The organism is Streptomyces sp. NPDC090022 (assembly GCF_044748145.1).
Taxonomy (GTDB): Bacteria; Actinomycetota; Actinomycetes; order Streptomycetales; family Streptomycetaceae; genus Streptomyces.
Genome location: NZ_JBIVFN010000024.1, coordinates 1 through 108,929 on the forward strand (window position 1 = coordinate 1; position 108,929 = coordinate 108,929).

The 108,929-nt window shown below is 73.0% G+C and carries 103 protein-coding genes and 3 pseudogenes; 33 read left to right on the forward strand and 73 right to left on the reverse strand.

The window, feature by feature from the left end:
- From ACIPXB_RS29955 to ACIPXB_RS29970, 4 genes and pseudogenes are all read left to right on the forward strand, one after another.
- A pseudogene (locus tag ACIPXB_RS29955) lies at positions 1-738 on the forward strand (transcriptional regulator); the annotation flags it as partial.
- 125 nt (positions 739-863) lie between these two features.
- Positions 864-1,232, forward strand: coding sequence for a hypothetical protein (locus ACIPXB_RS29960; RefSeq protein ID WP_401454826.1), 369 nt, complete (start codon positions 864-866; stop codon positions 1,230-1,232).
- Positions 1,233-1,359: 127 nt separating this feature from the next.
- Positions 1,360-1,803: a hypothetical protein gene (locus tag ACIPXB_RS29965; protein WP_401454827.1), complete on the forward strand. Its 444-nt coding sequence runs from the start codon at positions 1,360-1,362 to the stop codon at positions 1,801-1,803.
- Between the two features lie 391 nt (positions 1,804-2,194).
- Positions 2,195-2,845, forward strand: a complete 651-nt coding sequence (locus tag ACIPXB_RS29970; RefSeq protein WP_401455008.1) for an IS630 family transposase — start codon at positions 2,195-2,197, stop codon at positions 2,843-2,845.
- A 27-nt stretch (positions 2,846-2,872) separates the two neighbouring features.
- Here ACIPXB_RS29970 and ACIPXB_RS29975 read toward each other — a convergent pair whose 3' ends face one another.
- Both ACIPXB_RS29975 and ACIPXB_RS29980 read right to left on the reverse strand, forming a co-directional pair.
- Positions 2,873-3,496 carry a hypothetical protein gene (locus ACIPXB_RS29975; RefSeq protein ID WP_401454829.1) on the reverse strand — a complete coding sequence of 208 codons (624 nt, stop codon included), beginning with the start codon at positions 3,494-3,496 and terminating at the stop codon, positions 2,873-2,875.
- 99 nt (positions 3,497-3,595) lie between these two features.
- Positions 3,596-3,690: pseudogene (locus ACIPXB_RS29980) on the reverse strand (DeoR family transcriptional regulator); the annotation flags it as partial.
- 51 nt (positions 3,691-3,741) lie between these two features.
- Here ACIPXB_RS29980 and ACIPXB_RS29985 point away from each other — a divergent pair.
- Positions 3,742-4,476: a hypothetical protein gene (locus tag ACIPXB_RS29985; RefSeq protein ID WP_401455021.1), complete on the forward strand. Its 735-nt coding sequence runs from the start codon at positions 3,742-3,744 to the stop codon at positions 4,474-4,476.
- A 51-nt stretch (positions 4,477-4,527) separates the two neighbouring features.
- Here ACIPXB_RS29985 and ACIPXB_RS29990 read toward each other — a convergent pair whose 3' ends face one another.
- The gene (locus tag ACIPXB_RS29990; protein WP_401454831.1) at positions 4,528-5,478 is read right to left on the reverse strand and encodes a DeoR/GlpR family DNA-binding transcription regulator; all 951 of its coding nucleotides are present in this window, start codon (positions 5,476-5,478) and stop codon (positions 4,528-4,530) included.
- Between the two features lie 293 nt (positions 5,479-5,771).
- Positions 5,772-7,211: an NAD(P)H-quinone dehydrogenase gene (locus ACIPXB_RS29995; RefSeq protein WP_401454833.1), complete on the reverse strand. Its 1,440-nt coding sequence runs from the start codon at positions 7,209-7,211 to the stop codon at positions 5,772-5,774.
- Between the two features lie 438 nt (positions 7,212-7,649).
- Here ACIPXB_RS29995 and ACIPXB_RS30000 point away from each other — a divergent pair, with 438 nt between their 5' ends.
- The 4 genes from ACIPXB_RS30000 (at position 7,650) to ACIPXB_RS30015 (ending at position 12,371) form a co-directional block, all read left to right on the forward strand.
- Complete coding sequence (locus tag ACIPXB_RS30000) at positions 7,650-8,087, forward strand: gamma-glutamylcyclotransferase (protein ID WP_401454834.1); 438 nt, start codon at positions 7,650-7,652, stop codon at positions 8,085-8,087.
- Positions 8,088-9,168: 1,081 nt separating this feature from the next.
- Positions 9,169-9,975: a purine-nucleoside phosphorylase gene (locus ACIPXB_RS30005; protein ID WP_401454837.1), complete on the forward strand. Its 807-nt coding sequence runs from the start codon at positions 9,169-9,171 to the stop codon at positions 9,973-9,975.
- Positions 9,976-10,039: 64 nt separating this feature from the next.
- Positions 10,040-11,686, forward strand: coding sequence for a phospho-sugar mutase (locus ACIPXB_RS30010; RefSeq protein WP_401454839.1), 1,647 nt, complete (start codon positions 10,040-10,042; stop codon positions 11,684-11,686).
- Positions 11,687-11,942: 256 nt separating this feature from the next.
- Entirely contained in the window at positions 11,943-12,371 is a 429-nt protein-coding gene (locus tag ACIPXB_RS30015) for a hypothetical protein (protein ID WP_401454841.1), read from the forward strand.
- Positions 12,372-12,388: 17 nt separating this feature from the next.
- Here the strand turns inward: ACIPXB_RS30015 and ACIPXB_RS30020 are convergent, their stop codons facing one another.
- From ACIPXB_RS30020 to afsQ1, 4 genes are all read right to left on the reverse strand, one after another.
- A complete protein-coding gene (locus tag ACIPXB_RS30020) occupies positions 12,389-13,021 on the reverse strand; it encodes a hypothetical protein (RefSeq protein WP_401454842.1) in 633 nt (210 codons plus the stop codon).
- A 290-nt stretch (positions 13,022-13,311) separates the two neighbouring features.
- The gene (locus ACIPXB_RS30025; protein WP_401454844.1) at positions 13,312-14,007 is read right to left on the reverse strand and encodes a hypothetical protein; all 696 of its coding nucleotides are present in this window, start codon (positions 14,005-14,007) and stop codon (positions 13,312-13,314) included.
- The gene (locus ACIPXB_RS30030) at positions 13,988-15,487 is read right to left on the reverse strand and encodes a sensor histidine kinase (protein WP_401454846.1); all 1,500 of its coding nucleotides are present in this window, start codon (positions 15,485-15,487) and stop codon (positions 13,988-13,990) included. The genes ACIPXB_RS30025 and ACIPXB_RS30030 overlap by 20 nt, the downstream gene beginning before the upstream one ends.
- A complete protein-coding gene (afsQ1, locus tag ACIPXB_RS30035) occupies positions 15,484-16,161 on the reverse strand; it encodes a two-component system response regulator AfsQ1 (RefSeq protein WP_401454848.1) in 678 nt (225 codons plus the stop codon). Before afsQ1 ends, ACIPXB_RS30030 begins: the two co-directional genes overlap by 4 nt.
- Before the next feature lie 176 nt (positions 16,162-16,337).
- On the opposite strand from afsQ1, the gene ACIPXB_RS30040 reads away from it, so the two are divergent.
- Entirely contained in the window at positions 16,338-17,045 is a 708-nt protein-coding gene (locus tag ACIPXB_RS30040) for a SigE family RNA polymerase sigma factor (protein ID WP_401454849.1), read from the forward strand.
- A gap of 203 nt (positions 17,046-17,248) precedes the next feature.
- Here the strand turns inward: ACIPXB_RS30040 and ACIPXB_RS30045 are convergent, their stop codons facing one another.
- A complete protein-coding gene (locus tag ACIPXB_RS30045) occupies positions 17,249-17,881 on the reverse strand; it encodes a uridine kinase (protein WP_401454851.1) in 633 nt (210 codons plus the stop codon).
- 128 nt (positions 17,882-18,009) lie between these two features.
- On the opposite strand from ACIPXB_RS30045, the gene ACIPXB_RS30050 reads away from it, so the two are divergent.
- A complete protein-coding gene (locus tag ACIPXB_RS30050) occupies positions 18,010-18,405 on the forward strand; it encodes a hypothetical protein (RefSeq protein ID WP_401454853.1) in 396 nt (131 codons plus the stop codon).
- A 152-nt stretch (positions 18,406-18,557) separates the two neighbouring features.
- Here ACIPXB_RS30050 and ACIPXB_RS30055 read toward each other — a convergent pair whose 3' ends face one another.
- Genes ACIPXB_RS30055 through deoC form a run of 3 tightly spaced genes read right to left on the reverse strand, consistent with a single transcriptional unit; the run spans position 18,558 to position 21,878 of the window.
- Positions 18,558-19,454: an aldehyde dehydrogenase family protein gene (locus tag ACIPXB_RS30055; RefSeq protein WP_401454855.1), complete on the reverse strand. Its 897-nt coding sequence runs from the start codon at positions 19,452-19,454 to the stop codon at positions 18,558-18,560.
- Positions 19,447-20,910: an aldehyde dehydrogenase family protein gene (locus ACIPXB_RS30060; protein ID WP_401454858.1), complete on the reverse strand. Its 1,464-nt coding sequence runs from the start codon at positions 20,908-20,910 to the stop codon at positions 19,447-19,449. Before ACIPXB_RS30060 ends, ACIPXB_RS30055 begins: the two co-directional genes overlap by 8 nt.
- Positions 20,911-20,915: 5 nt before the next feature.
- On the reverse strand, positions 20,916-21,878 hold the full coding sequence (gene deoC, locus ACIPXB_RS30065) for a deoxyribose-phosphate aldolase (protein WP_401455010.1): 963 nt from the start codon (positions 21,876-21,878) through the stop codon (positions 20,916-20,918).
- A gap of 263 nt (positions 21,879-22,141) precedes the next feature.
- Here deoC and ACIPXB_RS30070 point away from each other — a divergent pair, with 263 nt between their 5' ends.
- From ACIPXB_RS30070 to ACIPXB_RS30080, 3 genes are read left to right on the forward strand one after another with little or no spacing between them, the layout of a single operon-like run.
- Complete coding sequence (locus ACIPXB_RS30070) at positions 22,142-22,741, forward strand: PH domain-containing protein (RefSeq protein WP_401454860.1); 600 nt, start codon at positions 22,142-22,144, stop codon at positions 22,739-22,741.
- Between the two features lie 44 nt (positions 22,742-22,785).
- Entirely contained in the window at positions 22,786-23,418 is a 633-nt protein-coding gene (locus tag ACIPXB_RS30075) for a VanZ family protein (RefSeq protein WP_401454862.1), read from the forward strand.
- Between the two features lie 53 nt (positions 23,419-23,471).
- On the forward strand, positions 23,472-23,681 hold the full coding sequence (locus ACIPXB_RS30080) for a PspC domain-containing protein (RefSeq protein WP_401454865.1): 210 nt from the start codon (positions 23,472-23,474) through the stop codon (positions 23,679-23,681).
- A 31-nt stretch (positions 23,682-23,712) separates the two neighbouring features.
- Here ACIPXB_RS30080 and ACIPXB_RS30085 read toward each other — a convergent pair whose 3' ends face one another.
- The 3 genes from ACIPXB_RS30085 to ACIPXB_RS30095 form a co-directional block, all read right to left on the reverse strand.
- Entirely contained in the window at positions 23,713-24,585 is an 873-nt protein-coding gene (locus ACIPXB_RS30085; RefSeq protein WP_401454867.1) for a hypothetical protein, read from the reverse strand.
- 134 nt (positions 24,586-24,719) lie between these two features.
- Positions 24,720-25,022: a hypothetical protein gene (locus ACIPXB_RS30090; RefSeq protein ID WP_401454869.1), complete on the reverse strand. Its 303-nt coding sequence runs from the start codon at positions 25,020-25,022 to the stop codon at positions 24,720-24,722.
- A gap of 135 nt (positions 25,023-25,157) precedes the next feature.
- Complete coding sequence (locus ACIPXB_RS30095) at positions 25,158-26,306, reverse strand: adenosine deaminase (RefSeq protein ID WP_401454871.1); 1,149 nt, start codon at positions 26,304-26,306, stop codon at positions 25,158-25,160.
- A 113-nt stretch (positions 26,307-26,419) separates the two neighbouring features.
- On the opposite strand from ACIPXB_RS30095, the gene ACIPXB_RS30100 reads away from it, so the two are divergent.
- From ACIPXB_RS30100 to ACIPXB_RS30120, 5 genes are all read left to right on the forward strand, one after another.
- Positions 26,420-27,139, forward strand: a complete 720-nt coding sequence (locus tag ACIPXB_RS30100; protein ID WP_401454874.1) for an alpha/beta hydrolase — start codon at positions 26,420-26,422, stop codon at positions 27,137-27,139.
- Between the two features lie 56 nt (positions 27,140-27,195).
- Positions 27,196-27,567 (forward strand): cupin domain-containing protein, encoded by a 372-nt coding sequence (locus ACIPXB_RS30105; protein ID WP_401454876.1) that lies wholly within the window; start codon positions 27,196-27,198, stop codon positions 27,565-27,567.
- Between the two features lie 299 nt (positions 27,568-27,866).
- A complete protein-coding gene (locus tag ACIPXB_RS30110; RefSeq protein WP_401455011.1) occupies positions 27,867-28,466 on the forward strand; it encodes an ATP-dependent Clp protease proteolytic subunit in 600 nt (199 codons plus the stop codon).
- Between the two features lie 57 nt (positions 28,467-28,523).
- Positions 28,524-29,180 (forward strand): ATP-dependent Clp protease proteolytic subunit, encoded by a 657-nt coding sequence (locus ACIPXB_RS30115; protein ID WP_401454878.1) that lies wholly within the window; start codon positions 28,524-28,526, stop codon positions 29,178-29,180.
- A gap of 211 nt (positions 29,181-29,391) precedes the next feature.
- Positions 29,392-30,396 (forward strand): LuxR C-terminal-related transcriptional regulator, encoded by a 1,005-nt coding sequence (locus ACIPXB_RS30120; protein ID WP_401454880.1) that lies wholly within the window; start codon positions 29,392-29,394, stop codon positions 30,394-30,396.
- Here the strand turns inward: ACIPXB_RS30120 and ACIPXB_RS30125 are convergent.
- Positions 30,380-31,306: a LysR family transcriptional regulator gene (locus ACIPXB_RS30125; protein ID WP_401454882.1), complete on the reverse strand. Its 927-nt coding sequence runs from the start codon at positions 31,304-31,306 to the stop codon at positions 30,380-30,382. The two genes, ACIPXB_RS30120 and ACIPXB_RS30125, sit on opposite strands and share 17 nt — an antisense overlap.
- 99 nt (positions 31,307-31,405) lie before the next feature.
- Here ACIPXB_RS30125 and ACIPXB_RS30130 point away from each other — a divergent pair, with 99 nt between their 5' ends.
- The 5 genes from ACIPXB_RS30130 to ACIPXB_RS30150 all read left to right on the forward strand — a co-directional run bounded on the left by ACIPXB_RS30130 (position 31,406) and on the right by ACIPXB_RS30150 (position 38,071).
- Positions 31,406-32,701 (forward strand): MFS transporter, encoded by a 1,296-nt coding sequence (locus tag ACIPXB_RS30130; RefSeq protein WP_401454883.1) that lies wholly within the window; start codon positions 31,406-31,408, stop codon positions 32,699-32,701.
- Positions 32,702-32,931: 230 nt separating this feature from the next.
- Positions 32,932-33,234, forward strand: coding sequence for a chorismate mutase family protein (locus tag ACIPXB_RS30135; RefSeq protein ID WP_401454886.1), 303 nt, complete (start codon positions 32,932-32,934; stop codon positions 33,232-33,234).
- Entirely contained in the window at positions 33,231-35,366 is a 2,136-nt protein-coding gene (gene pabB / locus ACIPXB_RS30140; RefSeq protein ID WP_401454889.1) for an aminodeoxychorismate synthase component I, read from the forward strand. Before ACIPXB_RS30135 ends, pabB begins: the two co-directional genes overlap by 4 nt.
- A complete protein-coding gene (locus tag ACIPXB_RS30145; RefSeq protein ID WP_401454891.1) occupies positions 35,363-36,256 on the forward strand; it encodes a prephenate dehydrogenase/arogenate dehydrogenase family protein in 894 nt (297 codons plus the stop codon). Before pabB ends, ACIPXB_RS30145 begins: the two co-directional genes overlap by 4 nt.
- 117 nt (positions 36,257-36,373) lie before the next feature.
- Positions 36,374-38,071, forward strand: a complete 1,698-nt coding sequence (locus tag ACIPXB_RS30150; RefSeq protein WP_401454892.1) for a class I adenylate-forming enzyme family protein — start codon at positions 36,374-36,376, stop codon at positions 38,069-38,071.
- Between the two features lie 624 nt (positions 38,072-38,695).
- Here the strand turns inward: ACIPXB_RS30150 and ACIPXB_RS30155 are convergent.
- The 21 genes from ACIPXB_RS30155 to ACIPXB_RS30255 all read right to left on the reverse strand — a co-directional run bounded on the left by ACIPXB_RS30155 (position 38,696) and on the right by ACIPXB_RS30255 (position 60,380).
- Complete coding sequence (locus ACIPXB_RS30155; RefSeq protein WP_401454893.1) at positions 38,696-39,682, reverse strand: histidinol-phosphate transaminase; 987 nt, start codon at positions 39,680-39,682, stop codon at positions 38,696-38,698.
- 30 nt (positions 39,683-39,712) lie between these two features.
- The gene (locus ACIPXB_RS30160) at positions 39,713-40,570 is read right to left on the reverse strand and encodes a LuxR family transcriptional regulator (protein ID WP_401454894.1); all 858 of its coding nucleotides are present in this window, start codon (positions 40,568-40,570) and stop codon (positions 39,713-39,715) included.
- 95 nt (positions 40,571-40,665) lie between these two features.
- The gene (locus tag ACIPXB_RS30165; RefSeq protein ID WP_401454896.1) at positions 40,666-40,893 is read right to left on the reverse strand and encodes a hypothetical protein; all 228 of its coding nucleotides are present in this window, start codon (positions 40,891-40,893) and stop codon (positions 40,666-40,668) included.
- On the reverse strand, positions 40,890-42,251 hold the full coding sequence (locus ACIPXB_RS30170) for an acetyl-CoA carboxylase biotin carboxylase subunit family protein (protein ID WP_401454898.1): 1,362 nt from the start codon (positions 42,249-42,251) through the stop codon (positions 40,890-40,892). Before ACIPXB_RS30170 ends, ACIPXB_RS30165 begins: the two co-directional genes overlap by 4 nt.
- Complete coding sequence (locus tag ACIPXB_RS30175; protein WP_401454900.1) at positions 42,248-43,459, reverse strand: 3-deoxy-7-phosphoheptulonate synthase; 1,212 nt, start codon at positions 43,457-43,459, stop codon at positions 42,248-42,250. Before ACIPXB_RS30175 ends, ACIPXB_RS30170 begins: the two co-directional genes overlap by 4 nt.
- A complete protein-coding gene (locus ACIPXB_RS30180; RefSeq protein ID WP_401455013.1) occupies positions 43,456-44,871 on the reverse strand; it encodes a lyase family protein in 1,416 nt (471 codons plus the stop codon). Before ACIPXB_RS30180 ends, ACIPXB_RS30175 begins: the two co-directional genes overlap by 4 nt.
- 218 nt (positions 44,872-45,089) lie before the next feature.
- Positions 45,090-47,063: an FAD/NAD(P)-binding protein gene (locus ACIPXB_RS30185; RefSeq protein ID WP_401454901.1), complete on the reverse strand. Its 1,974-nt coding sequence runs from the start codon at positions 47,061-47,063 to the stop codon at positions 45,090-45,092.
- Between the two features lie 102 nt (positions 47,064-47,165).
- On the reverse strand, positions 47,166-48,599 hold the full coding sequence (locus ACIPXB_RS30190; RefSeq protein WP_401454903.1) for an aldehyde dehydrogenase family protein: 1,434 nt from the start codon (positions 48,597-48,599) through the stop codon (positions 47,166-47,168).
- A complete protein-coding gene (locus ACIPXB_RS30195) occupies positions 48,599-49,696 on the reverse strand; it encodes a phenazine antibiotic biosynthesis protein (RefSeq protein ID WP_401454905.1) in 1,098 nt (365 codons plus the stop codon). The genes ACIPXB_RS30190 and ACIPXB_RS30195 overlap by 1 nt, the downstream gene beginning before the upstream one ends.
- 200 nt (positions 49,697-49,896) lie before the next feature.
- Positions 49,897-50,973 carry a 3-oxoacyl-ACP synthase III family protein gene (locus ACIPXB_RS30200; protein ID WP_401454907.1) on the reverse strand — a complete coding sequence of 359 codons (1,077 nt, stop codon included), beginning with the start codon at positions 50,971-50,973 and terminating at the stop codon, positions 49,897-49,899.
- Positions 50,973-51,251 (reverse strand): phosphopantetheine-binding protein, encoded by a 279-nt coding sequence (locus ACIPXB_RS30205; RefSeq protein WP_401454908.1) that lies wholly within the window; start codon positions 51,249-51,251, stop codon positions 50,973-50,975. The genes ACIPXB_RS30200 and ACIPXB_RS30205 overlap by 1 nt, the downstream gene beginning before the upstream one ends.
- On the reverse strand, positions 51,248-52,834 hold the full coding sequence (locus ACIPXB_RS30210) for an amino acid adenylation domain-containing protein (protein WP_401454909.1): 1,587 nt from the start codon (positions 52,832-52,834) through the stop codon (positions 51,248-51,250). Before ACIPXB_RS30210 ends, ACIPXB_RS30205 begins: the two co-directional genes overlap by 4 nt.
- 62 nt (positions 52,835-52,896) lie before the next feature.
- Entirely contained in the window at positions 52,897-53,418 is a 522-nt protein-coding gene (locus tag ACIPXB_RS30215; RefSeq protein ID WP_401454910.1) for a flavin reductase family protein, read from the reverse strand.
- A 20-nt stretch (positions 53,419-53,438) separates the two neighbouring features.
- On the reverse strand, positions 53,439-54,107 hold the full coding sequence (phzG, locus tag ACIPXB_RS30220) for a phenazine biosynthesis FMN-dependent oxidase PhzG (protein ID WP_401454912.1): 669 nt from the start codon (positions 54,105-54,107) through the stop codon (positions 53,439-53,441).
- 14 nt (positions 54,108-54,121) lie between these two features.
- Positions 54,122-54,985, reverse strand: a complete 864-nt coding sequence (locus ACIPXB_RS30225; protein WP_401454915.1) for a PhzF family phenazine biosynthesis protein — start codon at positions 54,983-54,985, stop codon at positions 54,122-54,124.
- Complete coding sequence (locus ACIPXB_RS30230; RefSeq protein ID WP_401454917.1) at positions 54,978-55,334, reverse strand: hypothetical protein; 357 nt, start codon at positions 55,332-55,334, stop codon at positions 54,978-54,980. Before ACIPXB_RS30230 ends, ACIPXB_RS30225 begins: the two co-directional genes overlap by 8 nt.
- The gene (locus tag ACIPXB_RS30235) at positions 55,331-57,193 is read right to left on the reverse strand and encodes an anthranilate synthase family protein (protein WP_401454919.1); all 1,863 of its coding nucleotides are present in this window, start codon (positions 57,191-57,193) and stop codon (positions 55,331-55,333) included. Before ACIPXB_RS30235 ends, ACIPXB_RS30230 begins: the two co-directional genes overlap by 4 nt.
- A complete protein-coding gene (locus tag ACIPXB_RS30240) occupies positions 57,190-57,813 on the reverse strand; it encodes an isochorismatase family protein (protein ID WP_401454922.1) in 624 nt (207 codons plus the stop codon). Before ACIPXB_RS30240 ends, ACIPXB_RS30235 begins: the two co-directional genes overlap by 4 nt.
- Positions 57,814-57,824: 11 nt before the next feature.
- Positions 57,825-58,286 carry a PhzA/PhzB family protein gene (locus ACIPXB_RS30245; RefSeq protein ID WP_401454925.1) on the reverse strand — a complete coding sequence of 154 codons (462 nt, stop codon included), beginning with the start codon at positions 58,284-58,286 and terminating at the stop codon, positions 57,825-57,827.
- Between the two features lie 53 nt (positions 58,287-58,339).
- Positions 58,340-59,530 (reverse strand): acyl-CoA dehydrogenase family protein, encoded by a 1,191-nt coding sequence (locus ACIPXB_RS30250; RefSeq protein ID WP_401454928.1) that lies wholly within the window; start codon positions 59,528-59,530, stop codon positions 58,340-58,342.
- A gap of 37 nt (positions 59,531-59,567) precedes the next feature.
- Positions 59,568-60,380, reverse strand: a complete 813-nt coding sequence (locus tag ACIPXB_RS30255) for an SDR family NAD(P)-dependent oxidoreductase (RefSeq protein ID WP_401454930.1) — start codon at positions 60,378-60,380, stop codon at positions 59,568-59,570.
- A 241-nt stretch (positions 60,381-60,621) separates the two neighbouring features.
- Here ACIPXB_RS30255 and ACIPXB_RS30260 point away from each other — a divergent pair, with 241 nt between their 5' ends.
- Positions 60,622-61,329, forward strand: a complete 708-nt coding sequence (locus ACIPXB_RS30260) for a class I SAM-dependent methyltransferase (protein WP_401454933.1) — start codon at positions 60,622-60,624, stop codon at positions 61,327-61,329.
- Positions 61,326-61,727, forward strand: a complete 402-nt coding sequence (locus ACIPXB_RS30265; RefSeq protein WP_401454937.1) for a VOC family protein — start codon at positions 61,326-61,328, stop codon at positions 61,725-61,727. The genes ACIPXB_RS30260 and ACIPXB_RS30265 overlap by 4 nt, the downstream gene beginning before the upstream one ends.
- Before the next feature lie 285 nt (positions 61,728-62,012).
- Here ACIPXB_RS30265 and ACIPXB_RS30270 read toward each other — a convergent pair whose 3' ends face one another.
- The 22 genes from ACIPXB_RS30270 to ACIPXB_RS30375 all read right to left on the reverse strand — a co-directional run bounded on the left by ACIPXB_RS30270 (position 62,013) and on the right by ACIPXB_RS30375 (position 85,481).
- Positions 62,013-63,341, reverse strand: a complete 1,329-nt coding sequence (locus tag ACIPXB_RS30270) for an FAD-binding oxidoreductase (protein ID WP_401454939.1) — start codon at positions 63,339-63,341, stop codon at positions 62,013-62,015.
- Between the two features lie 84 nt (positions 63,342-63,425).
- Positions 63,426-64,937: a DHA2 family efflux MFS transporter permease subunit gene (locus tag ACIPXB_RS30275; protein ID WP_401454941.1), complete on the reverse strand. Its 1,512-nt coding sequence runs from the start codon at positions 64,935-64,937 to the stop codon at positions 63,426-63,428.
- Between the two features lie 216 nt (positions 64,938-65,153).
- The gene (locus ACIPXB_RS30280; RefSeq protein ID WP_401454944.1) at positions 65,154-66,158 is read right to left on the reverse strand and encodes a ParB/RepB/Spo0J family partition protein; all 1,005 of its coding nucleotides are present in this window, start codon (positions 66,156-66,158) and stop codon (positions 65,154-65,156) included.
- Positions 66,159-66,174: 16 nt separating this feature from the next.
- Complete coding sequence (locus ACIPXB_RS30285) at positions 66,175-67,371, reverse strand: transposase (protein ID WP_401454946.1); 1,197 nt, start codon at positions 67,369-67,371, stop codon at positions 66,175-66,177.
- Positions 67,372-67,606: 235 nt separating this feature from the next.
- Positions 67,607-68,404 carry a 4'-phosphopantetheinyl transferase family protein gene (locus ACIPXB_RS30290; RefSeq protein ID WP_401454948.1) on the reverse strand — a complete coding sequence of 266 codons (798 nt, stop codon included), beginning with the start codon at positions 68,402-68,404 and terminating at the stop codon, positions 67,607-67,609.
- The gene (locus ACIPXB_RS30295) at positions 68,401-68,808 is read right to left on the reverse strand and encodes an acyl carrier protein (protein WP_401454950.1); all 408 of its coding nucleotides are present in this window, start codon (positions 68,806-68,808) and stop codon (positions 68,401-68,403) included. The genes ACIPXB_RS30290 and ACIPXB_RS30295 overlap by 4 nt, the downstream gene beginning before the upstream one ends.
- Entirely contained in the window at positions 68,805-71,153 is a 2,349-nt protein-coding gene (locus ACIPXB_RS30300; protein ID WP_401455015.1) for a xanthine dehydrogenase family protein molybdopterin-binding subunit, read from the reverse strand. Before ACIPXB_RS30300 ends, ACIPXB_RS30295 begins: the two co-directional genes overlap by 4 nt.
- 89 nt (positions 71,154-71,242) lie before the next feature.
- Positions 71,243-71,773: a (2Fe-2S)-binding protein gene (locus ACIPXB_RS30305; RefSeq protein WP_401454952.1), complete on the reverse strand. Its 531-nt coding sequence runs from the start codon at positions 71,771-71,773 to the stop codon at positions 71,243-71,245.
- Positions 71,770-72,870, reverse strand: coding sequence for an FAD binding domain-containing protein (locus ACIPXB_RS30310; RefSeq protein ID WP_401454954.1), 1,101 nt, complete (start codon positions 72,868-72,870; stop codon positions 71,770-71,772). The genes ACIPXB_RS30305 and ACIPXB_RS30310 overlap by 4 nt, the downstream gene beginning before the upstream one ends.
- Positions 72,867-73,343 carry an ester cyclase gene (locus ACIPXB_RS30315; RefSeq protein ID WP_401454955.1) on the reverse strand — a complete coding sequence of 159 codons (477 nt, stop codon included), beginning with the start codon at positions 73,341-73,343 and terminating at the stop codon, positions 72,867-72,869. Before ACIPXB_RS30315 ends, ACIPXB_RS30310 begins: the two co-directional genes overlap by 4 nt.
- Before the next feature lies 1 nt (position 73,344).
- Positions 73,345-74,859 (reverse strand): MFS transporter, encoded by a 1,515-nt coding sequence (locus ACIPXB_RS30320; protein WP_401454956.1) that lies wholly within the window; start codon positions 74,857-74,859, stop codon positions 73,345-73,347.
- Entirely contained in the window at positions 74,856-75,605 is a 750-nt protein-coding gene (locus tag ACIPXB_RS30325; protein WP_401454958.1) for an AAA family ATPase, read from the reverse strand. Before ACIPXB_RS30325 ends, ACIPXB_RS30320 begins: the two co-directional genes overlap by 4 nt.
- 481 nt (positions 75,606-76,086) lie before the next feature.
- Positions 76,087-77,190, reverse strand: a complete 1,104-nt coding sequence (locus tag ACIPXB_RS30330; RefSeq protein WP_401454960.1) for an AvrD family protein — start codon at positions 77,188-77,190, stop codon at positions 76,087-76,089.
- A gap of 3 nt (positions 77,191-77,193) precedes the next feature.
- Positions 77,194-77,475 carry an acyl carrier protein gene (locus ACIPXB_RS30335; RefSeq protein WP_401454962.1) on the reverse strand — a complete coding sequence of 94 codons (282 nt, stop codon included), beginning with the start codon at positions 77,473-77,475 and terminating at the stop codon, positions 77,194-77,196.
- A complete protein-coding gene (locus ACIPXB_RS30340) occupies positions 77,469-78,212 on the reverse strand; it encodes an SDR family NAD(P)-dependent oxidoreductase (RefSeq protein WP_401454964.1) in 744 nt (247 codons plus the stop codon). Before ACIPXB_RS30340 ends, ACIPXB_RS30335 begins: the two co-directional genes overlap by 7 nt.
- Positions 78,213-78,220: 8 nt before the next feature.
- On the reverse strand, positions 78,221-79,570 hold the full coding sequence (locus ACIPXB_RS30345; protein ID WP_401454967.1) for a class I adenylate-forming enzyme family protein: 1,350 nt from the start codon (positions 79,568-79,570) through the stop codon (positions 78,221-78,223).
- Positions 79,567-80,331: an HAD family hydrolase gene (locus tag ACIPXB_RS30350; RefSeq protein ID WP_401454968.1), complete on the reverse strand. Its 765-nt coding sequence runs from the start codon at positions 80,329-80,331 to the stop codon at positions 79,567-79,569. Before ACIPXB_RS30350 ends, ACIPXB_RS30345 begins: the two co-directional genes overlap by 4 nt.
- Before the next feature lie 196 nt (positions 80,332-80,527).
- On the reverse strand, positions 80,528-82,018 hold the full coding sequence (locus ACIPXB_RS30355; protein WP_401454970.1) for an MFS transporter: 1,491 nt from the start codon (positions 82,016-82,018) through the stop codon (positions 80,528-80,530).
- Positions 82,019-82,055: 37 nt separating this feature from the next.
- Positions 82,056-82,850, reverse strand: a complete 795-nt coding sequence (locus ACIPXB_RS30360; protein ID WP_401454971.1) for an AAA family ATPase — start codon at positions 82,848-82,850, stop codon at positions 82,056-82,058.
- A 50-nt stretch (positions 82,851-82,900) separates the two neighbouring features.
- Positions 82,901-83,548, reverse strand: a complete 648-nt coding sequence (locus tag ACIPXB_RS30365) for an AAA family ATPase (RefSeq protein WP_401454973.1) — start codon at positions 83,546-83,548, stop codon at positions 82,901-82,903.
- Between the two features lie 159 nt (positions 83,549-83,707).
- The gene (locus ACIPXB_RS30370) at positions 83,708-84,568 is read right to left on the reverse strand and encodes an MBL fold metallo-hydrolase (protein ID WP_401454975.1); all 861 of its coding nucleotides are present in this window, start codon (positions 84,566-84,568) and stop codon (positions 83,708-83,710) included.
- Positions 84,569-84,608: 40 nt separating this feature from the next.
- Positions 84,609-85,481 carry a helix-turn-helix domain-containing protein gene (locus ACIPXB_RS30375; protein WP_401454977.1) on the reverse strand — a complete coding sequence of 291 codons (873 nt, stop codon included), beginning with the start codon at positions 85,479-85,481 and terminating at the stop codon, positions 84,609-84,611.
- Positions 85,482-85,636: 155 nt separating this feature from the next.
- On the opposite strand from ACIPXB_RS30375, the gene ACIPXB_RS30380 reads away from it, so the two are divergent.
- On the forward strand, positions 85,637-86,347 hold the full coding sequence (locus ACIPXB_RS30380) for a TetR family transcriptional regulator (RefSeq protein ID WP_401454980.1): 711 nt from the start codon (positions 85,637-85,639) through the stop codon (positions 86,345-86,347).
- Between the two features lie 131 nt (positions 86,348-86,478).
- Here ACIPXB_RS30380 and ACIPXB_RS30385 read toward each other — a convergent pair whose 3' ends face one another.
- On the reverse strand, positions 86,479-87,120 hold the full coding sequence (locus ACIPXB_RS30385; protein WP_401454981.1) for a ScbR family autoregulator-binding transcription factor: 642 nt from the start codon (positions 87,118-87,120) through the stop codon (positions 86,479-86,481).
- A gap of 313 nt (positions 87,121-87,433) precedes the next feature.
- On the opposite strand from ACIPXB_RS30385, the gene ACIPXB_RS30390 reads away from it, so the two are divergent.
- The 3 genes from ACIPXB_RS30390 to ACIPXB_RS30400 all read left to right on the forward strand — a co-directional run bounded on the left by ACIPXB_RS30390 (position 87,434) and on the right by ACIPXB_RS30400 (position 90,359).
- Positions 87,434-88,456, forward strand: coding sequence for a ScbA/BarX family gamma-butyrolactone biosynthesis protein (locus ACIPXB_RS30390; protein WP_401454985.1), 1,023 nt, complete (start codon positions 87,434-87,436; stop codon positions 88,454-88,456).
- Positions 88,457-88,647: 191 nt separating this feature from the next.
- Positions 88,648-89,295, forward strand: a complete 648-nt coding sequence (locus ACIPXB_RS30395; protein WP_401455017.1) for a L,D-transpeptidase family protein — start codon at positions 88,648-88,650, stop codon at positions 89,293-89,295.
- 86 nt (positions 89,296-89,381) lie between these two features.
- Complete coding sequence (locus ACIPXB_RS30400) at positions 89,382-90,359, forward strand: sigma-70 family RNA polymerase sigma factor (protein ID WP_401454986.1); 978 nt, start codon at positions 89,382-89,384, stop codon at positions 90,357-90,359.
- 292 nt (positions 90,360-90,651) lie between these two features.
- Here the strand turns inward: ACIPXB_RS30400 and ACIPXB_RS30405 are convergent, their stop codons facing one another.
- The 12 genes and pseudogenes from ACIPXB_RS30405 to ACIPXB_RS30460 all read right to left on the reverse strand — a co-directional run bounded on the left by ACIPXB_RS30405 (position 90,652) and on the right by ACIPXB_RS30460 (position 104,337).
- The gene (locus ACIPXB_RS30405; RefSeq protein ID WP_401454989.1) at positions 90,652-91,242 is read right to left on the reverse strand and encodes a Uma2 family endonuclease; all 591 of its coding nucleotides are present in this window, start codon (positions 91,240-91,242) and stop codon (positions 90,652-90,654) included.
- Between the two features lie 104 nt (positions 91,243-91,346).
- A complete protein-coding gene (locus tag ACIPXB_RS30410) occupies positions 91,347-92,624 on the reverse strand; it encodes a thymidine phosphorylase (protein ID WP_401454992.1) in 1,278 nt (425 codons plus the stop codon).
- 105 nt (positions 92,625-92,729) lie between these two features.
- Positions 92,730-93,128 (reverse strand): cytidine deaminase, encoded by a 399-nt coding sequence (locus ACIPXB_RS30415; protein ID WP_401454994.1) that lies wholly within the window; start codon positions 93,126-93,128, stop codon positions 92,730-92,732.
- Positions 93,125-94,387 carry an ABC transporter permease gene (locus ACIPXB_RS30420; protein WP_401454995.1) on the reverse strand — a complete coding sequence of 421 codons (1,263 nt, stop codon included), beginning with the start codon at positions 94,385-94,387 and terminating at the stop codon, positions 93,125-93,127. Before ACIPXB_RS30420 ends, ACIPXB_RS30415 begins: the two co-directional genes overlap by 4 nt.
- The gene (locus ACIPXB_RS30425; RefSeq protein WP_401454996.1) at positions 94,384-95,499 is read right to left on the reverse strand and encodes an ABC transporter permease; all 1,116 of its coding nucleotides are present in this window, start codon (positions 95,497-95,499) and stop codon (positions 94,384-94,386) included. The genes ACIPXB_RS30420 and ACIPXB_RS30425 overlap by 4 nt, the downstream gene beginning before the upstream one ends.
- Positions 95,496-97,166: an ABC transporter ATP-binding protein gene (locus ACIPXB_RS30430; protein ID WP_401455018.1), complete on the reverse strand. Its 1,671-nt coding sequence runs from the start codon at positions 97,164-97,166 to the stop codon at positions 95,496-95,498. Before ACIPXB_RS30430 ends, ACIPXB_RS30425 begins: the two co-directional genes overlap by 4 nt.
- Positions 97,167-97,376: 210 nt before the next feature.
- A complete protein-coding gene (locus ACIPXB_RS30435; RefSeq protein ID WP_401454997.1) occupies positions 97,377-98,438 on the reverse strand; it encodes a BMP family protein in 1,062 nt (353 codons plus the stop codon).
- A gap of 218 nt (positions 98,439-98,656) precedes the next feature.
- Complete coding sequence (locus ACIPXB_RS30440; protein ID WP_401455020.1) at positions 98,657-99,952, reverse strand: amidohydrolase; 1,296 nt, start codon at positions 99,950-99,952, stop codon at positions 98,657-98,659.
- 137 nt (positions 99,953-100,089) lie between these two features.
- Positions 100,090-101,199, reverse strand: a complete 1,110-nt coding sequence (locus tag ACIPXB_RS30445; RefSeq protein WP_401454998.1) for a hypothetical protein — start codon at positions 101,197-101,199, stop codon at positions 100,090-100,092.
- 42 nt (positions 101,200-101,241) lie between these two features.
- On the reverse strand, positions 101,242-102,168 hold the full coding sequence (locus ACIPXB_RS30450; protein WP_401455000.1) for an N-acetylneuraminate synthase family protein: 927 nt from the start codon (positions 102,166-102,168) through the stop codon (positions 101,242-101,244).
- Positions 102,169-102,343: 175 nt separating this feature from the next.
- Positions 102,344-103,039 (reverse strand): annotated as a pseudogene (locus tag ACIPXB_RS30455) (cytidylyltransferase domain-containing protein); the annotation flags it as partial.
- Complete coding sequence (locus ACIPXB_RS30460) at positions 103,036-104,337, reverse strand: DUF6716 putative glycosyltransferase (RefSeq protein WP_401455001.1); 1,302 nt, start codon at positions 104,335-104,337, stop codon at positions 103,036-103,038. The pseudogene ACIPXB_RS30455 and the gene ACIPXB_RS30460, both read right to left, overlap by 4 nt.
- 176 nt (positions 104,338-104,513) lie before the next feature.
- Between ACIPXB_RS30460 and ACIPXB_RS30465 the strand changes: the two genes are divergently transcribed.
- The 3 genes from ACIPXB_RS30465 to ACIPXB_RS30475 are packed head-to-tail and all read left to right on the forward strand — an operon-like array spanning position 104,514 to position 107,988.
- On the forward strand, positions 104,514-105,488 hold the full coding sequence (locus ACIPXB_RS30465) for a glycosyltransferase family 2 protein (RefSeq protein WP_401455003.1): 975 nt from the start codon (positions 104,514-104,516) through the stop codon (positions 105,486-105,488).
- The gene (locus ACIPXB_RS30470) at positions 105,488-106,846 is read left to right on the forward strand and encodes a polysialyltransferase family glycosyltransferase (RefSeq protein WP_401455004.1); all 1,359 of its coding nucleotides are present in this window, start codon (positions 105,488-105,490) and stop codon (positions 106,844-106,846) included. The genes ACIPXB_RS30465 and ACIPXB_RS30470 overlap by 1 nt, the downstream gene beginning before the upstream one ends.
- Positions 106,843-107,988 carry an acyltransferase family protein gene (locus ACIPXB_RS30475; RefSeq protein WP_401455005.1) on the forward strand — a complete coding sequence of 382 codons (1,146 nt, stop codon included), beginning with the start codon at positions 106,843-106,845 and terminating at the stop codon, positions 107,986-107,988. Before ACIPXB_RS30470 ends, ACIPXB_RS30475 begins: the two co-directional genes overlap by 4 nt.
- On the opposite strand, the gene leuE is transcribed toward ACIPXB_RS30475, so the two are convergent.
- A complete protein-coding gene (gene leuE, locus ACIPXB_RS30480; RefSeq protein ID WP_401455006.1) occupies positions 107,981-108,643 on the reverse strand; it encodes a leucine efflux protein LeuE in 663 nt (220 codons plus the stop codon). The two genes, ACIPXB_RS30475 and leuE, sit on opposite strands and share 8 nt — an antisense overlap.
- Positions 108,644-108,929 lie beyond the last annotated feature (286 nt).

Consider the following 108,929-nt stretch of genomic DNA (forward strand, 5'->3'; position numbering starts at 1 on the left):
ACCTACCTCACCCAGGTCCGGCAGTACGACATCGCCTACACCGCCCTGGCAGGCGCGATCACGGATGCCCGGCGGGCCGGGGACATGCTCGCGGCAGGATCCGGCGTCGGCGGTATGTGCTGGCTGCTGGTGAGGCAGGGGCGGCTGGACGAGGCGGAGCGGATCGCCGCACAGAGCATGGACGCGGTGGAACCGAAGATCACTGGGGCCGAGCCGGACCACTACGCGGTGTGGGGCGGTCTGGCCATGGAAGCCGCCGCCGCAGCCGCCCGCAACAACCGCCCGGATGTGGCCAAGGAGTACCGGAAGGCAGCCCGGGTAGCGGCAGCCGCCGTCGGCACGTCGCACCGCAACGTCTCACGGCACTGGTCCGTCTTCGGACCGGTCACAGCGGCGATGAAAGCCCTCGAAGACTCCATGGTCGTAGGCGACGCGCGCGCCGTGGTCCGCAAGGCAGGCGAACAGGAAGAGCTGTCGCCCAAGGCGTGGAAGCGCCTGGGCAGGCCCAGTACGAACGACGGGAACCGCTTCACCCTCGACGTGGCGCGCGCCCACACGAAAACAGGCGACCTGTCGGCCGCCATGGACGAGCTGACCCGAGCCCGAGAGGCGGCCCCGGAGTGGATGCGGCACCAAAACATGGCCGCCGAGACCATGCAGGAGATCCTGGGCAAGCGCAAGCGCACCCTCACAACGGAGATGCGAGAGATGGCCGACTACCTGGGCGTCTTCGGATAGCTACCACGCAACGCGATACTTCCGGCACGCTCTGTCGACAACTGGCATGCCTCGCCGATGGAGTGACGGACAGTAGCCCCCTACGGTCGCCGTATTCCATTCGGCTACCCAGGTGGGGGTGCACCATGAGCACATCCAGGACCGACGCGGACCGCATGCGCCGCAGGGAGTTGCACGACGCAGCCGCAGGTGTGACCGGTCCCCGGTTACTGCCATGGACTACTCAGGACGGGAACCCCTGCTACCTCAGCACCGACGGCAGGGGCTACCTCTCCTCGCTCGCCGACAGCATCGAAGAAGTCCAACTCGACATGGGCGAAGAACTCCTGGAGTACGCCCGAACAGCCGTGGCCCCCGGATCCCGGGACCTGTCGGCCGTCGAGTACCGCTGGCTCGCCTGCCGGCTGACCGAAGCCCTGGCCGACGCGCTCCGGGTCGCTGAATCCCGCGGGGAGCGCATCCCGGACCCGCCTGAGACGACCGAAGGTGACTGACTCAGGGAGCGCCGGGACATGCGGGGCGGCGTACGGCTCCTGACGGCAGTAACGACGGCAACAACCACGCGCACTACGACGGACGCCAGCGAACCACCATGTCAGCCAGCACACGGGTGAGATCCAGATGAACCACGACGGTCAGTTCTACGAGACCATTTTCGGCATGCCCCTGCCTCCCTGCTTGGTCAAATCTATCCAGGAGGAGGCCTGGATGAATCTGGCTGACTCCCCCAGGATCGAGGAGGTGTTCGGTCAGGCTCCGGTGCATCCTCGCTTCTACTCGATCGCGGGGATCAGGGGGGCGACTCAGTGGTGGCGTGAAGAGCTCGACGAAGAAACCCTGGAGTGCTACTTCGGCACCTCCGCAGATCCAGCTCCCCCCGGCCACATGTCACGGACAACAACCGTGATCATCGGGGACCTTGGGCCGGATCTGCCCTTCCTTCTGGACTACCGCGGTTCTCTCGCCAATCCAAGTGTCGCCTTCCTGGGCGAAGCAAACGCCTGGCGAGAAATCTCCGGCAACGCCTGCGATCTGATTCGCTTGCTCTCCCGTCAAGGGGGCTGACGCCGGACCCTCCACCGACTCCGGTGACGGCTTCACCGTGCAGAAGGGCGTGAGAGCCGTTCGCCGGTGAGTTCGAGCAAGGAGAGCCAGAATCACAGAGGCCCGGCCTGTCATCTTGAACAGGCCGGGCGTTTGTGCTGCGTCACCGCCCCCGCATGTCCGCCACCCGCGCCCGTTCCCGGTCGCCCGGCTCCATCAGGGCCGACGCGCCGCGGAGTTGCACCGTCGGGCTGCCGCGGCGCTGGACCGGGAGGGGGGAGTCGCGGCGGGGCGGCGCGGGGGGATGCCGTCCACCGCGCCGCCCGGGACCGCCGAGCCCGCCAAGGTTATCTGGACACCCTGGTCCGCCAGGGCCTGGAGTTCGGTGGCGGCCCGGTCGTAGGGCAAGTGGCTGCGCCGGCACGGCTTCACCCCGCAGCGGCCCGCGCGTCGCTCCTACCGGCAGAAGGATGACGAGGTCGGCCGGTGGCTGCAGGAGGAGTATCCGGCGATCAGGGCCCGGGCGAACGGGGAGAGGGCCGAGCTGGTCTGGGCCGATCAGTGTGGTCTGCGCTCGGACACCGCGCCGCCGGGGCGTTCGTGGGCACCGGCCGTGCAGACCCCCCTGGTGCGCGTGAACGGACGTCGCTTCAGGGTCACCATCAAATCCACCGTCGCTTCCCGCGGCGCGCTGTGGTTCACCGTCTTCCCCGGCAAGTTCACCGCGGAGGTGTTCTGCGCGTTCCTCGACCGCCTTCCCCGCCAGGCAGGGCGTAAGGTCCACGCGATTGTCGACCGGCACCCGGTTCACCGCAGCAAGGCGGTGCGGGCCTGGCTCGCTGAGAACGCCCAGCGCGTCGAACTGCACCTGATGCCCGGCTACAGCCCCGCGCTCAACCCCGACGAGCTGCTCAACGCCGACCTTGAACACCACGTCCACGCCGCCCGCGCCGCATCAGCCGGTGATCTCACGCGCGAGACCTGGCGCTTCCTGCGACGCCGACAACGCCAACCCCGCATCGTCTGCGCGGCTACTTCGCCGCCTGCCATGTCCGCTACGTGATCCAGTAGGAAACCAATCAGTTCCGGCTCAATAACCCAGCCACGTCACATCAGGAATGTCCTCGAGCCCGGACAGGGCTCCCTGATCCGGAGCAGCGACCTCGACGTCCCAACCCGAACCGTCGTAGCAGCGGATGATCTGCGTCAGTACGTCGCCCCTCATGAAGTACCGATAGCCAGGCGCCGGCCACCTCCAGCCCTTGAACGCGATCTCCTTTGCCGATCCGAGGAGCTGCCCCATACGCTCACCCGGAACCGAGGACGCCCGCATGATGGATTCGGCCCCGAGAAGCACCTCCATCACGGTCCGCTGCACGAGGAACTCGGACATCGACTCGGGGCTCCGCTCCCAAGGTTCGTGATACTGGGCGTCAAACACGCTGCCTGGTATGGCCGGGTCAAAACTCCAGTACCAGTCCGCTCCACAATCCAACATGAAGACGGCCTTACTGTTGGCGACCTTGATCTCTTCAGGAGGAACCATTGAGGTGACGAAATTCAGGCCAACATTCCATCTCGAGACCAGCACGTTCCACTCGAGCAGCGCTTGGGGAAGCCAATCACACTGCTCCGGCAGGGGCTTCGCTTCCCCCGGGGGCCCGAACCAAGTGGTCAGAAACCGGTCCAATTCAATGCTTGCAGGAGCGATCACATGGCCATCATCCCATTGGACCGTGAGCCGGCCGGTCGGGTTGGGGGCTGCTGGCGGCAGTGTCAGCCCGGGACCCCGCCCGAGCCGGCGGCCGCGGTCTGGCCCCTTGGTCCGCCAGGGCCTGGAGCTCGGTGGCGGCCCGATCGTCGTGGTCCGGTGGCTCGTCCTTCACCAGGCGGGATCACGTCCGTCGGCGGGATGCCGGCAAAGGGGTTCCGGTAGACAGCACGTGACATGATGCGCGGATGGTTGTTGGGCCGCTGCCTGATCCGGGCACACTCGCCGACGAGGTCGACTGGTCCCGCCTGTCGCACGCCTTCGGGCCGGCCGCGCCCGAGACGCCGGCCAAGCTGGCCGGTCTCGTGTCCGGAGATGCCCGCGCGGTGACGGCCGCCCTTGGTCACCTCTGGGACGATCTGCTTCATCAAGGGTCCCTCTGCTCCGCGACACCGGCCGCCGCGCTGTGCGTGGCGGCCGTTCTCGGAGATCCTCGCGGCAGGGAGTCGTTGACCTGCTCCCATCGCAGCCGCCTGCTGGCGTGGCTGGCGGACGTGGCTTTCGTCGTCACCGTCCGATGGGAGCGCCAGCTCCAGGAATGGTCCGGCTCTTCCGCGGCGCGGGACCGGAATCCGCACGTCGGCGACATACGGGCGATGCGGCCCGCCCTCCTCCGGGGAGTGCTTCCCTGGGTTTCCGATCCCGACCCGTCCGTGACGGAGGCCGCGCTGCTCGCCGCCGTGCACCTTCTGGACGCGCCGGAGCTCATGTCCTTCCGCGACGCACTGGCCCCGCAAGTGCGGACCGTTCTGGCCGTGAGCTCCGTCCACGGCCACCGGGCGGCGGCCATTGCGGCGCTCGAGGCCTGGGGCGAGGAGGTGGGGTCGCTGAGAGGCCCGGACGCGCCGGCCGAAGACACCGACGACACCGCAGACGCGTTCTGGAGCGCCGACAGGGGTCCGCTCGACGAGCCGCCCTTCTAGGGGGCGGCGTGGCCGGGCCCGGGGGCCCGGCCTGCGGCGTCTGCCGATCGGCTACCGCCGCCGCATGTCCGCCACCCGCGCCCGTTCGCGGTCGCCCGGGTCGACCAGGGCCGACGCGCTGCGGAGTTGGGCCGTCGGGCCGCCGCGGCGCTGGACCGGGAGGGGGGAGTCGCGGCGGGGGCGGCGCGGGGGGATCCCGTCGACCGCGCCGCCCGGGACCGCCGAGCCGGCCACCGTGATCTGGACGCCCTGGTCCGCCAGGGCCTGGAGTTCGGTGGCGGCTCGGTCGTCGTGGGCCGGGGGTTCGTCCGTCACCAGGCGGGTGATCACGTCCGTGGGCACCGTCTGGAACATGGTGTCCGTCCCGAGCTTGGTGTGGTCCGCCAGGACCACCACCTCCGCCGCCGCCTGGACCAGCGCCCGGTCGACGCTCGCGCTCAGCATGTTGGACGTGGACAGGCCCCGCTCCGCCGTCAGGCCGCTGCCCGACAGGAAGGCGCGGGAGACCCGGAGCCCCTGGAGGGACTGTTCCGCGCCACTGCCGACGAGCGCGTAGTTCGAGCCGCGCAGGGTGCCGCCGGTCATGACGACCTCCACCCGGTTGGCGTGGGCGAGGGCCTGGGCGACCAGGAGGGAGTTGGTCACGACGGTCAGGCCGGGCACCCGGGCGAGCCGGCGGGCCAGCTCCTGGGTCGTGGTGCCCGCGCCGACGACGACGGCCTCGCCTTCTTCGACCAGGCCGGCCGCGACATCGGCGATGGCGGTCTTCTCCGCCGTCGCGAGGTGGGACTTTTGCGGGAAGCCGGATTCACGGGTGAACCCGCCCGGCAGTACCGCACCGCCATGCCGGCGGTCGAGGAGTCCTTCTGCCTCCAGCGCCCGCACGTCCCGCCGTACGGTCACTTCGGAGGTCTGGACGACGCGGGCGAGCTCACGGAGCGACACGGCTCCGTTGGCGCGCACCATTTCGAGAATCAACTGGCGACGTTCTGCAGCGAACACGAAACAGACGGTAACGCAAGCAGTCCATTCCTTTCAGGCCCTTGCCTCAAAAGGAAGAAGTTGGACGCACTGCATGTCTATGTGTGGTATGGGTCACGCCGCCACCGCCATCCTGCCAATAGTGCGTGACGGAACTTCAAACTCCAGTTGCCCAGGGCATCTTGGGGTAGGCGCGCACTCCGGGCGGCTGCGACGGCCGCGACGGACGGACCCGGCGTCTGCCGTCACGGGTCCGCCCGCGCCTCCCCCAACGGTCCACCCGTCGAAGCGCTGTTCGCCAGGGCCGTCCCCCGTTACGCCTCGCCCGCCGCCTTGCGGGTGTGGAGCTGGCGGGCCACCTCGGCGATCGAGCCCGACAGGGACGGGTACACCGTGAAGGCGTTGGCGATCTGCTCGACCGTCAGGTTGTTGTCGACCGCGATCGAGATCGGGTGGATCAGTTCGCTCGCGCGCGGCGAGACGACCACGCCACCGACGACGATGCCCGTGCCCGGGCGGCAGAACAGCTTCACGAAGCCGTCCCGGATGCCCTGCATCTTGGCGCGCGGGTTGCGCAGCAGCGGCAGCTTGACGACGCGGGCGTCGATCTTGCCGGCGTCGACGTCGGCCTGGGTGTAGCCGACGGTCGCGATCTCGGGGTCGGTGAAGACGTTCGAGGAGACCGTCTTGAGGTTGAGCGGAGTCACCGCGTCGCCGAGGAAGTGGTACATCGCGATCCGGCCCTGCATGGCCGCGACGGAGGCCAGCGCGAAGACGCCGGTGACGTCGCCGGCGGCGTACACGCCGGGCGCGGAGGTGCGCGAGACCTTGTCCGTCCAGATGTGGCCGGACTCCTTCAGGCGGACCCCGGACTCCTCCAGGTTCATGTTCTTGGTGTTCGGGATCGCGCCGACCGCCATCAGGCAGTGCGTGCCGGTGATGACCCGGCCGTCGGAGAGGGTGACCTCGACCCGGTCGCCGACCCGCTTGGCGGACTCGGCGCGCGAGCGGCCGATGACGTTCATGCCGCGGCGGCGGAAGACGTCCTCGAGGACGGCGGCGGCGTCCGGGTCCTCGCCGGGCAGCACGCGGTCGCGGGAGGAGACGAGGGTGACGCGCGAGCCGAGGGCCTGGTAGGCGCCGGCGAACTCGGCGCCGGTGACGCCGGAGCCCACCACGATCAGCTCCTCGGGGAGCTCGTCGAGGTCGTAGACCTGGGTCCAGTTCAGGATCCGCTCGCCGTCGGGCTGGGCGTCGGGGATCTCGCGGGGGGTGCCGCCGGTCGCGATCAGGACGGCGTCGGCGGTGAGGATCGTCTCCGTGCCGTCGGCGGCGGTGACGATCACGTCGCGGGTGCCGTCGATGCCCTGCGGGCCGCCGAGCTTGCCGCGGCCGCGCAGGACGCGGGCGCCGGCGCGGGTGACGGAGGCGGTGATGTCGTGGCTCTGGGCGAGCGCGAGCCGCTTGACACGCCGGTTGACCTTGCCGAGGTCGACGCCGACGACGCGGGCGGCCTGCTCCAGGTGCGGGGTGTCGTCGGCGACGATGATGCCGAGCTCTTCGTACGACGAATCGAAGTTCGTCATCACCTCGGCGGTCGCGATGAGGGTCTTGGACGGTACGCAGTCGGTCAGGACCGAGGCCCCGCCCAGACCGTCGCAGTCGACGACGGTCACCTCCGCGCCGAGCTGGGCCCCTACGAGCGCCGCCTCATACCCGCCGGGTCCGCCGCCGATGATCACGATCCGGGTCACGAAAACTCCGCCTCACGTCTACCCGGCCGGCTGCCGCCCCGGCCGGGGATTGCCGGGGGGTCTCCCCGGGGGATGCATTCCGTGCCCCATTGTCCCGCACGCTTCAAGGTGCTTCTCCCCCGGTCCGCCAACCGGGGCGGTGCCGGAGCGGCCCCCGGCCCGGTACGCCGTCCCGCCGGACCCGGCTCCCCGCCCGCCGTCCGGTCCGCCAACCGGGGCGGTGCCCGGCCATCGCCGGGTCCGCCGTCCCCCGCCGGGCCCGGCCCCACGACCGTCCCACGGCCGTCCCACGGCCGTCCCCCGACCGCCCCACGGCCGCCCGGCATCCGCCGTGACATCCGCCGCTACGTCGGCCCGACAGCCCTGCGACATGCGTGCGACGGCCCGTGCGGCGGCCGGGCACACCTCCACCCGTGCCCCTCCCGTACCCTCGACCTCATGTCGCTCTACGCCGCGTACGCCGGCAACCTCGACCCGCGGCTGATGACGCGCCGCGCCCCGCATTCCCCGCTGCGCGGCACGGGGTGGCTCCAGGACTGGCGGCTGACGTTCGGCGGGGAACAGATGGGCTGGGAGGGCGCGCTCGCAACGATCGTGGAAGCGCCGCGCCACCAGGTCTTCGTCGCGCTGTACGACATCGCGCCGCTGGACGAGGACTCGATGGACCGCTGGGAAGGCGTCGGGCTCGACATCTACCGCCGCATGCGGGTCCGCGTGCAGACCCTCGACGGCGAGGAGGCGGCGTGGGTGTACGTCCTGAACGGCTACGAGGGCGGCCTGCCCTCGGCCCGCTACCTGGGCGAGATCGCCGACGCGGCCGAATCGGCGGGGGCGCCGCACGACTACGTGATGGAACTGCGCAAACGACCCTGCTGACGCCCTGACCGCCCGTCTCGGAGCCTCCGGCGGCGCCTCAAACGCCGACGGGGCTGCCCGGGAGCCACTGCCCGACGGCCGGGTGCGGAACCGCACGCAGCCGACCACCGCCTGTCCGCGGAGCCTCCGGCGGCGCCTCAAACGCCGGCGGGGCTGCTCGGGAGCCGCTGCCCGACGGCCAAGAGGGGAACGGCACGCTGCCGCCCGCGCCTCCGCGGGGCCCCACCGACGCACAGCCCGCCCCCTGCGGTGACCACCCCGGCTGCAAGGCCACCGCAGCGCCCGGGCCATGGCCGTCGAGGTCCGGGGGCCAGGGGCCGTACCGGCCCCGGGGTCGAGGACCGGCCGAGGCCCGGTAGGGGGCCCGCCCAGGCCCGGTCGGATCCTGGTCGGCGCCGGCTCGACACCCGCCCGGTGCCGGGTCGAGCCCCCGCACGGGGGGCACAGAGCCCACCCGGGGCCGGGAACGCGGAGCCCGCCCAGGCCCGGGTACGAAGCTCGCCCGAGACCCGGCACGAAGCCGCGCCCGGCACCCGGCGCAGGACCTGCCCGGGACACGACACGCGTGCCCGCCCAAGCCGGGCACGAAGCCCCACCCCAAGCCCGGCACGGGGCCCGACCCCGACACAGGGCCCGCCCGAGGCCCGGCACGAAGCCGCACCCGAGACCCGACACGGAACCCACCCGGGACCCGACACGAAGCCGGACCCGAGACCCGGCACGAAACCCACCCGGGCCCCGGCATGAAGCCGCACCCGGGCTCCCGGCACGAAACCCACCCGGGACCCGGCGCGAAGCCGCACCCGGGCCCCCGGCGCGAGCCCCGCCGGGGGCCCGGCGCGAGCCCCGCCGGGGCCCGGCACAGGGGGCCCGCCCCAGGCCCGGAGCAGGGCCCGCCCAGGCCCGGAGCAGGGCCCGCCCAGGCCCGGCGCAAGGCCCGCCCCGGCCCGGCCGCAGGGGCCCGCCCCGGCCCCCGCCCCGCCGGGAGGCCGCAAATCGTCGGAAACGACAAGGCAACGATCCGAACACCGTGAGCTGTGCCATCTACGCGCGTAGGCCAGAACGAGCTACCCTCGTCCGCGTGAACGCATCTGTTACCGACCCCCACGCCGCCGCCGACGCCGCGGCCGCGCGTCTGCGTGAGCTCACCGGCGCCGAGACCCACGATGTCGCCCTCGTCATGGGCTCCGGCTGGGCGCCCGCCGCCGAGGCGCTCGGCACGCCCGAGGCCGAGTTCTCCGTCACCGAGCTGCCCGGATTCCCCCCGCCCGCCGTCGAGGGCCACGGCGGCAAGATCCGCTCGTACAAGATCGGCGACAAGCGCGCGCTGCTCTTCCTCGGCCGGACCCACTACTACGAGGGCCGCGGCGTCGCCGCCGTCGCCCACGGTGTGCGCACCGCCGTCGCCGCCGGCTGCAAGACCATCGTCCTGACCAACGGCTGCGGTGGTCTGCGCGAGGGCATGCGCCCCGGCCAGCCGGTCCTGATCAGCGACCACCTCAACCTCACCGCGGCCTCGCCGATCATCGGCGCGAACTTCGTGGACCTGACCGACCTGTACTCGCCGCGCCTGCGCGCGATGTGCAAGGAGATCGACCCCACCCTCGAAGAGGGCGTCTACGTCCAGTTCCCCGGCCCGCACTACGAGACCCCGGCCGAGATCAACATGATCCGCGTCATGGGCGCCGACCTGGTCGGCATGTCCACCGTGCTGGAGGCCATCGCCGCCCGTGAGGCCGGCGCCGAGGTGCTGGGCATCTCCCTCGTGACCAACCTGGCCGCCGGCATCTCCGGCGAGCCGCTCAACCACGAGGAAGTGCTGCAGGCCGGCCGCGACTCGGCCGCCCGCATGGGCGAGCTGCTCACCCAGGTCCTCGCCCGGATCTGAGCCGTACGGCACGAAGCCGCACGACGCGAAGCCGCGACGACGTACGAGGAAGAGGCGGAAGAAGTTGCAGGAGCAGGACGACCTGATCGGCCGGGCGCAGGCCTGGCTGGCGGAGGACCCGGACCCGGAGACGGCCGGTGAGCTGGCACGGCTCATCGAGTCGGGCGACACGGCGGAGCTCGCGGACCGGTTCTCCGGCACGCTGCAGTTCGGCACCGCCGGACTGCGCGGCGAGCTCGGCGCGGGCCCGATGCGGATGAACCGCGCCGTGGTCATCCGGGCCGCGGCGGGCCTGGCGGCCTACCTGAAGGCGCAGGGCCACGCGGGCGGGCTCGTGGTCATCGGCTACGACGCGCGCTACAAGTCGGCGGACTTCGCCCGGGACACCGCGGCCGTGATGACCGGCGCCGGCCTGCGCGCCGCCGTCCTGCCCCGACCGCTTCCGACGCCGGTCCTCGCGTACGCGATAAGGCACCTGGGTGCCGTCGCCGGCGTCGAGGTGACCGCGAGCCACAACCCGCCCCGGGACAACGGCTACAAGGTCTACCTCGGCGACGGCTCCCAGATCGTCTCCCCGGCGGACACCGAGATCGCGGCGCAGATCGCGCGGATCGGCGCGCTGGCGGAGGTGCCCCGGCCCACGGAGGGCTGGGAGGCCCTCGGTGACGAGGTCCTGGAGGCCTACCTGGCGCGTACGGACGCGGTCCTGACCCCCGGCTCCCCGCGCGGGGTGCGGACCGTCTACACGGCCATGCACGGCGTCGGCAAGGACGTCGTCCTGGCGGCCTTCGCCCGGCACGGCTTCCCGGAGCCGGTGCTCGTGGCCGAGCAGGCGGAGCCGGACCCGGCGTTCCCGACGGTGGCCTTCCCCAACCCGGAGGAGCCGGGCGCGATGGACCTGGCCTTCGCGAAGGCCGCCGAGGTGCAGCCCGACATCGTGATCGCCAACGACCCGGACGCCGACCGCTGCGCGGTGGCCGTCCCCACCGCCGACGGCTGGCGGATGCTGCGCGGCGACGAGGTCGGCGCGCTGCTCGCCGCCCACCTGGTCCGCAAGGGCGCCCGGGGCGTCTTCGCGGAGTCGATCGTCTCGTCCTCCCTGCTGGGCCGGATCGCGGAGGCGGCCGGCGTGGGCTACGAGGAGACCCTCACGGGCTTCAAGTGGATCGCCCGGGTCGAGGGCCTGCGGTACGGGTACGAGGAGGCGCTGGGCTACTGCGTCGACCCCGAGGGCGTCCGCGACAAGGACGGCGTCACGGCCGCCCTGCTGGTGGCCGAGCTGGCCTCGGAGCTGAAGGAGCAGGGCCGTACGCTGACGGACCTGCTGGACGACCTGGCGCTGGAGCACGGCCTGCACGCCACCGACCAGCTGTCGGTGCGCGTCTCGGACCTGTCGGTGATCGCCTCGGCGATGGCCGCGCTGCGCGCCGAGCCGCCGGCGTCGCTGGCCGGCCTGCGGGTGGTGTCCGCCGAGGACCTGACGCGGGGCACGGAGGCGCTCCCGCCGACGGACGGCCTGCGCTACTACCTCGACGGCGCCTACAAGGCCCGCGTGATCGTCCGCCCCTCGGGCACCGAGCCCAAGCTCAAGTGCTACCTGGAGGTCGTGGTCCCGGTCGGCGGCGCCGCCGACCTGGCCCCGGCGCGCACCCGCGGCCAGGAAGTCCTGGACGCGATCAAGAAGGACCTCGCGGCGGCCGCGGGCATCTAGCCCCTGCCACAGCCCCGCCCGACGGGCCCCGGACCTCGACGCAACGGTCCGGGGCCCGTCGCCGTCTCCGTGTCCCCCCGCCTGTGCGTCTCCCCGTCTGCGTGTCTCCCCGTCTCCGTGGCCCCGGCTACCCCACAGGGTGTACGGCCCCCACCACGCTCGTGGTAGAGCGAGTTCAACCCGTGGTGGGGCGAGCGGAGGCGGGCGCGGGGCATAGCTTTCCCCTCGACCGAACTACCTGATCAGGGGGAAAGCCATGGCTTTCGGAAAGTTGGGCAAGAAGTCGGCCGTCACGGCCGCCGTCGCGGGCGCGATGGTCCTCGCACTGCCGTCCGTCGCCCACGCCGCGTGGGAGGGCGGCTGGCACACCGGCTCGCTGCGGGACGGGTGCGGGAGCGCGACCGGCACCTACCACTGGGAGTGGATCGGCGAGGCCGATGGCAAGCCGCTGTTCAACACCCGGTGGGACATCACCCCGTACGACTCCTGCGGCAACGACGGGCGCAAGGTCGGGATCTACGCCAAGTACTGGAAGTGGGACAAGGACGACAAGCGGTGGCTCAACAAGACCCACACCTACAACGCCCAGCTGAAGAACACCGACAAGGGCTACAACGTGCGTGACGTCCAGCTCTTCGTCTGCAAGGTCGGCGACGGCAACAGCTGCGTGCCGCTGCACCGCTAGGCCGTGTGTCTTCCGGATCAGGCCGGGCCTGATCCGGAGGACACGGCCTGGGCCGTCGCCCGGAGGGCCGCGGACAGGGCGGGGACGGAGTCGGCCGAGGCGTACACCGTCCTGGCGTCCACCAGCCCTGCCGCGCCCAGGTCGAGGCGGACGGGCGGATCGAGCCGGATGACCAGGTTCAGCGAGTCGCTCACGGAGCAGGCCACCGCGTCCGGTTCCCCCGGCACGGCCCGCGGGCCCTTGCCGTCGACGGTCCGGACGACCGGAGCGACGGACCGGACCGCCGAGCGCGGCAGCTCCACGTCCCCGAGGAAGGCGGTACGCAGGACCAGCCGGTCCGCGTCCACCTCGTGGGGGTGCCGCAGCAGCGCGGCCACCAGGGCGAGCCCGCCCAGGACCAGCAGGGCCTCGAGCGCCATGTGCACCGGCCGGACGACCGGCGGCAGCATCGAGGACAGCAGGAACCCCGTCACGAGCTCCATGCCGACCAGGGGCAGCACCAGCTGCCGCAGCCCGGCCGAGTGCCGCAGCCCCGGCACCGCCGGCCGCCGCAGCACCACCGCCGCCAGCGACCGGCCCAGCACCCCCACGACGCCGGTCCTGGTCGGCTTCGCCGTCACCGTCCCCGTCACGTGTGCCACCTCGGTCACGACACCGCCCCCGTCCACAGATCCTTTGGTCAACTTCTCCCAGGATCAGACAGGTTCAAGCCGGAGCAAAGTGACAAATGTCAGCGCTCCGGCAGCGCGCCGGCGGCCAAGGCCGCGACTCCGGCCCCGGCCGGCACCCATGAACGGCCCGGGGCGTCCCCGACCCCCCGACGTCCCGGGCTTCGGCCCGCTCACCGGGCCGTCGTCGGGCCGGTCTCGTGGACCACGCGGGCCGTACACGCGGGTGCCGTCCGTACCGGCGTATCACGAATCCTCGACCTCGCTCGAGGTCAAGGGGACTTCGTACCCCCGGGGCTCGGGCTCGGGCCCGGGCCCGCACTCGTGCGACCCGTGCCCGTACTCGCGCCCGCGCTCGCGTCCGGGCGGACGATCTCGCCCAGTGTCGACGCCGACTCCGGGCGGGAGCGCACCGCGTCCGTGCACTCGAACGCCCGCGGCGGGTCCGGGTCCGGGCCGCCCAGGACCACCGGGCCCGCGCCCGCCGAGACCGCCTCGCTCTCCGCCAGCGTGCAGACGATCTGCGCCAGCGCGACCGGCGGCAGGTCCTCGGGCCGGCGGCTCAGCCGCAGGGTGCCCACCGGGTCACCGGCGCGCGGCGGGGCCACCGTCAGGGCCGGCACGCCCGTACTGAAGCCCGCGTCCCGCTCGTCGCCCGACGGCGCCTTCTCCAGGGCCTCCAGCAGCGCCTGCGCGACCAGCACCACCGGTTCCTTCGACGCCCGCTTCTCCGGTACGGGAACCACCCGGTCCACACCCACCAGCTGCGAGCCGCAGATCAGCTCCACCGTCGCCCGGAATCCCTGCACCCCGGCCGGCGACGCCTGCGCCGGGGTGTCGCAGGAGACCCGCGACGGGGCCGCGCCCACGTCCACCGGCACCGTCGTCGCCCGGATCCCGCACCCGGACAGCACCAGCATCGCCACCAGCCCCGCCGGTGCCAGGGCGCTACGCGTCCACGCCGTCACCGGCGATCACCTTCCCCACGTCCACCGGCAGCCGCAGCGTGAACAGCGCGCCGCCGCCCTCCGGACCCGGCGCGTTCTCGGCGGTGATGTCGCCGCCGTGAATGTGCGCGTTCTCCATCGCGATCGAGAGCCCCAGCCCGCTGCCGTCCGAACGCGGCCGCGAGGCGCTCGCCTTGTAGAAGCGGTCGAAGACGTGCGGCAGCACATCGGCCGGGATGCCGGGACCGTTGTCCTTGACCGCGATGACCAGCCAGTCGTCCGCCACCCGCACCGACACCCGCACCGGCGAGCCGCCGTGCTTGAGGGCGTTGCCGATGAGGTTGGCCAGGATCACGTCGAGCCGGCGCGGGTCCAGGCGCGCCACGATGCCGCGGTCCGCGTCCAGTTCCACCGCGTCCAGCCAGGCCCGCGCGTCGATGCAGGCGGTGACCTGGTCGGCCACGTCGACGTCGTCGAGGACCAGACGGGCCGTGCCCGCGTCGAAGCGGGTGACCTCCATCAGGTTCTCCACCAGGTTGTTCAGCCGCCGCGTCTCGCTGACCACCAGCTCCACCGCCGGTGCGATCATCGGATCGAGGCCGTCGACCTCCTCCTCCAGCACTTCGGTCACGGCCGTCAGGGCGGTCAGCGGCGTGCGCAGTTCGTGCGACATGTCCGCGACGAAGCGCCGGCTGGACTCCTCGCGCGCGCTCATGTCGGCGACCTTCTTCTCCAGCGCCTCCGCCGTCTTGTTGAAGGTGTGCGAGAGATCGGCCAGTTCGTCCGTACCGGAGACGTCGAGCCGGGTGTCCAGCTCGCCCTCCCCCAGCCGCCGGGCCGCGTCGCCGAGCCGCTGGATGGGCTTGAGGACCGTACGGGCGGCGGCCTGCGCGAGCAGCGCGGAGCCGAGCAGGGCCAGCAGGGTGGCGATGAACAGCGACCAGCCCAGCGCGTTGAGGTCGTCGCGCTCCTGCGCGAGCGACTTGTACATGTAGCCGGTCGGCCCGCCGCCCACGATCCGGGTCCCGCCCACCAGGTACGGGTTGCCCTTGGGCGTCGTGCGCTGCCAGTACATGTGGTACTCGGAGCTGCTGGCCGACGTCGCCTTCGGCTTGTCGTTGACCGCGTGCTGGAGCGTCCCGGGGACGTCGCCGAGCGAGAAGGTGTCGGGGCCGGCGGTCCCGAACACCTTGCGGCCGTCCTTGCGCTCGTGCACGAGCAGCACGCTGTAGCCGGGCGCGCTGCCGGCCATCAGCTCGGCGGTGCGCTGGAGTTCCTCCGGGGTCGGCTCGGCCGGCAGGGCGGCCGCACGGTTCTGCATCTCCTGGCGGAAGTCGCCGAGGGCCGCGTCCTGGGTACGGGTGAGCACGGCCTCCCGGTTGAGCCAGTACGCGATCCCGGAGGCCGATACGGCGGCCGTCAGCGCGACCAGCCCGAACACGACGATGAGCCGCAGCCGCAGGCTGGTCCAGCGCCGGCCCGCGAGCAGCGCGCGGATCACTGCGGGGAGTCCAGGCGATAGCCGACGCCGCGCACGGTCCGGATCAGGGTGGGCGAGGACGGCACGTCCTCGACCTTGGCGCGCAGCCGCTGCACGCAGGCGTCCACCAGGCGGGAGTCGCCGAGGTAGTCGTGCTCCCACACCAGCCGCAGCAGCTGCTGGCGCGAGAGTGCCTGGCCGGGCCGGCGGCTCAGTTCCAGCAGCAGCCGCAGCTCGGTCGGCGTGAGCTGGAGGTCCTCGCCGTTCTTGGTGACCGTCATGGCGGCGCGGTCGATGACCAGGGACCCGAACACGGCGGAGTCGCTGGCCTCGCGCTCGCCGCGGCGCAGCACGGCCCGGATGCGGGCGTCCAGCACCCGGCCCTGGACCGGCTTGACGACGTAGTCGTCGGCGCCGGACTCCAGGCCGACGACGACATCGATGTCGTCGTTGCGGGCGGTCAGCAGGATGATCGGCAGCTGGTCGGTGCGCCGGATCCGCCGGCACACCTCGAAACCGTCGATCCCGGGCAGCATCACGTCGAGCACGATCAGGTCCGGCCGCTGCTCGCGCAGCAGTTTCAGGCCGTCCTCGCCCGTCGCCGCGGTGGCCACACGGTGGCCCTGGCGTGACAGGGAGAGTTCGAGGGCCGTGCGGATGGCGTCGTCGTCCTCGATCAGCAACAGGAAAGGCACCCGCTCATTCTGTCCCATCGGCCGATCGGAGTTCGACCGCCGGGAGCCACCCGTTTTCCGGCCGTCCCACGGCCGCTGTGACAGGGCTGTGACAGTCGGCGGACACCCCGGTTAAGTCGGCCGGGCAGTCTTTTGAGCAACGGACCGAAGCTTCACTCCACGACGGGGGGCGCGAGATGAACACGCTGCACAGCACCACCACCAGCGCGGTTGTCACGCGGCTGCACGATGTGAACCGCCGGGCAGGTGTCCGTAACGCACCGGTCGCCCGTCCGCGGCCGGCACATGTCGTAGCCATTGACGCCAAGACGTACGAGACGGTTCCGCAGCCGCGGGACCAGAAGGCGACGTCGGTGTCGGCGTCGGAGGCGGAGTTCACGGCGTACGTGCAGGAGCGCCGCGCCGCGCTCTACGCGACCGCCTTCCACCTCACCGGTGACCGGCACGAGGCCGAGGACCTGCTGCAGAGCGCGCTGTTCTCGACGTACCGCGCCTGGGACCGGATCAGCGACAAGGCGGCCGTCGGCGGCTACCTGCGTCGCACCATGACCAACCTGCACATCAGCGCGTGGCGCCGCCGCAAGCTGAACGAGTACCCGACCGAGGAGCTGCCGGAGACGGTGGGCGACTCGGACGAGATGCGCGGCACGGAGCTGCGCGCGGTGCTGTGGCAGGCGCTGGCCCGGCTGCCCGAGCCGCAGCGCACGATGCTGGTCCTGCGCTACTACGAGGGCCGTACGGACCCGGAGATCGCCGACATCCTCGGCATCAGCGTCGGCACGGTGAAGTCGAGCATCTGGCGCTCGCTGCGCCGGCTGCGCGACGACGACGCGCTGAGCTTCGGCCGTGACGAGGCGGAGTCCTTCGAGGAGCTCGTCGCGTAGGGCCTGGAAGACCACTGGCCAGGGGGGCCGTCCTGCGGGGGTGGGGCGGCGGCCATGGGGGGAGGAAGCGGGATCGGTCGGCCGGGGGTCCGACTGGTCCCGCTTCTTCACGTCCGCCCCTGGAGCCGGGCACGCCCGGCTCCAGGGGCGTGCTGTGTTCCGGGGGCGTGCCGTGTTCCGGGGTCTGCCAGGTGGATCAGGGCTCAGGCGGCCAGCGGTGCGCGGTGCCGGCCGGCGGCAGCGGCGGCGAGGCGGCCGAGGGCTTCGTCGCGGCCGCAGGGGTGCGCGCCGAGGGCGACGTGCCGTGCGACGATGCCGCGTTCGGCGCGCATCAGGCGCCAGCCGCGGCGCAGCAGGAAGCCGACGGACTTGCGCCCCTCGCGCAGGTCCCGCGCCAGCCGGCGGCGGAAGGTGGTGGCCGGCCGGCCACGCAGGCAGATGGCGTCGGCGAGCAGGCCCAGTTCCTGGCAGCGGGCAGCGATGTCGGCGGCGAAGATGCCCTCGGCGATGAACAGCGGCGTCCGCGAGATGTCGAAGGTCTCCGCACCGGCGCGGGAGCTGGTGGCGATGTCGTACACCGGCACCTGGGTACGGCCCGAGGCGCACAGTTCGGCGACCGCCGCGACGGCGGTGTCCGCGTCCCAGGACAGCGGCGAGTCCCAGTCGATGTCCGAGCTGCCGTCGACCAGCGGGAGGGTCGGGTCGTCGCCCTCCTTGTAGAAGTCGTCGAGGCGCAGCACGGGCAGGCCCGACCGGGCGGCCAGCGAGGATTTTCCGGAGCCCGACGGACCGGTCAGCAGGACGACGCGGGTCGGCAGAGGGGAGGAACAGCTCACGGGACACCAGTGTGAACCATTCCCCCGCGCAGGGGATCCTCCTGATGGCCAGTTGGCATCGATTGGTATCAGGATCACACCCTCCACTACGCTGCGTGCGCACGCGACTACGACCTCAGGTGGATCCCATGGCACGTCACGCAGCACAGTCTCCCGAAACTTCCGCCCCGGCCGCCCCTTCCGCTCCTTCCGCCCCTTCCGCATCCGTCCTGCGCCGCGCGGCGGGCGTCGTCACCCTGACCGGAGCGGCCCTGGCCATGGCGGCCGGCGGTGCGCAGGCGGGCGAGATCTCGGTGCCGCACGCCCTGGCCGGGGTCACCGGCCCGATCGCGAACCTCCAGGTGAACCCGCTGGCCAACACCGGGGTGGACCCGCTGGACAACGGAGTGGGCACCCAGGTCGCCGACTTCCCCCGGGTCGGCACGGACATGCTCACCGGCAGCGTCACGAGCGGCTCGAAGGTGGGCGAACTGCCCGCCAACGCCGTGGGCTCGCTGCTCGCGCCGCTGAGCTCCGGGCAGTAGGCCGGAAATCGACCACGGGGGCTGCGCAGGCCACTGGACCGCGGCGGCCGCGGGTACGCGAAAGCCCCGGCAGCGCGGGGGTACCTCCCAGCGGTGGCTGGGAGATCGCTGCCGGGGCCGGTCTCGCGGGGGATCCGCTCGTACCGGGACCGCTAGTACGAGGAGCCGCCCGAGCCCAGCGAACCCGTGGGGTGCCAGACCGTCTTGGTCTCCAGGAACGCCGTCATGCGGTGCGTGCCCGGGTCGGCACTCCAGTCGTCCACAGGCTGTGGACGCAGGACGCGCTTGAGGTTGTCGGCCGCCGCGATCTCCAGCTCCTTGGCCAGGGCCACGTCGGCACCCGCCAGGTCGATCGCGTTGACGTCCTGGTGGGACGCCAGGTGCGGGCCCATCTCCGCGGCCTTGCCGGAGAGGATGTTGACCACGCCGCCGGGCAGGTCGGAGGTGGCCAGCACCTCGCCCAGGGAGAGGGCGGGGAGCGGGGACTTCTCGCTGGCGATCACCACGGCCGTGTTGCCGGTCGCGATGACCGGGGCGATCACCGAGACCAGGCCCAGGAACGAGGACTCCTGCGGGGCGACGACGGTGACGACACCGGTCGGCTCCGGGGTGGAGAGGTTGAAGAACGGGCCCGCGACCGGGTTGGCCCCGCCCACGATCTGGCCGATCTTGTCGGTCCAGCCCGCGTACCAGACCCAGCGGTCGATGGCCGCGTCCACGACCGCCGCCGCCTTCGACTTCGACAGGCCCTCGGCCTCGCCGACCTCGCGGACGAACTGCTCCCGGCGGCCCTCCAGCATCTCGGCGATGCGGTAGAGGATCTGCCCGCGGTTGTAGGCGGTCGCGCCCGACCAGCCGCCGAACGCCTTGCGCGCCGCGACGACCGCGTCACGGGCGTCCTTGCGGGAGGACAGCGGGGCGTTGGCCAGCCAGTTGCCCTTGGAGTCCGTCACTTCGTACACCCGGCCGCTCTCGGAACGCGGGAACTTCCCGCCCACGTACAGCTTGTAGGTCTTGAAGACGTTCAGACGGTCAGTGCGCTCAGACATCGAGGTAGGCCTCCAGACCGTGACGGCCGCCCTCGCGGCCGAAGCCCGACTCCTTGTAGCCGCCGAACGGCGAGGTCGGGTCGAACTTGTTGAACGTGTTGGCCCACACCACACCGGCGCGGAGCTTGTTCGCGACCGCGAGGATGCGCGAACCCTTCTCCGTCCAGATGCCGGCGGACAGGCCGTACTGGCTGTTGTTGGCCTTGGCGACGGCCTCGTCGGGCGTACGGAAGGTCAGCACCGACAGGACCGGGCCGAAGATCTCGTCGCGGGCGACGGTGTGCGCCTGGGTGACGTTCGTGAAGAGCGTCGGGGCGAACCAGTAGCCGGCCGACGGCAGCTCGCAGACCGGGGACCAGCGCTCGGCGCCCTCGGCCTCGCCGGTCTCCGCGAGGGCGGTGATCCGGGCGAGCTGCTCGGCGGAGTTGATCGCGCCGATGTCGGTGTTCTTGTCGAGCGGGTCGCCCAGGCGCAGCGTGGACAGGCGGCGCTTGAGGGAGTCCAGCAGCTCGTCCTGGATCGACTCCTGGACCAGCAGGCGCGAGCCCGCGCAGCAGACCTGGCCCTGGTTGAAGAAGATCCCGTTGACGATGCCCTCGACGGCCTGGTCGATGGGGGCGTCGTCGAAGACGATGTTGGCGCCCTTGCCGCCCAGCTCCAGGGTGAGCCTCTTGTCGGTGCCGGCGACGGTGCGGGCGATCTCCTTGCCCACGGCCGTGGAGCCGGTGAAAGCGACCTTGTTGACGTCGGGGTGGGCGACGATGGCCGCGCCGGCGTCCCCGTAACCGGGGAGGATGTTGACGACGCCCTTGGGCAGCCCTGCCTGGCGGCAGATGTCCGCGAAGAACAGGGCGGAGAGCGGGGTCGTCTCGGCGGGCTTGAGGACCACGGTGTTGCCGGTCGCCAGCGCCGGGGCGATCTTCCACGCCAGCATCAGCAGCGGGAAGTTCCACGGGATGACCTGGCCGGCCACGCCGAGGGGGCGGGGGTTCGCACCGCTCGTGCCCATTTTCGGGCTCCGCCCGAGGGCCGCGTGGTCGAGCTTGTCGGCCCAGCCCGCGTAGTAGAAGAAGTGCGCGGCGACCAGCGGGAGGTCCGCGTCGCGGGTCTCCTTGATCGGCTTGCCGTTGTCCAGGGTCTCCAGGACGGCCAGCTCGCGGCTGCGCTCCTGGATGATCCGGGCGATGCGGAAGAGGTACTTGGCGCGCTCGGAACCGGGCAGCGCGGACCACTTCTCGAAGGCCTTGCGGGCGGCCTTGACGGCACGGTCGACGTCGGCCGCGCCCGCCTGGGCGATCTCGGAGAGGACCTCCTCGGAGGACGGCGAGACGGTCTTGAAGACCTTGCCGTCGGCGGCCTCGGTGAACTCACCGTCGATGAAGAGGCCGTAGGAGGGGGCGATGTCGACGACCGAGCGGGACTCGGGAGCCGGTGCGTACTCGAAAAGGGATGCCATGGAGATCAGTCCACCGTCACGTAGTCGGGACCGGAGTAACGCCCGGTGCTCAGCTTCTGGCGCTGCATGAGCAGGTCGTTCAGCAGGCTGGAGGCGCCGAACCGGAACCACTCGTTGGTCAGCCAGTCCTCGCCCACGGTCTCGTTCACCAGGACCAGGAACTTGATCGCGTCCTTGGTCGTGCGGATGCCGCCGGCCGGCTTCACACCGATCTGGATTCCAGTCTGCGCCTTGAAGTCGCGGACGGCCTCGAGCATGAGCAGGGTGTTCGCGGGGGTGGCGTTGACCCCGACCTTGCCGGTGGAGGTCTTGATGAAGTCGGCGCCCGCGAGCATGCCGATCCAGGAGGCGCGGCGGATGTTGTCGTAGGTCGACAGCTCGCCGGTCTCGAAGATGACCTTGAGGCGGGCGGCCGTGCCGTCCTCGCGGACGCAGGCCTCCTTGATCGCCTTGATCAGCTCGTAGGTCTCCAGGTAGCGGCCCGCGAGGAAGGCGCCGCGGTCGATGACCATGTCGATCTCGTCGGCGCCCGCGGCGACGGCGTCGCGGGTGTCGGCCAGCTTGACCGGCAGGGCGGCGCGGCCCGCCGGGAAGGCGGTGGCGACGGAGGCGATCTTGACGTCGGCGCCGTTCAGGGCGGCCTTCGCGGTGGCCACCATGTCGGGGTAGACGCAGACCGCGGCGGTCATCGGGGTGGTGCGGTCGGTCGGGTCGGGATGGACGGCCTTGGCGGCGAGCGCCCGGACCTTGCCCGGGGTGTCCGCGCCTTCCAGGGTCGTCAGGTCGATCATCGAGATGGCCAGGTCGATGGCGTACGCCTTGGCCGTCGTCTTGATCGAACGGGTGCCGAGGGCGGCCGCGCGGGCCTCCAGGCCGACGGCGTCTACGCCCGGCAGCCCGTGCAGGAACCGGCGCAGCGCGCTGTCGGACGTCGTCACGTCAGCGAATGCGGTGAGGGTGGTGGGCATGGTCACCAGATGAGCATATCTACGCGCGTAGCGACCTGTCACCCCCCTCACCGGATCCCGTGCCCGCCGCGACCTTGATCCCTTGCGCGGCACGGGCTTGATCCCTTGCGCGGGGCGGGTCCGGGCGCATCCCGTCGCGACCTTGATCCCTTGCGCGGGGCGGGTCCGGGCCTGTGCGTGCGGCGGCCTTGATCACCCGGCGGCCGGGGCCCGGAAGCGGTGCCCATCGCGTCGCCGGGACGGCGTGAGGCAGAATCGGCCGCATGACGAGCCAGCCCCCGCAGCCCTCCGACGAACCGGTCTACGCCGACCGGGTCTACCGCTCCCCCATGGGCATCCTCAGCGGCGTGATGCTGCTGGCGCTCATCGCGTGGGTGTGCGGGGACGCGGTGCTCCGCGGCGACGGCAATGCGCCCTGGTACGGGGTGGCGGCGACGCTGTTCCTGGTGCCGCTGGTGGTGGCCTTCACCCTGCGGCCCGCGGTGTTCTCCAACGACCACCGGCTGCGCATCCGCAACCCCTTCCGCACCATCGAGCTGCCCTGGGGCACCGTCGACGCGGTGCGCGCCGGGTACACCTCCGAGGTCCTGGCCGGCGGCGCGAAGTACCAGATGTGGTCGATCCCGGTCAGCCTGCGCGACCGCAAGCGGGCCAACAAGAAGACGCTGCGCGAGAAGGGCGGCGCGGGCGAGGTCGTGCGCTCCGGCACCGACCAGATCGTCCACGACCTCCAGGAGCTGGCCGAGCGCAGCGCGTCGCTGCCGGCCGCGCAGGGCAGCATCGGCGTGCGCTGGTCGTACGAGATCATCGCCCCGGCCGTCGCCGGCGCGATCCTGCTCCTGGTACTCCTCGTCACACGCTGACAACAGGCGGAACCGCCGCCACCGGGCGCGGCGTCCTCGCAGGTGTGCAGCGTCATGAGGGCGGCGACCGTGCCGCCATACACCTCCGGCTCCGGCTCCTGGGCACCGTCCTGCTCCTCGCCCACCTCGCGCTCGTCGGCTGGGTGACCCTGCGGCCCCTGGACGTGCCGTGGGCGGCCGCCGCCAATCTGGTGCCGCTGGAGGGGATCAGGGCGGACCTCGCGTACGGGCCGCTGGAGGCCGCCCGGCGCATCGGCGGGTCCCTGGTGCTGCTGGCCCCGCTCGGCGTGCTGCTGCCGCTGGCGGGCGGGCGGCTCGCGCCCACGCCGCTGGCGGCCTGGGCCTCCCTGGTCCGGACGACCACGGCCGGGGCGCTGACCGCGCTCGTGATCGAGATGCTGCAGACCGCCGTGCCCGGGCAGGTCGTCGACGTGGACCACGTGCTGCTCAACACGGTCGGCGTGGCCCTGGCGCATCTGGCCGTCGTACCGGCCCTGCGGGCGCGCGTACGCCGTACCCGCGCCGAGGCCGCCGAGGCCGGCGTGCGGGAAAAGGCCGCCGCGCAGGCCCGGCGGCAGGTGTCCCGGGAAGGGACTCAGGGGCCGACCCCGAGAATTGCCAGGGTCGGACTCGGCCTGCGGACCGACGTTCTCTCCGCCATCCACCGGGAGTATTGAGGCATAGGGAAAAGACACGGCGACGCAGCGTCGCCACCTACGAAGGAGAAACCATGAGCGCCATGGTGCGCCCCCGTGACGGACGGATGATCGGCGGAGTGTGCGCCGGCCTCGCGCGGCGGTTCGGAATGACCCCGCGGATGATGCGGGCCCTATTCCTGGTGTCCTGCCTGCTGCCCGGACCGCAGTTCCTCGTCTACATAGCCCTGTGGGTGCTGCTGCCGAACGAGCGCGCCGATTTCAGCGCCAAGGCCGCCTGGTAATTCCTCCCGGTCTTCTCCACCTGGTGGTTTCTCAGCCGGTTCCGGCCGCCGCCCCGCGCACCTTCTCCAGTTGCTTGTCCGCCACCTCGTGCGGAACTTCGGCCTTCGCCGAACCGCCCGCCACGTTGAGCGCCATCAGCCGGACGACCGTGGCCCCTTGGCGTACGACGACCAGGTGGACCAGGGCCGAGACGCCCTCGGCGGAGGCGGTCGTGGTCCAGCTGACGCTCTCGTCGCCGTTCGTGGGGTAGGCGACCGCCTTGACGTCGCGGTAGGCGCCGGTGTGCTTCTCGACGGTGGCGGTGAAGCCCGCGCCGCAGGCGGCGACGGCCTGCCCCAGGCGGGAGAGCAGCCGCTTGGCGTCGGCCTCGCTGTAGGAGCTGACGGACGCGGAGACGGCGAGGCCGACCTGCTTCTGGGAGCCCACGCCCCGGTTGACGGTCTCGCGCGCGGCCGGGTCGGGCTTGTCGCCCATGGCGTCGGCCAGCGGTTGGCAGGCCTTCTTGTCGGCCTGCGGCTGACCGTTCGGTGCGCTCGGGTTCTTGCCCTGGGCGGAAATCTGGTAGCCGGGGAGATCGCCCTGTTCCAGGGCGGCCTTCTCCAGGGCGCTGCCGCTGCGGGGTGCGGCGGAGGCCGCGGGGGCACCCGGGGCCGCGACGGCGGACCCCTTGGGGTCGGGGCTCGTGGCGGGGGCCGCGCCGCCGCTCGTACCGCCCGAGCCGCAGCCGGTGGCCGCCAGCAGCAGGGCGGGCAGGAGCGCGACGGTCGACGCCCGCGTGCGGGCGGACCCTGTGCAGGCGGACCGTGTGCGGGCGGGGCGAGGTGTCGTGGCCGTGGCCAACGCGGCGCGCGTCCCCGTGCCCGGCGTGTTCTCGCGCGTTGCCGCGCGTGCCTTCATCCGCATGGCTGCGACCTCGTACCCCGTGCGTCGGCGGGCGGGTGGTGGTGTGCGTGGCGCGGCGTGCGACGCGGCGCACACCCGTTCGTCAGGGTGTGCGCCACGAGCGCGCCCGTGCGCCTGTGCTGTGGGGCGGTGGTTCAGCCACCGACCGGCAGGTTGCTGAGCGGCAGGCCGCCGAGCAGACCGGTGGCCTGGCCGACCACCTGACCCGGGTCGCTCGCCGAGGTCGAGTGCCCTTCCGCGCCGGCGGCCTGCTCCTGGCCGGTGAGCGACTTGGTGACGTCCTGCAGCGGGAGGCCCTGGGCGGCACCGGTCACGGTGCCGAGCGCCTCGGCGGGGCCGATCTCCGGGACGGCGGCCGAGGCGGTGCCGGCGGCGGCCGCAGCGAGGGCGGCACCGACGACGGCGACACCGAGGGACTTGGCAGCTGACTGCTTCATGAAGAGTCCTTGTGACGGGGAATGGAGCGGCTCCGCAAATTAGCCACTCCAAACACCGGCCCGCAAACGTCATCCGATACGAGAAAGCGCCCGGGGGGACGGATCCCCGGGCGCCTTCTTTTGTCATGCCTCGGCTCAGGCCGAGACAGATCCGCTGGTCGAAGCGGTCTGCCGGAACAGCCACTCCGACTTCAGTTCCGCGTAGCCCGGCTTGATCACATCGTTGATCATGGCGAGTCGTTCATCGAAAGGAATGAACGCGGACTTCATCGCATTGACGGTGAACCACTGCATGTCGTCGAGCGAATAGCCGAACGTGTCGACCAGGTGCTCGAACTCGCGGGTCATGCTGGTGCCGCTCATCAGCCTGTTGTCCGTGTTGACGGTGAGGCGGAAGTGCAGCTTGCGCAGCAGACCGATGGGGTGCTCGGCGTACGAGGCGGCGGCGCCCGTCTGCAGGTTGGAGGTCGGGCACATCTCCAGCGGGATGCGCTTGTCCCGCACGTAGCTCGCCAGGCGGCCCAGCGTGACGCTGCCGTCCTCGGCGACCTCGATGTCGTCGATGATCTTCACACCGTGGCCGAGCCGGTCGGCGCCGCACCACTGCAGGGCCTGCCAGATCGACGGCAGGCCGAAGGCCTCGCCCGCGTGGATGGTGAAGTGGTTGTTCTCGCGCTTGAGGTACTCGAACGCGTCGAGGTGGCGGGTGGGAGGGAACCCGGCCTCGGCGCCCGCGATGTCGAAGCCGACCACGCCGTTGTCGCGGTAGCGGTTGGCCAGCTCGGCGATCTCCAGCGCGCGGGCGGCGTGGCGCATCGCGGTCAGCAGGGCGCCGACGCGGATGCGGTGGCCGCCCGCCTTCGCGCGGCGCTCGCCCTCGCGGAAACCGTCGTTGACGGCCTCGACGACCTCTTCGAGGGTCAGGCCCGCCTCGAGGTGCTGCTCGGGGGCGTAGCGGATCTCGGCGTAGACGACACCGTCCTCGGCGAGGTCCTCGGCGCACTCGGCGGCGACCCGGAAGAGGGCCTCCTTGGTCTGCATGACGGCGCAGGTGTGCGCGAACGTCTCCAGGTAGCGCGGGAGGGAACCGGAGTCGGCGGCGTCGCGGAACCAGATGCCGAGCTTGTCGGCGTCGGTCTCGGGAAGCTTGTCGTAACCGACCGCCTCGGCCAGCTCGATGATGGTCCCGGGACGCAGTCCGCCGTCGAGGTGGTCGTGCAGCAGCACCTTCGGGGACCGGCGGATCTGATCCGGGGTGGGCAGGTTGGGGGTCTCGCTCGTCATCCGGGCACTCTACTCCTACGCGCGTAGAGCGACAGGCCGCCGACAGGGGTCGATACGTAACAGTGACCGTGCGGACGGGTGGCGTACACCTCGGCGTCTGAGACTGTTCCGCCATGGCTACGCATGCGCCGCCGGCGCGCGGGGCCCGCCTGGGGCGGGCGGCCGGCGCGAACGGCACGAGCTCGACGGTCAGTGGTGTGGTGCTCCTGCTTCCCGGAGCGTCCCGGTGGGTCTCCGGTCCGGTGCGGCCGCTGGTACGGGCGCTGGCCCGGGCCGGCGGGCCGCAGGGCCTGGTCACGCACACCGTGCGGCACGGGGAGCGGCCCCGCCAGGAGGCGGCGCGGTGGGCGGCCGACGAGGTGGTCCGCCGGTACGGGGACGTGCCGGTGTGCCTGGCCGGGTACGGGGCGGGCGGCCACGCGGCACTGACGGCGGCCGGGCACGACGCCGTCAACTCGGTGCTGGCGCTGTCCCCTTGTCTGCCGGGGACGGGAGCCGGGGTCTCGCCCGAACCGGTGAAGCAGCTCACCGGACGGCACGTGCTGATCGTGCACGGCACCAACGACGAGCGCAGCGACCCGGAGTCGTCGTACCGGCTGGCGGCGCGCGCGAAGAAGGCGAATCGTTCCACGTGCCGGTTCGAGGTGCACTCGGACGGGCACGGGCTGCGCGAGCACCAGGACGAAGTGGTGGCGCTGGCCGTCGACTTCGTGCTCGGTTCGGTGTGCTCGGGGCGCTACTCCCGCCCGGTGGCGGACGCGCTGGCGGCGCCGCCGCCGCTGGGTCTGCGGATGCCCCTGGCCTCGGGTTTCGGCCGGGCCCTGCGGGGCTGACCGGCGTACAGTGGAAGGCGGACTCGGGGCTGTTCTCGCAACCGGAGGCGGCTGCCATGGCCGGACTGGTGACCAGGAACTTCGAGGCAGCGGACGAGACCCGTCCCTTCGAGGACGGCAAGGGCCGTCTGGATCTGCTCCACACCGACGGCGGCGCGGTGGGCCGCGCGGTCTTCGAGCCCGGCTGGCGGTGGACGCAGCACGTGAAGCCGCTGGCGGGCACGGACAGCTGCCAGTCCGCGCACACGGGGTACGTGGTGAGCGGCCGGATGGCCATCGTGATGGACGACGGCGAGCAGGGCGAGGTGGGCCCGGGCGACTTCATACAGGTGACCCCGGGTCATGACGCGTGGGTCATCGGCGACGAGCCGTGCGTGGTGCTGGACTGGACGGGCTTCGGCGACTACGCGAAAGGGCAATCGGGCTGATCGCGAACTCCGCCCGACCGAGCCGGTCGGATGACAAGCTCTGAGCGAAATCCGCCCCCGCAGTCGGGGGTTTCCCACGCTCTGAGCGAACTCCATTCCGGCCGCCCTCGACGTCCACGATGATCGTGCTACGGTCCGAAGCGTGACGATCGGAAATACGTTCCGGAATGGACGGACGCCGGTCGGTAAAGGGAAGTCCGACCGTTTCGCCGTGGGAATGACCATGGGAACAACAGGGGGGTTCCATGCTTGTCCAGACCGATTATCTGATACCGGAATCAGACCTCGCGACGCCGCATATGGACCAGGCGGGCGGACCGCCCTGGGGCATGGGCGACCAGGTGTTCGGCAGCCTGCTCCAGCACCGGATCGTCTTCCTCGGCCAGCCCGTCGACGACGAGACCGCCAACCGCATCACGGCCCAACTGCTGATGCTGGCGGCACAGTCGGAGGAGGACATCTACCTCTACATCAACTCCCCCGGCGGCTCGGTGACCGCCGGCATGGCCGTGTACGACACGATGCAGCTCATCAAGAACGACGTCGTCACCATCGCCATGGGATTCTGCGCGTCCATGGGCCAGTTCCTGCTCACCGCGGGCGCTCCCGGAAAGCGTTTCGCGCTGCCGCACGCGAAGATCCTGATGCACCAGCCGTCCGCCGGTATTTCCGGCTCGGCCAGCGACATCCGCATTCATGTGCGGCACCTGGTCAAGACGAAGCGGGAAATGGCGGAACTCATCGCCCTGCATTCCGGAAACGACGTCGAGCGGATCACCCGGGATTCCGACCGCGACCATTGGTTCTCGGCCCAGGAGGCCAAGGAGTACGGCCTCATCGACGACGTGATCCGGTCCACCCCGGCCATGCCGGGCGGCGGCGGATTCGCCACGCGCTGATCCCGCGCGCCACCCCGCCCACCTTCGGATGTCCGTAGCGTACGGAGGCCCACACCCATGCCCCTGCCCACGTCCCTGCCCCCGCGCGGCTACGCGCCCCGGGCCCGCCATGTCGTGCCCCACTTCACCGAGCGCACCGCGTACGGCGTGCGGGAGTACGACCCGTACGCGAAGCTCTTCGAGGAGCGGATCGTCATCCTCGGCTCCGAGATCGACGACGTCTCGGCGAACGACGTCATGGCGCAGTTGATGTGCCTGGAGGCGGCCGACCCGGACCGCGACATCTCCCTCTACATCAACTCCCCCGGCGGATCCCTCACTTCACTGATGGCCGTCTACGACACCATGCGGTACGTCAGACCGGACATCCAGACCGTCTGCGTGGGCCAGGCCACCTCCGCCGCCTCGGTCGTCCTCGCCGCCGGGACCAGGGGCAAGCGCATCGCCCTGCCCAACTCCCGGGTCCTGATGCACCAGCCGGCCACCGGCGGCGCCCAGGGGCAGGTCTCCGACCTGGAGATCCAGGCCCGGGAGATCGAGCGGCTGCGGGACCGGGTCGAGGAGATCCTGGCCGAGCACACCGGCCGCGACCGCCGCACGATCCGCGAGGACCTGGACCGCGACAAGATCCTCACCGCCCAGGAGGCGCTGGAGTACGGGATCGTGGACCAGGTGATCGTCCCGCGCGGGAGGGCCGGCCAGGGGCCGGCCTGATCGACCGCCTCCCCCGCCGGTGGCCGCACCGGCCCCGGCGGGTCCGGCCGTACCGCCCCCTCACGGTCGGACGGCCCCCGGGGCGTCCGGCGCGTCATCGTCCACTGTGCCCGGCCGGCCGGCGCCCCGGGGGCCGGGGCGGGGGTCGTCTTGCCGCCTTGCGGGAACCCGAGGGGTTTACGAAACGGTACAGGCCGGGACCTATGAGGACATGGCGGGTGATGATCACGAGCTGAGTGCCGCCGCCCTGCGGCTGTACGCGTACGCCGCCGAGCGGCACGCGTTCGGCACGGGCGAGGCCACCGCCGTACTGGGCGCCCGGGCCGCGGCCGCGATCACCGAGCTCGCGGCCGCGCACCTGCTCCAGCGCGCCCCGGACGGTGGCGAGGACCGCTGGAGCGCGGTACCGCCCCGGGCGGCGGCCGCGCGCGCCCTGGCACCCCTGACGCTGCGGGTGCGTGAGGCCCACGACGAGATGGACCGGCTGCGCGAGCGGATGGAGGCGCTGGTCCCGGCGTACGAGGCGGGCGCGGCCCAGCGCGTGGTGAGCGGCTCGGGCCGGCTGGAGCTGGTCACCGACCTGGGCGCCGTCCGCGCGCTGATCGCGGAGCTGGCGGCCTCGTGCGAACGGGAGCTGCTCGCCTCGCAGCCCGGCGGCCGCCACCCGCAGGAGGCCCTGGAGGAGGCGATCGGCCGGGACGAGGCCCTGCTGGCCCGCGGGGTGCGGATGCGGACGATCTACCAGCACACGGCCCGCTATGCGCGCCCGACCGCCGCCTATGTCGAACGGGTGACGGCCCTGGGCGCCGAGGTGCGCACCCTCGGCGACGCCCTGATGCGCATGCTGGTCTTCGACCGGCACACCGGCCTGATGCCGGTCCCCGGGCGGCCGGGCGCGGCCCTGGTGGTGCGCGAGCCGAACGTCGTGCACTTCATGGCCGAGTCCTTCGAGCGCTCCTGGGTGAGCGCGCAGCCGTTCCCGGTGACGGTCAGCCCGGACCAGGCCCGCTCCCTGTCGGACGAACTGCGCCGCACGATCGTGCGCCTGCTGTCGGAGGGCCTGGAGGACAAGGTGATCGCCCGCCGCCTGGGCATGTCGGAACGCACCTGCCAGCGCCACATCGCGGAGACGATGCGCGCGGTGGGCGCGAAGTCCCGTTTCCAGGCGGGCTACTTGCTCGCCGCGCACGTCCAGCCGGTCACAGATCCGGGATGAGGCGGCCGCGGCGGGAGAGCAGGAAGCGTTTGAACGCGGCCACCGGCGGGGTGTCCGGGTGGCCGTCGAGCCAGGCCACACCGATCTCGCGGACCGCCCGGGGAGCCGTCACCGTCAGTTCGACCACCCCCGGGCGGGGGACCGCCGGCGGGGGCAGGAGGGCGACGCCGAAGCCGGCCGCGACCAGGCCGCGCAGGGTCTCGGCCTCCTCGCCCTCGAACGCGACGCGCGGCGTGAAGCCGGCCTCGGCGCACAGGTCGTCGGTGATACGGCGCAGCCCGTAGCCCGGCTCCAGGGTGACGAAGGTTTCCTCGGCGGCCTCGGCCAGGCGGATGCGTTTGCGGGAGGCGAGCCGGTGGTCCTCCGGGACCACCAGGCGCAGCCGCTGTTCGTCGAGGCGGCGGGCCACCAGGTCGGGGGCGTCGGGGACCGGTGAGGTCAGGCAGAGGTCGAGCTCGCCGGCGCGCAGCCGCTCGATCATCGCCTCGCCGTAGTTCTGGACCAGGGCGAAGCGCACCCGGGGGTGGTCGGCGCGGAAGGCGCGGATGAGGCCGGGGACGGTCTCGGGGCCGAGGGTGTGCAGGAAGCCGAAGGCGACCTTGCCGGTGGTGGGGTCGGCGTCGTCCTGGACGGACGTGGCCGCGCGGGCGATCTCGGCGAGCGCGCGCTCGGCGGAGGCCCGGAAGGTGTGGCCGGCCGTGGTGAGGGCGAGCGAACGGCCGCGGCGGGCGAAGAGGACCACGCCGAGGTCGGCCTCCAGGCGGGCGATGGCGCGGGAGAGCGTGGACTGCGGAATCCCCAGCTCGTGGGCGGCCCGGGTGACGTGCTCGTGGCGGGCGACCGTGACGAAGTAGGTGAGCCGCGGGGCGAGCATGGTTGTCACGCCCATGTCTTCTTCGTAACGGCTCATTGACATCCACCTCTGTGAGCTGTGCTTATGCAGGGATGGATCGATTCTCCTTCTTCTGTGCATTGGACGCATGAAAAAGAGAGGTCTAGTTTCGCCTACATGCCTCCCGTTCATACCGGGGCACCCACCACCCCGGGTGCCTCTGCCGCGCAGTCCCCGGAATCCGCCACGGACGCCGGCCGGCTCTCCCCCGGCCGCCCCGGCTACCGCCGGATGACCTTCGCCCTGTTCGCCGCCGGCCTGGCGACGTTCGCCCTCCTCTACTCCACCCAGGCGCTGCTGCCGGCCCTCTCGACGAGCTTCGGGGTGACGGCCGGTCAGGCCAGCTGGACCGTGTCCGCCGCGACCGGGGCGCTCGCCCTGTTCGTGCTGCCGCTCAGCGCGCTGTCGGAGCGGTTCGGCCGGACCCGGATGATGACGGTCTCCCTCGTCCTCGCGGTGGCGCTCGGCCTGCTGGTGCCGTTCGCGCCGAACGTGGAGTGGCTGGTGGCGCTGCGCGCCGTACAGGGCGCGGCGCTCGCCGGCGTCCCGGCGTCCGCGATGGCCTACCTGGCGGAGGAGGTCCGGCCCAAGGCGCTGGTCGCGGCGATCGGGCTGTTCGTCGCGGGCAACTCCATCGGCGGGATGAGCGGCCGTATGGTCACCGGCTGGGCGGCCGAGATGTGGGGCTGGCGGGCCGGGCTGGCCACCGTGGGCGCGCTGGCGCTGCTGTGCACCGTGGCCTTCCTGGTGCTGCTGCCGCGCGCCCGGTTCTTCACGCCGGCGAGCCTGCGGCCGCGGGCGGTGGGCCGGACCGTCGCGGGCCATCTGCGCGACCCGCTGCTGCTGCGGCTGTACGGGGTCGGGGCACTGTTCATGACGGTGTTCGGCGCGGTCTACACGGTGATCGGCTACCGGCTGGTGGACGAGTTCTCGCTGGGACAGGGCGTGATCGGGTCGGTGTTCCTGGTCTACCTGGTGGGTACGGTCTCCTCGGCCGCCGCGGGGCAGCTGGTGGCCCGTACGGGGCGGCGCGGCGCGCTGTACCTGGCGGTGGCCACCACCGCGCTGGGCCTGCTGCTCTCGCTCGGCGACGCGCTGGTGGCGATCGTGGCCGGACTGGTGCTGATCACCGCCGGGTTCTTCGCGGGGCACGCGGTGGCCTCGTCGGCGGTCAGCCGTACGGCGAAGACGGGCCGGGCGCAGGCGTCCGCGCTGTACCAGTCGGCGTACTACCTCGGCTCCAGCGCCGGCGGCACGCTGGGCGCCCTCGCCTACCACGCGGGCGGCTGGCCGGCGACGGTGGCGTTCGCGCTGGTGGCCGTCCTGGGCGTCGTCTCGATCACGCTCTGCGGCACCCGGGCCGCCCGCGCGGAGCGGGCCGCCACGGCACGCGCCCTGCTCGGCGCCCGCTGAGCGCCACGCCCGGCGCCCGCTGAGCGCCACGCCCGGCGCCCGCTGAGCGCCACGCCCGGGCGGCCTCCGGATCTCCTCCCGCGGCCCCGGCGGACTCCTCCTCCAGGCTCGTGAATGCGCACTGCGCATTCACGAGCCTTGCCGTCCCTTCTCCCGCCCCCGCCCGCCGGGCCAAGGTGCTCGTGTGAAGCGATATCCGTGAGTTACGCGGGGAGAGCGGGAGGGCAGTCATGAAAGGCACGGCGCAAGCCACCGCCGGTATTGACGAGTTGCGCGCGCGGCTGGACCGGATCGACGAGCGGCTTCTCGGGGAAGTGCGGGCACGGATCGAGATCTGTGTGGAGATCGCCCGCGTGAAGAAGGCCCAGGACATCCCGATGATGCAGCCGCACCGCATCGGGCTGGTCCAGGAGCGGGCCGCGGCGTTCGGCGCGGAGCACGGGATCGACCTCGGCTTCCTGCGCCGGCTCTACGATCTCGTGATCGAGGAGACCTGCCGGGTCGAGGACCTCGAAATGGCGGCCGCGTCATGAGGACCCTGCTGATCGACAACCACGACTCGTTCACCTACAACCTCTACCAGCTGCTCGGGGAGGTGAACGGCCGCCCTCCGGTGGTCGTCACCAACGAGACCGACTGGTCCTCGCTGGACATGGCGGACTACGACGCCGTCGTCGTCTCCCCCGGACCGGGCCGGCCCGAGCGCGAGCGGGACTTCGGCATCAGCCGCCGCGCCATCCTGGAGAGCGGCCTGCCGGTCCTCGGGGTGTGCCTGGGCCACCAGGGCATCTGCCACCTCTTCGGCGGCGAGGTCGCGCACGCGCCGCTGCCGATGCACGGCCGGATCTCCTCGATCACGCACGACGGCAGCGAACTCTTCGCCGGGATCCCCTCGCCCTACGACGTGGTGCGCTACCACTCGCTCGCCGCGATCCGGCTGCCCGAGGAGCTGGAGCCGACCGCCTGGACCGCCGACGGCGTCGTCATGGCGGTACGGCACCGCAGCCTGCCGGTGTGGGGGGTGCAGTTCCACCCCGAGTCCATCAGCAGCGAGTACGGCCGGGAGCTGCTCGCCAACTTCCGCGACCAGGCCCTCGCGTACGCCGCCACCCGGCCCGTGGCCGCGGCCACGGGTGGGCACGCCGCGGCCGGCGCCGCGCGCGCCCCGTACCGCCTGCACGTGGAGAGGCTGCCGCTGCTGCCCGACACCGAGCGCGTCTACCGGGAGCTGTTCGCGGGCAACGCGCACGGGTTCTGGCTCGACAGCAGCAGCGTGATCGACGGCCTGTCGCGGTTCTCGTTCATGGGCGACGGCACCGGCCCGCTCTCGGAGTACGTCACCTACCAGGTGCTGGAGCGCACGGTGCGCGTGCAGCGGCCCGGCGGCCGCGACGAGCTCGTGGCGCAGAGCGTGTTCACGTACCTGGAGGAGCAGGTGGAGGAGCGGGCGGTGCCCGTTCCCGAGGGGCTGCCCTTCGACTTCAACCTCGGGTACGTCGGCTACCTCGGCTACGAACTGAAGGCCGACAGCGGCGGCCAGGAGGCGCACAAGGCCGACACCCCGGACGCGGCCCTGCTGTTCGCCGACCGGATGGTGGCCTTCGACCACGCCGAGGGCGTCACGTACCTGCTCGCGCTGTCCGAGGACCGGGCGGGCGGCGACCTCGACGCCCGCGGCTGGCTGGAGCGTACGGCGGCCCGGCTGCGCGCCCTCGGCTCCGCCGCGGCCCCGCGCCCGGCGGCCGGTCCCCGGGGCCTGGCCACCACCGGGATGACCGACCCGGCGCTCGCCGGTCTGGTCCGCATGCGCCACGACCGGGCGGGCTACCTGGCCCGGATCGCCGAGATCCACCAGGAGATCCGCGACGGCGAGAGCTACGAGGTCTGCCTGACCAACCAGGTCGCCCTGAAGACCCGGATCGACCCGCTGGAGACCTTCGCCGAGCTGCGCCGGATCAGCCCCGTCCCGTACGGCGCGCTGCTGGACTTCCCCGGGGTCGCGGTCCTCAGTGCCTCCCCGGAGCGCTTCATGACGGTCGGCACCGACCGCACCGCAGAGTCCAAGCCCATCAAGGGCACCCGGCCGCGCGGCGCCACGCCGGCCGAGGACGAGGCGCTCAGGGCGGACCTGCTCGGCAACGAGAAGGACCGCGCCGAGAACCTGATGATCGTGGACCTGATCCGCAACGACCTCAACGTCGTCTCCGAGGTCGGCTCGGTGCATGTGCCGAGGCTCTTCGACGTCGAGACGTACGCGCCGGTGCACCAGCTGGTGTCCACCATCCGCGGCACCCTGCGCGAGGGCGAGTCGGCGGTCTCGGCGGTCCGGGCGGCCTTCCCCGGCGGATCGATGACGGGCGCGCCGAAGGTCCGCACCATGGAGATCATCGACCGGCTGGAGGAGGGCGCCCGCGGGGTGTACTCGGGCTCGCTGGGCTGGTTCTCGCTGGGCGGCGCGGCCGACCTGAACATCGTCATCCGCACGCTGGTCGCCACCGAGGACCGGGTCACCTTCGGAGTCGGGGGCGCGGTGATCGCGCTGTCCGACCCGGACGAGGAGTTCGAGGAGACGGTGGTCAAGTCCCGGGCCATGGTGCAGGCGGTGCTGGGCACCGCGCTCCGGCAGGGCCCGGGAGCTGCCACTGGTTCGCGGAGCGCGGCGTGAGTGGCGGCATCCGCCGGGCGGTGATCGTCGGCGGCCAGGGCGCGGTCGGCCGGCTGTTCACCGAGAAGCTCCAGGGCAGCGGCGTACAGATCTGTGTCGTGGACCCGGCCGGTGCCGGGGCCCCGGCGCCGGGCGGCGCCCGCAGCATCCACGGCGACATCACCGACCTCTCGCCGCGGCTGGAGAAGGAGCTGGGCAAGGCCGACGTCGTGGTGCTGGCGGTGCCCGAACCGGTGGCGCTGGCCGCGGTCAAGGGGGTGGCGGCCGCGCTGCGTCCGGGCGCCCTCCTGGTCGACACCCTCTCCGTCAAGCAGCGCATCGACGAGGAGTTCCGCGCGCACGTCGACGGGGACGCCGTCGAGGCGCTGGGCCTGAACCCCATGTTCGCCCCGGCCCTCGGGTTCGAGGGCCGGGTGGTGGCGGCCTCGGTGACGTACGGCGGCCCGCTCACCGCCGAGCTGCTGCGCCTGGTGGAGTCCTGGGGCGGGCGCGTGGTCCGGGTCGAGGCCGCCGAGCACGACCGGCTGACCGCGGTCTCCCAGGCGCTGACCCACGCGACCGTGCTCTCCTTCGGCCTCGCGCTGTCCCGGATGGGCACGGACGTCGAAGAGGTCGCCAAGATCGCGCCGCCCCCGCACAAGACGCTGGCCTCGCTGCTGGCCCGGGTCTCCTCCGGCACCCCGGAGGTGTACTGGGACGTGCAGGCGGCCAACCCGCAGGCGGTGAGCGCCCGTACGGCCCTGGCCGAGGCGGCCCGCCGGCTCGCCGACACCGTCAAGGACGGCACCGAGGAGGACTTCACGGCCCTGATGGCCAAGGTCCGCGGCGCGCTGGGCGCCGAGCTCGACAACTACCGCGAGCTGTGCGCGCGGATCTTCGCGAACGTCTGACGGTTCCCGCCGGACGCTCCGCCCCGCTCCGCCCCGCTCTGTCACGCACGCACGAACGCGCGCATCTCACGGCATCGCACCGTTTACGTACCGCACCCCTCATCAGAGAGGCACGACATGACCGACTCCCGCACGGGCTTCGCCGCGACCGTCCTCGACCCCGGGCAGCGCGCGGCGCTGGCCGCCGACAAGAGCGTCGGCGGCGGCAACCTGCTGCGTTCCGCGCTCGCGGCCAGCCCGAGCCCCACCACGCCCTTCGTCCACTCCACCCGGCCGATCACCGATCTGGCGGGCGCCGAGCAGCACGACTGGAGCCTGGCCGAGGTCGACGGCCTGGCCCAGGCCTGGTCGGCCTGGTACCTGGCGCAGGGCGTGCAGCCCAAGGACCGGGTCGCGGTCTGGTTCGAGGACTCCTTCGCGTACTCCGTGCACTTCTACGCCCTCGCGCAGATCGGCGCGATCGCCGTGCTCATCAACAGCAAGGCCACGGCGCCGATCGCCGAGTCGCTGATCGAGCAGACCACCCCGGTCGGCCTGTACGCCGACCGCGGCCGGCTGGCGCAGCTGCGGGCGAGCAGCGAGATCCTGGACGGGCTGGCCTGGACCCAGGAGGAGGAGAGCCTGCCGGCGCCGCCCGCGGCGGAGCTCCCGGCCGGGGCGTACTGGAACCACGTCTCCGAGGACCCGGTGGTCATCCTGCACTCCTCGGGGACGACCGGCCGCCCGAAGCCGACCATCCACACGCACGGCACGATCGTGGCCGGCCCGCAGTTCCGGCTCGTGGACTTCAAGGAGCAGCCGGGCGCGCTGATGCTGACCGCGCTGCCGCAGTCGCACCTGGGCTGCATCGCGTTCACCGTGTACGCGGTGCTGGCCGGCACCCCGCTCGTCGCGCACAGCGACCGCAGCGGCGAGGAGCTGGCGGCTACGGTGGCCGCGCACAAGCCGACGGCGGTGATGGCCTTCGCGCACTCGTACGCCGAACTGGCCGCGCTGGAGCGGACGGACGGGGCGCTGGACAGCGTCGGCTCGTGGGTGTCGATCGGCGACGCCGTGCACCAGGCGCACATCACGCGGACGCTGGAGCACCGTTCGGCGCACCTGCCGTCGGCGCAGTTCTTCGACCGGCTGGGTACGACGGAGCTGGGCTGGGGCGTCCTGCTGAAGATCCGTACGAAGGACAGCGTGCGCAACGACCGGTGCGCCGGGCAGCCGGTGGGGGTCGCGGAGGTCGCGATCCTGCGCAAGGACGGCAGCCACGCGGACGTCGGCGAGGTCGGCTTCCTGGCCGCCAAGGGGCCGGCGATCACGCCCGGCTACTGGGGCGACTCGGCGACGACGTACCGCTACAAGCTGGCCGGGTACTGGCTGCCGGGCGACATGGCGTACAAGGACGCAGGCGGCGACTTCTACCTCGTGGACCGGGCCGCGGACCAGATCCTGACGGCCGCCGGGCCGGCGTACTCGACGCTGATGGAGGAGGTGCTGCTGAACGACGTGCCCGAGTTCGACGACGTCGCGGTGATCGCCGGCGAGGAGGACGGGGCCGTGGTGCCGGTGGCGGTGGTCACCACGCCGGAGGCGGTGGCCGTGGCCGTGGACGCGGAGAAGCTGCTGCTGCGCGCGAACGAGGCGCTGGCGGCGGCCGGGCAGCCGGCGCTGCGGCTGCTGGAGGTGGCGGCCGGTGAGGCGGACTTCCCGGTGGGGGTGACGGGGAAGGTGCTGAAGCGGAAGCTGCGGGAGAAGTACGCGGATCTGGGGGCGTACCTGCGGGATGCCGGTGGCGCCGGCAAGTCGCTCGCCGTGGCGGGCTGACCTCGGGACTGCCCCGTCCCGGCCCGGCGAGGGGCGGGCCGGGACGGGGCGGCGGCGGCTGGTCGCCGGGCCGGTTTCGGGGGCTCCGCCCCCATGCCCCCGCGCCTCGAACGCCGGCGGGGCTGGGTTGGGTGCCCGGCGGCGCGGAAGCGAGCCCGGAGGGCCGGTTTCGGGGCTCCGCCCCGGACCCCGCGCCTCAATCGCCGGCGAGGCTGAATGGGGGCCCGGCGGCGCCGGAAGGCAGCCCGGCAGGCCGGGATCGGGTACCCGGCAGCGCTGGAAACGGGCCCGGAGGGCCGGTTTCGGGGCCCTGCCCCGGACCCCGCGCCTCAAACGCCGGCGGGGCTGGAATGGGGACCCCGAGGCGCCGGAAGCGGACCCGGAGGCGCAGGGTTGGGTGCCCGGCGGGGCTGAGAAGTGCCGCGCAGCGGCATGTCCAGCCCGCGCGGCGTTTGAGCGCACGGGCGCGAAGCGCACGTACGGGGGTTCGGGGGCGGAGCCCCGCCACCCAGCCCCGCCGGCGATTGAGGCGCGGGGTCCGGGGCAGGGCCCCGGCTCGGGAAGGGGCGGGGTGGGGAACGGCTCCGCGCAGCGGTTGCGGCAGCGGCTGGGGCAGCGGCTGCGTCAGGCGAAGGCGGACGCGACCGTGAGGACCGCGTCATTGGCTTCGGCGGAGCCGATCGTCACGCGGATGCCCTCGCCCGGGAAGAAGCGGACCGCTATGCCCGCCGCGGCGAAGGCCTGCGCCAGGGCGGCCGTGCGGTCGGCGTCACCGAGGTCCAGCCAGACGAAGTTCGCCTCCGTCCGCGGTACCGGCAGGCCCACGTCAGCCAGGCCCTGCGCCGTCCGGTCGCGTTCCTTGACCAGGGTCTCGACCCGGTCGAGGAGTTCCGGCTCCGCGGCCAGCGAGGCCACCGCCCCGTACTGGGCGACCGCGTTCACCCCGAACGGCACCGCCGACGCGCGGATCGCCGCCGCCACCGGCTCGTGGGCCACCGCGTAGCCGACGCGCAGGCCGGCCAGGCCGTAGGCCTTGGAGAAGGTCCGTACGACCACCAGGTCCGGCCGGTCCCGGTACAGGTCCATACCGTCCGGCGAATCCGGGTCGGTGACGAACTCCCGGTACGCCTCGTCCAGGACGACCGTCACCCCGGCCGGCACCCGGTCGAGAAAACGGTTCAGCGCGGCCCGGCCGACCACCGTGCCCGTCGGGTTGTTGGGGTTGCAGACGAAGACCACCCGCGTGCGGGTCCCGATCGCCTCCGCCATCGCCTCCAGGTCGTGCGAGGCGTCCGCCCGCAGCGGCACCCGGACGGACACCGCCCGGTTGACCTCGGTCAGGTGCGGATACGCCTCGAACGAGGGCCAGGCGTACAGCACTTCGTCCCCGTCCCGCACCAGCGCGTGCAGCAGGTGCTGGAGCACCCCGCAGGAGCCGGCGCCCAGCGCGAGGTGCGCGGCCGGGACGGCCAGGCGGGCCGCGAGGGCCGCGGTCAGGTCCGTGGAGAGGCGGTCGGGGTAGCGGTTGGCCCGGCCCGCCGCCTCCGCGAGGGCCGCGACGACCGACGGGAGGGGCGGGTAGGGGTTCTCGTTCGCGTTCAGGGTGTGCATGGGGTCCCTTTCAGTCGGTTTCGATCGGTTTCAGTCGATGGCGGGTAAGGCTTCCTCGCCTCGGCCCATCAGGTAGCCGAGCTGGAAGCGGTGCTGCGCGCCGTACTGGTCGCGCAGGCACGAGATGTGGCCCTGGACCGACCGCAGGCTGACCCCGAGCCGGCGCGCGATGGCCTTGTCGGAGCAGCCCTCGATCAGCAGCTTGCGGATGGCCCGGCGCATGTCCGGCACCACCTCGGAGGCGGCGTCGGCGGCCCGCACCGGCCGGAACGGGAAGGGCTCGGCCCGGTCCCAGGCCTTCTCGAAGACGTCGGTGAGGAAGCCGGTGACCGCGCGGTCGCGGATGACGACGGCCGATCCGCGCTCCCCGTCGGCGGGGATGAAGGACACCTCGCCGTCGATGACGATCAGCCGGTCGAAGAACTCCGGCAGGGTACGGACCTGCGCGCCGTGCTTCTGGACGGTCGCCACGTAGCGCTTGGTGGGCTCGTGGAAGCGCGAGCTGTGCTGGTAGAGCGTGCGCATGGCGACCCCCCGGGAGAGGTGGTCGCGGACCGCGGCGTACGCCTCGTCGAGGGTGGCGCCGGGGCGCGGGCCGTCGGGCTGGGCGGTGAGGATCTCCCGCCGGGCCCGGCCGAGGGCCTCGTGGATGGCGTACGTGATCCGCTCGGGGCCGTGGACGTACTCGATCCGGGCCCCGGACCCGGGCGGCGGGGCGGCCGGCTCCGGCGCCCGCGGCTGGGTCTGGGCGGCTTCGGCGGCGTACCGGGACAGGCTGTCCAGGGTGTCGGCCATCCGCCGGAGGGTGGCGGAGGCCGTCGTGGCGTCCGGGGCCGGGGCCGGGGCCTGGGTGGGGACGGGGGAAAGGGTGAGGGTGCTGTGGGTCATGGGCGGGTGCCTTTCGGGTCGGGTGGGTGGGGTGGGGCGTGCGTACGCGCGCGAGGGCCGCGGGAGTGGTCCCGCGGCCCTCGCCGGTCGGTGGGTCACTGGCCCGGGCGTCGCGGCGCCGGGGCGAGCAGGGTCTTCATGGCGCGCGCCGCCGCCCGGAGGGGCCCGCCGGCCGTGACCGGTGGGGCCGCGCCCGCTCCCGCGGCCGCCGCCGCGAGGGCGAACCCGCCGCCCAGGAGCAGGCGCGCCGGGGCCCGGGGGCCGGAGGCCGGAGCCGCCTCCGCCCCGCCGGGCCCGTGGGCGGGGTGGCCGGCCGGGGTCACCGGGCCCCCGCCGGCGCCGGGGAGGTGCGGACCGTGATGGCCGCACGGACGCGGGCCTCCAGTTCGTCGAGGGCCACCGACGACGGGGCGTCGATGAAGAAGTTCGCCACCCGGTCCTCGCTGCTGTGCAGCGGGCCGACGTAACTGCCCTTCTCCTTCTGGACGAAGACGGCCCGCAGGGTCGGCGGGTCGTCGGGGCGGCCGGCCGGGACCTGCGGCCAGAGGTCGCCCTCGCCGGCCCATTCGACGGTGACCCCCGGCCAGTCCAGCGTGACCTCCTCCAGGATCCCGGGCTCGTGCTCCACGTACACCTGGCGGGCGTGCCGGGTGGCCTTGGGGTACTCGGCGCACTCGCCCAGCGCGATGCGGATGATCTCCGGTTCGACGGGGCGGCCGGTGGCCAGGTGGTAGAGGACGGTCAGGCCGTCGCCGGGGGTGCGGGCGGCGACCTCCATCAGCTTGGGGTGGCCGGACGCGTCCAGCCGCCATTCGGAGTGGGTCATGCCGTCCTGGAAGTCCAGCAGGTGCAGCAGGCACTTGTTGGCGGCCAGCAGCGTCTTGCGGTCCAGGCCGACCGCACCGGACACGGTGTGGGAGAGCTCCACGAAGGTGTCGGCGTGGGCGTCGGTGGTCTGCTTCACCGTCACCGAGTCCCATACGATCCGGCCGTGCTGGACCAGGGCCTCGACCGAGAACTCCTGGCCCGCGACCTTCTCCTCCACCAGGAGCGTCTCGTGGTCGGGGTAGCCGGCGAGCAGCTCCGCCAGCTGCGCCGCGTCCGTCGCGGTCCGCACGCCCGAACTGGAGTGCCGGGTCGCGGGTTTGACGACCGCCGGGTACGGGACGGCCGCGAGGTCGGCGGCCGCCCGCGCGCCCGGCGGGATCACCAGCGCGTACGGGTTGAACTCGCCCAGGTGCAGCCGCTGGAGGTACTTGCTGCGGCACACCCGGCTGGCCCGCAGGCCGGGCGAGGGCAGGTTCAGGGCGTCGGCGACGAGCCCGGTGGGCTCGACGAGTGTCTCGCCGGCGGCGTACGTGCCGACGATCTCGTACGCGCCCTCCCAGCCGCGGACGGCGGCGACGACGCCCGCGTTGAAGGAGCACTCGCGGTCCACGGAGCCGTCGACGAAGGCGATGTCGGCGAGGGCGGCGGCCGGGTGGCCGGGCTCGCGCAGGGCGGCCAGGGCCTGCTCCCGCCACACGGACGGGGTGATGAGCAGGATCCTCAGGCCGCGCCGGGTCAGTTCCTCCAGGTAGCGCGGGGCCCGGCAGATCGCCAGGAAGGACCCGGTGAGGAGGAACGCGGCGGGTCTCTCGCCGTGGGTGGGCGCGGTGGCGGGCAGCGGGTCGGTGCTCATCGGTGGGGCCTCCACAGGTCCGCGGCCAGGAAGGCCATGTCGAGGGCCTGGCCGCGGTTCAGGCGCGGGTCGCAGGCGGTGGTGTAGCAGCGGTCGAGGTCGTCGAGGGTGACGGGGTCGGTGCCGCCGACGCATTCGGTGACGTGGGCGCCGGTGAGCTCCAGGTGCAGCCCGCCGGGGTGCGTGCCGAGCTCGCGGTGGATCTCCACGAACGCCGCGATCTCGGCGGTGATGTCGCCCAGGGAGCGGGTCTTGTGGCCGGTCGGGGCGACCTGGGTGTTGCCGTGCATCGGGTCGCAGACCCACAGCACGGGCGCCCCGGCGGCGGTCACCTTCTCGACCAGGCCCGGCAGGACGTCGCGGATCCGGTCGGCGCCCATGCGGGTGATGAAGGTGAGCCGGCCCGCCTCGCCCTCGGGGTCGAGGATCTCGGTGAGGGCGAGGAGTTCGTCGGCGGTCGCGGTCGGGCCGACCTTGACACCGACGGGGTTGGCGATGGAGGCGGCGAAGGCGACGTGTCCGCCGTCGAGCTGGCGGGTGCGCTCGCCGATCCACACGAAGTGCCCCGAGCCGGCCCAGCGGCGGCCGCTGACGGGGTCGGTGCGCACCAGCGGGACCTCGTAGTCCAGCAGCAGCGCCTCGTGGCTGACGTGCAGCGGGATCTCGGGCACGTCGTCACCGCCACCGTCGCCGCCGTCGCCGCCGGGCAGCAGGCGGATGCGGTCGAGGGTCTGTACGGCCGTGTCGTACGCGGTGATCATCCGCCAGGGGTCGGCGGCGCGGTCCCCGGCGGTGAAGCCGAGGCCGTTGACGGCGTCGCCGCGGTAGGCGGGCAGTTCCACGCCGTCGCGGGTCTCGGTCGGGCGGGAGCGCGGCTTGGCGTACTGCCCGGCCATCCGGCCCAGCGGGACGACGGGCACGGCGGCGCCGTACGAGACGATCTCCGCCATCTGGCGCAGGGTGGTGGCGGTGGACTCCGCCTCGCCGAGGGCGCGGGCGCCGAACTCCTCGGCGCAGTGGCCGCCCTGGAGCAGGAGTGCCTCGCCGCGGGCGGCGGCGGCCAGCCGCGCGCGCAGCGTGTCGCTCTCGGACAGCGGCGTCAGCGGGGGCAGTTCGCCGAGCCGGTCGACGACGGTGGCGAGGGTGGCGGTGTCGGGCCAGTCGGGCTGCTGTGCCGACTGGAGCGCCCCTAGTGCGGTACTGGTCATGCGTTCGCTCCTCGTTTCAGGGCCCGGTCGGTCAGCGGACCGGCCGCCCCGGTGTAGTGGGCGGGTTCCAGCAGGTCGCGCAGTTCTTCCGGGCCGAGGACGCCGTGCAGCGTGGCGTCGGCGGCGAGGACCTCCGGGAGGGGGGTGCCGGTGCGGTGGGACCGGGCCGAGGCCTCGGTGAGCAGGTCGCGGGCGGCCGCCTTGCCGAGCCGGGGGGCCAGGACGGCGGCGATCCGTTCGGTGACGAGCAGGCCGGCGGTGCGGTCCAGGTTGGCGCGCATCCGTGCCGGGTCGGCGTCGAGTCCCTCGGCGAGTTCGACGGCGGTGTGCGCGGCGCCCGCGGTCAGCCGCAGGGCTTCGCGCAGGGTGTGCCATTCGGCGTGCCAGACGCCGGCGGACCGTTCGTCCTCGCTGACCAGGGCCTGCGCGAGGGTGCCGGCCAGGGCGGGGACGACCAGGGCGGCGGACCGGATCAGGGTGGCCAGGACGGGGTTGCGTTTGTGCGGCATGGCGGAGGAGGCGCCGCGTCCGGCGGGTGCGGGTTCGGCGGCCTCGGCGGTCTCGGTACGGGCGAGCAGCAGCACGTCGACGGCGAACTTGCCGAGCGCGCCGGCCGTGTGGGCCAGGACGGCGCCCAGGTCGGCGACGGGCGTGCGCAGCGTGTGCCAGGGCAGGGCGGGCGCGCACAGCCCGGTCTCGCAGGCGTAGGCGGCGGCGAGCTGGTCGGCGTAGTCCTCGGGGACCGGCCCGTCGCCGTCGATGCGGGCGTACTCCAGGTAGCCGGCGAGGGTGCCGGCGGCGCCGCCGACGGAGACGGGCAGCCGCAGCCGGTCGATGCGCTGGACGGCGTCGAGCAGCAGGTGCCGCCAGCCGGCCGCCTTGAGGCCGAAGGTGGTGGGGACGGCGTGCAGGGCGAGGGTGCGCCCGGCCAGCACGGTGTCGCGGTGGGCGGCGGCGAGGCCGGCCAGGGCCGCGGCGGTGCGCAGCAGGTCGGCGCGCAGCAGTTTCAGGGTGCGGGTGGCGACCAGCATCATCCCGGTGTCGAGGACGTCCTGGCTGGTGGAGCCGCGGTGGACGTACTCGGCGGCGGCCGGGTCGGTGGCGGCGACGACCCGGGTGAAGGCGGCGACCAGGCCGACCACGGGGTTCGCGGTCTCGCGGGCGGCGAGCGCGAGGGCCCGTACGTCGAGCCGCCCGGCGTCGGCCGCCCCGGTGATCGCGGCGGCGGCCGCCGGGGGCAGGGTGCCGAGCCGGGCCTGGGCCCGGGCGAGCGCGGCCTCGGCGTCGAGCATGGCCTGGAGCCAGGCGGTGTCGCTGGTGGCCGCTTCGGCGGGGGTCCCGGCACGTACGGGCGAGAGGAGCCCGACGTCGATCGCGGTGGGCGCGGCCGGCATCGCAGGCGCGGCGGGCATGGCGGGCGCGGGGTCGTCGGGGACGGGCGCCTCGATCCCGGCGGGCACGCCAGGCACGGCGGGCGCGGGGGCCTCGGGCATGGCGGGCGCGGCGGGCGCCGCGGCCTCGGAGACAGGGGCCGCCGTGGGTCCGGTGGCGGCGGCGAGCAGGGCGGCCGCTGCCACGACGGTGTCCGCCGGGAGGTCGGGGGTGAGCCGGGGGACGGCGGTGAGCGGGGTCATGCCCGGACCTCGGCGCCGGGGGCGGTCAGCGGCTCGGGGACCGCGGTGAGGGCGAGGGCGGCGTGGGCGATGGCGTCGGAGTCCTCCAGCGTGACGGAGCCGACGCCGGGGCGGATGCCGGCGGCGGTGACCCAGTGGACGGACTCGGTGGGCACGCCGTAGGCGAAGCGGCGCGGGTGCGGCCGGCCGGCGGCGTCGACCAGGTGGTAGGGGCGTTCGGAGACGGCCAGCCCCCCGGTCTCGTAGTCGATGCCCGCGCTGCCGCGCACCGTGTACGGGCGGCACTGGCCGCTCTCCAGCAGCTGGAGCAGCAGCGGGTCGGTGGTGCGGCGCAGGTCGGGGTGGGGCAGCCGGGCCTCGATGAGGGCCGTGAGGCGGATGTCGGGGGCGTCGACCCCGTCGGCGGTGGCGACGAACACGGGGCCGTCGGGGCCGTCGGTCTCGGTGCGCACGCGCAGTCCGGGACCGGTGAACTCGACGATCCCGGCCGAGGCCAGGGCGATCAGTTCGTCGATGCGGGACACGGGCGGGCCGATGGAGAGGAAGGCGTTGAGCGGGGTGTACCAGCCGTCGAGGTCCTCGCGGTGGGAGCCCGCCTCCAGGCCGCCGTGGTCGACGGCGAGGCGTATCTCGTTGCGCAGGTCGCGCAGCACGTCGAGGGCGGCCTTGAGGGGACCGCTGACGTTGCCCTCGCGGGCCTCCTTGGCGTCGCGCAGCAGGTAGGCGAGCATCCAGCGGCGGAAGTCGTCGCGGCCGGTGAAGCGCAGGTCGCCGTAGGGGCGGGAGAGGCTCTGCCAGTTCCAGCGCTCCTCGCCGTCGATGCCGGCCTCGGCGAGGAGGGCGTCCTCGGCCTCGTCGTCGGCGGCCGCGAGGTAGCGGGCGGTGAAGTCCTCGATGACGTCGGGGGTGAAGTGGCCGCCGCGGGCCGTCAGCAGCCGCTCGTAGTAGACGCTCTGCACCTCCTTCTGGATCAGCGGCCAGATGTGGATGCCGAAGTCGATCCAGTCGCCGTCCTTCGCGGCGGCGCGCATGGCGGCCACCCGCTCGACGGTGAGCAGCCGGGGCGTGTGGCGGCCGTCGGGGCCCTTCTCGTTCTCGCCGCGGGCCTGGTAGGGGATGCCGCGCCGGGAGCCGGCGTACATCTTGGGCTCCAGGCCGGAGGGGCGGTAGACGAGCCGGCCGTCGGCGCGGCGCTCGAAGAAGCCGCCGCGGCCGAGGGTGAACAGGGCCATGTAGTCGAAGAAGTTCAGGCCGAGGCCGCGCAGCAGGACGGGGCGGCCGGCGCCGATCGCGCCGAGGTCGACGTCGGCGGGGTTGGAGGGGCCGGTGTAGGAGAGGCCGTGGGTGGCGGCGAACTCCGAGAGTCTGCGCTCCTCCGGGCCCAGGCGGGCCGGGAGGTGGCCCTGGGCGAGGATCACCGCGGAGAGCCCGGCCAGGCGCACGCCGTCGGCGAGGTCGAGGGTCTGCGGGCCGCCGGGGGCGGCGTCGTCGGTGAGGGCGACGGCGCGGGTGCGGTGGACGTGGATCTCGATGTGGTCGGGCGCGTTGGTGACGGCCTCCTGGAAGGCCCACTGGAGGTAGTGGCCGTAGAAGGCGCGCGTGGGGTAGGAGTCGGGGCCGAGCTCGCGGGCCTCGGCCAGCGTCTGGGCGCCGTACGCGTCCTCGTCGGCGGCGGACAGCCGGCGCGACCACTCGTAGAGGCTGGGGCCCTCCTCGATGGGGCCCTCGATGCTGACGCTGTCGTCGGTGAAGAGGGTGATCTGCGAGGAGACGGTGTTCATCAGCAGGTGGCGCGGCTGGGCGGTGCGCCAGACGGCGCCGGGGCCGGGCGAGGAGGGGTCGACGACGTGGAGGGTCAGGGCGTCGTGCGCGGGGGACTTGCGTTCCTGGGCGCATATGCGTTCCAGGACGGACAGGCCTCGGGGGCCGGCCCCGACGATGGCGATCCGGGCATGGCTGTGCTGCGGCATGTTCTCTACTCCCACCAGCGTGAAAGAGGGCCTGGGTGTGTCAGACGGCGGTGTTCCAGCCGACGTCGGTGAGTGCCGGGCGGGTGTGCACGGGCGGTCCTTTCAGTCGCGGACGACGGTCTTGCTGCGCATGAGGAACTCGGCGAGATATCCGTCGTGCGGGAGTCCGGGGCCCATCCAGTACGTGGGGTGGTCGCCGGCGTGGACATTGCCGATGGTCGGCTCGGCGATCAGGTCGTCGAGCAGGTCGTGGTCGGCGGTGAGGGCGGTGACGACGAGGCTGCCGCGCAGCGGGGCGATGCCGTCGGAGCGGTTCCAGGGGGCCACCCACACGCAGGGGAAGGGGAGTTCGACGCCGGCCTGGGGGGCGTCGGAGCGCTCCAGGCGGTGGACGGCGGGGCGCAGGGCCGCGCTCCCGTCGCCGAGGTCGGCGGCGACGCCGTCGCCGCCGAGGTGGGCGTGGCTGCCGGCGGCCTGGGCGAACAGGTGGGCCTCGACGGCCCGGGCGGCCGCGGCGGGCTGGACCGGCAGGACGGCCGCGTCGTCCTCGGGCGGCAGGGCGGGCAGGGCGGCCAGGCGCCCGGCGAGGGCGTCGGCCAGGGGGGCGGGGTCGCCCTCGACGAGGACGGCGGTGGTGTTGACGCAGCCGGTGCCGCCGTGGGCGGCGACGGAGGCGGTGATGGTGTCGAGGTGGGCGCGCCAGTCGGTGTCGGCGGTGATCAGGATCTTGGTCCGGCCGGGGCCCTGGAGCAGGATCCGCGGGTCGCCGCCGTACTTGCGTACGACGTCCTCGCCGCCGTAGACGAGCGAGCGGTCCGCGGCGCGCAGCAGGGTGTCGGCCTCGGCGTGGTCGGTGGGCAGGTAGGCGATGTGGTCGGCGCCGAACCCGGCCGCGCGCAGGGCGGCCACCAGGCGGTACGGGGTGAACGGCTCGCGCCGGGACGGGCGTACGGCGACCCGGTAGCCCAGGGCGAGGGCCTCGGGCCAGAGGCTGTGGGTGCCGGGGTGGTTGCCGGCGGCGAGCACGGCGAAGGTCTCGGCGCGCCGGACCCAGACGGCGCGGCCGGTGCGGGTGAGCGGGGAGCGCCAGTCCTCGGCGGTGCCGCCGGGGCGGGCCTGGGTCAGGCTGTCGTAGACGCGGGTGAGGCGGGCGCGGATGTTGGCGGTGGTGGCGCGGACGACGGAGAGCGGGACGCCGCCGACCCGGCTGACGGTGTGCTCGTACTCGGCGGCGCTCTGGCCGGCGAGGTCGGCGGTGGCGAACAGCTCGGCGGCGCGGGCGACGGCGGCGATCCGCTCGTCGGCGGGCAGCGGGCGGGCCCGGTGCAGCGCCTTGACGGTGCGGTCGACGAAGAGGGAGGGGACGAGGCTGAGTTCGGCGACGGGGGTGCCGGCGACGTCGGTGACGATGGTGCGGCGGCGGGCCCGGAAGGGCCCTTGCGGCCCGAGCGCGTCGAGCTGGAGCAGGGCGGGCGAGGCGGGCGAGGCGGCCGGCGCGGAGGTGGCCGCCGCGGAGGTGGGCGTCGGGGCCGGCATCAGTAGACCCCCTCGATGACGGTCTCGTTCTCGAAGGTGGCGACGGGGGCGATGTCGGCGACGGCGTCCCCGGAGCCGGTGGTGGAGGGGAGGCGGGTGGCCAGGTCCCGCTCCAGGTTGTTGGGGAGCAGGAACGATTTGCTGACGTGGCTGACGACCACCTGGCCGCGCTCGCCGTACGCCACGCTCTGGCCGCTCGCCGGGTCGACGACGGAGAAGGTGACGTACGGGCTCAGCGGGTCGAAGACGCACGGGTCCTCGTCGGCCAGGCCGGCGCGCTCGCCGGCGAAGCCGAGGATCATCGTGCTGCCGTAGTTCCCGCAGAAGGCGGTGCCGGGGAAGATCTCCGTCCGGTACAGGTGCCGGGAGTCCGGATCGAGCTGGGTGCCGCCCCAGCGGATCGCCTTCACCTTCTTGTTGACCAGTTCCACCAGGTCCTCGCGGCCGGCGAGCCGCTCCAGCACCGACGGGGTGATGGTGAGCACCTCGATGTCCTGGGTGGTCAGGACGAACTCGGCCTGTTCCAGCAGGTGTTCGGCGTAGGCGCCCGCGTCCGCGCCGCGGCCGGCCGCGATCAGCTTCTTCACCCAGCGCGGGTCGAGGTCAATGGTGAAACCGCGGGTTCCATGGGTGGCGGCGGAGCGGCGGAAGAACTCCCCGACGATGTGCGGGCCGGTGGGCACCAGGCCCAGCCAGTTGGCGCCGCGCGGGAAGCCGTGCGCGTCCAGGTTGGCGTTGGACCAGGCCACCATGCGGTCCAGCCAGTCGCGGGTGAGGACCACCCGCTTGGGGGCGCCGGTGGTGCCGCCGGACTCGAAGACGCCGACGACGTCGGGGCGGGGCCCGTAGCCGCGCGGGATCAGGTCCTCGGCGCGGACGTGCCGCAGCTCGCCGGTGACGTTCGGGAAGCGCCGCAGGTCGGCGTGGGTCCGGATGTCCGTACGGGGGTCGAAGTCGAGGGTCTCCGCGCGCCGCAGCCAGAACGGCGAGCCGGTCTCCGGGTGGAAGTGCCATTCCATGGCGGCCCGGAGGAACTCGTCCGGGTCGGGCTGCACCTCGTACGGAAGGTCCAGGATCGGATTGTCTGGCGAGGACACGGTGTCTCCTAGTCGAGGGTGCGCGGACGGGGCGGACGCGGGCGGAGCGGACGCGGGCGGAGCGCGGTGCGGGCGGAGCGCGGTGCGGGCGGAGCGCGGTGCGGTGCAGCGGGTACGCCGACGGGACCCGGCACGGGGGAATGGGTTCGGTCCCGTCGGCGTACGCGCTGGTCGGGGAGGCCGGTGGCGGTGGCCGCGGCCTAGATACGGATCAAGGTGGCGCACCAGCGGCCGGTGGAGATGCCGCACAGGGCGACCAGGTCGCCGGGGTTCAGCTCGCCGCGCTCGATCTGGAGGCCCAGCGAGATCAGCTGGTCGGCGCCGCCCATGTGACCGTGGTCGGGGGCGAGGGCCGCGTTGGTCCGGTCCACCGGCACGCCGAGCGGCGTGGCCACGGCGGCGATGCTGGCGGGGACGTCGTTGAGGTAGATGACGTGGTCGATGTCGCCGCGGCTCACCCCGGCGCGGCGGGCCGCGCCCTCGATGACCTCGACAAGCCGGGTGTAGCGCTCGCCGATGAACTTCCGCAGCTTGGCGGGGTCCCCGGCGAACTGCTCGCGTACCTGGTCGTACGCGGACGGGGCGTCGGCGCTGGTCCAGCCGGCCGGCGGGAGCGGGGTGAGCGCGCCGCCGAAGTCCAGGCGCAGCAGGTCGCTGTACTCGGGGTCGGTGAACTGCTCGCCGGCCAGCCAGCGGTTGGCGTCGTGGCCGCGGGTGACGACGACGGCGACGGCCGCGTCGCTGAGCACGGTGTTGATGACGTTCATCCGGTTGCGGTGGAACTCGCTGACCCGGTTGACGACCACGAACAGCGCGTGCCGGGCCTCCGGCTGCATCGCGAACGTCGAGGCCACGTAGAAGAGGCCGTTGACGCCCGAGCCGCAGCCCTCGTTGAGCAGCAGGGTCTGGGTGCGCTCGATCTTCAGCTCGCGGGCCAGTGCCGAGGCGCTGTCCCAGTAGGAGTACTCGGGCATGTCGGTGGTGGCGACCACCACCAGGTCGAGGGCGTCGGCGGTGATCCCGGCCCGGTCCAGGGCCTGTTGGGCGGCCTGGCGCGAGAGGTCGGTGGCGGTGACGTCGTCGGCGGCGCGGTGGAAGGTCCGGTAGCCCCACTTGACGACGCGCTCGGGGTCGGGCACGTAGTCGGCGGCGACGGCCGCGACGTCCTGGTCCTCGCCGAAGGCGTAGCCGAAGCCGGCGATGCCGATGTCGACGGCCGGGCTCCCGGCGGCCGGTGCGGTGGCGGCGGTGGCGGTGGTGGCGGTGTCCGTCGTCATCAGGCGGCTTCCCGGGCGGTGGACTCCGCCTCCGACAGGCGCCAGGCGAGGTCGTCCGCGGCCTCCGCCAGCGTCCGCTCGAACAGGATCATCAGGTCGTACTCGTCGCCGAAGCGCTCCCGGGCGTACTCCCCCAGCTGGAGCGCGAGCGCGGAGTGCCCGCCCAGCTCCAGGAAGGTGTCCTCCAGGGCGATCTCGGGCTCCTCCAGGAGGTCGGCCACCCACTCCAGGGTCGCCCTGCGGATCTCCTCGGCGCGCGTGGTGGTGTCGTTGCTCATCGGGTACGGCTCCTCTCCTCTTCCCAGATCCGGGCCACCTCGGCCCGGTTGACCTTGCCGTTGACGGTGCGCGGCAGGTACGGCAGCGGCAGCGCCCGGTAGCTGGAGGGGTGCATGTACGAGGGCAGCAGCTCCCGTACGTGGCCGCGCAGCGCCCGCGTGCCGGGGTCGGCGGCGCCCTCGGCGACCACGTACGCCGCGACCAGCCGCTGGTCGCCGGGCTTGAACTCGTGCACCCAGACCACCGCGTCGGCGATGTCCTGGTGGGCCTGGACCGCGACCTCGATGTCGCTGAGCTCGATGCGGTGGCCGCGCAGCTTGACCTGGAGGTCGGCGCGCCCGACGTAGCCGTAGCCGCCGTCCGCGCGCGGGGTGACCAGGTCGCCGGTGCGGTAGAAGCGGACGCCGTCGACGGTGGGGAACCGCTCGGCGGTCAGCTCGGGCCGGCCCAGGTAGCCGTCGGCGACCTGGGGGCCGCTCAGCCACAGCTCGCCCTCCTCGCCGGTGGCGGCGTCGCGGCCGTCGACGGTGACCACGCGGGCGCCGCCGGAGAGCAGCGCGCCGATCGAGAGGGTGTCGGTGTCGAGGTCCTCCTCGGTCACCGCGTGGTAGGTGCTGAGCACGGCGGCCTCGGTGACCCCGTACATGTTGACCAGCACGGTGCTGGAGAGCCCGAACTGCTTGGCCCAGGGGCGGACGGTCTCCGGGGTGAGCTTCTCGCCGCCGAAGATCACGTAGCGCAGGGCGGGCAGGGCCTTCTGGTCGCGGAGCATGATGCCGGTCATCGCGCTGAAGGCGGTCGGGGTCTGGCTCAGGACGGTGATCGCCTCGTCGGCGATGAAGTGCATGCACGCCTCGGGCGAGCGCGAGGTGCCCGGCGGCAGCACCACCAGGCGGGCGCCGGTGGCCAGCGGGCCCCAGATCTCCCACACCGAGAAGTCGAAGGCGATGGAGTGGAACAGCAGCCAGCTGTCGTGCTCGTCGAAGGCGAACGGCCCCTCGGTGCTCGCCAGCAGGACCGCCGCGGCACCGTGCGGGACGAGGACGCCCTTGGGGCGGCCGGTGGTGCCGGAGGTGTAGATGATGTACGCGGTGTCGGCGGGGTCGGGTGCGGGCCGGTCCTGCCGGACCGGCCGGGGAGCGGCCGGGGCGTTCAGCAGGCCGGTGATCCGCTCCTCGGAGACCACCGGGACCGCGCCGGTCTCGCAGGTGTCGGGGTCGCCCAGGAAGGCGGTGACCTGGCTGTCGGAGACGATGAACTGGTTGCGCGAGGGCGGGTTGCGCACCTCCAGCGGCACGTACGCGGCGCCCGCCTTCATGATGCCGATCATCGAGGCGATGGCGGCGGCGCCCGGCGGCATCCGCAGCGCCACCCGGTCGCCCCGGCCGACGCCGAGGTCCGCCAGCAGCGCCGCGACGGCGTCGGTCCAGGTGTCCAGGCGGCGGTAGGAGTACGAGGCTCCGTCCGCCGACAGCGCGGTGCGGTCCGGGAACCGCTCGGCCGAGTCGGCGAAGACCTCGGTCAGCGCGCGGTAGTCGGTGGCGCGCTCGGCGCGCGGCGGACCGATGGTGGGCAGGGTCATGGCTCCCCCTTGCGGGCGTACGGGTGGCGTACGGATGGGACGTGCGGTGGCCGGCCGGGGTGCTACCAGTCGGCGATGTGGGACGCGCGGATGTCCTGTTCGGCCCGGTCCGGGTTGGGGGCGGGCCGGGCGAAGGAGCGGTTGTAGTAGACGAGCGGGGTGCGGTCGCTCGTATGGGCCTCCTCGACGCAGCCGATCAGGATGCTGTGGTCGCCGGCGTCGACGATGGAGTGCAGGGAGCAGGCGACGCGTACGGAGGTGTGGTGCAGTCCGGGCAGGCCCAGCTCGCACACCTCCATGTCGCCCGCGGCGAACCGGTCGATACCGGAGGTCGCGAACCGGCGGGCCACCGTGTGCTGTTCCTCGGCCAGCACGTTGATCAGGAAGTGCCGGGCGGTGGTGAACGCGGCGTGGGTGCTGGCGCCCTTGTCCAGGCAGACCGAGACCAGCGGCGGGTCGAGGGAGACCGAGCTGAACGAACTGGCGGTGAACCCCCAGGGCTTGCCGTCCGCGTCGAGGGTGGTGACCACCGTCACCGGGCCGGGGACCAGCGCCATCGTGCGGGTGAGCAGGGAGCGCTCCATGATGGGACGTCACTCTCCGATCAGGGCTGGAGGCGGGCGGTGCGCCAGCGGGCGCCGTGCCGCGTGTAGCGGAGCCGGCGGTGCAGCCGGTCGGAGGCGGCGGACCAGAACTCGATCTCGTCGGGCCGCAGCAGGTAGCCGGTGAACCGCTCGGGGCGCGGCAGCGCCCGGCCGGTGTCCAGCAGCCGGTACGCCTCGGTGCGCAGGCCCTCCAGTTCCGCGGGCCCGTCGGCGCCGTCGAGGGGTTCGCTCTGCCGGGAGACGGTGGTCATGGAGTGCAGGGGCACCGGGCGGGCCGCCCACAGGGCGTCGCTCTCGGCGGGCGAGAGCGCGGTGACCGGGCCGTTCAGGGCGATCTGCTGGCCGAGCTCGCGCCAGTACAGCAGGGCCGACGCCCAGCCGGTCTCGGCCAGTTCGCGGCCCTTGCGGCTGGTGGAGTGGGTGGTGAAGACCAGGCCCTGGTCGCTCTCGCGGGTGAGGGTGACGATCCGGCTGGAGGCGCGGCCGTCGGCGCCGGCGGTGGCCAGGGCCACCGAGCGGGGCTCGCGCACCCCGCGCCGTACGGCCTCGGCCAGCCACTCACGGACCAGGGGCATCGGTTCGGCGGGCGGGCTGTCGTACGCGGGGAAGTCGAGGTCCGCGTCCCCCGAGAGGGACTCGAACCGGCTGGTGTCGATCCGGGTGCTCATGAGCGGCTGCACTCCTAGACGTAGATGGTTCCGCGGGCGACGACGGTCCCGTAGCCACCGACCCGCACGCCGTCGACGCGGTCCGCGGTGCCGTGGGCGGTGGCGCACATGTGCGAGGGCCGGCCCATCTCCACCCCTTGCGTGATCTTGATGCGCTGTCCGTACGGCGCCAGGCCGTGCCGGGCCAGGTGGATGGCCAGGGGGCCGGCGGCCGAGCCGGTCGCCGCGTCCTCCACCACCCCGTAGGCCGGGGAGAACATCCGGGTGCGCCATTCCTCGCCCTTTCCGGCGAAGCAGTTGGCCGCCATGTCGGGGAACCTCGACAGCGCCCGGTGGTCGGGCTCCAGGGCGGAGAGCGCCTCGACGCTCTCCAGCCCGACGAAGACGTGCCGGGGGCCGTTGCGGTAGATCTCCACCGGGGCGGTGGACTCCGTCAGGCCCAGGGCCTCCAGGAGGGCGTCGGCGTGCTCGTAGGGCTCCCAGGTGGGATGCGGCTGGCGCATCTGCACGATCACCGCGCCGTCGGCGTTGTCCATGCCGACGTCGAAGGGGATCACGCCCATCCCGGTCTCCAGCCGCAGCCGTTCCTCCTTGCGGGCCACTCCCAGCGCCTTGCGGCTCAGGCCCAGGGCCACGGCGGTGCCCAGCAGCGGGTGCCCGGCGAAGGGCAGCTCGTTGACCGGGGTGAAGATCCGGATCCGGGCGTCGGCCGCGTCCGCCTCGGCGGGCAGCACGAAGGTGACCTCGGAGAGGTTCATCTCCCGTGCGATGGCCTGCATCCGGTCGGAGGTCAGGTCCTCGCTGCCGAAGAAGACGGCCACGGGGTTGCCTTCGAGCGCCTTGCGCGCGAAGGCGTCCACGACCATGTAGTCATGCATTGGAGGGAACTCCCTGGCTGAGTGCGAAGGCTGGGCCGAGGCCGCCGAGGGTGGTGAGCGGGTGCTCGCCCTCCACCGCGGCCTCGACGTCGAATCTGCAGCGGTGCGCCGGCGGGGTGCCGATCAGCTCCGCGGCCCGGTTGGGCGGCAGGACGCCGTCGGCCGGGCGCTCGCTCCACAGCATCACCGCGCCCCACCGGTTGGCCGTCTCGTCGGCCAGCCACAGCTTCAGCACCAGCCCCGGTACCCCGGTCCAGGCGCCGATGCCCTCCTCGTGCAGGTGGGCGCGCATCGAGGCGATGCTCTGCCCGGTGCCCTCCAGGTCCCACCAGGCGACGTCGACCCTCATCCGACCCGCACCCCCAGCACGCCCAGCAGCGTCTCGCCGAGGATCCGCGGGCCGTCGACGGTGAGCACCGACTCGGCGTGGAACTGCATCGACGCGAAGTGCGGGCCGCGCAGCGCGTGCACCTCGCAGGTCCTCGGGTCCCGGCTGACCTCGATCATCCCGAGCTCGCCGCCGTCGACCTTGTCGTCCAGGCTCTGGGCGGCGTACGTGTTGTAGAAGCCGACCCGCTCGTAGCTGCCGAAGAAGTCGATCTCGCGCTGCACGCCCTGGTTGGGCACCGGCCGGCGCACCAGGTCCAGGCCGAGCCGGGTGCTGAGGACCTGGTGGCTCAGGCACACGGCCACGAACGGCCGCCGCTCGGCCAGCAGCCGGGCGGCCGCCCGGTGCAGGTGGACGATCCGCGGGTCGCCCGCGTCGCGCGGGTCGCCGGGGCCGGGGCCGAGCACCACCACGTCGTACGCGTCGAGGGCGTACGGCTCGTCGAAGCGGCGTACGGTCACCTCCAGCCCGAGCGCGGCCAGTTGCTGGCCGATCATCGCGGTGAAGGTGTCCTCGGCGTCGACGACCAGGGCGCTCAGCCCGGTCAGACCCGGCACCCGGGCGTCGGGGCGGGCCCCGTCCCCGCTCAGCCAGAACGAGGCGATGCCCGTGTTGCGGGAGGCGAGCGCCGCGCGGACCGCGGGGTGCTGGGCGAAGCGCACGGGCGCGGCCGGCTCCAGCACGCCGAGCAGTCCGGCGGCCTTGGCGCGGGTCTCGGCGACCTCGGAGGCCGGGTCGGAGTGGCGCACCAGGGTGGCGCCGACGCCGATCCGCATGTCCCCGGCCGCGTCGATGTCGGCGGTGCGGATGAGGATGGCGGAGTCGAGGGAGCGGCTGCCGTCGGGCTCGCGGCCGATGAGGGCGGCGACACCGCCGTAGTAGCCGCGGCCGCCGGGCTCGTGGCGGGCGATGACGCGGGCGGCGCTCTCCAGGGGGCTGCCGGTGACGGTCGGCGCGAACATCGTCTCGTACAGGATCTCGCGTACGTCGCGGCGCGTGGTGCCCTCGATGAAGTACTCGGTGTGGGCGAGGCGGGCCATCTCCTTGAGGTAGGGGCCGGTGACCCGGCCGCCCGACTCGCAGATGCGGGCCATCATCTTCAGTTCCTCGTCGACGACCATGTACAGCTCGTCGGCCTCCTTGCGGTCGGCGAGGAAGCGGGTGACCCCGTCGAGGGTGGGGCCCTGCGCGGGGTAGCGGTAGGTGCCGCTGATGGGGTTCATCACCGCGGTGCCGCCGTGCAGCGAGACGTGCCGCTCGGGGGTGGCGCCGACGAACGTACGGCCGCCGGTGTGGATGACGAAGGTCCAGTACGCGCCCTGCTCGCGCTCCAGCAGCCGCCGGAACAGCGCCAGCGCGGTGCGCGGGCCGTAGTAGTCGATGCGGGCCAGGTAGGAGCGCTTGATGACGAAGTTGGAGCCGGCGCCGGAGCCGATCTCGTCGCGGACGATCCGGCGGACGGTGTCGGCGTACTCCTCGTCGCCGACGTCGAAGCGCCCGCCGGTCAGGGTCACGGGGACGTCGGCGATCCGGCCCGGCAGGTCGGCGAGCGCGAGGTCGTCCTGCGCGTCGACGGCGAGCGCCAGCAGCGGCGCCCCGTCGTCGGGTGCGTGGAAGCCGCGCTCGGAGAGCTGCCGGTAGGGGACGACGACCAGCACCTGCTCGGTGTCCAGCGGTACGGCGGCCAGCGAGGCGGGGCTGGTCACGCCGCCGGTGAGGACGGTGACGGTGCCCGGGTCCCGCTCGGGCCGGTGCAGCAGGGCGAAGGAGTCCAGCTCCCCGGCCTGGATCCGGTCGAGGAGGTCTCTGTGCCGGGTCATGCGAAGACCTCCTGGGCGGTGACGACGCTGCCGCAGCGCTGGGCGGCGTACGTGAGCGCGAGCGTGTGGTGGACCTCGGAGAAGTCGCCGACGGCGTCGGCCACGAGGAAGGGCTGGATGTCGTGGCTGTAGGCGTCCATGGCGGTGGCCAGCACCCCGACGTGGGCGTACACCCCGCACAGGACGAGCTGGTCGCGGCCGGCGGCGCGCAGGAACTCCAGCAGGTCGGTGCGGAAGAAGGCGCTGTAGCGCCACTTGGTCAGGACCAGGTCACCGGGCTCGGGCGCGAGCTCGGGCACCACCTCGCGGTCCTCGGGGGCGGTGCGCATGCCCGGCCCCCAGAAATCCTTGAGCAGCCCGCGGTCGGCCTCGGACATCCGGCCGGGCTGCGCCGTGTAGGCGACGGGCACGCCGAGGGCGGCGGCCCGCTTGCGCAGCTGGGCGGCGTTGTGGACCAGGTCGGAGCGGAGCGGGTCGGGCAGGGCGGCCAGGAAGTAGCGCTGCATGTCGTGGACGAGCAGCACCGCGCGGTCCGGGTCCGCCGTCCAGTCGGCGACGTTCTCCGGCAGGGTCCGCCGGGTCGGCAGGGGGTAGGACTCCACGGTCGGCAGGCCGGCCATCGGGCATCTCCTTAGGTGGGGATTCCTTCGCGCCGGACCTGGGGGACCTCGATCCCGAGGGCGCGGAACTGGTTCGTGGGGTTCATGAACTCGCGCTGCTGCTTGATCCGCCCGCCTTCGAACAGGAACGAGTGGATGAAGTGGTTGCGGTAGTGGCCCACCGGATAGCCCGGGTAGACGATCTTTCCTTCGCCGCGGCACTCCACCCAGAAGCGGTCGGGGTCCTGGGTGTCGTAGATCTCGATGTCGGTCCAGGTCCAGTCGGGGAAGCAGCGCAGGGACCACACCGCGTGCTCGCCGAGGCGGTCGCGGCCGGTGATGGTGATGGGCTCGCCGGTCTCGGTGGTCCACAGACCGCCGACCCCGTCCTCGGTGAAGAGCAGGTGCCGCTTCAGGCGGTCCTCGCCCCGGGTGTTCATGTACTGCTCCACGATGGCGCGGTTGGCCTCGCGCACCTTCTGCTCGTCGCTCATGTCCAGCTCCTGTGCTCGGGTCGGGTCGGCTTCTCTGCGTTCGGCGGGCGGGCTCAGACCAGCAGGCTGACCTCGCGCGGGTCCTTGCCGACCAGCGCGCGGCCGTAGAGCTGGGCCGGGATGCCCATGCCGAAGCCGGCGTGCCGGCTGCCGACGTTGACGTCGCGCCAGATCCGCTGGAGGGGGCTCGCCTCGCTGAAGGCGGAGGAGCCGTACGCGGTCATCAGCAGGTCCACGGCCTCCCGGCACAACTGGGCGACCTGGGTGGAGTTCTGCCGGGCCGCGGCGCGCGTGAGGACGTCGGGGAACTCGCCCGCGTAGGCGTACCGGTCGGCGGTGTCGGCGATCCGCGCGGCCAGCAGCTTCGCCGTCTCGATCTTGGTGGCGGCCTCGGCGAGGTCGAGCTGGAGGGTCGGGGACTCGGCCTGGTTGGGGAACTTCGATCCGGCGGCGGGCCGGTTCGGCGCCGCCTCGCGGACCAGGTCGAAGGCGGCGGTGGCGCCGCCGATCAGCGAGCCCAGCAGACCGATGGAGAACAGCCCCACCAGGCTGTTGCGGTAGCGGTTGCCCGCGTCGACGAGGCCGTCGGTCCGCCCGGCCAGCAGCGGCGCGTACGGCAGCAGCCGCCGCTTCGGCACGAACACCCCGGTGGCGACGACCGTGTTGCTGCCGGTCCCGCGCATCCCGGCGAAGTGCCAGGTGTCCTTGACCTCGACCTCGTCGGCCCGCATCAGCGCGAAGTGGACGACCGGCTCGCCGCCCTCGGTGGGGACGGCGATCAGCACCCCCACCCAGTCGGCGTGCAGGGATCCGGATACGTAGCCCCACTCGCCGGTGACGAGCACCCCGTCCTCGGCGTGCTCGACGCCGCGCGCCGGCATGCCGAGCACCAGGGCGGTGCGGGCGTCGGCGTTCAGGCTCCACACCTCGTCCTGGACCTCGCGGGGGAAGAGGGAGGCCACGAAGTTGCCGGCGTTGAGCACCCCGGTGATCCAGGCGGCGGAGGAACAGCCGCGGCCCACCTCGCTGGCGACCTCCAGCAGGGTGCGGATGTCGGCCTCGTGGCCGCCCAGCCGCTTCGGCGTCATCAGCCGGAACAGGCCCGCCTCGGTGAGCGCGGCCACGCCGCGGGCGGTCAGCCGGCGCTCGCGGTCGGTCTCGGACGCGTCCTCCCACAGGGCCGGGCGCAGTCCGGCGGCACGGTCCACGAGCTCGGCGGTCAGCCCGGTCAGCTCAGTCTGCACGGTCGTGATCCCTTCAAGAAAGCGGGTGGTGGGGAGGTCAGTTGCCCTGGGCGGCGCGGGCGAGGGTGTCCCACTGCTTCCAGCCGGCCAGCCGCTCCTCGTAGGAGGCGGTGATGGTGTCCAGGACGGTGGCGCCGAGCAGCAGGCGCAGCGGCGGGTTCGGGGAGTCGACGAGCTCCAGCACGGGCCCGGCGGTGGCGGCCGGGTCGCCGGGGGCGGAGCCGGCCGACGGGGCCTCGGCGACGTCCGCGTAGGCCTCGCCCGGCTCGGCCCAGACGGCGGAGGCGCCGCGCCAGTCGGTCTTGTACGGCCCCGGCTCGACGAGGGTGACGTGGATGCCGAACCGGCCGACCTCCTGGGCGAGGGCGTCGGTCAGGCCCTCGATGGCCCACTTGGAGGCGTGGTAGAGGCCGAGCATCGGCCAGGAGGCCAGGCCCGCGATGGACGACATCTGCAGGATGTGACCGGCGCCCTGGGCGCGCAGCAGGGGCAGCGCGGCCTGGGTGACCCACAGGGTGCCGAAGAGGTTGGTGTCGATCTGGTCCCGGGCCTGGGCCTCGGTGATGTCCTCGACGGCGCCGAAGAGGCCGTACCCGGCGTTGTTGACGACCACGTCGAGCCGGCCGAAGTGGGCGTGGGCGGCGGCGACGGCGGCGAAGGCCGCCTCGCGGTCGCGGACGTCGAGCCGGAGCGGCAGCACCGCGTCGCCGTACGCCTCGACGAGGCCGTCGAGGCTGTCGAGCGAACGGGCGGTGGCGGCGACCCGGTCGCCGCGCCGCAGGGCGGCCTCGGCCCAGACCCTGCCGAAGCCCCGGGACGTGCCGGTGATGAACCAGACCTTGCCAGCCACAGTCGAACTCCTTCTGCCCGGTGTCCCGTTGGGTTTCTGGCCCCTTATTCATCCCGATGAATGCCGGGGTGTCCACGTGCCTGAATTCGGACACCTGTCGGGCATCCGCGGGGCAGCCGGTGTCCGACTGCGGAATTTCCGCACCCGGACACGGCGGCCATTCCTGGACGGGTGGGCGGCGGGCAATACTGCGGCCGATACGCACTCCATCCACCGCCACCGCCACCGCAAGGAGATTCGCGTGAGCGACTCGGACAAGCCCTTCGACTACGCCGCGGCCGACTTCAACTCCGTCTACACGGGCGGGGAGCTGCTGGAGGGCGCGGCCATCAAGGTCGTGCCGTGGGACATCGGCGAGGCCCAGCCGGACGTGGTCGAGCTGGAGCAGAAGGGGCGGTTCTCCGGCGCCGTCCTCGACATCGGCTGCGGCCCGGGCGACAACGCCGTCTTCCTGGCCGGCCGCGGCCACCGGGTGACCGCGATCGACGCGGCCTCGGCCGCCGTCGACCAGGCCCGGGAGCGGGCCGCCGCGGCCGGGCTGGAGATCGAGTTCGCGGTCGCCGACGCCACCGACCTGGCCGGCTACGAGGGCCGCTTCGACTCGGTCCTGGACAGCGCCCTCTTCCACACCCTGCCCGGGCCCGCCCGCCCGCTGTACGCGGCCGCCCTGCACCGGGTCACCCGGCCCGGCGCGCAGCTGAGCGTGCTGTGCTTCGCCGACGTACCCGGCGGGATGCCGGCGCCGCTGTCGGTGCCGGGCGAGGAACTGCGGGCCACGCTGACGGAGGCGGGCTGGGAGATCACGCTGATGGAGCTGTCGGAGTACGCCGGTGTCGCCGTCGGCATGGAGAAGTTCTTCGAGCGGACGGGCCAGCGGCCCCGCCTCGACGACAAGGGCCGCACCCGGCTCCCGGTGTGGAAGGTCTTCGCCGAGCGGGTCTCCGGGTGACCGGGACCTCCCCGGGCCCCGCCGCCGCCTTCCACCCGGCGCGGCGCGCGTTCCCCGTGCTGCGCGCCCGCCGGGTGGGGGCCACGGCCGCCTTCTACGAGCGGCTCGGCTTCGCGGCCGGGCACCGGCACCCGGCCAAGGGCGAGCCGGACTTCGTCACGCTGCGCCGGCACGACACGGAGCTCGCGGTGAGCCGGGACGACCGGGCGGTGGCCTCGGCGGCCGGCGGGATCGACCTGTTCGTGTTCGTGGAGGCCGTGGACGCGACGGTGGAGTCCCTCCGGCTCGCCGGAACGCCGGTGGTCCAGGAACCGGAGGACACCCCGTGGGGCGAACGCGTGGCCTACGTCCAGGACCCGGCGGGCAACCGCGTGGGCCTGGGCCAACCGGTCCCCTAGCGGGGGGCCGGACTGTATCGCCGGTGCGGACCGTGCGTGGCTGGTCGCGCAGTTCCCCGCGCCCCTGACCTCGGTGTCCTGCACGGCAGGTGCCCCGGAGCCGATGGCTCCGGGGCACCTCTACGACCGGGCCCCGTAGGGGCGCGGGGAACTGCGCGAACGACCCACGACGGGCCGCACCCGACGACCTGCCCCGGCCCCCGCCAGGGGCGCGGGGAACTGCGCGATCAGCCACGTGCGGCCCGCACCCGACGACCCGGCCCAGGCTCCCCAGGGGCGCCGCCGTTACGGCGAGACGGTCAGCCCCGGGCGGAACACGTTCCCCGGGTCGTACACACCCCGCAGCTTCGCCAGCCGCCCCCGCGTCCCCGCGTCGAACAGCTCCTCCGCATACGCGTCGGCCGCCCGCTCGCCGTAGACGAAGTTCAGCGAGCGGCCCAGCGTCCAGGGGGCCACCGCCTCGTCCAGCGCCGCGTGCGCCGCCCGGATCGCGTCCGCCGGCGCGTCGTCCGAGCCCGACAGCACCCGCAGGATGTACGCCGCCTCCCGCCAGGGCACCGCGTTCGCCACCTCCGGCTCCCGCGCCAGCGCCCCGCCCAGGTGCCGCAGGTCCACGATGCACGGGACGGCCGCACCGGGCCCCGCCAGGGTGCGTACGGCGTCCAGCACCTCCGGCGGCAGCCCGCTCAGCAGCACCGCGTTGCCGTCGTACGCGTGCGCGAACGTCGGCTCGGCGTAGATGGAGCCGACCTCGGGGTAGGCCAGTTCGCCCAGGTGCTCGTGGATGATCTCGGCGCCGAACTCCCGCCAGGGCCGCACCAGCCCGGGGCCGGCCGCCAGATCCGTGGTGGCGAAGCGCACGTGCACGACGTGGCGGCCGCGCAGCGGCTCCGGGAAGACCGGGATGGGCGGGTACTCGATCATGCCGACGGAGGCGGTGACCGACTCGGGGGCGGTTGCCGTCCAGGCCGCGAAGTGGGCCAGGACCCGCTCGGCCTGGCCGGCGTCGAAGTACATGCCGCCGCCGTAGACGGTGGCGACCGGCAGCAGGGAGATCTCCAGCGCGGTGACGACGCCGAAGTGGTCGCGCCCGCCGCGCAGCGCCCAGAACAGGTCGGGGTCGCTGTCGGCGGTGACGTGCCGCAGCCGGCCGTCCGCGGTCACCACGTCGACGGCCCGCACCAGGTCGGCGGCGTAGCCGAACTCGCGGGCCAGCAGGCCGAGTCCGCCGGCCAGGGTGTAGCCGACGACGCCGACGTGCCCGGCGGAGCCGGACAGCGGGGCCAGCCCGTGCGGGGCGGTCCGCTCGACGACCTGCTCCCAGCGCACGCCCGCCTCGATGCGGGCGGTACGGGCCTCGGCGTCGACGGTGATGGCGTCCAGCCGCCGGGTGCTGACGACCAGGCCGCCCCGGTCGAGGACGGTGACGCCGTGCCCGGTGGACTGCGCGGTGACGGCCAGCCCCCGTTCGGCGGCCCAGGCCACCGCGCGGCGGACGTCCTCGGCGGTGGCGGCGCCGACGACGACGGCCGGCCGGTGGTGGTATCCGGTCTGGAATCCGGTGAGTTCCTCCTCGTACCCTTCCTCGCCGGGGGTGCGGACGATACCGGTCACCGTATTCCGGAGGGTCGTGACATCAAAGGGTGTGCTGTCGCCAGACATCAGCGGTATTTCCTTTCGGGGTTATGTCAACGTGCTTCAGCCGACCTTTTCCAGATCGGGATCCGGGGAATCCTGGGGAGTCGTCGCCGCATTCCCGGCGTTGCCCGGCCGCCGTGCCGCGGACGGCATGAGAAGGCAGGCGGCCGCGCCGACGAGAAGGACGGCGACGGGCAGCAGCAGGGTCGTGCCGGCGGCCCGCCCGAGGTCGTCGGGGGACGCCGCGAGCCGCGCCTGCATCAGGACGCCGACGGCGGCCGCGCCGATGACGCAGCCGACCTGGCGGATGGAGTTGTACATGCCCGCGCCGGCCCCGATGACCTCGACGGGCAGCGAGCCGGTGGCGACGTTGGCCATGGGCGCGAAGGCCGAGCCGGTGCCGATGCCGGCCACGAAGAGGGCGCCCGCGGTGAACCACACGCCCGCGTCCGCGTACATGGCGAGGACGAGCAGGCCGAGGCCGGCCGCGAAGACCAGGAAGCCGCCGAGGACCACCCACTTGCCGGGCACCCGGTCGGAGAGGCTGCCGGCGAGCGGCCCGGCGAGGCCGCTGGAGACGGCGATGGGCACCATCAGCAGGCCCGCCTGCTGCGGGGAGAGGTCCATGACGTCCTGCATGAACAGGGTCAGCGGCAGGTAGAGGCCGGTGACGGCGAAGCCGATCGCGGCGGCGGCGAACGAGGCGGTGCTGAAGTGGCGGCGCCCGAAGAGGGACAGCGGCATCAGCGGCTCGCGCGGGTTGATCCGCTGCCACAGCACGAACGCGATCAGGAGCAGGACGCCGAGGAGGATGACGGTGGTGACGTCCAGCGGGCCGACGACGGTGCCCCAGTCGTAGTGCTGGCCGTTCTGCAGGCCGAAGACCAGGGCGAACAGCCCGAGTCCGGACAGTACGGTGCCCACCACGTCGAAGCGGCGCGGGGCGCTCGGTGCGCCGCCGGGCAGCAGCCGGGCGGCCATGGCCAGGCCCAGCAGGCCGATGGGCACGTTGATCAGGAAGATCCACTCCCAGCCGGCGGAACCGGTCAGGAAGCCGCCGAGCAGCGGCCCGGCGGTGGTGGCCAGGCCTGCGACGGCGCCCCACACGCCGAGGGCGGCGCCGCGGCGCTGCGGCGGGAAGAGGACGGTGACGAAGGCCATGGTCTGCGGGGCCATCAGGGCCGCGCCGATGCCCTGGACCGCGCGGGCGGCCATCAGCATGCCGGCGCTGCCGGAGAGCCCGCACCACAGGGAGGCGGCGGTGAAGACCGCCATGCCGGTGAGGAAGACGGGCTTGCGGCCGAAGCGGTCACCGAGCCGCCCGGCGAGCAGCAGGGGGACGGCGTAGGTGAGCAGGTAGACGCTGTGCACCCAGGTGATCTGGTTGAGGTCGGCGTTCAGGCCGGTGATCATGCCGGGGATCGCGACGGTCACGATGGTGGTGTCCATCATGATCAGGAAGAACCCGACGCAGAGGGCGGACAGTGCGGCCCAGGGGTTGACCGGCGGGGTCCCGGGCGGGACGGACCCGGCGGGGGCGGGCGGGACGGACTGCGAGGCGATGTCGGTCATCTCATCAACTCTTCGGGAGGGGTGCGGTGGTACCGGGACTGGCGGTGATGGGGCCTGCCGGTCACGGCGTCTGCCGGTGACGAGGCAGGCCGGTGACGGGTCTGCCGGTCACGGTTCTGCCGGTGACGGGTCTGCCGGTCACGGTTCTGCCGGTGACGGGTCTGCCGGTCACGGGGTCTGCCGGTCGCGGGTCCGCTGGTGACGCGGTCTGCCGGGTCACGAGGTCTCCTGCCGGCCGCGCTGCTCCAGCTCGGCGGCGATCTCGTCCCAGTGGGCGGCGCAGGCGCGGGCCATCGCGGCGATCTTGGGGGCCTGGTGGGCGGGGGCGCGCAGCAGCAGCCCGCTCTCGCCCTCGCGTACGATCCGGGCCTCCAGCCAGCGGATCAGCGCGCGGCCCTCGTCGCTGTACTTGAGCGTGGGGTCGCGCTTGAGGGAGTCCAGGACGGTCGGCAGGTCCACGGGGGCGGGGCACTCCCGCGCCCGGGACTCCCGTACGCCGCGAACGGCGCCGGTGGCGGCCGCTGAACCGCCCGCCGCGCCGCCCGTACCGGAGCCCGTACCCGTGCCCGGGCCCCCGCCCGGCAGCGGGCCCTCGCCGCGGCCGAGGCGGTCGCGGACGTCCCGGGCGGTCTCGACCGATATCCCGGCGGACCGGGCGATCTCGCGCAGCGAGGCGTCGGGGCGGACGGCGAGGTAGTCCACGGCACGCAGCCGCCCCTCGGTGGCGCTCAGGGGGCGGGCCCGGCCGTCGCAGCCGACCCGGACGGCGGCCGGCGCGCCCGCCTCCTGGGCGCCGCGGCGCAGGACGCCGACCGTCTTGCCCGACAGCCCGACCTTGGCGGCGACCGCCCGGTCCGACCACTCGGGCCAGGCGCGCAGGATGCGGCGGGCGCACTCGCGGCGGTCGGCGAGGGTCAGGGGCAGCCCGTGACCGTTGTTGGCCTCGACGGCGAGCAGGAACGCCTCGGCCTCCGTGCCGTCGAACCAGCGGACGGGGATGGTGTCGCGCCCGCCCAGCCGGGCGGCGTGCAGCCGGTGCATGCCGTCGATCACGCGCATCGTGGAGCGGTGCACGACGATCGGCGGCAGGGCCGTCTCCAGGCCCGCCAGCAGCAGGACGTGGTCGTGGTCGACGCCGGCCAGGCGCGGGGACTCGGCGTCCAGCAGCAGGTCCACCGGCACGTGGGCGGTGGCGGGAGCCGCCGCCGTCAGGACAGACATCACAACTCCTCGTACGTCAGCCGCTGAGGGCCGGGTGGTGGGCGGGCCGGGCGGCGCCCGGGCCGAGCAGCCGGTGGGCGGCCGCGGCCGCCACGAACGTCATGTGGCGGTGCCAGCCGGGGAAGGAGCGGCCCTCGAAGTCCCGTAGTCCGCAGTCCTCCAGGACGTCCATGGGCAGTTCGGCGGCGCCCATGCGGGCGAGCGCGGCGGAGGCCCCGTCGGTGCCGGCGAGCCAGTACCGGGTGGGGTGGGCCGCGTCCGGGCCGCACTGGGTGAGCAGCGCGAGGGGGCGGGCGACGCCGGGGATCCGCACGACGGCGGGCGCACGGCGCGGCAGCAGGCCGGGGTACGGGGGGCCGACCCGGGCCGGCGGCCGGGCGGGGCGGGCCGGGTGGGCGGGATGGGCCGGGTGGGCCGGGTGGGCGGCGTACGCCGGGTGGGCGGCGGCCGGGCCCAGAGCCTGGACCAGGTGCGCGACGGGCGTCGTACGGACCGTACGGTCGCCGGGCGGCCCGCACAGCACGGGCAGCGTGGCGGGCACCGACACGGCGAACCCGAGGCCGCGTTCGGCGAGGCCCGCGATGAGCCGGGCCGTCTCCTGCGGGGCGTCGAGCCGGCCGTCGGCGACCACCGGGACCCCGGCGGTGGCGGGGTGGGCGGCCGCCGCGTCGACCAGGTCGAGGCCGAGCCGGCTGGGTAACCCGGTGCGGGCGCCGGCCGGTATCCGGGCGCGCCGACGCAGGCCGGCGTCCTCGCTCCAGCGGCCGGGCAGCGACAGCCGCCAGTCGACGGGCACGCAGCCGCGGTCGGTGACGAGGAACATCCCGAGCGCCAGCTGGCAGCTGAGCGTGCGGCCGCCGGCCGGGTCGAAGCGGCGGTGCACCCCGGCGGAGCACTCCCCGCGCTTGGGGATGACCACCGGCACCATGCGCAGGGCGTGCACCCGGGCGCGTTCGCCGCACCAGGCGGCGAGTTCACGGCGGACCGGATCCCACTGCCAGGTACTGGAGTTGACGATCTGGTGCAGCGACTGCGAGGCGGTCTCGAAGGTCCCGGCGGACCGGGCCATGTTGCGGACGGACTTCTTGCCCGGGGTGGTCACCAGTCCGTCCAGGTACGCGCGGGCCCAGCGGCGCTGATCGGTCCGCGGCAGGCAGCGGAACAGGCGCCGCGCCAGTACGTCGGCGGTCGGCACGGTCTCCGGCACAAGCATGGCGCTCCCTCCGGCGAGCGGTGGTGGTCCCTGAAAAGGAGAATAGCGAGTGTTCTCTTTGTTTTGCGAGCCCGCGTCCCCGCGGTGCCCGACTTTGTCATGTCCGGCCCCTCCCCCACACCAGGACGCACCGGGTCGGGACGGGGTCGGGCCACGAGGCCGATGGCACGGCCCAGGGCCCCGGCCGGGGCGGGTGCGCTCCGGCCGGGGCCCTGGTGGAAGGGCGCCGGGATCCTTACGCCGCGAGTTCCGCCAGGATGGCGTCGTCCCGCGTCAGGTCCGGCCTGCTGCCGCTGTAGAGGCTCTCCATCGGCAGCCACCGCAGGGTGACCGGGGCCGGCTCACCCGCCGCGGCCCGCGCCGCCGTCGCCCCCTCGCCGTACCCGATCGCCGCCGCGGCGGTGTGCCGGGGACCCGCGGGGACGTCCACGACCGACCACCCGGCCGGATGCCGGGCGGACTCCCACCCCAGGTAGTCCAGCGACAGGTCCCGTCCGAGACCCGTCCCCAGCCCCTTGAGGTACGCCTCCTTGCGCGTCCACAGCCGCCCGAACGCCGCCGTGCCGGCGCACTCCGGCACCTCCGCGAGCTCGGCCCGCTCGTCCGCGTGCAGCGCGGCCGTGCACACCCGTGCCGTCTCGGCGCTCGGCACCTTCTCGACGTCCACGCCGATCGGCACCTGGGCCACCCCGATCAGCACCATCCCGCTGCTGTGCGACAGCGAGAAGTGCAGATCGGACTCGGGCTCGCGCAGGACCGGCCGGCCGTGCTGCTGGTCGCAGCACGGACAGGGCCCTCTCCCGAACACCAGCGAGCCGGCCGGCCGCCCCACGTACGTGGCCAGCACCCGCCGCAGGGCGATGTGCGCGGCCGCGTACAGGTAGCCGCCCGCCTGCCGCCGGCACTGGCGGGCGCGCTGGAGCTCCTTCTCGTCCAGCTCCGCCATGTCCAGGACGCCGGTGATGTCGTCCGGCTTGGGCTGCCGCAGCAGCCACACGTCCGCGCCGGCCGGCGGCGCCAGCTTCGCGGTCATCCGCCATACCCGAGAAGTTCCGCCAGCATGGCGGCCAGTGCGGGGGTGTCCTGCGCCATCAGGATCTCCTTCAGTTCCGGCGCGACGCCCAGCGCGTCCCGGAGCCGGTACTGGAGCTCGCACCCGAGCATCGAGCCCACCCCGACGCTCACGAGCGTCCGCGTGGTGTCGAGCGCGTCCGGGCCGACGCCCACGGAACGGGCGACCTCCTGGCGCACGTAGTCCAGGAGCAGCTCCATCCGCTCCGCCGGACCCGCGGCCGCGAGCGCGGCCGCCGAGGGGGCGGTCACGTCCACGGCGCGCGGGCCGTCGGCGAGCTGCTGCGGTCCCGCAGGGGCGGCCTCGGCCGCGTCCCCGTCGGGATCGGCTGTCAGCCAGTCCAGCACGGCCTGATCGACGGTCATGATTCCTCCTTGGTGATGACGGTGGTGTCGGTGGTGTCGGTGGTGTCGGTGGTATCGGTGGCTTCGGTGGTGGCAGTGGTGACGGTCCCGGTGGCGTCCCGGGTGGCGAGCAGGGCCCGCACCCGGGCCGGGTGCAGGGGCAGGCCGCCGACATCGCCGGCCAGCCCCAGGGCGTCCCGGACGGCGCCGGCGAGGACGGCGCCGCTGCCCGCGGTACCGCCCTCCCCCGCGCCGCGCAGGCCGAGCGGATTGCCCGGTGCCGGCGCGTCCTCGAACAGCTCCACCCGGATCTCCGGGAGCTGGTCCGCGCGCGGCCACAGATAGTCGTCGAGCGTCAGCGACAGCGGCCGGCCGCGCTCGTCGTAGCGGAACTCCTCGGACAGCGCGCCGCCGATGCCCTGCACGGCACCGCCGGCCAACTGGCCGCGCACCGACTCCGGGTGGACCGCGCGGCCGATCTCGTACGTCACGGCGTACCGCAGCAGCGTGACGGCGCCCGTGTCCGGGTCGACCTCGACCTGCGCGAAGTGGGCGCCGTACGGGTAGGTCATCCCGTTCGCGGCGTACGTCGACCGGCCGGTCAGGCCCGGCTCCGCGCCGCCGGGGACCCAGCGCGGCGCGTAGGAGGCGGCGGCGATCCGCCCCCAGTCCACCCGCCGCTCCGGCGCGCCCGCGACGGCCAGCCCGCCGTCCTCGGCGACCAGCGTGTCCGGCGCGGCGCCCAGCAGTTCGCCGGCCACGGGCCGCGCCCTGTCCAGGACGGCGCGGGCGGCCTCGCGTACGGCCGTACCGCCGACGACGGTGGAGCGGCTGCCGAACGTGCCCCCGCCGTCGGGCAGCAGGTCGGTGTCGGAGAGCACCACGTGCACCCCGGCCACGGGGACGGCGAGTTCGTCGGCGGCGATCTGCGCCATGACCGTCTGGATGCCCTGGCCGGCACTGGCGCCGCCCATGACGACCCGGACCGCGCCGGTCACGCCGATGTCGACGACGGCGCTGTCGTAGCCCAGGCCGGCCTTCTCCAGGATGACGGCGCAGCCCGTGCCGACCAGCCTCCCCTCGGCGCGGGCGGCGGCCGCCTCGGCCCGCCACCGCCCGTACCCGACGGCGGCGAGCCCCTTGTCGAAGTGCTCCAGGTGGTCCTTGCCGTCCAGCACCATGGGCGCGCCGAAGACGTGCAGGGGCCGGGTGTGCGGGAGTTCGGCCGCCGTCAGCAGGTTGATCCGGCGCAGCTCGACCGGGTCGACGCCGAGCCGGGTGGCGGCCAGGTCCAGGGCGTGCTCGCGCACGAAGGTGTGCTGGAAGCGGCCCGGGGCCCGGTAGGTGCCGATCGGCGTCTTGTTGGTGGTGACGATGTGCACGCGCGAGCGGCAGGCGGGCAGCCGGTACGGGCCGGAGATCATCGAGGCGGTCAGCGCGGCGACGACCGCGCCGTGGGTGCGGATGTAGCCGCCGTTGTCCAGCCAGGCCTCGTCGCGCAGGCCCAGCAGCCGGCCGTCGGCGTCCAGGGCCAGCTCGATGCGGTGCTCCTGCTCGCGGGCGTGGTTGGCGGCCGTCATGTGCTCGGCGCGGTCCTCGCTCCACTTGACGGGGCGGCCGGTGCGCAGGGCGAGGAAGGGGACCAGGAAGTCCTCGGGGTAGAACTCGCCGCGGATGCCGAAGCTGCCGCCCGCGTCCGTCTCGCGCAGGTGGATGCGGTGTTCGGGCAGCGCCAGCAGGGAGGCGAGCACCCGGCGGTTGATGTGCGGGATCTTGGCCGCGCCCCAGATCGTCAGCCGCCCGGTGTCGGGGTCGGGTTCGGCGACCAGGCCGCGCGGCTCCAGCGGGGTGCCGCTGTGCCGGCCGGTGCGCAGGGTGGCGCCGACGACGTGGGCCGCCGCGGCGAAGGCGGCGTCCACGTCGCCGTACCCGTAGTCGACGACGCCCACCTCGCGGTCGGCGGGGGCGGTGCGCGCGTCGAGGACGGGCTCCAGCTCGGCGAGGTCCGCCCGGACGAGCTCGGCGGCGTCCTCGGCGGCGTACGGGTCCTCGGCGACGACGGCCGCCAACGGCTCGCCTGCGTACCGGACGTGGCCGGCGGCCAGCGGCGGCTGGAGGTACGGGGTGAAGTCCAGCCCGGGGTGCGGCTGGCGCACCGGGATCAGGACACCGGGGGGCAGGTCGGCGGCGGTGACGACGGCGACGACACCGGGCAGGGCGGCGGCGCGCGCGGTGTCGACGCCGAGGAGCCGGGCGTGCGCGAGGGACGACCGCACGACCCGCATCCACAACTGCCCGGGCCGCACGACGCCATCGTGAAACCGCCCCCGCCCCCGCAACAGCCGATCGTCCTCGAGCCGCCCCACGGACCGCCCGACGACGGGCCCGCGACGACGGCCACCGTGGGCGGGGGCGCCGCCGGGGGCCGGGTCTGGGGGGGTGCCGGGGGCGGGGGTCATCGGGGGGCTCCGTCCGGGGGCGTGGTCGCGTGCGGCAGTTGGTGGGCCGCCGTCAAGATCGCCTCGACGATGGGCTGGTAGCCCGTGCACCGGCACAGGTTGGCGGCGACGCACGCCCGGATCCGGGACCGGTCGGGAGCCGGCTCGCGGCGCAGCAGAGCGGTGGCGAGCATCAGGAAACCGGGGGTGCAGAAGCCGCACTGGAGCGCGAAGTGGTCGCCGAACGCCCGCTGCAACGGCCCGAGTCGGCCGTCCGGCTCCGTGAGCGACTCCACCGTCTGCACGTGCTGCCCGTCGGCCTGCACGGCCAGCACCACGCACGCCCGCACGGGCTCGTCGTCCAGCAGCACGGTGCACGAGCCGCACGCCCCGGTCTCGCAGCCGACCTGCGTCCCGGTCAGCCGCACCTCGCGCCGCACGACGTCGGCCAGACTGCGGCGCGCCTCGACGTCGAGGGCGTACGGCACCCCGTTGACGGTGAGCTTCACCGGCACGGTGGCCGGGCCGGCGTACTCGGCGCCGCTCATGCCGCCACCGCCTCGGCGGCCCGGCGGCGGACGGGGGCGAGGACCCGGGCCCGTTCGGCGGAGCGGGCCAGCGCCCGCCGGACGAGCGCACCCGCCAGGGCGGCGAGGTCCGCGGCGGCGGACGGGTCGGGGGCGGCGGACGGGTCGGGGGCGGCGAGGTCCGCGGCGTGGGCGGCCGGGCGCCGGGCGTCGGCCGGCGCCCCCGCCGCCGGGGACCCGGCGGGCGCGCCGCACACGGCGGCCGCTCGGGCCCGGCCGAGCCGCTCGCCCATGCCGTACCGCAGGGCGGCGGGGGCACAGTCGGCGCGCGGGGGGCGGGTGGCGGCCTCCTCGACCGCGAGTGCGGCCGCCGCCGCGAAGGCGTCCGGGGCCGGGCGGGCGCCCAGGAGCAGGGCCTCGGCGTGCGGCGCCCGCGCCGGGACCTCGCCCGGTCCGGCCACCGCCAGCCGCACCGCGGCGACGCGGCCGTCGGCGCCGAGGGTCAGCGCGGCCGCCGCCGCGGCCTCGGGCAGCCGGCCGGGCTGGACGCCGTACTCCACCAGCGCGGCGGCCGGTTCGGCGTACGGGAGGCGGACGGCGGTGAGGATCTCCCCCGGCCGCAGCGCGGTACGGTGCCGGCCGCACAGGAACGCCGCCGCCGGCACCACCCGGGTGCCGGCCGGCCCCAGCACGGTCAGTTCGGCGTCCAGCAGCACGGCCAGCAGGCACCACTCGGCGCACGGGTCGGCGTGCGCGAGGCTGCCGCCGAACGTCCCCCGGACCCGGACCGGCAACTGCCCGATCAGGCCGGCGGCCTCCGGCAGCACCGGCAGGTCGCGGTGGAGCACCGGGTCGGTGCTGCGCTCCAGGGCGGCGTGCGGGGTCAGCGCCCCGATCCGGACCCCGCGCGCGTCGGCCCGTACGCCCCGCAGGCCCGCCGCCCGGCCCAGGTCCACCAGCAGGTCGGGCCGGACCAGCCGGCGGTTCAGCAGCGGGATCAGGGACTGCCCGCCCGCCAGCACCCGGGCCTCGCGGCCGGCCGCGGCGGCCCCGGCGAGGGCGGCCACCGCCTCCTCGGGGGTACGCGGGCGGACGTAGCCGAACGGCGCGGGCTTCACGGCCGGTCCACCGGGGGGACCCGGAGCTCGGTGTGGCCGTACTTGCGCATCACGTCGGCGAGGTCGAAGTGCGCGGAGCGCTCGATGACCTTCTCCCCGCGGAACCGGTCGATGCCCAGGGCCCCGAAGGTGGCCTTGCGGTGGCTGGGCGGCAGGCCCCGGAACGGGCCGGACTGGGTGGCGGTGCACAGCACGCGGGAGATGACGGTGTCACCCTCGGCCCACTGCTCCACGACGGTGTCGACCATGTCGGGGAACGCGGTCCGGAAGGCGCGCACCCAGGTGCGTACGCCCTCGGGACCGCGCAGGCCGAACTGCGGCCAGGTGAAGTCCTCGTGGAAGACCTCGTCGGCGAGGCCGAGCTCGCCGTGGGTGATGATCCGCTCGAAGAGCAGGGCGATCTTCTTCTTCCGCACGTCGGCGAGTTCGCACCACGCCGCGTGGTCGGCTGCCGTGGTGTCGGCGGTCGGCATGTCAGGCCTTTCCGGAGGGGTGGGAGGAGGCGAGCGGACGCCCGGGGGCGGGGGCGGGGGCGGGTCCGGGGGACGGCACAGCCGGCGGGGCGACCGGCGGCGCGGGCCGGGGCAGGGAGCGGGCGGCCCCGGCGGCCACCAGCACCAGGACCAGCCCGATGCCGGCGACCCAGCGCAGGGCCTCCGCGTGGGCGGCGGTCCCGCTCCGCCCGCCGAGGACCGCGAAGAAGACGGCGCCCAGCAGGGCCACGCCGACGGCGCTGGCGAACTGCTGCGCGGTGGTGAGGATCCCGGCGGCGGAGCCGGCCTGCCCCGGGCGTACGCCGGACAGGACGGCGCCGGTCAGGGCGGGGACGGCGATCCCGTTGCCGAGCCCGATCAGCACCATCGGCGGCAGCAGCCACCCCACGCTCAGCCCGTCCGGCGCCCACAGCAGTCCGAGGCCGAGGACGGCCAGTCCGGCGGCCGCGACGAGGACGCCCGCCAGGACGGTCCGCGCGGCACGGGCGGGCGGGGTCCGGCGCGCGGCCATGGAGGCGGCGGCGAAGGCGAGCCCGAGCGGGGCGAAGGCGAACCCGGCGCCCAGCGGGGACAGCCCGAGCCCGGACTGCAGGACGAGGGTGAGGGCGAACAGGAAGCTGAAGAACGCGCCGAACACGGCGCCGCTGACGAGGAGTCCGCGGTGGAAGGCCGGGACGGCGAAGAGCGACAGGTCCAGCAGCGGGTTTCCGCCCCGCCGCGCGAGCCGCCGCTCCCACGCCAGCGTGGCGCCCAGTACGGGCACGGCGGCGGCCAGGCACAGCCAGGCCCACACCGGCCGGGTGCCGGACCCGCCGGGCCCGGGCAGCAGGGGTACGAGCGCCAGCGCCAGCCCGGCCGGGATCCCGATCGCGCCGAGCGGATCGAGGCCGGCGCCGCCCACCCGCACCCTGGGCGGCCCGGGGACCACGGCGCGGGCGAGCGCGAAGGTCAGCAGCCCGGCGGGGACGTTCACCAGGAAGACCGCCCGCCAGCCCAGACCCGAGGGGCCGGCCTGGAGCAGCAGCCCGCCGAGCACCTGCCCGGCCACGGCGCCGACCCCGACGGTGAACCCGAACCAGGCGAGCGCGCGGGGCCGTTCGGCCGGGCCGAAGACCCCGGTGATCAGGGCCAGGACCTGCGGCACCATGGCGGCGCCGGTGACCCCGTGCAGGAGGCGGGCGGCGACCAGCTGGCCGGGGCTCTGGGCGAGCCCGCACAGCAGGGAGGCGACGGTGAAGGCGAGCGTCCCGCCGAGGAACACCGCGCGGTGGCCGAAGAGGTCGCCCAGCCGGCCGCCGGTGATCAGACCGCCGGCGTAGGTGAAGGCGTACCCGGCGACGATCAGTTCGAGGGCGAGGGGCCCGGCGCCGAGGTCGCGCTGGAGCGTGGGCGCGGCGACGTTGACGACGTACAGGTCGAACTGGGCCATGAACAGCGCGGCCAGCACCACGGGCAGCATGAGCCAGCGGCGGGCGTGACCGGTCGTGGCGGTCACCGTGCCTCCCCCCGGGCGGCGACGGAGGCGGCGACGGAGGCGGCGCTGGGGGTGCGCGCGCCCTCCAGCCGCCAGTCGATCCCGGCGTACTCGCGGGCGGCGAGCTCCAGGGCCTCGTCGACGGACCGGACGGTGGGCAGCGCGAACAGCCCGGCGATGGTGCGCAGCCGCTCCGCGCGGTCGCCGCTGCCGACGACGTGGTACGTCACGCCGAGGTCCTCGAGGGCCCGGAGCAGCATGTCGTCGCAGAACCGGCGGAAGTCGGGGTGCATCCGCCGGTGCCGGCCGTTGCTGCCGCCGTCTGCGCTCCCCGCCCCGGCGATGAGGTGCACGAACCCGTCGTAGGTCTCCTTCACGTGCTGCCGGAAGGCGTGCCCGAGCTGGTCGACGGCCTCGGCGAAGAAGCCCATGGCGGCCGAGCGCGGGGGCGTCGGGGCGGGCGCGGCGGGATCCATCCCGAACCGGACGCGCGCGGCGGCGTAGATCCACTCCTGGAGGGAGGACCCGTCCGAGATCAGCCGCGCGCCGAGCCGCGCCTCGTTCCCCACCCGGCCGGCGTGCCGCCGCACGGCGAGCTGGAGGTACTCGGCGGGCGAGACCTCGGCGAGCGCCTTGCCGGGCACGGCGTCGGGCAGGATCTCCCGGATGGACCGGGCGGGGGCGAACGGGATACCGGTGTAGTGGGAGAGGGCGGTGGCCGTGGAGGTCTTCCCCGCCGCGTAGGTCCCGGACACGGACAGCCGCATACGTACTCCTCGTGTAATCGTTCCACTGATCCAGGGGCTCCGCCCCCGTGCCCCCGCGCCTCAATCGCCGGCGGGGCTGGGTGGCTGCGCCTCAAACGCCGGCGGGGCTGGGAGGGTCCGCCTCAAACGCCGGCGAGGCTGGGAGGCGGGGGCTCCGCCCCCACCCCCCTACGGGCGCTCCGCGCCCGTGCGCTCAATCGCCGCGCGGGCTGGATTGCCGCTGCGCGGCAACCAGCCGCCGCGCGGCGGCACCCTCCAGCGCCGCCGGGCACCAACTCAGCCCCGCCGGCGTTTGAGGCGCGGGGGTGCGGGGGCGGAGCCCCCGAAAGCCGGCCCACCGGGCAGCTTCCAGCGCCGCCGCGCACCATCCCAGCCCCGCCGGCGATTGAGGCGCAGGGGCACGGGGGCGGAGCCCCCGATCTCCGAGCCCCGCCGGCGATCGAGGCGCGGGGCCTGGGCCCGGGGGTCCCGGGCCCAGGGGTCAGGTGGCCGCAGAGGCGGCCTCCGGCGGGAGTTCGTGTGCGAACGAGCACCGCAACCCCACGCCCCCCAACCCGGCCTCGATCTCCACGCTGCGCCACACCCCGCCCCGCAGCGGCAGCAACCGCTTGGCGAGCAGCCTCGCCCGCGCCCGCGCCGCCCCCGCGGGAACCGTCGGCAGCGGCAGCGCCGTATCCGCCGCCGTCAGCACGGTCTGCATCATCCACAGGGTGTTGCTGTTCGCCCGGTTCACCTGGTCCAGCTCGTACATCAGCACCTGGACCAGCTGCAGGTTCACCACGAACGCGTCCACCATCGAGACGGCAGGCCCGACCGCCGCGTCCACGCCCCGCGCGCCCGGACCGTCGGGACCGTCGGGCCCGACGGGCACGTCCGTCGGCCCCGGGTGGAAGTGCACGTCGGCCTCCGCCGACAGCGACTCCATGTCCACGGCCACGTCACGGATGACGTGCCGCCGCTTCTTGAAGCCCTCGCCGTAGAACCGCAGGCGCCCGTCGCCGAGCCCCTCGTCGAGGCCGGCGAACAGCCCCTCGGTGTCCGCCCGGACGCCCTCGTCGTGCTCGATCTCGCACCGCACGCGCAGCGCGCCCACCGAGCCGTCGTGGACGGACAGGACCCGGCCGGGCGCGCCCGGTACCTCCTCCGTGCGCACCAGGCGCGACGCGGCCGGGATCCGCAGCAGGTCCTCCTGCGGCGCACCGCCCGCCCGCAGCACGATCTTGCGCAGCCGCATGGTGGAGTGGGCGTCGCCGGTCAGTCCGTACGCGTGCACCAGGTGCAGTTCGGCGAGCTGCACCCCCAGCACGAGCGCGTCCACCGTGCTCAGGTGCGGACGCAGGTCGGTGCCGTCCTTCTTGCGCGACCAGTCCGCCGGGTAGCTGACGTCCACGGTCGCGTGGATGCCGGGGCGTTCGGCCGCGACGGGCGTGGCGACGATGTCGCGGACCAGGTAGCCGGCCCGCTGGTAGCCGCGGGAGAAGAAGCGGCCCTCCCCCGGGCCCAGGTAGTCGTCGATCGAGCTGAGGCTCAGGGTCGGGTTCGAGACGTTCGAGACGTTCGAGACGTTCGAGATGGTGACGGACACCGCTCACGCACCCGCCGTCGCACCCGACGCCGCGCGCTCCAGCGCGGCCTCGTACGCGCCCACCAGCTCGCGCAGCGTACGGATCTCCGTGATCGACAGCTGCTCGCCGAACGGGTCGACGCCCAGCTCGGTCTCCAGCTGGATGAGCAGCTGGGCGAGCATCAGGGAGTTGACCCCGGACTTGAGCAGCTCGTCGTCCAGCGACAGCTCCTCCTCGTCCGAGCTCAGCACCACGGCCTGGATCTCGCGCTCGATGATCTCCTGGACGCTCTGGTCGTTCAGCATGTGATTCCTCCGTCGATGACCAATGACTGACCGGTGATGAAACGTGCCTGCGAGGAGGCCAGGAAGAGGACCGCGTCCGCGATCTCCTCCGCCGTGCCGAGCCGCCCCAGTGGTGTGCGGTGCTGGATCTTCTCCCGGTTGCGTTCGGTGACGTCCGAGGTCAGCTCGCTGTCGAAGAACCCGGGGGTGAGGGTGTTGACGCGGATGCCCACGGGTCCCAGCTCCCGGGCGAGGGCCCGGCCGAACCCTTCGAGGCCCGCCTTGGCCGCGGCGTAGACCGCGACCCCGCGGTAGCCGCGGATGGCGTTGATGGACGAGATGTGCACGATCGATCCGCCGTCGCGCATCATCAGCCGCGCGCACGCCTGGGTCAGGTGGACCGGGGCGGCGAGGTTGGCGACGAGCAGGTCGTCGATACGGTTCGGGGCGATCGTCAGGAACAGCTCCTGGTGGAGCAGGCCGGCGTTGTTGACGAGCAGGTCGACCGTGCCGAAGCGTTCCTTCACGGCCTTGACGAACTGCCGGACCGCGCCGGGGTCGTGCAGGTCGACCGACTCCCACAGGAAGTCCTCGGGGTACGCGGCGGCCAGCCCCTCGGTGAACTCGTTCGGCTTGCGGCTGAAGGTGGCGACCCGCCGGCCCTCGGCCAGCAGCCGTTCCACCAGCACCCGCCCCAGTCCCCGGCTGCCGCCGGAGACCACGGCGACGGGCCCGCGCTCGCTCAAGCGCTCGCTCACGCCCGCGCTCACGCCGCGCTCCGGATCTTCTTGAACCGGTCGGAGTGCGTGTCGGCCTCCGTCACCTCCACCACCACCGGCACCTTGAACGCCTCCAGCCGCTGCGCGCAGTGCTCGCGCACCCGGCGGGCGGTGACCCGCGGGTCGGTGCACGGTTCGGTGAGCTTGACGACGGCCTTGACGACCTGTCCGGTGACGTGGCTGGGGCGGCCGGAGACCACGGCGTCGGCCACGTAGTCCAGCTCCAGCAGGACGTTCTCGACCTCGCTGGGGTAGACCTTCTCGCCCGCCACGTTGATGAGTTCGGACCTGCGGCCCAGGATCCGTACGTAGTCGCCGTCCGTCTCCACCGCGTCCTGGGTGTTGAAGAAACCCTGCTCGTCGAAGGGCGCCGGCGCGTTGAGGTAGCCGAGCATCGCCATGTCGGAGCGGATCCACAGGATCCCGTCGTCGATGCGGTAGGAGAAGCCCTCGCCGCCCAGCTTGACCCACAGGCTGCCGTCGTCACGGGACTTGGTCGGCATGATGCCGAGCTCGGACAGCCCGTACGTCTGCTTCAGGCGGACCCCGGGCAGGGCGCGGGCGAGCCGCTGGAGGGTGCCCTCGGGCATGGGCTCGGTGCCGTACGTCACCAGTTGCAGCGAGCTGAGGTCGTGCCGCTCGTACGCCCGCGAGATGAGCAGCATGTTCAGGAAGGTCGGCGTGGTCGGCAGGATCTGGATGTCCTGCTCGGCGATGGTCGCGCACACCCTGTCGGGCGTGCGCTCGTCGATGGTGACCAGGGCGCCGCCCTGGCTGAGGGTGTGCAGCAGGGTGTTGATGCCGCCGATGTGGTCCAGGTTGAGGAAGCCGAGGGTGCGGCGCGGCCGGGTCGGCGGGCCGTACTTGGCGAGGACCTTGGAGAAGTCCAGCACGCTGGCCTTGCTGCGCCCGGTGGTGCCGGAGCTGAAGAGCACCAGGCCGGGCACGCCGTCGGCGCGCAGCCGCCCGTACAGGTCGTGGTCGGCCTCGCGGCCGGTGATCTCCACGCTGCGCCGCCAGTGCGCGGAGTCGATGGTGATGACCGTCTCCACCTCGGCGACCTCGTGGAACTCGGCGCGCTTGGCGGCCGGCAGCGGGGTCATCGGGACGACGACCGCGCCGCGCTCGATCAGGGCGAGCAGACCGGCGCAGGCCTCGACGCTGCTGACGCCCTCGAGGGCGACGACCTGCCCGGCGTGTATGCCGTTGCGGTCGAGGAATCTCTCCCACTCCTCGGTCAGGCGGGCGAGTTCGGCGTAGCTGTGGGACACGCCGTCGAAGACGATGGCGTCGGCCTCGCCGAAGCTCCGCATCCGGTCGAAGAACCAGGACGTCATACGCTTTCCACCTCTTTCACCTCGTTCGATACGGCCGCCAGGGAGCCGGTCCGGCCGGGGGCCCGCCACAGCGGCAGGCCGAGCGCCGGCGGGACCGGCGCGGCGGGCAGCAGGGACCACCCGTGGATACGTGCGTGGGTGCGCAGGACCTTGTCGCCGCCGACGACCACGGCGGCGCCGGCCGCCCGCAGCATCGGCAGGTCGGAGATGTGGTCCCCGTAGGCGATGCAGTGCGCGGGGTCGGTGCCGTGCGCGGCGGCGACGGCCCGCAGGGTCTCGGCCTTGGCGGCGGAGAGCATCGGGGGCCGGTGCAGGCCGCCGGTGTAGCGGCCCCAGGCGATCTCGGGCTCGGTGCACCAGACCTCGTCGGCGCCGAGGTGCTCGGCGATGGGGTCGAGGACGGCGGGGAAGGATCCGGAGACGAGGACGATACGGGTGCCCTCGCGCCGGTGGCGGTGCAGGGCCGCGACGCCGTGCTCGTGGAAGAAGCCGCCGGCCCGGAGCTCCTCGCGGAACCAGTCCTCGGCGAGGGCGGACACCTCGGTGGCGTACGCGCCCTCCAGGCCGGCGAAGTAGGCGCGGTTGGTGGCCTCGCGGGGGCAGCCGACCTCGTTCATCGCCTTGAGCGCGCGGCGCCGGGTGACGTACTCGGCGGGCGGGTTGCCGGTCGCGGAGAGGTAGTGGCGCAGGAAGCGGAACATGCTCGGGGCGGTCGTGAGGGTGCCGTCCACATCGAAGAATGCGGTGCGGTAGCCGTTCACTGCGGTCTCAACCTTTCCGGGAGTGGGCTGGCTGGTCTGGCTGTGCTGGCCGTACGGGGTGGTGCGGGCGCCGCGTCCGGTCGCGGCGGCGGACCGGGTGGGCGGACCGGGTGGTGCCTGCGCACAGCCCCTTCCCCCGCGGGGGATTCGGAGGAAGGGGCCGTGCACGGGGCGTCCGGCGCGCGGAGGTGCCGCGTCAGACGCGCTCGGTGACCGGAGCCGGCCGGGTGGCCGGGGCCCCGTCGGCCGGGGCCGTCACCGCGTTCGTGGTGCCCGGGTCGGCGGCGACCGCCTGCGCGACGGGCTTCTTGAGCCCGAGCGTCGCCAGGAAGGTCAGCGCGATGCCCGCGGCGGTGGCCCAGGTGGCGACGAGGATGCCGTCGGTGAGCTGGGCCGGGTCGGTGGTCTCGCCGCCCGCGGCGGAGGCCGCGACGGCGATCAGGACGGCGAGGCCGACGGCGCCGCCGATCTGCTGGCCGGTCTGGGCGATGCCGGAGCCGATGCCCTGCTCCTCGTCGGCCACACCGGTGGTGGCGGCCGCGAACATCGCCGTGAAGATGACGCCCTGACCGAGCGAGAGGACGATCAGCGGGAGGGCGATGACCAGGTACGAGGCGTCCTGCGAGAGGGTCAGCGCGAGGGCGGCGGTGCCCACGAGGCCGACCGCGAGGGCGATCAGCAGGGTCTTGCGGGCGCCGTAGGCGTTCATCAGCTTCCCGGCGGCGACGGTTCCGATCAGGACGCAGCCGGAGGGGAGCAGGAAGGCGAAGCCGGTGGCCCAGGCGCTGTAGCCCTGGACGACCTGCCAGTACTGGGTGAGGAAGTAGGCGTAGGCGCCGAACGTCGCCATGAAGAGGAACGTGATCGTGGTGCCGACGGTGACGTTGCGGTTGCCGAACAGGCGCAGCGGCATCATCGGGGCGCGGGTCCGCGACTCGATGCCGATGAAGAGGGCGAACAGGGCCACGGAGCCGATCAGGCTGCCGATGGTGGTACCCGAGGTCCAGCCCACCTCGGGGCCGTTGACCAGGGTGAACACCAGCAGCGTGGAGGCGACGGTACCGATGACGGCACCGGGAAGGTCGAAGCCCCTGGTGCTGACCTTGGCGGTCTTCGGCAGGAGGCCGATGCCGTAGACCATGGCCGCGCCGGCGGCGATGACGTTGACCCACATGACCGCCTGCCAGCCGAACCAGTCGGTGAGCAGGCCGCCGAGGATGGCGCCGAGGACCATGCCGAAGCCGCCGGCACCGCCCCAGACGGACAGGGCGCGGTTGCGCTCCTTGCCCTCGGCGAAGAGGGTCACCACCAGCGACAGGGTGGCCGGCGCGAGGAAGGCGCCGCCCAGGCCCTGGACCACGCGGGCCGCGACCAGCAGCCAGGACTCGGTGGCCAGGCCGCCCGCCACCGAGGAGGCGGCGTAGAGGAAGAGGCCGAAGAGGAACATGTTCTTCCGGCCGAAGAGGTCCGTGGCGCGGCCGCCCAGCAGCAGGAAGCCGCCGAAGGCGACGGAGTAGGCCGAGATCACCCACTGCAGGTTCTGCGCGGAGAAGCCGAGGTCGCTGCCGATGTCCGGCAGGGCCACGAACATGATGTTGTAGTCGATCGCGATGATCATCTGGGCGAAGGCCAGGAGGCCGAGGATCGCTCCCAGACGACGCGGCTTGGCCTGCACGCTCGTGGGCACGCCAGTTCCTTCCGGTCGGGGACGGTCGGGGGTGGGTTCAGTAGCGGAAGGCGTACGCGAGCCGGCGCGCGAAGGACTTCTGGCGCTGGGACTCCATGTACGCGAGGTTGGACTGGAGGTCCTCGATGTCGGCGGCGACGCGTCGCTCGGCCTCCTCGATGGCCTCCTTGATCGGTACGACCACCGGCAGCCCGAAGATGTCGACGATCTTCTCGATGCGCTCGGGGATCGGGCCGCCGACGACCCGGTACGGGATCTTGATCTCGTCGAGGGCCTCGACGAGCAGGTCGTCGGAGAGCCGGCGGAACGGCTCGGACACCGGGCGGTGGCCGTCGGCGTCCATGTCGAACTCGACCGGCAGGTGCACGTAGGCGTCGTAGGACCGCTTGGCGCGGTCCTTCTGTATCTCGCCGAGGGTGTCGGTGTACTTCTGGTAGAAGCGCTTGGAGGTGACGCCCATGGCCTTCTTCACGCCCTGGAACCACCACGGCATACCGGGGTTGATGCCGACCCGCATGCGGGCCTCGAAGTACACCCACTCGTGGAAGACGCCGCCGTCGGAGATGAAGGCCCCGGTGCCGGACTCGTTGACCAGGCGCTCCTCGTAGCGGCGCAGGCCCAGCTTGACGAGCTCCATCGCGTTGAGCTCCATCACCGTCTTGCCGGGGACGAGGTCGACGAGCAGCTCACGGGAGGTCTTGGCGTGCGTGCGCGGGATGCCCGTCGCGATCGAGAGGGCTTCCGTGGTGGTCGACTTTCCGGACGAGTAGGTGCCGGATATCGCCAGTTTGAGATCGGGCTTGTCGCTCCACTGGGGAACCTCGAGCTGCATTGTCTGTGGCCTTTCTCGTCGGGACGGGGCGGGTTCGGAGATGTGCGGGGTTACTTTCCCTGGACGGCGGCGAGGGCCTTGTCGATGTCCACGACGGCGGGAAGTCCGGTGATGTCCAGGATCTGCTGGACGCGGTCGGCCGGGCTGCCGGCGACGGTGTGGACGGGAACTCCGGTGTCCGCGAGGGCGGGCAGCAGCACCTGGTCCGACAGGACCCGGAAGGTTTCGTTGATCGGCCGGTTGTCCTCGTCGAGCGGGAATTCGATCGGCAGGTGGAAGAAGGCGTCGTACGCCGTCTTGGCGTGCCGCACGGCGAGCCTGCCGATGTGGTCGGCGACGTCCTCGTACGCGGCGGTCACCTCGTCGCGGTAGCGGCTGTCCACGGTGGCCTCGGTGCCCGGGTTGGGGCCGGTGACCAGGCGAAGCTTGGCGAACACCCACTCGTGGACGATCGATCCGTCGCTGATGAAGCCGGCCGGGTGGGCGGCCTCGTTCAGCGTGCGTTCGGCGTACCGCTTGACGGTGAGCTGGAGCAGCTCGCCGGAGGTCCAGTTCCAGATGTGCTTGCCCTCGCCGCCGATGGGCTCGCGCATGGCGGTGCCCTGCGTGTAGGGCAGACCGGTTGCCTCGGAAAGGACCTGGGAGAGCAGGGTCTTTCCAGATCCGTAGGCGCCGACAATGGCGATTCTCTGGGTCATGCCGAAATCATTTCAGCAGACCGGGAGGGGGCCCAGCCCCTCTTGATGGTGTTATTGCAGCACCTGTTGCCGCCGCCAACAGGTGCGGAATTCTGCATGCGAAATCCCGGCCCCATGATTTTTGGGGCCGGGCCGGAAGAATTACAAGGAGCGGCGCAATTACTGGTAATTTTCTTCCCACGGCTGCCATACGGGCGTACCGGATTCCGCCGCGATCCGCCCGAAGACCACGTCCGAGAAGTGGTTGGCGAACGCCAGGGTGCGCGGGCGGACCAGCTCGGCGAGCAGGGCGCGGCGGGTGGCGACCCCGTGGTTGGGCAGGGCGTCCATGGCCACCCGCCAGTCGGGTCGGGCGAGTTGGGCGGGGGTGTGGAAGACGTCGCCGAAGGCGATGAGCCGGTGCCCGCCGGCGTTCAGGACGTAGGCGGTGTGGCCGGCGGTGTGGCCGGGGGTCGCCCAGGCGGTCACGCCGGGGAAGATCTCCTCGCCGTCGGCGATCCCCCGGATCCGCGGGGAACCGGTGCGCGGCGGCGGCCAGTTCGCCCATTCGTCGGCGGAGGCGGCGAACACGGCGGAGGAGAACGGCGAGTCGGCGCCCGCCCCGGGGCGGAAGGCCCAGCCGAAGTGGTCGTCGTGCAGGTGGCTGAAGGCGATCAGTTCGATGTCGGCGGCCTTCACCCCGGCGCTCTCCAGCGCCGTCGGCAGCCTGCCGCCGACCAGGACGCCGAGGGTGGGGTGGGTGTGCTCGGCGGGGATGTCGTGGGGGCCGAAGCCGGCGTCGACGAGCATCGCGCGGCCGCGGTACTCGATCAGCAGGGCGCCGATGGACGCGGTGAGGTAGCCCTCGGGGTCCAGCAGGGCCGCGTTCTCGCCCTCCCAGTCCGCCGCCGTGGTCTCCGGCAGCCAGCGCCGCGGGTCCAGTTGCACGTGGCCGTCGGGCAGCCAGGTGACGGTGTGCTCGCCCAAGGTCAGCGAACGCGGCGCGGTGGCTGGGGTGTTCCACGGGGTGGCAGTGGCCATGGTGGTCGGTTCCTCGTCTCGGCGCCCGGCGGGGGCGCGTTCAGACAGCGGCGCCGCGCGCTGCGGCCCACTGCTCCGTCAATTCGGCGGTGCCGTACTGCGGGCTGAGCAGGATCACCTGCACCCCGGGCCGGCCGGTGACGCACAGCGAGACCCGGGTGAACTCCAGCTCCCCGAGCTCGGGATGGCGTACGAGCTGGGACCGGCCGCCGCTGTCGGCGACCCGGTGGCGGGCCCACAGCGCGGCGAACACGGGGCTGCGCCCGGTGAGTTCGCTGACCAGCGCGGCCAGGCGGGTGTCGGCGAGCAGGTCGCCGCTCTGCACCCGGAACGCGGCGACCGCGGCGGCCGCCTCCTGCTCCCAGCGCGGCAGCCGCTCGTGGGCGGCCGGGTCCAGGAAGAGCGTCCGCAGGTAGTTGGGGCGTTCCCCCGACAGTCCCAGCAGCCGGGTGGCGGTGGCGTTGGCGGCGCTGACGTCCCAGTAGTGGTCCAGGACGTAGGCGGGGCTGGGGAGGAAGCCGTCGACGATCCGTAACAGCAGCGGCAGGTCGTCGTCGGCGCATCCGCGCGGGCGGCCGGCGGTGGCGTACCCGGCGAGCCGCATGGCGTAGAGCCGCTGCGCCTCGTCCAGGCGCAGGACCTGGGCGATGCTGGCGAGGATCTCCGGGGAGACGTTCTTGGCGCGGCCCTGCTCGATCCAGGCGTACCAGGAGGCCCCGATGCCGGCGAGCATCGCGACCTCCTCACGGCGCAGTCCGGGGACCCGGCGGGCGGCGCCGCCGGGCAGTCCGACCTGCTGAGGGGTGACCTCGGCGCGCCGCTCTGCGAGGAAGTTGCCCAGTTCGGCGAGCTTGGGGTCCACGCGTCGCTGGGGCCGCACCGCGGCGGAGGGCGCTGTTCCGTTACGAGTCATGGTGCATCTCCTCCTCACTCCACAGGAAGCGTAGAGAACGCTCGCTCTTTTTTCTACACCATAGAGAGTACTCGCTTTGTTTTTCTGGGACACTACAACGAGTAGCGCAACGGCCGGGGGGCCGGAACGACACCGACCACCGCGAAGGGCCACACATGGCGAACCACGAACGAGCAGGGGTCAAGCAGGAGCGTGCGGGCCGCACCCGCGCCCTCCTCGTCCAGGCCGCGGGCGAGGAGTTCGCCGAACGCGGCTACGCGGGCACCTCCCTGACCCGGATCAGCCGGGCGGCGATGGCCACCATCGGCGCCCTGACGTTCCACTTCCCCGCGAAGAACGAGCTGGCGGAGGCGGTCTGCGAGCGCGGCTGCGCGCTGACGCGCGAGGCGGTCGGCCGGGCGGCCGGCGCCGCCCGCTCCCCCGCCGAGGCCGTCACGGAGATCACCGGCACCCTGGCGGCCCTGCTGGAGGAGCAGCCGGTCGTCCGCGCGGCGGCCCGGCTCTCGCGCGAACTGCGGATGCGGCACGACTGGCGCGAGGCCTGGATCCCGGCCGTGCGCACCGCGCTGACGGAGGCCCAGCGCACCGGTCAGCTGCGCGCGCAGGAGCCGGAGCTCGTCGGTGTGCTGGTGGCGTGCGTCGTCGCCGATCTGGAGGTCACCGCCCAGCGGGCGTACGCATCCCCGTCCTGCGGTGCCTGGAGCGTGCGCGGACGGCTGGCCGAAGTATGGGAGGTGCTGTGGTCGGGGATCGCCGGCCGCCGCGGCCCGCACCCGGCCGGACCTCCCCCGCCCGCGTCCGCCCCCGTGCCCGGCAGGGCCCCCGGGACCCCCGTGCGGCCCGGTGACGGGCCTCCGATGGCTTGAAATCACCCCCTGCCGCACCCATCGAAATCACTGATGTTTCGTCATTTCCATGATCAAGGCAGGGAGTTGTACGACGGTACGGCCGTCCCGCGCGCCCGCCCGGCAGGGTGCGCCGGGCCGGGGAGGTACGGTCAGGAGCCCAGCGACGCACCCTTGCGGGCGGAGTCGGCGACCCCCAGGTCGAGGCCCGCGATGACCTCCGGCGCGGCGACCGCGGGCAGCATGTAGCGCCACAGGGTGGCGACGCGCTCGTAGACGTCCGCATGGCCCGTGGCGATGCTCGACAGCAACTGGGTGCCGGTGTAGGCGCCGACCACGATCTCGGCGAACTCCTCGATGTCCACGCCCGGCAGCAGCTCCCCGCGGCGCTCGGCGGCCACCAGCTGGGTCCGCAGCATCTCGGACCACAACTGGTACGGCGCGGCGTCGCTCATCCCGAAGCTGCCCTGCTCGACGGCGAGCCGGACACCGGCCCTCAGCAGCACGTTGGTGCGCAGCTGGCGGGCCACCTCCAGGGTGATGTCGAGCATCCGCTGGAGCCCGTCCTCCCCCGCGGGGAAGGCCATGTCGGAGGCCTGCTCCGCCATCACGGTCTGGGCGACCTCCTCCTTGGAGGCGAAGTGGAAGTACATCGCACCCATGGTGGTCTCGGCCCTGCGCACGATCTTGTTCATGCTCGCGCCGGCGAACCCGGACTCGTCGAACACCTCGGCGGCCGCCCGGATGATCTTCTCTCGGGTCCGGATGGCACGGGCTTGCCTTGGCTGCGACACGATCACTCCAACTGCACCGGGGACGGCTTCCTGGACGGTCCCCCCACCGTAAAAAAAGCGAACATCCTCTATGTTATGCGATCTGTTCGCTCGCATGCGATCGGCTCGCTCGGGACCCTCACGACGATCAACGCATCCTCTGGCGGCCAGATCAAGCCACTCTCGGGTTTCGATCGTCCCCTACTCGACAAACAAAACGAGCACTCTCTACGTTAATGCGGGACGGGGGTCACACGGCAGCTCCGGTTCCGTACTCCGCGTCCCGCCCAGCGCCACATTTGTGCCCGTTTGGTCATCATTTCAGGGGGATCACATGGAGTTCTCATACGCTCAGCACGAGACCAGCACCACCCCTAGCACCCCCTTCGGCCCCGCCGACCCGCCCGCCACCGTGACCACCACCGTTCCCCGCGAATACGTGCACAAGGCCGCGCTCGCCGAGGTCCTCCTCACCGGCTGGCACCGCACCGGCGACGACGCCTTCACCGCGGCCGCGCAGTGGCCCCGGTCCCACAGCTTCTACCGCTCGCGCCACGGTGTCCACGACCCGATGCTGTTCACGGAAACGGTTCGTCAGGTCTCCTCGCTCCTCTCCCACGCCGCGTACACCGTCCCCTTCGGGCACCACTTCATCTGGGAGCGCTTCAGCTACACCACCGCACCGGGCGCCGAGGCGCTGGAGGCGGGGCCCCGCCCCGCCGAGATCGCCCTCGACATCGACTGCCGCGACGTGGTCCACCGCCGGGGCCGGCTCTCCGCCCTCACCCCCCGGTTCACGGCCCGCCGCGACGGGGTGCACCTGGGCACCGCCGAGATCCGCTTCACCAGCCACGCCCCGGCCGTCTACCGGCGGCTGCGCGGCGGCTACGCCGACGTGGCCGCCGCCCAGGCCGCCGCCGTCCCGGTCCCGCTGCCCGTACCGGCCCACCGCGTGGGCCACAAGCTGCGCGAGAACGTCGTCCTGGCCGCCACCCGCGCCCCCCGCCGCTGGCAGCTGCGCGTCGACACCACCCACCCGGTGCTCTTCGACCACCCCGTGGACCACGTCCCCGGCGCGCTCCTCCTGGAGGCCGCCCGGCAGGCCGCCCACATCGTCGCCGGCCCGCTGCCGACCATGGCCACCTCCATGGACGCCCGCTTCACGCGCTTCGCCGAACTCGACGCCCCCTGCTGGATCGACGCCGAGCGCGAACCCGGAACCGACCGGGTCCGCACGGTCATCCACCAGAACGGCCAGGAACTGTTCACCGCGACCGTCGGCACGGCTCCGCTCGCCGCCCTGTCCCGCCTCTCCGGGGCGCAGGACCGGGCGCAGCCGGTCTACGCCTTCTCCTGAGGCCCGCAGGCCTGCACGTACAACAACCGTACGAACAGAAATACGCACCCCGAAACGGAACCGCACCGGGGCTGCCGCACGTCCACCCGCGCGACGGAGTTGTTCAGCACCACCCGAGTCGGGAGGCCGGCTTGAAGCACATACGAACGATCGGCAGACGCCGCGCGACGGCGGTCGTCGCAGGGGCGGTGATGCTGGCCGCGCCCCTGGTCCTGGCCGGCGGCACCACCGCCTCGGCCGCGGCCTGCAACATGACCACCGGGCCGCACCAGCGGCAGGTCGAGCAGTTCCTCGGCCGCCCGGTCGACGGCCGCCAGTCGGCCGCCGACTGCCAGGCCATCCGGGCCTTCCAGGCCCAGCACGGCATCACCCCCACCGCCGGGTACGCGGGGCCCCTCACCTGGCAGACGATGAACACGATGCTGGCGCAGCGGGCCGCCGGCAAGAACCCCAACCGCGACGGCCGTTGCCCCACCAACGTGGGCCGGGTCGCCTGCGTGGACCTGACCCGCCAGCTCAGCTGGATCCAGGACGGCGCCACCCTGGCGTACGGCCCGGTGCCCGTGCGCACCGGCAAGGCCGGCACGGAGACCCGCACCGGCCACCGGAAGATCTACTACCGCAGCATCAACCACTGGTCGACCATCTACGACGTCGCGATGCCCTACTCCCAGTTCTTCGACGGGGGCATCGCCTTCCACTCCACCACCAAGAGCATGTGGAACCCGCCCGGCTCCGGCGGCTGCGTGAACATGACCAGCACCGACGCCAAGGCGTACTGGAACCTGCTCAAGAACGGCGACGACGTCTTCGTCTACGGCCGCAAGCCCGGGACGTAGGCGGGCCGGCGGGGCTTTCGGGCTGCCGTTGTCAGTGGCCTCCGGTAGGTTCCGAAGGACAGGGATCTACCAGGGGGCGACAGCACATGGATGACCTCGCGACCGCACCGGACCTGGACGCGGCGATGGACCGGTACCGGGTCGAGCTCACCGGTTACTGCTACCGGATGCTCGGTTCGTCCTTCGACGCGGAGGACGCCGTCCAGGACACCTTCATCCGCGCCTGGCGGAGCTACGAGAAGTTCGAGGGCCGCTCCTCGCTGCGCTCGTGGCTCTACCGGATCGCCACCAACGTCTGCCTGGACCTGCTGACCGCGGGCAACAAGCGGGCCCGGCCGATGGATCTGACGGCCCCCCAGCACCAGGCGTCGGCCGTGCTCAACGAGCGCCCGGAGGTCACCTGGCTGGAGCCGGTCCCGGACGGCCGGGTGCTGCCGCAGCACGCCGACCCGGCGGAGCTGGCGCTGGCCAAGGACTCCGTCCGGCTGGCCTTCGTGGCGGCCCTCCAGCACCTGCCGGCCAAGCAGCGCGCGGTGCTGATCCTGCGCGAGGTCCTGGCCTGGAAGGCGGACGAGGTCGCGCAGCTGCTGGACACCACGGTGGCATCGGTGAACAGCGCCCTGCAGCGGGCGCGGGCCACGCTGGCGGCGCGCCCGCCGCGCGAGAGCAGCCCGGCCGACCCGCTGGACGCGGACCAGAAGGACCTGCTGGGGCGCTATGTGGCGGCGTTCGAGGCGTACGACATCAACGCGCTGGCCTCGCTCCTGCACGAGGACGCGGTGCTGTCGATGCCGCCGTTCGACCTGTGGCTCCAGGGCCCGGCGGACATCGCGGCCTGGCACCTGAACCAGGGCATCGGCTGCAAGGGCTCGCGCCTGGTGGCGACCACGGCGAACGGCCTGCCGGCCTTCGGCCAGTACCGCCCGGACCCCTCCGGCCCGGGCCACACCCCGTGGGCCCTCCAGGTCCTGGAGATCTCAGACGGCCGCATCACCGGCCTCAACGCCTTCCTGGACACCGCCCGCTGGTTCCCCCTGTTCGGGCTCCCCGAGCGCCTCCCCTAACCCCACGAGGTCCAGCAGGCCGCGCAACGGGGGCGCGGCCCGCACCCGGACCAGGGCGCCCGCGTAGCGGGCGGTGAGGGCGGCACGGCCGAGAGCGTTCACGGCGCCGAGCGTGGGCGCCAGCCCCGTCGCGTCGAGCACCAGCCGACGGGGCCCGTCCCGGCACAGCGCACGCACGCACGCACACCACCGGACGGCATCGGGCTCGGGTCCTTCCAGGACCAGGGTTCGGGTCTCCACGAGGGGTAGACCCGGGGCCCCGCCGGAACTCATCGGCGGGGCCGGAGGCTGCCTATGGCCGGGGGAAGCCGAACGTCTCGATCGTCAGATCGAACGGCTTCGGCAGGTGGACGGCCTCGCCGAACGCTCCCGCCCACAGAATGCGGTACTTGCCGTCCTCGGGCTCACCGAAGAGATGAATCGTGGGCCCTTCGGTCGCATGAGGGTCGATGAGGAGGTAGAGCGGAACGCCTGCCGCGGCATAGCCGTTGAGCTTGGAGACGCGGTCATGGACGGCGTTCGACCTGGACGTGACCTCTACGGCGAGTTCGGCGGTGGCAGCGGGTACGAAGTTGCCTCCGTCCAGAACCACATCGTCGGGCACCACCACCAGGTCGGGGATGTACAGCCCGCTCCGGCTCGGGACGGCCACATTGAGGGTTTGGTAGATCTGCCAATCATCCGGGATCGCCGTGTAGAGGCGACGTTGCACCGCGGCAGCGATGTAGTTGTGGTGGTTGACGGGCGGTGGTGACACGGTGACGATCCCCTCGATGATCTCCACCTTGCAGCCCTCCGGCGCGTCCGTCTCCTCCCAGAGGCGGACCGCCAGATCCCAGTCGTCGCCGCCCGTGGGCTGAGGCTCGACTGCGAGTGCGCTCATGGTGTGCTCCTCATTCGGTTCGTCACCGATCCCAGCATGCCGAACGGGACCGGCGCAGGTCCACCGGTCCCGTTCACCCGAACATGAGTATTCAGATCACGAGGTCACGCGATGCGGTCCAGCACGATCGGCGTGGCCGTGAAGGAGGTCCCCGCCGGGGCGATGTCGTACGTGCCCTCCAGGGAGGCCAGCGCGTACGCGAACTTCTCCGGGGTGTCCGTGTGCAGCGTCATCAGCGGCTGGCCGGCGGTGACCGTGTCACCCGGCTTGGCGTGCAGCTCGACGCCCGCGCCCGCCTGCACCGGGTCCTCCTTGCGCGCGCGGCCGGCGCCCAGGCGCCAGGCGGCCACACCCACGCCGTACGCGTCCAGGCGGGTGAGGACGCCCGAGGAGGGGGCGGTCACGACGTGCTGCTCGCGCGCCACCGGAAGGGCCGCGTCCGGGTCGCCGCCCTGCGCCGCGATCATCCGGCGCCACACGTCCATCGCGGAGCCGTCGGCCAGGGCCTTCGCCGGGTCGGCGTCCTTGACGCCCGCCGCCTCCAGCATCTCGCGGGCCAGCGCGATGGTCAGGTCGACCACGTCCGCCGGGCCGCCGCCCGCCAGCACCTCGACCGACTCGCGGACCTCCAGCGCGTTGCCCGCCGTCAGGCCCAGCGGGGTCGACATGTCGGTCAGCAGCGCCACCGTCTTCACACCCGAGTCCGTGCCCAGGCCCACCATCGTCGAGGCCAGCTCGCGCGCGTCCTCGATGTTCTTCATGAAGGCGCCGGAGCCGACCTTCACGTCCAGCACCAGCGAACCGGTGCCCTCGGCGATCTTCTTCGACATGATCGAGGAGGCGATCAGCGGGATGGCCTCGACGGTGCCGGTCACGTCGCGCAGCGCGTAGAGCTTCTTGTCGGCGGGCGCGAGGCCGTCACCGGCCGCGCAGATGACCGCGCCGGTGGTGTCCAGGACGTGCAGCATCTCCTCGTTGGAGAGCAGCGCGCGCCAGCCGGGGATGGACTCCAGCTTGTCCAGGGTGCCGCCAGTGTGGCCCAGGCCCCGGCCCGACAGCTGCGGTACGGCCGCGCCGCACGCGGCGACCAGCGGGGCGAGCGGCAGGGTGATCTTGTCGCCCACGCCGCCGGTGGAGTGCTTGTCGGCGGTGGGGCGGGACAGGGACGAGAAGTCCATCCGCTCGCCGGAGGCGATCATCGCGGCGGTCCAGCGGGCGATCTCGGTGCGGTTCATCCCGTTCAGCAGGATGGCCATGGCCAGCGCTGACATCTGCTCGTCGGCCACGACACCGCGGGTGTACGCGTCGATGACCCAGTCGATCTGCTCGGGGCTCAGTTCACCGCGGTCACGCTTGGTGCGGATGACGGAAATGACGTCCATGGCAGTTCCTTCCGTACACGTTCGGTACGTGCGCGACTCTACGCGCGTTGAGAGGGGAAACGGGGGCGGCCCCCGCACGGGGGTGCGGGGGCCGCGGGGGAAGCACTAGCGGAGGTGGTCCGGGCCGAAGGCCTGCGGCAGCATCGCGGCGAGCGGCAGGACGCCCTCCGGGGTGTCGACCAGCAGCTCGGGGCCGCCGAACTCGAAGAGCAGCTGGCGGCAGCGCCCGCACGGCACGAGCAGCCCGCCCTTGCCGTCCACGCACGTGAAGTGCGTCAGCCGGCCGCCGCCGGTCGCCTGGAGGTGCGAGACCAGCCCGCACTCGGCGCACAGGCCCAGGCCGTAGCTCGCGTTCTCGACGTTGCAGCCGATGACCACCCGGCCGTCGTCCACGCGGGCGGCGACCCCGACCGGGAAGCCGGAGTAGGGGGCGTACGCCCGGGACATGGCGTCCCGGGCGGCCTCCCGCAGGGCCTCCCAGTCGAAGTCGGTCGCCAGGGTCATTTTCCTTGGCCCTTGCGGTACGGCATGCCGTCGGCCTTGGGCATCCGTAGCCGTTGTGCGGACAGGGCGAGGACGAGCAGCGTGGTGACGTACGGCGCGGCCTCGACGAACTGGCTGGGCACCGAGTCGGTCAGGGCGTACCAGACGAACATCGCCACGGCGAAGAACGCGGCGACGGCCGCCTGCACGTACTTCTTCTTGTACAGCTGCCAGGCGAGGGCCAGCACCAGCAGGATCGCGATGAGCAGCAGCATGGCGTGCACGTTCTCGGCGCCGCCGCGCAGCTTCAGGCTGTACGTGAAGCCGAACAGGCCGGCACCCAGCGCCATGCCGCCCGGCATCCAGTTACCGAAGATCATCGCGGCGAGACCGATGTAGCCGCGGCCGCCGGTCTGGCCCTCCTGGTAGATGCCGGTGGAGACGATCGCGAGGAACGCACCGCCCAGACCCGCCATCGCACCGGAGACCACCACGGCGATGTACTTGTACTTGTAGACGTTGACGCCCAGCGACTCCGCGGCGATCGGGTTCTCGCCGCAGGAGCGCAGCCGCAGGCCGAAGGCCGTGCGCCACAGCACCCACCAGGTGGCGGGGATCAGCAGGATCGCGACGACGGTCAGCAGCGACAGGTCCGTGACCAGACCGCCGAGCACGCCGGCGACGTCGGAGACCAGGAACCAGTGCTTGCCCTGGAGTGTGGCCAGCCAGTCCGACAACCCCGGGATCGTGATCTCGGTGATCGGCTCGATGCGCGGGGACTGCTTGGAGGAGCCGCCCTCGGCCTTGTCGAAGGTGAAGTTCGACAGGTACTGCGTGAAGCCGATGGCCAGGATGTTGACCGCCACACCGGAGACGATGTGGTTGACGTTGAACGTCACGGTGATGATCGCGTGCAGCAGACCGCCGAGGGCGCCGCCGACCAGGCCCATGAGGACACCGGTCCACGGACCCCACTGGTAGCCCGCCCAGGCACCGAACCAGGTGCCCAGGATCATCATGCCTTCGAGACCGATGTTGACCACACCGGCCCGCTCGGCCCACAGGCCGCCCAGACCCGCCATGGCGATCGGGACGGCGAGCTGGAGCGCTCCGGAGACCTGGCCGACCGAGGTCAGGTCCTCGGCGCCGGAGATGACCCGGACCAGCGAGATCAGGGCGAGGCCGCCCGCGATGATCAGCAGGATCCAGGGCAGGGTGAGCTTGCGGCGGCCGCCGCCCTTGGGCGCGGCGCTCGTCGCGGAAACGGTGCTGGTGCTCACGCCGCGACCTCCTTGTCGGTCTTGATGGCGTGGCCGGCGGCCAGCTCCTCGCCGACCTTCTGCTGCTGGCGGCGGATGCCGTAGCGGCGGACGAGCTCGTAGCTGACGACGACCGCGATCACGATCAGGCCCTGCATGATCGTGCCGATTTCCTTCTCGTAACCGGCCGAGTCGAGACCGGCGGACGCCTTGTCGATGAAGGCGATCAGCAGCGCGGCGAAGAAGATGCCGACGGGGCTGTTGCGGCCCAGCAGCGCGACGGTGATGCCGGTGAAGCCGATGCCGAGCGGGAACGACAGGTTGTACGTGTGGGACTCGCCCAGCAGCAGCGGCATACCGGCCAGACCGGCGACCGCGCCCGAGATGAGCATCGACGTCATGATCATCTTCTTGGCGTCCACACCGGAGGCCTGCGCGGCGGACTCGCTGGCGCCGGTGGCGCGCAGGTCGAAGCCGAAGCGGGTGCGGTTGAGGACGAACCAGTAGACGATGCCGAGCGCGAAGGCGACGAAGGTGAAGCCGTAGATCTCGAAGCCGCCGGCGGTGGTGAGCGCCGGGAACCAGCCGGACTCGGGGATCTCACCGGTGGTCACGTCGTTCGAGCCGGGCAGCTGCACGCCGAGGTTCTTCGGCAGGATCAGCCAGGCGATCAGCGAGGTCGCGATGGCGTTGAGCATGATCGTGGAGACGACCTCGCTCACCCCGCGCCGGGCCTTGAGCAGGCCCGCGATACCGGCCCAGAAGGCACCGGCCAGCATGGCCACGATCACGATCAGCAGGATGTGCAGCGGACCCGGCAGCTCGACCGAGGCGCCGACCACGGCGGAGACCATCGCCGCGAGGCGGTACTGGCCGTCCACACCGATGTTGAAGAGGTTCATCCGGAAGCCGATGGCGACGGCCAGGGCTGCCAGGTAGTAGATGCCGGCCTGGTTGAGGATCAGGACCTGTACGTCCTCGTAACCGCCCTGCTCCACGAGGATGCGCAGCGGCTCGACCGGGTTCACACCCGAGACGGCCAGCACGATCATCGTCAGCAGGAACGCGCTGACCAGCGCGAGCGCGGGACCGGCGAAGCCCAGGAGCAGCCGGTCCTTGTCGAATTTCTTCATCGGGCCTCGTCCTCCGTCGTGTCACCGTCGGCAGCGACAGAGCCTTCAGGGTGGTCGTTCGTGGCTTCCAGGTGCCCGCGCGCGGCGCCCGTCATGGCGGTGCCGAGCTCCTCGGGCGTGATGGTCGCGGGGTCGGCGTCGGCGACCAGGCGGCCGCGGTAGATGACCCGCAGGGTGTCGGACAGGCCGATGAGCTCGTCCAGGTCGGCGGAGATCAGCAGCACGGCCAGGCCCTCGCGGCGGGCCTCGCGGATCGCGTCCCAGATCTGCGCCTGCGCGCCGACGTCCACACCGCGGGTGGGGTGCGCCGCGATCAGGAACTTCGGGTTGTGGCTCATCTCGCGGCCGACGATCAGCTTCTGCTGGTTGCCGCCGGAGAGCGAGGCCGCGGTGACGTCGATCCCGGGCGTGCGCACGTCGTACTCGCGCACGATCCGCTCGGTGTCCTTGCGGACGGCCTTCGGGTCGAGGATGCCTCGCTTGGAGTTGGGCGCCTCGGTGACGTGACCGAGGATCCGGTTCTCCCAGAGCGGGGACTCCAGCAGCAGGCCGTGGCGGTGACGGTCCTCGGGGATGTACCCGATGCCGCCCTCGCGGCGCCCCCGCACCGTGGTCTTCGTGATGTCGGTGCCGTCCAGGCTGATGACACCCGCGTCGGGGCTGATCATGCCCATCAGGGCCTCGATCAGCTCCGTCTGGCCGTTGCCCTCGACACCCGCGATCCCGAGGATCTCGCCCTTGTGGATCGTGAGGCTGATGTCGTCGAGCAGAAGGCGGCCCACCGGGACGGCCGACTCGTGGACGTAGGTGTCGCTGTCCGGCAGCGGGCTCGGGGTGGACACCTCGGGCGCGGTGATCGTGCCGGACTCGGCCACGGTCAGGCCCTGGACCTGGAGCATCGGGACGTCCGTCACGGTGGACTCGCGGGTCTCCGGCGACGGCAGCTCGGCGCCGACCATCAGCTCGGCGAGCTGCTTCGTGGTGGCCGTCTTCGGGTCGGCGGTGCCGACCGTGGTGCCGCGGCGGATGACGGTGATGTCGTCCGCGACCTTCAGCACCTCGCCCAGCTTGTGCGAGATGAAGATGACGGTGAGGCCCTCGGCCTTGAGCTCGCGCAGGTTGCCGAAGAGCGCGTCGACCTCCTGCGGCACGAGCACGGCGGTCGGCTCGTCGAGGATGAGGGTCTTCGCGCCGCGGTAGAGGACCTTGAGGATCTCCACGCGCTGCCGGTCGGCGACACCGAGGTCCTCGACCAGGACGTCCGGGCGCACGCCGAGGCCGTACGCGTCCGAGATCTCCTTGATCTTCTTACGGGCCTTGGCACCGATGCCGTACAGCTTCTCGCCGCCGAGAACGACGTTCTCCAGGACGGTGAGGTTGTCGGCGAGCATGAAGTGCTGGTGCACCATGCCGATGCCGCGGGCGATGGCGTCGCCCGGGTTGTTGAAGGAGACCTGCTCCCCGTCGATGGTGATCGTGCCCTCGTCCGGCTTCTGCATGCCGTAGAGGATCTTCATCAGGGTCGACTTGCCGGCACCGTTCTCACCGATCAGGGCGTGGACCGTGCCCTTGCGAACGGTGATGTCGATGTCCTTGTTGGCGACGACGCCGGGGAAACGCTTGGTGATGCCGTGCAGTTCGACGGCGGGGGGGCTGGACGCGGTGATGACGCACTCTCCTTGGCGCGAAGGAGCGGGAAGGCGGGGGACAGGGCGGGGAGAGAAGGTATCGCGTCCACGATGCCTCTACGCGCGTAGCACTGTCGAAAGTGAAAACTTGTGGCCAAGTGGCCACCCAACACAACGCGGTGCGGGGCCCGGGAGCGGCAGAGCCGCTTCCCGGACCCCCGAGACCGTTCGAGCCGGTCGGGCCGTCCCTTACGGGGCGGTCTTGACGACGATCTTCTTGGCGATGATGTCGGCCTTGGCCTTCTCCACCGCGGCGGTGAGGTCGGTCATCTTCATGTACTCGGGGTTGGACGTGGCCAGGCCGACGCCCTCCTTGTCCAGGCCGTAGCGGATCTCACCGGTCTGCGGCTTGCCGTCCTCGACCGACTTGATCAGGTTGTAGACCGCGTCCTCGACGTCCTTGGTGACGGAGGTGAGGATCTTCTCCTTGTACTTGGAGAGACCGGCCTGGTTGTACTGGTCGGAGTCGACGCCGATGGCCCACTTGCCCTCGGTGGCGGCGGCCTCGATCGCGCCGGAGCCGGCGAGACCGGCGGCGGCGTAGATCACGTCGGCGCCGTTGGACAGCTGGCCCTTGGCGGCGGCCTTGCCGAGGTCGGGCTTGGCGAAGCCACCGAAGTCCGGCGGCTGCGACAGGTAGGCCGACAGCACCTTGGCGTTGGGGTTGGTGTCCTTGACGCCCTGGGTGAAGCCCGCCTCGAACTTCTTGATCAGCGGAACCTCGACACCGCCGATGAAGCCGACCGTGCCGGTCTTGGACGCCTTGGCGGCGGCGACGCCGGCCAGGTAGGAGCCCTGCTCCTCGTTGAACACCATGTTGGCGACGTTCTTGCCGGTCACGGAGGTGTCGTCGATGATGCCGAACGTGGTGTTCGGGAACTTCTCGGCGACCTTCTTGATGGCCGGGGCGTACGCGAAACCAACACCGATGACCGGGTTGTTGCCCTTGCGCGCGAGCTCGGTGAGGCGCTGGACCTTGTCGGCCTCGCTCTCGCCCTCGGTGGGCTCGGCCTCGGCGCCCTTGATCTTCAGGTCCTTCTCGGCCTTGGCCAGACCCGCGTACGCGGCGTCGTTGAAGGACTGGTCGCCACGGCCGCCGATGTCGTAGGCGATGGCGGCGGACTTCGCCTTCGAGTCGGGGGACCCGGACTCGGAGGAGGAGGTCGACGACTTTCCGCCACACGCGGTGGCGGACAGGGCGAGGGCCGCGGACGCGAGGCCCACGGTGGTGATCCTGGTGATCCGGCGCAAGGGGGGCTCCTTCAAAACCGACCGAAGCGCCACTGACCGGCGCTGGTTTCGCGGCGATCGTAACGCGCGTAGATGTCAGTTAAAGGGCCGTTCATGAGTCGTTATCGGATCGTCGCGAACCGGACAGTGACCGGTTGGTGACAGCTCTCCTCTCCAGCCCTTGTGTACCAAGGGCTGGACAGGTAGGACGGCGGACCCGCCGATGGTGTACGGAATATTTACCGGACCGGCCTCGCACGGCGTCCGTCGAGCAGGGCGGCGGCCGTGAAGAACTCCACGCCGACGGCGATCGCGGCCTCGTCGACGTCGAAGTCGCCGCGGTGCAGGTCCCGCTTCGCGGTGTCCCCGGGCGTACGGACGCCGAGGCGGGCCATCGCCCCCGGCACGTGCTCCAGGTACCAGGAGAAGTCCTCGCCGCCCAGGCTCTGCTCGGTGTCCTCGACCGACTCCGGCCCGCGCCGGGCCGTCATGGCCTCCCGCAGCAGCTCGGTGACGACCGGGTCGTTGACCACCGGCGGCACCCCGCGGACGTGGTTGATCTCGAACTTGGCCCCGTGCATCGTGGCGACCTCGTCGATCGCCGCCAGGATCAGGTCGGGGGCCTCGTGCCAGGCGTTCAGGTCCAGGCAGCGCACGGTCCCCGACAGCTCGGCGTGCATCGGGATCACGTTGCAGGCGTGCCCGGCCTCGATCCGGCCCCAGGTGACCGACATCCCCGAGCGGGCGTCCATCCGGCGGCTCAGCAGGGCCGGCACGTCCAGGGCCACCCGGGCGGCCGCGGTGACCAGGTCGGTGGTCAGGTGCGGGCGGGCGGTGTGGCCTCCGGCGCCGGCCAGGGTGACCTCCAGCCGGTCGCAGGCCGAGGTGATGGGCCCCGGCCGCAGCCCGATCCTGCCCGCGTCCACGCGCGGGTCGCAGTGCACCGCGATGATCTGCCCGACCCCGTCCAGGACCCCCGAGTCGATGGCCTCGGTGGCACCCCCGGGGAGCACCTCCTCCGCGGGCTGGAAGAGCAGCCGTACGGGCCGGGGCAGCAGGCCCTGGCGGTCCAGCTGGGCCAGCACCAGGCCGGCGCCCAGCACGGCGGTGGTGTGCACGTCGTGGCCGCAGGCGTGGGCGCGGTCGGGCACGGTGGAGCGGTAGGGCACGTGGGTCTTGGCGTCGGGGATGGGCAGGGCGTCGATGTCCGCGCGCAGGGCCAGCATGGGGCGCAGGGCGGCCGCCCGCGGCGCGCCGGTGCCCTCGTAGCCGCCCCGCGCGCCGGGTTCCTCCCAGGTGCCCACGTCACAGATCAGTCCCGTGCCGGACTTCAGCACCCGTGGTCGCAGGCCGGCTTTCTCGAGCCGGGCCTTGATCGCGGCCGTGGTGCGGAACTCCTGGTGTCCGAGCTCGGGATGCATGTGCAAGTCCCGGCGGAACGCGATCAGTTCGGCACGCAGGTTCTCCGGGAGCTTGCCGGGCAGCTCGGGCTGGGCGGGCTTTCCGGGCAGGGCGGTCTGGGACTCGCGGGACATCAACTGGTTCACCTGTTGAAGAGTAGGCGCACCTATGGGCCAACTGCCGGGTGATCACAAAAACTTCAACCCGTTCGGGGCGAAAAAACCGTCCTGCTGGCGCATGCCTGCGGTCGGCCGGGGGTAAACTCCGCCGCTCACCCGGCCGCGGGGGCCGCCGTCGCGGGAAGTCTGCGCACATCACGGGCGGTGTCGGTGACGCCGGCGAGGAACGTGCGCGCCCGGGGAGAGGCGTTCCCGGTGAGCCAGGCCGGGTCGACGTCGCAGACCGCCACCGTCACACCGGTGCCGGAGAGCGCGTACGGCAGAGTGTGGACCACCGTGGACGGAAAGCTGACGATCGTACGGCCCACCGGGCCGCGCCGGGCGATCAGCTCCAGCGGCAGGTCCGGCCGGACGATCTCCAGTCCGGTGGCCTCACTGAGCGCGCGCAGCTTCTCGGTGGACTCGCGGCGGTGCGCGAAGTAGCGGGTCGCGCCGTGCGCCTCGGTGAGGGCCCGGACGGCCGCCAGGTAGCGGTCGGGGTCGACCACACCGGTCTCCACCAGCGAGGTCCCCACCAGGTCGGTGCCCTTGGTCAGGCGCGGCGGGCCGAACCGGGAGCGGGTCCAGCCGAAGTCGTTGACCCGCAGCCGCATGCCGTCGAGCGGGGTGACCGGCATCGAGGTGAACAGCTCCACCCCGCGCAGCCGGCGCCGCGCGGTGGCGGAGACCGGCGCGTACGCCAGCTCGCGCGCCCGGCCCAGCGCGCCGCCGCCGGTGCGGTGCCAGCGGCGCAGCCGCTCGCCGCGGCCGAGCTGGGCGACGAACTCCATGGTGGCCGTGCCGTCGTCGACGACGACCAGTTCCTTGGCGCGGGCCGGGACGAGCAGCAGCTGCACGAACCGGGAGAACGGGTCCCCGACCACGATCCGCCCCGCCCGCCGTACGTCGCCCGCGAGGGCGCCGAGCGCCTTGAAGGGCGCGAGGGCGCCGCCGCGGGCCTCCTGCCACTGCACGCGGTGCCCCTCGTCCCGGGCCAGCCCCGCCACCCGCCGCAGCTGCCCGCGCGACATGGGGTCGGTGGGGGGCAGTACGACGATCCGCAGGTCGTCGGCGGGCACGGGGGCGCCGGAGGCACCCTTGGCGGGCTGGCCGGGCACCCCGGGGAGCAGCGGTCCGCGCGGGGCGCGGGCGTGGGCCCATTCCAGCACGTTCAGCAGCTGCACCGGGCTCTCGACGAAGGCCAAGGTGGTGGCAGGGTTCACCGCGTACTCCTCGTGGTCGGGACGGGCGGGGCCGGCCGCGGGTCAGACGGTGGTGAGCGCGGCCTCGGCCTGCTCGGCCTCGGCGACCTCGCCCACGACCCGGCGGAGCTTCTTCATGGGGCCGAGCTCGGACTCGTAGACCTTCTTGACGCCGTCGCCGAGGGCGGTCTCGATGGTGCGGATGTCGCGCACCAGGCGGGCCAGGCCGCCGGGCTCGACGGAGGCGGCCTGGTCGGAGCCCCACATCGCGCGGTCGAGGGTGATGTGGCGCTCGACGAAGGTGGCGCCGAGCGCGACGGCGGCCAGCGTGGTCTGCAGGCCGGTCTCGTGGCCGCTGTAGCCGATCGGGACGTTGGGGTACTCGTCCATGAGGGTGTTGATGACCCGCAGGTTGAGCTCCTCGGCCTTGGCCGGGTAGGTGGACGTGGCGTGGCAGAGCAGGATGTTCTCGCTGCCGAGCACCTCCACCGCGTGCCGGATCTGCTTCGGCGTGGACATGCCGGTGGAGAGGATCACGGTCCGGCCGGTGGCGCGCAGGGCGCGCAGCAGCTCGTCGTCGGTGAGGGAGGCGGAGGCCACCTTGTGGGCGGGGACGTCGAACTTCTCCAGGAAGGCGACGGCCTCGGTGTCCCACGGGGAGGCGAACCAGTCGATGCCCCGCTCGCGGCAGTGCGCGTCGATGGCGCGGTACTCGTCCTCGCCGAACTCGACCTTGTGGCGGTAGTCGATGTACGTCATGCGGCCCCAGGGGGTGTCGCGCTCGATGTCCCACTGGTCGCGCGGGGTGCAGATCTCGGGGGTGCGCTTCTGGAACTTCACGGCGTCGCAGCCGGCGTCGGCGGCGGCGTCGACGAGGGCGATCGCGTTGGCCAGGTCGCCGTTGTGGTTGATGCCGATCTCGCCGACGACGTAGACGGGCCGGCCGGGGCCGGCGGTACGCGGTCCGAGGGTCCGGAGGCGAGCGTTCATGACAGGTGTCCTTCGGTTTGGTACGGGGGTGTGAGCTGCGGGTCCTACGGGGGTTCTGCGGGGGTTCTGCGGGGTCCCGCCCGGGTCGTGCCGAGGGGCGGCGGGGTCCCGCCGGGTCTTACCGAGGGGCGGCGAGGGGTTCGAGCGGGGGGTCGAGCGGGGGTTCCGGCAGGGGGTCCAGCAGGGGTGCCAGCGCGCGGGCGCGCGCCAGGTCGTGCGGGTCGTCGATCTCCAGCACGCGGGCGGGATCGGTGGGTACGGGCAGGGTCCGGCCGAAGAAGCGGTGCCGGGCCCGGCGGAAGCCGGCGGCGTCCATGGCGTACGCGGCGCCGGTCTCCAGCAGGTCCTGGGGACGGTCCTGGCGCCGCGGCCGGGTGGCCTTGTCGTGGTTGACGCCCACGCCGCCGTCCTCGTCGGGAAGGCGCCACAGGAAGCCGTGGAAGGGGGCCACGGTCAGGGCCGAGTCGGCCGCGCCGGTGGCGACGGCGGCGGCGACCGACTCGACGTCGGCGGAGGTCAGGAAGGGACTGGTGCACTGCACGAGGAGGACGACGGCCACCTCGGTGTTGTGCAGCTCCTCGTAGGCGTCCAGCGCGTGCAGCAGGGCCGATTCGCTGGTGGCCGTGTCCCCGGAGATGGCGGACGGGCGGCGCACCACGTCGGCGCCGGCCGCGCGGGCGGCGGCGGCGATGGCCTCGGAGTCGGTGGAGACGACCACGTCGGTGACGGTGGGCGCGGCCAGGCAGGCCCGGACGGCCCGGGTGACCAGGGGGACCCCGCCGACCTCGGCGAGGTTCTTGCCGGGGACGCCCTTGGAGCCGCCGCGGGCCGGGATCACGGCGAGGACGCGCGGCGCGCGGCCGGCGCTCACAGCTCGCCCATCCGCCGGATCAGCGGGGCCACGCGCTGCACGCCGTGCCGGTAGGCGCCGCGCGCCGCGTTCCGCAGCCGCCCGCGCAGGTAGGCGCGCAGCCGGGACTCCCCGGCGGCCGGGCGGACCGCGCCGGGCAGCGGGACGCCGTCGGGCCCGAGGTGGTGCCGGGCCAGGATCCCGGGCAGGTACCCGGGTGCGGTCGTCAGCGTGTAGTACGGGGCGAGCGGCGGCAGCTGCTCCCGCGCGCACAGTTCGGCGACGCGGTCGCGGGCGGCGGTGAAGGCCTCCGGTCCGGCGCCGACGCCCTGCTCGGCCAGCCAGTCGGGGTCGCCCTTGGGCAGCAGGCCCGCGTCGAGCTCGTCCCAGGAGGCCAGGCAGCCGGACCCGAGGAAGTGGTGGTTGCCGAGGGCCTCGCGGATGCCGAGGTCGGTGAGCACGGCGGTCGGGATGGACCGGTGCATCGATTCCAGGGCGGCGGTGGAGGAGACGGTCACCAGCAGGTCGGTGCGGTCCAGGACCTCGCCCATGTTCCCGTACACCAGGCGGCAGTTGGCCGGCAGCCCGTCGGGCAGCTTCTCGGCGAGCCGCTGGTAGGGCAGCTCCTCCAGGTGCGTGGTGTGCTCGCCGGGCCGGCTGCGCAGCTTGACCAGGACCTCGCGGTCGGGGTGCCGGCGGGCGTGTTCGGCGGCCCGGCGCAGCAGGTAGGTGCGGTCGGCGCGGTTCTCGGGCACGGAGGGCTGGGCGGCGAAGACCACGGTGTGGGCGCGGCTGCCGGCGCTCTCGTAGGGCGCGCCGTCGAGGAAGGGCAGCGCGGTCTCGGTGACCGCGCCGGCGTCGGCGCCCACGCCCTCGTAGACGGCGCGGAAGCGCTCCGCGTCGTGCCGGGAGTTGGCGAGGACGAGGTCGGCGCCGTGCCGCAGCAGCAGCCCGTCGGCGAGCTTCTCGTATACGACGCCCACGTATCCGGTGACGATGACGGGCCGCGCGGCGTCGTCGGGCCACAGCGCGCGGGCACCGTGCAGGACGGCCTGGACGGCGCCGCCGACCAGCGCGAGGACGACCACGTCGTACGCCTCGCGCTGGATCTCCGCGAGGAACTCGGCGCAGGTCACCTCGGTCAGCCGGTCTGCCTCCACCCCCACTTCACCGAGTTGGCGCGCGGTGGGCGTGGCACGGCCCCGCAACAGGAATCCGGTGAGGTGTGGTTCGGGCGCGAGGCGACGGGCGGTGAGTGCGCCCCATTTCCATCGCGTATCGGAATCGGCGAGTACGGCGACCCGCTTCGGTACTGGCACGGGCCAGAAACTATGCCGGAATTCCGGTGATCGTCCCAACGATCCATCAACAGCGGGTGAACAACCCGTCGACGAATTGCGAATGCGGACTGGTTAACGGACCCGCCGCCCGCCGTTCACCCGGAATCCTCATTCGGTCCATGATGAATGCTGCGGGGCGTCCTATTCTCTCGCGGGTGCTCAAGCTCTCTGTTGTCGTGCCGTTCTACAACGTGCAGACATACGCACCGGATGCCCTGAAAAGCCTCGAACTCAACGCCCGGGACGACTTCGAGTTCCTGCTCGTCGACGACTGCTCGACGGACGGGACGCCCGAGCTGCTGGAGCACGCCGCGCGCCGGCTGCCCGGCGCGGTGCACCTCAGACGGGAGACCAACGGGGGCCTGGCCACCGCCCGCAACACCGGCCTGGACGCGGCCCGCGGCACGTACGTGACCTTCCTGGACGGCGACGACTGGCTGGCCCCGGGCCACCTGGCCCGGGTGCTGGCCGCCATCGAGGAGCTCGGCTGCGACTTCGTGCGCACCGACCACGTCCAGGTCACCGGCCGCACGCGGACCGTGCAGCGCATTCCGTACGGCCCCCAGGGAGTCGTCGCCGCGCCGCGCACCGCGATCCTGCCGGCCGACCGGTCGTCCTCGGTGGACTATCCGTATGCCTGGGCCGGGATGTACCACCGGCGGTTGCTGGACGCGGGAATACTGCACTTCACGGACGGTTTGCGGACGGCCGAGGACCGGCCGTGGATCTGGCGGCTGCACCGGGAGGCGGCGTCGTTCGCGGCCGTCGGAATGCCCGGAATCTTCTACCGTCGGGGAGTTTCCACCTCCCTGACACAGATCGGCGACGAGCGGCAGCTCGATTTCATCCGCGCATTTGATCAGGTCCTGTCCGAAACGGCCGCGGACCGTGAAGCCGATCTTCTTCTTCCGAAAGCCGTCCGAACATATTGTGCGATTATTTCGCACCACATCGGCTCCCAGGAAAGGTACGAACCGGCCGTGGCCAAAAAACTGCGAGCGCTGTGCGCGGACGCCCTCGGCCGGATGCCGCAGGACGTACTGGCCGAGGCCCTGGACGGGATGGACGCCGAACGCTCCGGGCGCCTGCGCCGGCTGCGCCGCCGCGCCTCGGCGGGGGCGGCCCTCTGATGCCCACGCGCACCACCCAGATCTTCCTGGCGTCCACCCTCTACGGCACGGCCACCCTCGCCGCCGGCATCGACGCCGGCAGCTTCCCCGCCGCGGACCGCCGGATCCTGCTCACCAGCAACAACGCGCTCGTTCCCGAGGTCACCCCGGGCATCGAGGACATGCCGGGCTTCGCGGCCCTGCGCACGCGCTTCGACGAGGTCCTGGACTGGAACCACGTCATCGAGCCCTTCCACCCCAGTTCCTGGGCCCCGCGCGGCGAGGACGTCCCGCTGTGGGAGCGGCAGCTGCGCGCCCTGTGGGGGCTGGGCGAGGACCGTATCGAGCTGATCGTCGAGTCGATCCAGGTCTCCCCCGCGCAGGCCCTGTGCCAGCTCTTCCCCGGCGCCGCCGTCGACGTCTACGCCGACGGCCTGATGAGCTACGGGCCCACCCGCTTCAAGATCGACCCCCAGATCGGCGTCCGGGTCCGGCGCGTCCTGCACCTGGACCTCGTACCCGGCCTGGAGCCGCTGCTGCTGACCGAGTTCGGCGTACCGGCCGAGCTGGTGCCCGGCGAGCTGTTCCTGAAGGTGCTCACGGAGCTGTCCGCCGACGCCCCCGACATCACCGCCGACGCCCCGGCGCTGCTGCTCGGCCAGTACCTCTCCGCCCTCGACCTGCTGCCCGCGCGGGAGGAGGAGGAACTGCACGTGGCGATGGTCCGCGGCGCCCACGCCCTCGGCCACCGCGAGATCGTCTTCAAGCCGCACCCCTCCGCCCCGGCGTGCTACAGCGACCGGGCCGCCGCGGAGGCGGAGCGGCTCGGCATCCCCTTCACCGTCGTCACCGAGCCCGTCCTCGCCGAGGTGCTCTACCAGCGGCTGCGCCCGGCGCTGGTGGTCGGCTGCTTCTCCACCGGCCTGCTCACGGCGGCCACCCTGTACGGGCTCCCGGTCGCGCACACCGGTACCGACGTCATACTGGCCCGGCTCGCCCCGTACCAGAACAGCAACCGGGTCCCGCTGACCGTCGTCGACGCCCTGCTGCCCGCGCTGGCCGACCACGACGCCGTACGCGGCTGGCGGGCCCCCGGCCCGGAGCGGGTCCGCGAGGAACTCGCCGGGCTGGTGACCGCCGTCGGGTTCACCATGCAGCCGCAGGTGCTGGCCGCCCGCCGGCCCGAGGCCGAGCGCTACCTCGCCTCCCGGCTGGACGCGCGCACCTGGCGGTACTTCAAGCGCAAGCGGCTGACCACCCTGGCCCTGCCCGGCGGCATCCCGTCCCAGCTGTCCTTCCTGCGCGGCAGCCCGGTGCTGCGCCGGGCCGTGCGCCAGGCCAAGCGGCTGCGCCGGGCGGCCTCGGGACGAGGGCGGTGACCTCGCTCGACGCGAGCGCCGCGGCGCGCGACGAGGCACGGTCCCCCGCGGGGGAACGGCCCGGCCAGGACCCAGCCGGCGGTGCGGGCGGGCGCGCGGGCGGCCCGCCGCGGCTGGCCGCCCTCGACGGGCTGCGGCTGCTCGCCGCGCTGATGGTCGCCGGCTACCACTACGGCGGGCGCGACGGCGAGGTGGCCAGGGCCTGGGGCGCCTCGCCCCGGGAGCTGTTCCCGACGGCGTCGGGCTGGTTCGCGTACGGCTGTCTCGGCGTCCAGATCTTCTTCGTGATCAGTGGCTTCGTGATCTGCATGAGCGCCCGGGGCCGCCGTACGCGCGCCTTCGCCGCCTCGCGCGCGGCCCGTCTCTACCCCGCGTACTGGGTGGCGATCGGCCTGGTGACGCTGGTGGCGTACCCGACGGTGTCCGCCTCGGACCTCCTGGTGAACCTGACCATGCTCCAGCAGCCGCTGGGCGCGGACCGGGTGCTCGGGGTGTGCTGGACGCTCTGGGCCGAGCTGCGGTTCTACGTGCTGTTCGCGCTGTGCGTGGTGCTGCCGGGCGGCGGCCGGCGCCGGACCCTGCTGTTCTGCGGGGGCTGGCTGTTCGCCGCCGCGCTCGCCGACGCCTCCGACCACGCGCTGCTGACGGAGGCGCTGATGCCGCAGTACGCGCCCTTCTTCGTCGGCGGCATCGGCCTCTACCTCCTGCACCGCGACCGCCGCGACGCGCTCGCCTGGTGCGTGACCGGGGCGGGCTGGCTGCTCGGGCAGCACTACGCGGTGGCGGGGCTGTGGCACGCGCCGGACCCGCGGTTCTTCTCGTACCGCAGCGCGCTGGTGATCGTGGCCGTGGTGACGGCGGGGTTCCTCGCGGTCGCGCTGGTCGCGCTGGGACCGCTCGGCCGGTTCGGCCGGTTCGGCCCGGCCGGCGGCCGGTGGCTGATGGCGGCGGGGGCGCTGACGTACCCGTTCTACCTGGTGCACGAGCACCTGGGCTGGACGGTGATCTCCGCCCTGGGGCCGGCGCTGCCGCCGGCCGTCGTCCTCGTGGTCACGGTGGCGCTGATGCTGGGGCTGGCCTGGGCGGTCCACCGCCTGGTGGAACGCCCGCTGACACCGGTGCTGCGGCGGGCGCTCAGCTGACGGCGAGTTTGGCCGCGAAGCCGAGGAAGAGCACCCCGGCGGCCGAGGTCGCACCGGCCGAGAGCCGCCGGCGGCTGCGGAAGGCCGCGGACAGCCGGGTCCCGCCGAAGATCAGCAGCGTCAGGTAGAGGAAGCTGCCGACCTGGAGCAGGGTGCCCAGGACCAGGAAGGACAGCGCCGGGTAGGCGTAGGCGGGGTCGACGAACTGCACGAAGAAGGACACCAGGAAGAGGATGGCCTTCGGGTTGAACAGGCTGATCAGCAGCGCCCGCCGGTACGGCCGCTCCGCCTCCCCCGCGTCACCGGCGACGCCGTCCCCGGCCCCGGCCGGCTCCCCGTCCCGCTCACCGCGCGAGCGCCACAGCGCCCAGGCGCCGCGCAGCATGGCGACGGCCAGCCAGGTCAGGTACCCGGCGCCGAGCAGCTTGACGATCCCGAACACCACGGGGCTGGTCTGCAGCAGCGAGGCCGCCCCGGCCGCGGCCAGCACCATCAGCACGGTGTCGCCGGTCCAGACGCCGGCGGCGGCCCGGTACCCGGTGCGCACACCGCGCCGGGCGGCGACGGAGAGCACGTACAGCGAGTTCGGCCCCGGCAGCAGAATGATCAGCACCAGGCCCGCGAGGTAGGTCGGAAGATCGGTCACACCCAGCATGTCCAGGAGTGTGGCACAAGGTCACTCCTGTCAACACCCCGGTTTCACCGGAGTTCTTCCAGGAGGCTCCGCCCTTGAGGGCGGGGAGGAATGGATCCCTGGCGCGGAGCCGCGAAGCGGCGGAGTTCTCTGCACATCTGCCCTGACCTGCACTCTCTTCCGTTGTCAGTGGGGTCGCATACGTTGATCGTCATGACGGCATCAGCGGTGGGCGACGAGGTGGCCGGGCACGCCCGGTACACCTACCGGCTGCGCATGTCGTCCACCGCGCTCAGCCGGCTCGAGG

What these genes read in the sequence shown, in the direction of transcription:
- ACIPXB_RS29960 (WP_401454826.1), top strand. Translation starts at nt 864, where the DNA reads ATGAGCACATCCAGGACCGACGCGGACCGCATGCGCCGCAGGGAGTTG.
- ACIPXB_RS29965 (WP_401454827.1), top strand. Translation starts at nt 1,360, where the DNA reads ATGAACCACGACGGTCAGTTCTACGAGACCATTTTCGGCATGCCCCTG.
- ACIPXB_RS29985 (WP_401455021.1), top strand. Translation starts at nt 3,742, where the DNA reads ATGGTTGTTGGGCCGCTGCCTGATCCGGGCACACTCGCCGACGAGGTC.
- ACIPXB_RS30000 (WP_401454834.1), top strand. Translation starts at nt 7,650, where the DNA reads ATGTCGCTCTACGCCGCGTACGCCGGCAACCTCGACCCGCGGCTGATG.
- ACIPXB_RS30015 (WP_401454841.1), top strand. Translation starts at nt 11,943, where the DNA reads ATGGCTTTCGGAAAGTTGGGCAAGAAGTCGGCCGTCACGGCCGCCGTC.
- ACIPXB_RS30040 (WP_401454849.1), top strand. Translation starts at nt 16,338, where the DNA reads ATGAACACGCTGCACAGCACCACCACCAGCGCGGTTGTCACGCGGCTG.
- ACIPXB_RS30050 (WP_401454853.1), top strand. Translation starts at nt 18,010, where the DNA reads ATGGCACGTCACGCAGCACAGTCTCCCGAAACTTCCGCCCCGGCCGCC.
- ACIPXB_RS30055 (WP_401454855.1), bottom strand. Translation starts at nt 19,454, where the DNA reads ATGTCTGAGCGCACTGACCGTCTGAACGTCTTCAAGACCTACAAGCTG.
- ACIPXB_RS30060 (WP_401454858.1), bottom strand. Translation starts at nt 20,910, where the DNA reads ATGGCATCCCTTTTCGAGTACGCACCGGCTCCCGAGTCCCGCTCGGTC.
- deoC (WP_401455010.1), bottom strand. Translation starts at nt 21,878, where the DNA reads ATGCCCACCACCCTCACCGCATTCGCTGACGTGACGACGTCCGACAGC.
- ACIPXB_RS30070 (WP_401454860.1), top strand. Translation starts at nt 22,142, where the DNA reads ATGACGAGCCAGCCCCCGCAGCCCTCCGACGAACCGGTCTACGCCGAC.
- ACIPXB_RS30080 (WP_401454865.1), top strand. Translation starts at nt 23,472, where the DNA reads ATGAGCGCCATGGTGCGCCCCCGTGACGGACGGATGATCGGCGGAGTG.
- ACIPXB_RS30085 (WP_401454867.1), bottom strand. Translation starts at nt 24,585, where the DNA reads ATGCGGATGAAGGCACGCGCGGCAACGCGCGAGAACACGCCGGGCACG.
- ACIPXB_RS30090 (WP_401454869.1), bottom strand. Translation starts at nt 25,022, where the DNA reads ATGAAGCAGTCAGCTGCCAAGTCCCTCGGTGTCGCCGTCGTCGGTGCC.
- ACIPXB_RS30095 (WP_401454871.1), bottom strand. Translation starts at nt 26,306, where the DNA reads ATGACGAGCGAGACCCCCAACCTGCCCACCCCGGATCAGATCCGCCGG.
- ACIPXB_RS30100 (WP_401454874.1), top strand. Translation starts at nt 26,420, where the DNA reads ATGGCTACGCATGCGCCGCCGGCGCGCGGGGCCCGCCTGGGGCGGGCG.
- ACIPXB_RS30105 (WP_401454876.1), top strand. Translation starts at nt 27,196, where the DNA reads ATGGCCGGACTGGTGACCAGGAACTTCGAGGCAGCGGACGAGACCCGT.
- ACIPXB_RS30110 (WP_401455011.1), top strand. Translation starts at nt 27,867, where the DNA reads ATGGACCAGGCGGGCGGACCGCCCTGGGGCATGGGCGACCAGGTGTTC.
- ACIPXB_RS30115 (WP_401454878.1), top strand. Translation starts at nt 28,524, where the DNA reads ATGCCCCTGCCCACGTCCCTGCCCCCGCGCGGCTACGCGCCCCGGGCC.
- ACIPXB_RS30120 (WP_401454880.1), top strand. Translation starts at nt 29,392, where the DNA reads ATGGCGGGTGATGATCACGAGCTGAGTGCCGCCGCCCTGCGGCTGTAC.
- ACIPXB_RS30125 (WP_401454882.1), bottom strand. Translation starts at nt 31,306, where the DNA reads ATGAGCCGTTACGAAGAAGACATGGGCGTGACAACCATGCTCGCCCCG.
- ACIPXB_RS30130 (WP_401454883.1), top strand. Translation starts at nt 31,406, where the DNA reads ATGCCTCCCGTTCATACCGGGGCACCCACCACCCCGGGTGCCTCTGCC.
- ACIPXB_RS30135 (WP_401454886.1), top strand. Translation starts at nt 32,932, where the DNA reads ATGAAAGGCACGGCGCAAGCCACCGCCGGTATTGACGAGTTGCGCGCG.
- pabB (WP_401454889.1), top strand. Translation starts at nt 33,231, where the DNA reads ATGAGGACCCTGCTGATCGACAACCACGACTCGTTCACCTACAACCTC.
- ACIPXB_RS30150 (WP_401454892.1), top strand. Translation starts at nt 36,374, where the DNA reads ATGACCGACTCCCGCACGGGCTTCGCCGCGACCGTCCTCGACCCCGGG.
- ACIPXB_RS30155 (WP_401454893.1), bottom strand. Translation starts at nt 39,682, where the DNA reads ATGCACACCCTGAACGCGAACGAGAACCCCTACCCGCCCCTCCCGTCG.
- ACIPXB_RS30160 (WP_401454894.1), bottom strand. Translation starts at nt 40,570, where the DNA reads ATGACCCACAGCACCCTCACCCTTTCCCCCGTCCCCACCCAGGCCCCG.
- ACIPXB_RS30170 (WP_401454898.1), bottom strand. Translation starts at nt 42,251, where the DNA reads ATGAGCACCGACCCGCTGCCCGCCACCGCGCCCACCCACGGCGAGAGA.
- ACIPXB_RS30175 (WP_401454900.1), bottom strand. Translation starts at nt 43,459, where the DNA reads ATGACCAGTACCGCACTAGGGGCGCTCCAGTCGGCACAGCAGCCCGAC.
- ACIPXB_RS30180 (WP_401455013.1), bottom strand. Translation starts at nt 44,871, where the DNA reads ATGCCCGCCGCGCCTGCGATGCCGGCCGCGCCCACCGCGATCGACGTC.
- ACIPXB_RS30185 (WP_401454901.1), bottom strand. Translation starts at nt 47,063, where the DNA reads ATGCCGCAGCACAGCCATGCCCGGATCGCCATCGTCGGGGCCGGCCCC.
- ACIPXB_RS30190 (WP_401454903.1), bottom strand. Translation starts at nt 48,599, where the DNA reads ATGCCGGCCCCGACGCCCACCTCCGCGGCGGCCACCTCCGCGCCGGCC.
- ACIPXB_RS30200 (WP_401454907.1), bottom strand. Translation starts at nt 50,973, where the DNA reads ATGACGACGGACACCGCCACCACCGCCACCGCCGCCACCGCACCGGCC.
- ACIPXB_RS30205 (WP_401454908.1), bottom strand. Translation starts at nt 51,251, where the DNA reads ATGAGCAACGACACCACCACGCGCGCCGAGGAGATCCGCAGGGCGACC.
- ACIPXB_RS30210 (WP_401454909.1), bottom strand. Translation starts at nt 52,834, where the DNA reads ATGACCCTGCCCACCATCGGTCCGCCGCGCGCCGAGCGCGCCACCGAC.
- ACIPXB_RS30215 (WP_401454910.1), bottom strand. Translation starts at nt 53,418, where the DNA reads ATGGAGCGCTCCCTGCTCACCCGCACGATGGCGCTGGTCCCCGGCCCG.
- phzG (WP_401454912.1), bottom strand. Translation starts at nt 54,107, where the DNA reads ATGAGCACCCGGATCGACACCAGCCGGTTCGAGTCCCTCTCGGGGGAC.
- ACIPXB_RS30225 (WP_401454915.1), bottom strand. Translation starts at nt 54,985, where the DNA reads ATGCATGACTACATGGTCGTGGACGCCTTCGCGCGCAAGGCGCTCGAA.
- ACIPXB_RS30230 (WP_401454917.1), bottom strand. Translation starts at nt 55,334, where the DNA reads ATGAGGGTCGACGTCGCCTGGTGGGACCTGGAGGGCACCGGGCAGAGC.
- ACIPXB_RS30235 (WP_401454919.1), bottom strand. Translation starts at nt 57,193, where the DNA reads ATGACCCGGCACAGAGACCTCCTCGACCGGATCCAGGCCGGGGAGCTG.
- ACIPXB_RS30240 (WP_401454922.1), bottom strand. Translation starts at nt 57,813, where the DNA reads ATGGCCGGCCTGCCGACCGTGGAGTCCTACCCCCTGCCGACCCGGCGG.
- ACIPXB_RS30245 (WP_401454925.1), bottom strand. Translation starts at nt 58,286, where the DNA reads ATGAGCGACGAGCAGAAGGTGCGCGAGGCCAACCGCGCCATCGTGGAG.
- ACIPXB_RS30275 (WP_401454941.1), bottom strand. Translation starts at nt 64,937, where the DNA reads ATGACCGACATCGCCTCGCAGTCCGTCCCGCCCGCCCCCGCCGGGTCC.
- ACIPXB_RS30280 (WP_401454944.1), bottom strand. Translation starts at nt 66,158, where the DNA reads ATGTCTGTCCTGACGGCGGCGGCTCCCGCCACCGCCCACGTGCCGGTG.
- ACIPXB_RS30285 (WP_401454946.1), bottom strand. Translation starts at nt 67,371, where the DNA reads ATGCTTGTGCCGGAGACCGTGCCGACCGCCGACGTACTGGCGCGGCGC.
- ACIPXB_RS30290 (WP_401454948.1), bottom strand. Translation starts at nt 68,404, where the DNA reads ATGACCGCGAAGCTGGCGCCGCCGGCCGGCGCGGACGTGTGGCTGCTG.
- ACIPXB_RS30295 (WP_401454950.1), bottom strand. Translation starts at nt 68,808, where the DNA reads ATGACCGTCGATCAGGCCGTGCTGGACTGGCTGACAGCCGATCCCGAC.
- ACIPXB_RS30305 (WP_401454952.1), bottom strand. Translation starts at nt 71,773, where the DNA reads ATGAGCGGCGCCGAGTACGCCGGCCCGGCCACCGTGCCGGTGAAGCTC.
- ACIPXB_RS30315 (WP_401454955.1), bottom strand. Translation starts at nt 73,343, where the DNA reads ATGCCGACCGCCGACACCACGGCAGCCGACCACGCGGCGTGGTGCGAA.
- ACIPXB_RS30325 (WP_401454958.1), bottom strand. Translation starts at nt 75,605, where the DNA reads ATGCGGCTGTCCGTGTCCGGGACCTACGCGGCGGGGAAGACCTCCACG.
- ACIPXB_RS30335 (WP_401454962.1), bottom strand. Translation starts at nt 77,475, where the DNA reads ATGCTGAACGACCAGAGCGTCCAGGAGATCATCGAGCGCGAGATCCAG.
- ACIPXB_RS30345 (WP_401454967.1), bottom strand. Translation starts at nt 79,570, where the DNA reads ATGACGTCCTGGTTCTTCGACCGGATGCGGAGCTTCGGCGAGGCCGAC.
- ACIPXB_RS30360 (WP_401454971.1), bottom strand. Translation starts at nt 82,850, where the DNA reads ATGCAGCTCGAGGTTCCCCAGTGGAGCGACAAGCCCGATCTCAAACTG.
- ACIPXB_RS30365 (WP_401454973.1), bottom strand. Translation starts at nt 83,548, where the DNA reads ATGACCCAGAGAATCGCCATTGTCGGCGCCTACGGATCTGGAAAGACC.
- ACIPXB_RS30370 (WP_401454975.1), bottom strand. Translation starts at nt 84,568, where the DNA reads ATGGCCACTGCCACCCCGTGGAACACCCCAGCCACCGCGCCGCGTTCG.
- ACIPXB_RS30375 (WP_401454977.1), bottom strand. Translation starts at nt 85,481, where the DNA reads ATGACTCGTAACGGAACAGCGCCCTCCGCCGCGGTGCGGCCCCAGCGA.
- ACIPXB_RS30380 (WP_401454980.1), top strand. Translation starts at nt 85,637, where the DNA reads ATGGCGAACCACGAACGAGCAGGGGTCAAGCAGGAGCGTGCGGGCCGC.
- ACIPXB_RS30390 (WP_401454985.1), top strand. Translation starts at nt 87,434, where the DNA reads ATGGAGTTCTCATACGCTCAGCACGAGACCAGCACCACCCCTAGCACC.
- ACIPXB_RS30395 (WP_401455017.1), top strand. Translation starts at nt 88,648, where the DNA reads ATGCTGGCCGCGCCCCTGGTCCTGGCCGGCGGCACCACCGCCTCGGCC.
- ACIPXB_RS30400 (WP_401454986.1), top strand. Translation starts at nt 89,382, where the DNA reads ATGGATGACCTCGCGACCGCACCGGACCTGGACGCGGCGATGGACCGG.
- ACIPXB_RS30405 (WP_401454989.1), bottom strand. Translation starts at nt 91,242, where the DNA reads ATGAGCGCACTCGCAGTCGAGCCTCAGCCCACGGGCGGCGACGACTGG.
- ACIPXB_RS30410 (WP_401454992.1), bottom strand. Translation starts at nt 92,624, where the DNA reads ATGGACGTCATTTCCGTCATCCGCACCAAGCGTGACCGCGGTGAACTG.
- ACIPXB_RS30415 (WP_401454994.1), bottom strand. Translation starts at nt 93,128, where the DNA reads ATGACCCTGGCGACCGACTTCGACTGGGAGGCCCTGCGGGAGGCCGCC.
- ACIPXB_RS30425 (WP_401454996.1), bottom strand. Translation starts at nt 95,499, where the DNA reads ATGAAGAAATTCGACAAGGACCGGCTGCTCCTGGGCTTCGCCGGTCCC.
- ACIPXB_RS30440 (WP_401455020.1), bottom strand. Translation starts at nt 99,952, where the DNA reads ATGTCCCGCGAGTCCCAGACCGCCCTGCCCGGAAAGCCCGCCCAGCCC.
- ACIPXB_RS30450 (WP_401455000.1), bottom strand. Translation starts at nt 102,168, where the DNA reads ATGAACGCTCGCCTCCGGACCCTCGGACCGCGTACCGCCGGCCCCGGC.
- ACIPXB_RS30470 (WP_401455004.1), top strand. Translation starts at nt 105,488, where the DNA reads ATGCCCACGCGCACCACCCAGATCTTCCTGGCGTCCACCCTCTACGGC.
- leuE (WP_401455006.1), bottom strand. Translation starts at nt 108,643, where the DNA reads ATGCTGGGTGTGACCGATCTTCCGACCTACCTCGCGGGCCTGGTGCTG.